Annotated in this window: 88 protein-coding genes, 1 tRNA gene, 7 pseudogenes and 3 riboswitches (2 of these 99 cut by a window edge); of the genes and pseudogenes, 31 read left to right on the forward strand and 65 right to left on the reverse strand. The window is 71.2% G+C overall.

All coding sequences use genetic code 11. From position 1 onward, the window contains the following. A protein-coding gene (locus tag ACIOMQ_RS23610) for a regulator (RefSeq protein ID WP_402190200.1) crosses the window boundary here: on the reverse strand, positions 1-1,809 show its 5' portion. 345 nt of this gene lie to the left of the window's left edge; only the first 1,809 of its 2,154 coding nucleotides appear in the window; its start codon is at positions 1,807-1,809; the stop codon falls past the left edge of the window. A gap of 126 nt (positions 1,810-1,935) precedes the next feature. On the opposite strand from ACIOMQ_RS23610, the gene ACIOMQ_RS23615 reads away from it, so the two are divergent. The 5 genes and pseudogenes from ACIOMQ_RS23615 to ACIOMQ_RS23635 form a co-directional block, all read left to right on the forward strand. Further along, positions 1,936-2,664 carry a response regulator transcription factor gene (locus tag ACIOMQ_RS23615; RefSeq protein WP_402190202.1) on the forward strand — a complete coding sequence of 243 codons (729 nt, stop codon included), beginning with the start codon at positions 1,936-1,938 and terminating at the stop codon, positions 2,662-2,664. A gap of 115 nt (positions 2,665-2,779) precedes the next feature. Continuing rightward, complete coding sequence (locus ACIOMQ_RS23620) at positions 2,780-4,852, forward strand: sensor histidine kinase (protein ID WP_402190204.1); 2,073 nt, start codon at positions 2,780-2,782, stop codon at positions 4,850-4,852. A gap of 169 nt (positions 4,853-5,021) precedes the next feature. After that, positions 5,022-5,507, forward strand: coding sequence for a hypothetical protein (locus ACIOMQ_RS23625; RefSeq protein WP_402190206.1), 486 nt, complete (start codon positions 5,022-5,024; stop codon positions 5,505-5,507). Between the two features lie 153 nt (positions 5,508-5,660). Continuing rightward, entirely contained in the window at positions 5,661-6,308 is a 648-nt protein-coding gene (locus ACIOMQ_RS23630) for a class F sortase (RefSeq protein WP_362196496.1), read from the forward strand. An 81-nt stretch (positions 6,309-6,389) separates the two neighbouring features. Further along, positions 6,390-6,560 (forward strand): annotated as a pseudogene (locus tag ACIOMQ_RS23635) (DNA helicase); the annotation flags it as partial. Here the strand turns inward: ACIOMQ_RS23635 and ACIOMQ_RS23640 are convergent. The 7 genes from ACIOMQ_RS23640 to ACIOMQ_RS23670 all read right to left on the reverse strand — a co-directional run bounded on the left by ACIOMQ_RS23640 (position 6,548) and on the right by ACIOMQ_RS23670 (position 14,753). After that, positions 6,548-7,387, reverse strand: coding sequence for a RimK family alpha-L-glutamate ligase (locus ACIOMQ_RS23640; RefSeq protein ID WP_401756243.1), 840 nt, complete (start codon positions 7,385-7,387; stop codon positions 6,548-6,550). The pseudogene ACIOMQ_RS23635 and the gene ACIOMQ_RS23640 overlap by 13 nt on opposite strands. After that, a complete protein-coding gene (locus ACIOMQ_RS23645) occupies positions 7,384-8,331 on the reverse strand; it encodes a RimK family alpha-L-glutamate ligase (protein ID WP_402190208.1) in 948 nt (315 codons plus the stop codon). Before ACIOMQ_RS23645 ends, ACIOMQ_RS23640 begins: the two co-directional genes overlap by 4 nt. Positions 8,332-8,836: 505 nt before the next feature. Next, positions 8,837-9,226, reverse strand: a complete 390-nt coding sequence (gene rbsD, locus ACIOMQ_RS23650; protein ID WP_362196505.1) for a D-ribose pyranase — start codon at positions 9,224-9,226, stop codon at positions 8,837-8,839. Next, complete coding sequence (locus tag ACIOMQ_RS23655; protein ID WP_362196508.1) at positions 9,223-10,143, reverse strand: ribokinase; 921 nt, start codon at positions 10,141-10,143, stop codon at positions 9,223-9,225. Before ACIOMQ_RS23655 ends, rbsD begins: the two co-directional genes overlap by 4 nt. Before the next feature lie 50 nt (positions 10,144-10,193). Then, a complete protein-coding gene (locus ACIOMQ_RS23660) occupies positions 10,194-12,167 on the reverse strand; it encodes a substrate-binding domain-containing protein (RefSeq protein WP_362196511.1) in 1,974 nt (657 codons plus the stop codon). Beyond that, on the reverse strand, positions 12,157-13,740 hold the full coding sequence (locus ACIOMQ_RS23665) for a sugar ABC transporter ATP-binding protein (RefSeq protein ID WP_401942622.1): 1,584 nt from the start codon (positions 13,738-13,740) through the stop codon (positions 12,157-12,159). The genes ACIOMQ_RS23660 and ACIOMQ_RS23665 overlap by 11 nt, the downstream gene beginning before the upstream one ends. Beyond that, on the reverse strand, positions 13,737-14,753 hold the full coding sequence (locus ACIOMQ_RS23670; RefSeq protein ID WP_362196517.1) for a LacI family DNA-binding transcriptional regulator: 1,017 nt from the start codon (positions 14,751-14,753) through the stop codon (positions 13,737-13,739). The genes ACIOMQ_RS23665 and ACIOMQ_RS23670 overlap by 4 nt, the downstream gene beginning before the upstream one ends. A 343-nt stretch (positions 14,754-15,096) precedes the next feature. Between ACIOMQ_RS23670 and sph the strand changes: the two are divergent. Further along, a pseudogene (sph, locus tag ACIOMQ_RS23675) lies at positions 15,097-16,079 on the forward strand (sphingomyelin phosphodiesterase). A 152-nt stretch (positions 16,080-16,231) separates the two neighbouring features. Here sph and ACIOMQ_RS23680 read toward each other — a convergent pair. Then, positions 16,232-16,319: transfer RNA gene (locus ACIOMQ_RS23680), tRNA-Leu, on the reverse strand. 397 nt (positions 16,320-16,716) lie between these two features. Here ACIOMQ_RS23680 and ACIOMQ_RS23685 point away from each other — a divergent pair. The 4 genes from ACIOMQ_RS23685 (at position 16,717) to ACIOMQ_RS23700 (ending at position 23,253) form a co-directional block, all read left to right on the forward strand. After that, entirely contained in the window at positions 16,717-18,399 is a 1,683-nt protein-coding gene (locus tag ACIOMQ_RS23685; protein ID WP_401265731.1) for a thiamine pyrophosphate-binding protein, read from the forward strand. 16 nt (positions 18,400-18,415) lie between these two features. After that, positions 18,416-19,645, forward strand: coding sequence for a formyl-CoA transferase (frc, locus tag ACIOMQ_RS23690; protein ID WP_362196547.1), 1,230 nt, complete (start codon positions 18,416-18,418; stop codon positions 19,643-19,645). Between the two features lie 2 nt (positions 19,646-19,647). After that, positions 19,648-21,786 carry an acetate--CoA ligase family protein gene (locus ACIOMQ_RS23695; RefSeq protein WP_362196550.1) on the forward strand — a complete coding sequence of 713 codons (2,139 nt, stop codon included), beginning with the start codon at positions 19,648-19,650 and terminating at the stop codon, positions 21,784-21,786. A 69-nt stretch (positions 21,787-21,855) separates the two neighbouring features. Next, complete coding sequence (locus ACIOMQ_RS23700; protein WP_362196553.1) at positions 21,856-23,253, forward strand: OFA family MFS transporter; 1,398 nt, start codon at positions 21,856-21,858, stop codon at positions 23,251-23,253. Positions 23,254-23,357: 104 nt separating this feature from the next. Here the strand turns inward: ACIOMQ_RS23700 and ACIOMQ_RS23705 are convergent, their stop codons facing one another. From ACIOMQ_RS23705 to ACIOMQ_RS23795, 19 genes are all read right to left on the reverse strand, one after another. After that, on the reverse strand, positions 23,358-24,389 hold the full coding sequence (locus ACIOMQ_RS23705; protein ID WP_401265735.1) for a sugar phosphate isomerase/epimerase family protein: 1,032 nt from the start codon (positions 24,387-24,389) through the stop codon (positions 23,358-23,360). 29 nt (positions 24,390-24,418) lie between these two features. Then, positions 24,419-25,816 carry a nucleotide pyrophosphatase/phosphodiesterase family protein gene (locus ACIOMQ_RS23710; RefSeq protein WP_401265738.1) on the reverse strand — a complete coding sequence of 466 codons (1,398 nt, stop codon included), beginning with the start codon at positions 25,814-25,816 and terminating at the stop codon, positions 24,419-24,421. Continuing rightward, the gene (gene eboE, locus ACIOMQ_RS23715; protein WP_362196562.1) at positions 25,813-26,988 is read right to left on the reverse strand and encodes a metabolite traffic protein EboE; all 1,176 of its coding nucleotides are present in this window, start codon (positions 26,986-26,988) and stop codon (positions 25,813-25,815) included. The genes ACIOMQ_RS23710 and eboE overlap by 4 nt, the downstream gene beginning before the upstream one ends. A 4-nt stretch (positions 26,989-26,992) precedes the next feature. Then, on the reverse strand, positions 26,993-27,841 hold the full coding sequence (locus ACIOMQ_RS23720) for a TatD family hydrolase (RefSeq protein ID WP_362196565.1): 849 nt from the start codon (positions 27,839-27,841) through the stop codon (positions 26,993-26,995). After that, on the reverse strand, positions 27,841-28,509 hold the full coding sequence (locus ACIOMQ_RS23725; protein ID WP_362196568.1) for an EboA domain-containing protein: 669 nt from the start codon (positions 28,507-28,509) through the stop codon (positions 27,841-27,843). Before ACIOMQ_RS23725 ends, ACIOMQ_RS23720 begins: the two co-directional genes overlap by 1 nt. A 24-nt stretch (positions 28,510-28,533) precedes the next feature. Beyond that, positions 28,534-29,391, reverse strand: a complete 858-nt coding sequence (locus tag ACIOMQ_RS23730) for a sugar phosphate isomerase/epimerase family protein (RefSeq protein WP_401987662.1) — start codon at positions 29,389-29,391, stop codon at positions 28,534-28,536. Beyond that, complete coding sequence (locus ACIOMQ_RS23735; protein WP_402190211.1) at positions 29,388-30,509, reverse strand: SCO3242 family prenyltransferase; 1,122 nt, start codon at positions 30,507-30,509, stop codon at positions 29,388-29,390. The genes ACIOMQ_RS23730 and ACIOMQ_RS23735 overlap by 4 nt, the downstream gene beginning before the upstream one ends. Then, entirely contained in the window at positions 30,506-31,624 is a 1,119-nt protein-coding gene (locus ACIOMQ_RS23740) for an inositol-3-phosphate synthase (RefSeq protein ID WP_362196577.1), read from the reverse strand. Before ACIOMQ_RS23740 ends, ACIOMQ_RS23735 begins: the two co-directional genes overlap by 4 nt. A 133-nt stretch (positions 31,625-31,757) precedes the next feature. Then, positions 31,758-35,480: a ThuA domain-containing protein gene (locus tag ACIOMQ_RS23745; protein WP_401265748.1), complete on the reverse strand. Its 3,723-nt coding sequence runs from the start codon at positions 35,478-35,480 to the stop codon at positions 31,758-31,760. Between the two features lie 285 nt (positions 35,481-35,765). After that, positions 35,766-36,770, reverse strand: a complete 1,005-nt coding sequence (locus ACIOMQ_RS23750) for a sugar phosphate isomerase/epimerase family protein (RefSeq protein ID WP_402190214.1) — start codon at positions 36,768-36,770, stop codon at positions 35,766-35,768. 12 nt (positions 36,771-36,782) lie between these two features. Further along, positions 36,783-38,021 (reverse strand): Gfo/Idh/MocA family protein, encoded by a 1,239-nt coding sequence (locus tag ACIOMQ_RS23755; protein ID WP_401756215.1) that lies wholly within the window; start codon positions 38,019-38,021, stop codon positions 36,783-36,785. A 68-nt stretch (positions 38,022-38,089) separates the two neighbouring features. After that, a complete protein-coding gene (locus tag ACIOMQ_RS23760; RefSeq protein ID WP_362196589.1) occupies positions 38,090-39,127 on the reverse strand; it encodes a substrate-binding domain-containing protein in 1,038 nt (345 codons plus the stop codon). Positions 39,128-39,225: 98 nt separating this feature from the next. Then, positions 39,226-40,272: an ABC transporter permease gene (locus ACIOMQ_RS23765; RefSeq protein ID WP_401756212.1), complete on the reverse strand. Its 1,047-nt coding sequence runs from the start codon at positions 40,270-40,272 to the stop codon at positions 39,226-39,228. Then, positions 40,269-41,795, reverse strand: coding sequence for a sugar ABC transporter ATP-binding protein (locus ACIOMQ_RS23770; protein WP_362196595.1), 1,527 nt, complete (start codon positions 41,793-41,795; stop codon positions 40,269-40,271). Before ACIOMQ_RS23770 ends, ACIOMQ_RS23765 begins: the two co-directional genes overlap by 4 nt. Positions 41,796-41,942: 147 nt before the next feature. Then, a complete protein-coding gene (locus ACIOMQ_RS23775; protein ID WP_362197123.1) occupies positions 41,943-43,124 on the reverse strand; it encodes an ROK family transcriptional regulator in 1,182 nt (393 codons plus the stop codon). 186 nt (positions 43,125-43,310) lie between these two features. Further along, positions 43,311-43,970 carry an NUDIX domain-containing protein gene (locus ACIOMQ_RS23780; protein ID WP_401265755.1) on the reverse strand — a complete coding sequence of 220 codons (660 nt, stop codon included), beginning with the start codon at positions 43,968-43,970 and terminating at the stop codon, positions 43,311-43,313. Positions 43,971-43,998: 28 nt separating this feature from the next. Next, positions 43,999-44,784 (reverse strand): DeoR/GlpR family DNA-binding transcription regulator, encoded by a 786-nt coding sequence (locus ACIOMQ_RS23785; RefSeq protein ID WP_362196601.1) that lies wholly within the window; start codon positions 44,782-44,784, stop codon positions 43,999-44,001. 186 nt (positions 44,785-44,970) lie between these two features. Beyond that, the gene (locus ACIOMQ_RS23790; RefSeq protein ID WP_401265758.1) at positions 44,971-45,648 is read right to left on the reverse strand and encodes a GntR family transcriptional regulator; all 678 of its coding nucleotides are present in this window, start codon (positions 45,646-45,648) and stop codon (positions 44,971-44,973) included. 64 nt (positions 45,649-45,712) lie between these two features. Next, the gene (locus tag ACIOMQ_RS23795) at positions 45,713-46,663 is read right to left on the reverse strand and encodes a beta-ketoacyl-ACP synthase III (RefSeq protein WP_362196608.1); all 951 of its coding nucleotides are present in this window, start codon (positions 46,661-46,663) and stop codon (positions 45,713-45,715) included. A gap of 321 nt (positions 46,664-46,984) precedes the next feature. Between ACIOMQ_RS23795 and ACIOMQ_RS23800 the strand changes: the two are divergent. Beyond that, positions 46,985-47,182 (forward strand): annotated as a pseudogene (locus ACIOMQ_RS23800) (Fe-S-binding domain-containing protein); the annotation flags it as partial. A gap of 11 nt (positions 47,183-47,193) precedes the next feature. Continuing rightward, positions 47,194-48,042, forward strand: coding sequence for a formate dehydrogenase accessory sulfurtransferase FdhD (fdhD, locus tag ACIOMQ_RS23805; RefSeq protein WP_362196610.1), 849 nt, complete (start codon positions 47,194-47,196; stop codon positions 48,040-48,042). Positions 48,043-48,154: 112 nt separating this feature from the next. Here fdhD and ACIOMQ_RS23810 read toward each other — a convergent pair whose 3' ends face one another. After that, positions 48,155-49,183, reverse strand: a complete 1,029-nt coding sequence (locus ACIOMQ_RS23810) for a bile acid:sodium symporter family protein (RefSeq protein WP_362196613.1) — start codon at positions 49,181-49,183, stop codon at positions 48,155-48,157. 118 nt (positions 49,184-49,301) lie between these two features. On the opposite strand from ACIOMQ_RS23810, the gene ACIOMQ_RS23815 reads away from it, so the two are divergent. Together ACIOMQ_RS23815 and ACIOMQ_RS23820 are read left to right on the forward strand one after the other, a co-directional pair. Then, positions 49,302-50,204 carry a LysR substrate-binding domain-containing protein gene (locus tag ACIOMQ_RS23815; RefSeq protein ID WP_362196616.1) on the forward strand — a complete coding sequence of 301 codons (903 nt, stop codon included), beginning with the start codon at positions 49,302-49,304 and terminating at the stop codon, positions 50,202-50,204. 406 nt (positions 50,205-50,610) lie between these two features. Continuing rightward, on the forward strand, positions 50,611-52,410 hold the full coding sequence (locus ACIOMQ_RS23820; protein ID WP_401941781.1) for an AMP-dependent synthetase/ligase: 1,800 nt from the start codon (positions 50,611-50,613) through the stop codon (positions 52,408-52,410). A 36-nt stretch (positions 52,411-52,446) separates the two neighbouring features. Here ACIOMQ_RS23820 and ACIOMQ_RS23825 read toward each other — a convergent pair whose 3' ends face one another. The 3 genes from ACIOMQ_RS23825 to ACIOMQ_RS23835 are packed head-to-tail and all read right to left on the reverse strand — an operon-like array spanning position 52,447 to position 57,212. Further along, entirely contained in the window at positions 52,447-54,510 is a 2,064-nt protein-coding gene (locus ACIOMQ_RS23825) for a PQQ-dependent sugar dehydrogenase (RefSeq protein WP_402190218.1), read from the reverse strand. 11 nt (positions 54,511-54,521) lie between these two features. Beyond that, entirely contained in the window at positions 54,522-56,162 is a 1,641-nt protein-coding gene (locus ACIOMQ_RS23830) for a glycosyl hydrolase family 8 (protein ID WP_362196625.1), read from the reverse strand. A gap of 9 nt (positions 56,163-56,171) precedes the next feature. Next, entirely contained in the window at positions 56,172-57,212 is a 1,041-nt protein-coding gene (locus tag ACIOMQ_RS23835; RefSeq protein WP_401941790.1) for a chitinase, read from the reverse strand. A 320-nt stretch (positions 57,213-57,532) separates the two neighbouring features. On the opposite strand from ACIOMQ_RS23835, the gene ACIOMQ_RS23840 reads away from it, so the two are divergent. Together ACIOMQ_RS23840 and ACIOMQ_RS23845 are read left to right on the forward strand one after the other, a co-directional pair. Next, on the forward strand, positions 57,533-58,369 hold the full coding sequence (locus ACIOMQ_RS23840; RefSeq protein WP_362196631.1) for an aldo/keto reductase: 837 nt from the start codon (positions 57,533-57,535) through the stop codon (positions 58,367-58,369). Positions 58,370-58,456: 87 nt separating this feature from the next. Beyond that, a complete protein-coding gene (locus ACIOMQ_RS23845; protein WP_401941795.1) occupies positions 58,457-58,972 on the forward strand; it encodes an RICIN domain-containing protein in 516 nt (171 codons plus the stop codon). Between the two features lie 536 nt (positions 58,973-59,508). Here the strand turns inward: ACIOMQ_RS23845 and ACIOMQ_RS23850 are convergent. The 5 genes from ACIOMQ_RS23850 to ACIOMQ_RS23870 form a co-directional block, all read right to left on the reverse strand. Next, complete coding sequence (locus tag ACIOMQ_RS23850) at positions 59,509-60,060, reverse strand: hypothetical protein (protein ID WP_362196637.1); 552 nt, start codon at positions 60,058-60,060, stop codon at positions 59,509-59,511. Between the two features lie 347 nt (positions 60,061-60,407). Then, the gene (locus ACIOMQ_RS23855) at positions 60,408-61,565 is read right to left on the reverse strand and encodes a CaiB/BaiF CoA transferase family protein (protein ID WP_401756194.1); all 1,158 of its coding nucleotides are present in this window, start codon (positions 61,563-61,565) and stop codon (positions 60,408-60,410) included. Then, complete coding sequence (locus ACIOMQ_RS23860; RefSeq protein WP_401265773.1) at positions 61,562-62,056, reverse strand: hypothetical protein; 495 nt, start codon at positions 62,054-62,056, stop codon at positions 61,562-61,564. Before ACIOMQ_RS23860 ends, ACIOMQ_RS23855 begins: the two co-directional genes overlap by 4 nt. 382 nt (positions 62,057-62,438) lie before the next feature. Continuing rightward, positions 62,439-63,368: a class I SAM-dependent methyltransferase gene (locus tag ACIOMQ_RS23865; RefSeq protein ID WP_402190221.1), complete on the reverse strand. Its 930-nt coding sequence runs from the start codon at positions 63,366-63,368 to the stop codon at positions 62,439-62,441. Between the two features lie 20 nt (positions 63,369-63,388). Further along, positions 63,389-64,357: an AraC family transcriptional regulator gene (locus ACIOMQ_RS23870; RefSeq protein WP_362196649.1), complete on the reverse strand. Its 969-nt coding sequence runs from the start codon at positions 64,355-64,357 to the stop codon at positions 63,389-63,391. Positions 64,358-64,438: 81 nt separating this feature from the next. Between ACIOMQ_RS23870 and ACIOMQ_RS23875 the strand changes: the two genes are divergently transcribed. Both ACIOMQ_RS23875 and ACIOMQ_RS23880 read left to right on the forward strand, forming a co-directional pair. Then, positions 64,439-65,293, forward strand: a complete 855-nt coding sequence (locus ACIOMQ_RS23875) for an NmrA family transcriptional regulator (RefSeq protein WP_401941802.1) — start codon at positions 64,439-64,441, stop codon at positions 65,291-65,293. 333 nt (positions 65,294-65,626) lie between these two features. Beyond that, a complete protein-coding gene (locus ACIOMQ_RS23880; protein WP_362196658.1) occupies positions 65,627-66,589 on the forward strand; it encodes a LysR family transcriptional regulator in 963 nt (320 codons plus the stop codon). 4 nt (positions 66,590-66,593) lie between these two features. On the opposite strand, the gene ACIOMQ_RS23885 is transcribed toward ACIOMQ_RS23880, so the two are convergent. Then, the gene (locus ACIOMQ_RS23885) at positions 66,594-66,929 is read right to left on the reverse strand and encodes a 4a-hydroxytetrahydrobiopterin dehydratase (protein ID WP_362196661.1); all 336 of its coding nucleotides are present in this window, start codon (positions 66,927-66,929) and stop codon (positions 66,594-66,596) included. Positions 66,930-66,992: 63 nt separating this feature from the next. Here ACIOMQ_RS23885 and ACIOMQ_RS23890 point away from each other — a divergent pair, with 63 nt between their 5' ends. Next, the gene (locus ACIOMQ_RS23890) at positions 66,993-67,859 is read left to right on the forward strand and encodes a helix-turn-helix transcriptional regulator (RefSeq protein ID WP_362196664.1); all 867 of its coding nucleotides are present in this window, start codon (positions 66,993-66,995) and stop codon (positions 67,857-67,859) included. Here ACIOMQ_RS23890 and ACIOMQ_RS23895 read toward each other — a convergent pair. The 10 genes from ACIOMQ_RS23895 to ACIOMQ_RS23940 form a co-directional block, all read right to left on the reverse strand. Then, positions 67,849-68,592 (reverse strand): YoaK family protein, encoded by a 744-nt coding sequence (locus ACIOMQ_RS23895; protein ID WP_401756407.1) that lies wholly within the window; start codon positions 68,590-68,592, stop codon positions 67,849-67,851. The two genes, ACIOMQ_RS23890 and ACIOMQ_RS23895, sit on opposite strands and share 11 nt — an antisense overlap. 153 nt (positions 68,593-68,745) lie before the next feature. Beyond that, a complete protein-coding gene (gene secD / locus ACIOMQ_RS23900) occupies positions 68,746-71,073 on the reverse strand; it encodes a protein translocase subunit SecD (RefSeq protein ID WP_362196667.1) in 2,328 nt (775 codons plus the stop codon). Between the two features lie 30 nt (positions 71,074-71,103). Next, entirely contained in the window at positions 71,104-71,706 is a 603-nt protein-coding gene (locus ACIOMQ_RS23905) for a hypothetical protein (RefSeq protein WP_402190227.1), read from the reverse strand. Beyond that, positions 71,703-72,545, reverse strand: a complete 843-nt coding sequence (locus tag ACIOMQ_RS23910; RefSeq protein WP_362196673.1) for a rod shape-determining protein MreC — start codon at positions 72,543-72,545, stop codon at positions 71,703-71,705. Before ACIOMQ_RS23910 ends, ACIOMQ_RS23905 begins: the two co-directional genes overlap by 4 nt. 156 nt (positions 72,546-72,701) lie before the next feature. Beyond that, entirely contained in the window at positions 72,702-74,813 is a 2,112-nt protein-coding gene (gene ligA / locus ACIOMQ_RS23915; RefSeq protein ID WP_362196676.1) for an NAD-dependent DNA ligase LigA, read from the reverse strand. 47 nt (positions 74,814-74,860) lie between these two features. Beyond that, the gene (locus tag ACIOMQ_RS23920) at positions 74,861-76,960 is read right to left on the reverse strand and encodes a phage holin family protein (RefSeq protein WP_362196679.1); all 2,100 of its coding nucleotides are present in this window, start codon (positions 76,958-76,960) and stop codon (positions 74,861-74,863) included. Positions 76,961-77,062: 102 nt separating this feature from the next. Next, entirely contained in the window at positions 77,063-77,476 is a 414-nt protein-coding gene (locus ACIOMQ_RS23925) for a hypothetical protein (RefSeq protein ID WP_362196682.1), read from the reverse strand. Positions 77,477-77,655: 179 nt separating this feature from the next. Further along, positions 77,656-79,095, reverse strand: a complete 1,440-nt coding sequence (locus ACIOMQ_RS23930) for a gamma-aminobutyraldehyde dehydrogenase (protein WP_402190230.1) — start codon at positions 79,093-79,095, stop codon at positions 77,656-77,658. A 56-nt stretch (positions 79,096-79,151) separates the two neighbouring features. Beyond that, positions 79,152-79,589: a nuclear transport factor 2 family protein gene (locus tag ACIOMQ_RS23935; RefSeq protein WP_362196688.1), complete on the reverse strand. Its 438-nt coding sequence runs from the start codon at positions 79,587-79,589 to the stop codon at positions 79,152-79,154. Between the two features lie 54 nt (positions 79,590-79,643). Next, a complete protein-coding gene (locus tag ACIOMQ_RS23940; protein WP_401265791.1) occupies positions 79,644-81,185 on the reverse strand; it encodes a purine-cytosine permease family protein in 1,542 nt (513 codons plus the stop codon). A 121-nt stretch (positions 81,186-81,306) separates the two neighbouring features. Between ACIOMQ_RS23940 and ACIOMQ_RS23945 the strand changes: the two genes are divergently transcribed. From ACIOMQ_RS23945 to ACIOMQ_RS23955, 3 genes are all read left to right on the forward strand, one after another. After that, positions 81,307-82,758 (forward strand): PucR family transcriptional regulator, encoded by a 1,452-nt coding sequence (locus ACIOMQ_RS23945; RefSeq protein WP_362196694.1) that lies wholly within the window; start codon positions 81,307-81,309, stop codon positions 82,756-82,758. Between the two features lie 119 nt (positions 82,759-82,877). After that, on the forward strand, positions 82,878-83,660 hold the full coding sequence (locus ACIOMQ_RS23950) for an MBL fold metallo-hydrolase (protein WP_362196697.1): 783 nt from the start codon (positions 82,878-82,880) through the stop codon (positions 83,658-83,660). Further along, a complete protein-coding gene (locus tag ACIOMQ_RS23955; protein WP_362196700.1) occupies positions 83,657-84,277 on the forward strand; it encodes a VTT domain-containing protein in 621 nt (206 codons plus the stop codon). The genes ACIOMQ_RS23950 and ACIOMQ_RS23955 overlap by 4 nt, the downstream gene beginning before the upstream one ends. On the opposite strand, the gene ACIOMQ_RS23960 is transcribed toward ACIOMQ_RS23955, so the two are convergent. The 3 genes from ACIOMQ_RS23960 to ACIOMQ_RS23970 all read right to left on the reverse strand — a co-directional run bounded on the left by ACIOMQ_RS23960 (position 84,267) and on the right by ACIOMQ_RS23970 (position 87,612). Next, entirely contained in the window at positions 84,267-85,325 is a 1,059-nt protein-coding gene (locus ACIOMQ_RS23960) for an MBL fold metallo-hydrolase (protein ID WP_362196703.1), read from the reverse strand. The genes ACIOMQ_RS23955 and ACIOMQ_RS23960 overlap by 11 nt on opposite strands. Before the next feature lie 25 nt (positions 85,326-85,350). Continuing rightward, entirely contained in the window at positions 85,351-86,628 is a 1,278-nt protein-coding gene (locus tag ACIOMQ_RS23965) for an aminotransferase class I/II-fold pyridoxal phosphate-dependent enzyme (RefSeq protein WP_402190233.1), read from the reverse strand. A 132-nt stretch (positions 86,629-86,760) separates the two neighbouring features. Next, entirely contained in the window at positions 86,761-87,612 is an 852-nt protein-coding gene (locus tag ACIOMQ_RS23970) for an SMP-30/gluconolactonase/LRE family protein (RefSeq protein ID WP_362196709.1), read from the reverse strand. Positions 87,613-88,176: 564 nt separating this feature from the next. Between ACIOMQ_RS23970 and ACIOMQ_RS23975 the strand changes: the two genes are divergently transcribed. The 3 genes from ACIOMQ_RS23975 (at position 88,177) to ACIOMQ_RS23985 (ending at position 91,081) form a co-directional block, all read left to right on the forward strand. Beyond that, positions 88,177-89,679 (forward strand): bifunctional phosphatase PAP2/diacylglycerol kinase family protein, encoded by a 1,503-nt coding sequence (locus tag ACIOMQ_RS23975; protein ID WP_401941821.1) that lies wholly within the window; start codon positions 88,177-88,179, stop codon positions 89,677-89,679. 214 nt (positions 89,680-89,893) lie between these two features. Beyond that, entirely contained in the window at positions 89,894-90,703 is an 810-nt protein-coding gene (locus tag ACIOMQ_RS23980) for a methyltransferase domain-containing protein (protein WP_362196714.1), read from the forward strand. Positions 90,704-90,727: 24 nt separating this feature from the next. Further along, a complete protein-coding gene (locus ACIOMQ_RS23985) occupies positions 90,728-91,081 on the forward strand; it encodes a VOC family protein (protein WP_362196717.1) in 354 nt (117 codons plus the stop codon). 83 nt (positions 91,082-91,164) lie between these two features. Here ACIOMQ_RS23985 and ACIOMQ_RS23990 read toward each other — a convergent pair whose 3' ends face one another. The 4 genes and pseudogenes from ACIOMQ_RS23990 to ACIOMQ_RS24005 form a co-directional block, all read right to left on the reverse strand. After that, the gene (locus ACIOMQ_RS23990) at positions 91,165-93,153 is read right to left on the reverse strand and encodes a DUF5107 domain-containing protein (protein ID WP_401941824.1); all 1,989 of its coding nucleotides are present in this window, start codon (positions 93,151-93,153) and stop codon (positions 91,165-91,167) included. A gap of 322 nt (positions 93,154-93,475) precedes the next feature. Further along, positions 93,476-94,620 (reverse strand): annotated as a pseudogene (locus tag ACIOMQ_RS23995) (bifunctional 2-methylcitrate synthase/citrate synthase). A gap of 50 nt (positions 94,621-94,670) precedes the next feature. Further along, positions 94,671-95,576, reverse strand: a complete 906-nt coding sequence (prpB, locus tag ACIOMQ_RS24000; protein WP_401756167.1) for a methylisocitrate lyase — start codon at positions 95,574-95,576, stop codon at positions 94,671-94,673. Beyond that, positions 95,576-97,096, reverse strand: a complete 1,521-nt coding sequence (locus ACIOMQ_RS24005) for an MmgE/PrpD family protein (protein ID WP_401941827.1) — start codon at positions 97,094-97,096, stop codon at positions 95,576-95,578. Before ACIOMQ_RS24005 ends, prpB begins: the two co-directional genes overlap by 1 nt. A gap of 318 nt (positions 97,097-97,414) precedes the next feature. Between ACIOMQ_RS24005 and ACIOMQ_RS24010 the strand changes: the two are divergent. Then, positions 97,415-98,308: pseudogene (locus ACIOMQ_RS24010) on the forward strand (short-chain fatty acyl-CoA regulator family protein); the annotation flags it as partial. Positions 98,309-98,354: 46 nt separating this feature from the next. Here ACIOMQ_RS24010 and ACIOMQ_RS24015 read toward each other — a convergent pair. From ACIOMQ_RS24015 to ACIOMQ_RS24035, 5 genes are read right to left on the reverse strand one after another with little or no spacing between them, the layout of a single operon-like run. After that, entirely contained in the window at positions 98,355-99,137 is a 783-nt protein-coding gene (locus ACIOMQ_RS24015; protein WP_401265813.1) for an enoyl-CoA hydratase, read from the reverse strand. Next, positions 99,134-100,057, reverse strand: a complete 924-nt coding sequence (mmsB, locus tag ACIOMQ_RS24020) for a 3-hydroxyisobutyrate dehydrogenase (RefSeq protein ID WP_401265815.1) — start codon at positions 100,055-100,057, stop codon at positions 99,134-99,136. Before mmsB ends, ACIOMQ_RS24015 begins: the two co-directional genes overlap by 4 nt. Then, the gene (locus ACIOMQ_RS24025; protein WP_401265818.1) at positions 100,054-101,121 is read right to left on the reverse strand and encodes an enoyl-CoA hydratase/isomerase family protein; all 1,068 of its coding nucleotides are present in this window, start codon (positions 101,119-101,121) and stop codon (positions 100,054-100,056) included. The genes mmsB and ACIOMQ_RS24025 overlap by 4 nt, the downstream gene beginning before the upstream one ends. Then, entirely contained in the window at positions 101,118-102,266 is a 1,149-nt protein-coding gene (locus tag ACIOMQ_RS24030; protein WP_401756157.1) for an acyl-CoA dehydrogenase family protein, read from the reverse strand. The genes ACIOMQ_RS24025 and ACIOMQ_RS24030 overlap by 4 nt, the downstream gene beginning before the upstream one ends. Positions 102,267-102,271: 5 nt before the next feature. Further along, a complete protein-coding gene (locus ACIOMQ_RS24035; RefSeq protein ID WP_402190235.1) occupies positions 102,272-103,771 on the reverse strand; it encodes a CoA-acylating methylmalonate-semialdehyde dehydrogenase in 1,500 nt (499 codons plus the stop codon). A gap of 222 nt (positions 103,772-103,993) precedes the next feature. Further along, a riboswitch (cobalamin riboswitch) is annotated at positions 103,994-104,172 on the reverse strand. Between the two features lie 209 nt (positions 104,173-104,381). Between ACIOMQ_RS24035 and ACIOMQ_RS24040 the strand changes: the two are divergent. The 3 genes and pseudogenes from ACIOMQ_RS24040 to ACIOMQ_RS24050 all read left to right on the forward strand — a co-directional run. Further along, positions 104,382-104,504: pseudogene (locus tag ACIOMQ_RS24040) on the forward strand (ribonucleotide-diphosphate reductase subunit beta); the annotation flags it as partial. Positions 104,505-104,603: 99 nt separating this feature from the next. Next, positions 104,604-104,993: pseudogene (locus tag ACIOMQ_RS24045) on the forward strand (tRNA 4-thiouridine(8) synthase ThiI); the annotation flags it as partial. 16 nt (positions 104,994-105,009) lie between these two features. Next, entirely contained in the window at positions 105,010-105,156 is a 147-nt protein-coding gene (locus tag ACIOMQ_RS24050) for a hypothetical protein (protein WP_401265825.1), read from the forward strand. Positions 105,157-105,178: 22 nt separating this feature from the next. On the opposite strand, the gene ACIOMQ_RS24055 is transcribed toward ACIOMQ_RS24050, so the two are convergent. Genes ACIOMQ_RS24055 through ACIOMQ_RS24075 form a run of 5 tightly spaced genes read right to left on the reverse strand, consistent with a single transcriptional unit; the run spans position 105,179 to position 112,533 of the window. Then, positions 105,179-106,006: an ECF transporter S component gene (locus ACIOMQ_RS24055; protein WP_401756154.1), complete on the reverse strand. Its 828-nt coding sequence runs from the start codon at positions 106,004-106,006 to the stop codon at positions 105,179-105,181. Continuing rightward, on the reverse strand, positions 106,003-107,667 hold the full coding sequence (locus ACIOMQ_RS24060; RefSeq protein ID WP_401756151.1) for an ABC transporter ATP-binding protein: 1,665 nt from the start codon (positions 107,665-107,667) through the stop codon (positions 106,003-106,005). The genes ACIOMQ_RS24055 and ACIOMQ_RS24060 overlap by 4 nt, the downstream gene beginning before the upstream one ends. After that, positions 107,664-108,830, reverse strand: coding sequence for an energy-coupling factor transporter transmembrane component T (locus ACIOMQ_RS24065; RefSeq protein ID WP_402190349.1), 1,167 nt, complete (start codon positions 108,828-108,830; stop codon positions 107,664-107,666). Before ACIOMQ_RS24065 ends, ACIOMQ_RS24060 begins: the two co-directional genes overlap by 4 nt. Positions 108,831-108,853: 23 nt before the next feature. Further along, a complete protein-coding gene (locus tag ACIOMQ_RS24070; RefSeq protein WP_362196753.1) occupies positions 108,854-109,777 on the reverse strand; it encodes a hypothetical protein in 924 nt (307 codons plus the stop codon). Continuing rightward, complete coding sequence (locus ACIOMQ_RS24075; protein ID WP_402190351.1) at positions 109,774-112,533, reverse strand: prenyltransferase/squalene oxidase repeat-containing protein; 2,760 nt, start codon at positions 112,531-112,533, stop codon at positions 109,774-109,776. The genes ACIOMQ_RS24070 and ACIOMQ_RS24075 overlap by 4 nt, the downstream gene beginning before the upstream one ends. A gap of 138 nt (positions 112,534-112,671) precedes the next feature. Then, positions 112,672-112,741, reverse strand: a riboswitch (cobalamin riboswitch). A 141-nt stretch (positions 112,742-112,882) separates the two neighbouring features. After that, positions 112,883-112,959: riboswitch (cobalamin riboswitch) on the forward strand. A gap of 121 nt (positions 112,960-113,080) precedes the next feature. On the opposite strand from ACIOMQ_RS24075, the gene ACIOMQ_RS24080 reads away from it, so the two are divergent. Both ACIOMQ_RS24080 and ACIOMQ_RS24085 read left to right on the forward strand, forming a co-directional pair. Then, positions 113,081-114,493 carry a hypothetical protein gene (locus tag ACIOMQ_RS24080; protein WP_401941845.1) on the forward strand — a complete coding sequence of 471 codons (1,413 nt, stop codon included), beginning with the start codon at positions 113,081-113,083 and terminating at the stop codon, positions 114,491-114,493. A gap of 84 nt (positions 114,494-114,577) precedes the next feature. Next, on the forward strand, positions 114,578-115,343 hold the 5' portion of the coding sequence (locus ACIOMQ_RS24085; RefSeq protein ID WP_362196762.1) for a cobalamin-binding protein. Its footprint extends 146 nt past the window's final position; 766 of the gene's 912 nt are visible here — the first part of the coding sequence; the start codon lies at positions 114,578-114,580; the stop codon falls past the right edge of the window.

Genomic DNA, 115,343 nt, shown 5'->3' on the forward strand with positions numbered 1-115,343 from the left:
CCCGATGTTGTAGCTCTGCACCACGATGCCGTGCCGGTCCTCGCACTCGGTGTTGGCCCGGAGCGCGCGCTCGAAGAGGTGGCGGGCGTCGTCGGGACGCCCGAGGGACAGTGCGATCAGCCCCTGGGTCTCCCACACCACACCGCTCAGCCGGGCATCGTCGACGAGATCGAGCAGGGCGGAAGCGGCCGCCAGCTCGTGTCCGGCCCGTTCGAACTCACCCAGTTCGTACTCGGCGCGGGCCAGCTGGTTGCGTATGCGGACCTCGACGTCCGGTCGGCCCTCCCGCTGGGCGGCCTCGGTCCCGAGGCGGTGCGCGTCGATCCAGTCGGCGTAGTCCTTGCGGCTGTGGTAGAACGCCCACAGCGATTCGCAGAGCCGCCACACGGCGTCGTACCACCGTTCTCCTGCGGCGACGCGGAGCACTGCGACGAGGTTGGCGCGCTCCGCGTCCAGCCAGTCCAGGGCACTGGCCCGGTCGGTGAAGAGCGGTGCACCGGGGCCGAGTTCGGCCAGTGAGCGTGCCGGAGGCGCCTGCAGTCGAAAACGGGTGCCGAGGATCAGCGCGTCCGCGTGTGCTGCCGCTTCGGTGTAGAAGCCGACAACCGCCCCCAGTACGGCCCGGCGCTCCTGCGGGGGAACGTCCGCCGCCCGCAGGCACGCGTGGGTCCGGACGATGTCGTGCAGCCGGTAGCGGGGACCGTCGTCCTGCGCCTCCACGACCACGGCCAGGTGCGCCATGAGCAGGTCCCCAAGGGCGTCGTCGACATGTACCGCACCGGCGGCCCGGAGCGCGGCACCGGTCACCGTCTTCACCGGAAGGAGCCCGAGCAGGCGGTAGAGCTGCCGCGTACGGTCGTCGAATCCGTCGACCACGGTGTCGAGCGCGGCCCCGACGCTTCCCGTACCGGTGTCGCCCGTCATCGCTCCGCCCGTTCGCGTCGTGGTTCCGTCGGTCTCCCGCGACTCCTCGCCCGCGCCGTGTCCGTGCTGGGCGGCGAGGTCACGCACCACGTCGTCGAGGCGCAGCTGGGGGCGGCTGGCGAGCCACTCCCCCACGGCGCGCAGGGCGAGCGGCAACCCGCCGCACAGCCGTACCAGTTCGGCGGCGGCGTCCTCGGCGGCGGTGACGTGCCACCGCCGTACCAATTGCACGCCCGCTCCCACGTCGAGCGGGTCCACGACGATCGACACCGCTCCGTCCATCTCCAGCGAGGGCAGGCGCCTGCGGCTGGTGACGACCAGCAGACCGCTGGGCGGCAGCAGGGGCCGCACCTCCGGGGCATGGTGCGCGTTGTCCGCGACGACGAGCACGGCGCGACCGGCCGTGATGCTCCGGAACAGTCCCGTCCGCTCCGCGAGCCCAGGGGGCACGTACTGGTTGTGCACCCCCAGGGCGCGCAGGAATCCGGCCAGTACCCCGGCTGTGTCGACGGCGCCGTCCCGGCGGTAGTCGTCGAGGTCGACGTACAACTGGCCGTCCGGGCAGTGTTCCTTCACGTCCTCGTTGACCCAGTTCGCCACCAGCTGCGTCTTGCCCACGCCGCCCAGTCCGGTCACCACGACGATGCCGGGCGACCGCTCCACGGAATACGAGGCCGCGACCGCACGGAGGGCGGCGAACTCCGCGGTGCGGTTGACGAAGCAGCGGCTGGGCGGCGGCACCTGGCTCGGTGGCACGCCCGGCGCGCCGGGCGGCAGGACGATCTGTCCGACGTTCCTGGCCATGACCAGCGGACCGGCCACCACCGCGTCCCCGGAGAGGGTGTTGTGCACGGCCCCCTCGTCCTCCGTACCGCAGCTGCTCACCCGTACTCCCTCCCCGGCCGACCCGTGTCTGCGGGTCCAGCCTATGGTCCGGTGATCCGCTCCACGGCCGAACGCGGCGGTCCGACACCGTGAGGGACCCGCGCGAGCTCATCTACGATCGTCCCTGTGTGCGCAAACGTCATAGTCGCCGAAGACGACGAGAAGCAGGCCGAACTCGTACGCCGATACCTCGAACACGAGGGGCACGCGGTCAGAGTCGTCGGGGACGGCCTCGCGGCCCTCGCCGAGGTCCGGCACCGGGAGCCCGATCTGCTGGTGCTCGACGTGATGATGCCCCGGGCGGACGGTCTGGACGTGGTCCGCGTGCTGCGCGCCGAGCACCGGGAGGTGCCGGTGCTGATGCTGACGGCCCGCAGCACCGAGGACGATCTGCTGCTGGGCCTGGATCTCGGCGCGGACGACTATATGACGAAGCCGTACAGCCCGCGTGAGTTGATGGCACGCGTGCGGACGCTGCTGCGCCGCGCCCGGCGGGTCTCGGCGGAGGCCGATCCCGCCGCGGACCAGGCACTGGCGGTGGGTGCGCTGCTGGTCGACCCGGTCCGGCACGAGGTGTCGGTCGAGGGGCGGTTCGTGGAGTGCACGCCCGGTGAGTTCCGGATTCTCGCCGCGATGGCGGCGGAGCCCGAGCGGGTCTTCAGCCGGCAGCGGCTCCTGGAGGAGCTGCACGGCTTCGACCGGTACATCAGCCTCCGCACGGTCGATGTGCACATCATGAACCTGCGGAAGAAGATCGAGCACGCGCCGCGTCGGCCGGTCCGGCTGCTCACCGTCTTCGGTGTGGGGTACAAGCTGACGGATCCGGCCAGGAACGCTTCCCGTGCGTCGTCCTAGCGGGGTGGGTGACGTGCCGGTCCGTCGTGACCGGCGGGCACGGGAGCAGCGCGGTCAGCGGGCGCCGCGCCCTCGTGAGCAACGAATACGTCGTGACCGGCGGGCACGGCTGCCATTGCGCAAGAGTCTGTTCGGCCAGCTGCTCGCGGTGTCGGCGCTGGTGGCGGCGTGTTCGGTGGCCGCCACTGCCTGGCTCGCCGTACAGACCACCTCCGGAGCCATCAAGCAGGAGCAGGGGCAGAATCTCACCGCGGACGCCCGGATCTACAACACCCTGCTCGGATATGCGGCGGCCCACCCCACCTGGGACGGTGTCGACAGCACCGTGCGTGACCTGGCGCGGCAGTCCGGCCGGCGGATCGCCCTCACCACCGAGCAGCGCCGGCCCCTCGCCGATTCCGCCACCCTGCCGTCCCCGCCCGCACTGCCGCCCCAGGCGTCCACGATCATCGATCCGCTCTCCGTGGACACGGCGTTGTCCCAGACGGTGGGCCGGACGGCGAACGCCACGGCCGATCGCGTCGACCCGCGCGCGGTCGGTCCGTTCCGGCTCCCCCGGGCCGAACGCGCGGCGTTGCAGCGTGCCGCCGAACGGAGTGTGGCATGCCTGAGCCGGTCCGGGGTGGCGGCCGACGCGGTCCAGGGACCGAGCGGTCGCCCGCGCATCGAGGTCGTCGGCAATGATCCCGACCGGGTGGACGGCACCCGGTGCTCGTTCGACGACCTGGCCCTCCCGACGGCGACCGAGCGCAAGGCCCTGGGGGAACTCAATCAGCTGGCCAACGCCTGCCTGAAACGTCAGGACCGCACCGGCGTGGAGCTCAATCTGGACCTGTCCTGGGGCGAGCGTCCCCTACCGGTGGCGAACGCACGCGCGGGCACCATGGTGGCCTCCCCCGCGCCGAGCGTCCGGACCGGCGACGACGACCGGGCCACCGCCTCCTGTGTGGGCACGGCCCGTCGCGAGCAGCTCAGTTCCTATGTCGCCTCGCCCGCGCTGCTGTTCATCGGCGACGAGGGCAACACGACCGTGCCCGGCTTCGACCTCTCCCCGGCGAACACGGCGAAGATCGCGGGCGTCGCGGCGCTCGTCCTGGCGCTCACCGTCGGGGCCTCGGTGCTGGCCGGGGCCCGGCTCGTAAGGCCGTTGCGGGCCCTCACCGGTGCGGCACAGCGCATGCGGGACGGGGAGGGCTCCGCGCCCGTGCTGGTCACCGGCGACAACGAGATCGGGCGGCTCGCCGCCGCCTTCAACGACATGGCCGCCCACCGTGCCCGCCTCGAAGGGCAGCGCAAGGACATGGTCAGCGATGTCGCCCATGAACTGCGCACCCCGCTGAGCAATATCCGCGGCTGGCTGGAGGCGGCGCAGGACGGTCTGGCGGAGCCCGATCCGGCGTTCATCTCCTCGCTGCACACGGAGGCCGTGCAGTTGCAGCACATCATCGACGACCTCCAGGATCTGGCCGCGGCCGACGCGGGCGCGTTGCGGCTGCACCCCGAGCCGGTACGCATCGAGGACGTGCTGGGCCAGGTCGCCGCGGCCCACCAGGGGCGGGCCGAGACGGCGGGAGTCACGCTGACGGTCCGCACATCGACAGCCGGGGATCCCCTTCCCGGTCTGACGGCCGACCCGGTCCGGCTGCGTCAGGTCATCGGCAACCTGGTCTCCAACGCTGTGCGTCACACTCCGGCGGGCGGAAATGTCACCTTGCACGCATACGGCTCCGGGGCCGCGGCGGACAAGGGGACGGCGGGTGACGAGACGGCGGGTGAGGAGACGGCGGTGGACGAGGTGGTGGTGGACGTCACCGATACCGGCAGCGGGATCTCGGCCGATGATCTGCCGCATGTCTTCGACCGCTTCTGGCGCGCCGAGAAGTCCCGCAGCCGCCGCACGGGCGGCAGCGGGCTGGGCCTGGCGATCGTACGGAAACTCGTCGAGGCGCACGGCGGCTCGGTGAGTGCGGTGAGCGTCGAGGGGCGGGGCTCGGTGTTCACGCTCCGCCTGCCGGTGGATGCGGCGGGGGCCGAGCCGGGGCCGGAGCCAGGTGAGGCGAATGGCTCGGTTGGGACGAATGGCTCGGGTGAGCCGGGAGGGGAATCGACGGGTCTGCCGGGGAGCGGTGCGGACGGCGGTGGCGGGAGCAGTGCGACCGGAAGCGGAAGAGGTACGAACGGCAACTGAAGCGGTGCGGACGGCGACCGCGGGAGCGGTGCGGATCCGGTCTGATGCGATGACCACAGCGATCTGACAGCTTCTTCATAACTTCACGCCAGCCTGTCGGCACGCCTTGCGCCCGGTGCGAACCGGCATCCGGGCACCACCGAGGCCGACCAGGAATGGAGCCATGCCCATGCCCCACCGTCTGTCCCTCCGTACCGCCGTCCTTGCCGCTGTCGCGGCGGGCGCGGTACTCGTCCCGTCCGCCGCGGCCTTCGCCGACAGCACGCCCAAGCCCACGGCTTCGGCGCCGTCTGTCGAGCGGTCCGCCGCGCCCGCGAAGGCGGTGCAGCCGTCGGCGGTGCCCCGCGGCGGCGTCGCCGCCGGCGACAGCCCGGCACCGGCCGTGCAGCGCGCCGGTGAAAAGGCTCCGGCCGGTACCACTCCGCGTGGCGGCGTAGCCGCCGGCGACAGCCCGGCACCGGCCGTGCAGCGCGCCGGTGAAAAGGCTCCGGCCGGTACCACTCCGCGTGGCGGCGTAGCCGCCGGCGAGCGACCGGCCGGCACCTCGGGCGACCACACCACCGCCCTCGCCGGGTCGGCCGCGGCCGCCCTTCTGGTCGCGGGCGCGGGAACGGTCGTCCTGCGCCGCCGCTCCGCCGCACAGCAGGGCCGCTGAACCGACGACACTTCGGTTCGGTCACCGCGACTGACATCGCACGGCAATTGACCGTGCACGGCAGCCGACCGCGCTCAGCAGCCGGTCTTCTGCGTGGCGCCGCCCCGTACCGGGCGGCGCCACTCCCCTTCTCCGTAACTTCCTGGAGCACCCATGTCCCGTACGCCTCCGCCGTTCTGGCGCGCCGCGCTTCCGGCGCTCGTCTGCCTCGCCCTCACCGGCTGCTCCTCCGCCGCCGTGGACGCTTCGTCCGCCGCACCGCACGGCAAGAGCGGTTCGGCCGGTGCCCCGGACCCGCTCCACTCGTCCGAGGACACCGGGGCCGGGGCACCGGGCAAGCCCGGAAAGCAGGAGACCGCAGCGAGCCCCACCCATGTCAGCATCCCGTCGATCGGGGTGGACAGTGCGCTGATGCGGCTCGGTCTGAACGCGGACGGCACCGTCGAGGTCCCGCCCGCCGACAAGGGCATGACAGTCGGCTGGTACACCGGCGGTGCCGCCCCCGGTGAGCGGGGCGCCGCGGTCCTCATCGGGCACAACGACACCCGCTTCGGCAAGGCCGTCTTCCACGATCTGAAGAAGATCGACAAGGGTGCGGACATCGCGATCCGCAACGACCGCGGAGCGGAGATCCACTTCAGGGTCACCGGTACGGAGACCGTCAGCAAGAAGGCCTTCCCGACCGAGAAGGTCTACGGTTCCGCCAACGGACGCGTCCTGCGTCTCATCACCTGCGACGGCGCCTTCGACGCGCAGGGCCACCCGGTGGACAACCTCATCGTGTACGCCACCCGGAGCTGACGACGGCATCGAGGAACCGTACTGGCGATGACTTCACATCGGCCCAGGGCGTCCCCCAGCACACCCGGAGTGGGCCCGCGCAAGCCGGTGACCCCGGCCGGCATCGACCGGCTCCAGCACGAGTCGGACCTGCTGGCGGAACGCTGCCTGCTGTTCGTCGCATGCACGCGGGCCCGGGACGGGCTGCATGTGTCGTGGTCGGGCACTCCCAGCGAGTTCCTGGTGGAGGCCGGGGCGTGTCAAGCCTCGTAGGCGGGAGGGCCGGGCCGGGGGCGTCGCAGTGCCAGGGCTGCCAGCGCCGCAGGGGCGCCCTTCGGGCCGCGGATACCCGGGAAGGCGTTGATGTCGACGACGACGGGCGCCCCCTCGCGGTCCAGCAGGTCGACACCGTAGACATCCAGGCCGAAGACCTCTCCCGTGTGAAGGGCGAGTCCGGTCCAGGCCTGCGGCAGGTCACGGACCAGTGGCGCAGACTGGGCACCGTCCGGCGGGGCCCCCACGGGTGCGGGGCGCACCCCCGCGAACACCTCCCCCGCGATCACCCACAGCTTGTGGTCCCAGCCGCTGTTCGCGACGAACTCCTGTAGGACGACGGGCTCGTCGGACCACTTGGCGGCAAGGTCCCGGAGCTCGGACGGACCGTCCACGCGGGCCACCAGGTCCCGGCGCCGGCTGTGGCGGCTCTTGACCATGAGCGGATAGCCGCTCTCCGGCTGCTCCGCTCCGTGGAGGGCTTCGGACAGCGCGTCCAGGGTCCGTGTCCGGGGCATCGGCAGGCCGGCGCCTTCCGCCACGGCGGCGATCCGGCTCCTGTCCTGGCACAGCTCCGTCGCGGCAGCGGAGTTCACCACCCGGGCGCCGTGTGCTTCGAGGAAACGTGCCAGCGCCAGTGCCCGGGGGGTATGAGCCTTGAGGAGGTAGACATCGTCGAGATCGTCCGGGGTCACCAGTTCCGACGGGGATCCGGTTCCGGTGTCCGGGTTCAGGAACGCCACGCGGTGCTCCGCCTCGACCAGTGTGGAAGAGGCTGCGGCGAGCAGCGGATGGTCCGGCTTGTCGGTCAGCAGACACACCCTCATATCTGCGCGGCTCCCGGCACGGCTGCCAGCATGCCCGCTTCGGGGCCGGGGACGGGGTGCGTTTGATGCAGTCCATGGGGGATTTGCGGCTGCGCGGGGATGCGCGGAGCAGGGGTGAGCATGCCCGCCCTGGCAGCGCCGCCCATCCTGGCCAGGTCGAGGACGGCTCCGGCCAACCGGGATACGGCGTCGGGGACCTGGCGGAAGCTCGGGAAGTCGTTGATGTCGACGATCACGGGGCCGTCGGGGCCGAGCACCACGTCGATGCCGTACAGATCGAGGCCGAAGACCGCTCCCACCTTCGCCGCCACTGCGGCCACCTCGGCGGGCAGGGGGACGGCTCCCTCGTCGACCGGCCCGTCCGGGTGGAGCGGGGAGCGGCGCAAGGTCGCGTGGAACTCGCCCGCGAGACAGTAGACCTTCAAGTCGGAGCCCGAGTTGGACACGTAGGGCTGTGCGATGAGTTGCCCCTCTCCCGCCTGCTCCTCCTCCGCCAGCCGCCCGGGGTCCGACACGAGCCGCACCCCGCGCCCCGAGCTGCCGTCGGCGGGCTTGACCACCAGGGGGAAGAGCTCGTCGGGAACATCTGCGAACAGCGTGGCCCTCGGTGCCGAATAGGTCACCGGAACCGGTAGCCCGTGCTGTCGCGCGATGACGGAGGTGAGGACCTTGTCCCGCACCGCGCGGATCGACCGCGCATCGTTCACCGTGGTCAGGCCCACAGCCGCCGCGGCCTCCAGCAGGGTGAGCCCGGGGCCGCCGGACACGGTCTTGAGTACCCAGGCGTCATGGGTCCCCGCCCGCACCTCTTCCGAGATCCGCAGTAGTGAGCCGCCGGGGCGCACCACGTCCACCTGGTGTCCCCACGACGACAGTCGTCGGACCACGTCAAGCGGCATGCCGTCATGCCGGTACAGCTCTTCGACGAGGAAGCAGAGCTTCATCCCAATACCCCTCGGTGCCCTATAAGTGATGAGGGCACAACGGTGCCTTGCAGTGCTCCTCCGAACACCACCAAAGAGGAAACGCTACGTCACGCTCGCCCCAAAGCAACCGCCACCGGGTGTTACTGATGGTGCGTTGCCTCATCCAAACAGATCTCCGTCGGGCGCGGTCACGGAGTGGATGGCATCGCACCGGCCGAGTCCGTCACGGGGCACAGAGTACGGATCTGTCTTGAGGGGCCGGCATCGTGGCGCGCACGGGCCGACGCGTGGGCGCGCACGGGGACACGAGAGGGGTGGGTTGGGCGGGGGGGTCTGTCAGTGCTGTCGACGGTTCAGCGGGATCGTCTTCGTCAGCGCATACACGTGATGGGCCGCCAGAAACCGCCAAGAGGGATGCGGCCCGTCAGCAGTGCGGACTCGCCGTGATCGCGCCAGAGACCGCGGTGACCACCGCGCGAACCCGTCGTCCGGTATTCGCACGACGGGTGCCTGCCGGACTTCGTCAGAAGAAGACCCCGCACCGCAGCAGCACGTTCGCGTACGGCCGTGCCTCGCCCGTACGCACCACCAACCGGGCATCCGCCGAGAGTGCCTTCAGCTCGTCGTGCGGTACGTGGGCGAGTTCCGGGAGTCGCTCGTCCAGGAGGCGTGCGGCCTCCGGGTTCGCCTCCCGCACCTCGTGCGCCGCCGTCGCGCCCTCCACCACCAGTTCCTCCAGCAGCCCGTCGAGCACCTCGGCGAACGAGGGGACGCCGGCCCGGAAGGCCAGATCGACGAGCCGGGGGCCGGCCGGGACGGGCATGCCCGCGTCACAGATGAGCACCCCGTCGCCATGACCCAGTTCGGCCAGTGCCCCGGCGAGATGACGGTTGAGGATTCCTGCCTTCTTCACGGCGCCGGGACTTCCTCCGCGGTCGGGAAGGACGCCTGCGCGCCCTGCCTGGTGACGGCCGCGGCGCCGACCCTGACGGCGAACGAGGCGGCCTCGGTGAGCTGCTCCCCCAGGCCGAGGCGCCAGGCCAGGGCGGCGGTGAACGCGTCGCCCGCCCCCGTCGTGTCCACCGCCTCGACCTCGGGGCTCGGTACGGGGACGACGTCGCCCGTACGGGCGTCGGCGACGAGCGCGCCCGCCGCACCCAGTGTGATCACGACCGATTGCGGGCCGAGCCCGAGCAGTGCACGTGCCCACTCCTGAGGCGTGGCGCCTGCCGCTTCCCCCAGCATGTAGCGCGCCTCGTGCTCATTGACCACCAAGGGGTCGCAGGCGGCCAGCACGTGGTCGGGCAGGGGAGCGGGCGGAGACGGGTTCAGGACCAGCCGGGTGCCGGGTGACATGGCACCGGCCACCGCGGCAACCGTCTCCAGCGGAATCTCCAGCTGTACGGAGACGACCCGCGCCGCCTCGAAGAGCGGGCCCGCTGCCCGGATGTCCTCCGGGGTCAGCCGGGCATTGGCCCCCGGCGACACCACGATGCTGTTGTCGCCGGAGGGGTCCACGGTGATCAGCGCGACTCCGGTCGGTGCCCCGCCCACGAGGACGCCCTCGGTGTCCACCCCCGCCGCCCGCTGCGATTCGAGCAGCAGGCGGCCGTGGGCGTCGTCACCGACCCGGGCCAGCAGGGCGGTGGCGGCCCCGAGGCGGGCGGCGGCCACCGCCTGGTTTCCTCCCTTGCCGCCCGGGTGGACGGCAAGATCGGAACCGAGCACGGTCTCACCGGGGGCCGGACGGCGTTCGACACCGATGACCAGGTCGGCGTTGGCCGAGCCCACGACCAGCAGGTCGTACCGGTGGTGGTCGTTGACGTGCATTGTTCCTGCTTTCCGAGGTCGGACGCTGTTCAGGCGCGTTCAGGCGCTGCTCAGGAGAAGTCGGCGACGTTCTTCTCGGTGACCACCTTGACCGGCACCTTCACCGTGCTGTCGACCTTCTTGCCCTCGGCGGCCCGTACCGCGTTCTGCACGGCGATCTTGCCCAGTTCCTTCGGCTGCTGGGCCACCGACGCGTACAGCGTGCCTGCCCCGACCGCCTTCAGGCCGTCCGGAGTTCCGTCGAATCCGACGACGGACACCGACTTTCCTGCCTTGCTGCCGAGTGCCTTGACCGCGCCGAGTGCCATCTCGTCGTTCTCGGCGAAGACTCCGGTGATACCGGGGTGGGACTGGAGCAGATTGGTCATGACGTCCAGCCCCTTGGTGCGGTCGAAGTCCGCGGGCTGCTCGGCCACGACCTTGATGCCGGGGTACGCCTTGATCCCCTCGGCGAAGCCCGCTCCGCGCTCGCGGCTGGCGGACGTACCCGCGGTGCCCTGCAGGATGACGATGCTTCCCTTGCCGCCGAGCTTGTCGGCCAGCGTCTTCGCGGCGAGTTCGCCGCCCGCGACGTTGTCGGAGGCGACGAGCGCCGCGGTCTGCGCCTTGTTGACGCCTCGGTCGGCGGCGATCACCGGGATGTCCGCCTTGTTGGCGCCCCGGACGGCGGGGCCCGCCGCATCCGAGTCCACCGGGTTGACAATGATGGACTTCACTCCGGAGCTCGTGAAGTTCTGGAGCTGGTTGGCCTGTTGCGAGGCGTCGTTCTGTGCGTCGGTGACGGTCAGGTCGACTCCGGCCGCCTTCGCCTCCGCCTGGGCGCCCGCCTTCATCTGTACGAAGAAGGGGTTGTTGAGCGTGGACAGTGACATGCCCACCTTCGTGTTGCTGCCGGACGAGCCGGCGTTGAAGTAGGAGATCCCGCCCACGACGAGGGCCACGCACACCGCGGCGATCCCGAACTTGACCGCTCCCGCTCCCTTGCGCCCGGATCCCGGCGACCCCGGTGCGCCGGCGGAACCGGTCGGGGAAGCGGCCTTGGACCCGGCCTTGCGGCGCAGCGTGTCGAGCAGCACCGCGAGGGCGATGACGACACCGATGACGACCTGCTGCCAGAAGGCGGACACCGACAGGAGGTTGAGTCCGTTGCGCAGCACGGCGAGGATGAGCGCGCCGATCAGGGTGCCGGACGCCTTGCCGACGCCGCCTGCCAGGCTGGCGCCGCCGATGACGACCGCGGCGATCGCGTCGAGTTCGTACCCCTGCGCGGCCTGCGGCTGGGCAGAGGTCAGACGGGACGCGAGGACGATGCCCGCGACCGCGGCGAAAAGGCCGGACAGGGCGTAGATCGCCAGCTTCTGCCGCTTGACGCGCAGTCCGGAGAGCCGGGCCGCCTCTTCGTTGCCGCCGATCGCGTACATCGAACGGCCGATGTAGGTGCGGGCCAGGATCAGTGCCGTGATCAGGCCCATCGCGATCATCACGAGGACCGGGACGGGCAGCCAGCCGCCGAGCGTGTTGCCCAGCACGGAGACCGAATCGGGGAAGGCGATCGGGCTGCCCTGGGAGATGACCAGGGACAGGCCGCGCGCGATGGAGAGCATGGCCAGTGTCGCGATGAACGGCGGCAGTTTGCCGTACGAGACGAGGGCGCCGTTGACGAACCCGCAGGCGATGCCCGTCGCGACGGCGAGGATGACCGCCAGCCAGACCGGTACGCCTTCCGAGGTCGCCGACCAGGCGAGGACGGTCGCGGAGAGCGCGGCCACCGAACCCACGGACAGATCGATGCCGGCCGAGACGATCACGAAGGTGACGCCGAACGCGAGGATCGCGGTGACGGCGGCCTGCACACCGACGTTCAGGAGGTTCTGTGTGGTCAGGAAGTCGCCGGAGAGCAGCGACATCGCCACCAGCAGGACGACCAGGGCACTCAGGGCGCCGTTGTCGAGCAGGAGGCGGCGGACCGTTCGGCCAGCGGCGCCACTCGCGCCCGTAGTGCTCTTGAGCGTGTCAGTGGCCACGGGGGCTCTCCTCTTCGTTCACAGCCGGAGTTGTTGGGGATGGTGTCGCCGAGGGCGTCGTGGGAGGTGCGGGAGACGGTGGGGCGGGTGCGCCGACGGCGAGTGCCATCACCGCGTCCTGGGTGGCTTCGTGTGCGGGGAGTTCTCCGGCGATGCGGCCCTGGGCCATGACCAGCACCCGGTCGCTCATGCCGAGGATTTCGGGCAGGTCGCTGGAGATCATCAGAACGGCGTGGCCGGAGGCCGTCAGCTCGTTGATGAGCTGGTAGATCTCGACCTTGGCGCCGACGTCGATGCCGCGCGTCGGTTCGTCGAGGATGAGCACTCTGGTGTCGGCGAGCAGCCACTTGCCGATGACGACCTTCTGCTGGTTGCCACCCGAGAGGGTGCGGACGTGCTGGCCGAGGCCCGCCATCCGTACGCCGAGCTGCTCGGCGATCCGGGCGGCGGCCGTGCGCTGCCCCTTGAGGTCCACGAGCCCGGAGCGGCTCGCCGAGCGCAGGGTGACCAGGCCGAGGTTCTCCTGCACGGAGGCATCGAGCACCAGGCCCTGGGCCTTGCGGTCCTCGGGCACGAGGCCGATCCCGGCCCCCATGGCCGCGGGCACGTCGTGTCCGGTCAGCCGCTCGCCGCGGACATCGACAGTGCCCGCGTCGTAGGGGTCCGCGCCGAAGACGGCCCGGGCGACCTCCGTACGTCCGGCGCCGACGAGGCCGGCGAGGCCGACGACCTCGCCCGCGCGCACCTCGAAGCTGACGTCGTGGAAGACGCCGTTGCGGGTCAGCCCGCGGACGGAGAGCAGGGGGTCGCCGGTCTTCGGCCGCTCCCGCGGGTACTGCTGCTCGATGCCGCGTCCCACCATCAGCCGCACGAGCTCCGCCTCGGGTGTCGAGGCGGGCACCTGGTCGATGCTGCGCCCGTCGCGCAGCACCGTGACCCGGTCGCCGAGGGCTGCGATCTCGTCCAGGTGGTGGGTGATGAAGATGACCCCCACGCCCTCTTCGCGCAGTTGCCGCACGATACGGAAGAGCTTCTCGACCTCCTCGGAGGTGAGTACCGCCGTCGGCTCGTCCATGATCAGGACGCGTGCGTCCAGGCTGAGCGCTTTGGCGATCTCCACCATCTGCAGCCGGGCGATGCCCAGTTCGCGCACCTTGGCCTTCGGCGAGACATGCAGGCCGACCCGGTGCAGGAGCACCTCGGCGTCCGCCTCCATGCGGCGCCGGTCGATCATCCCGAAGCGGCGCGGCTGGCGGCCGAGGAAGATGTTCTCGGCGACCGTGAGATCGGGTACCAGGTTGAACTCCTGGTAGATCGTGGCGATTCCGAGCCGTTCGGCGTCCTGTGCGCTGTGGATGCGGACTTCACTGCCCCGGGCGAAGATCCGACCGCCGTCGGGCCGGTAGGCGCCGGAGAGCATTTTGATGAGGGTGCTCTTGCCCGCTCCGTTCTCACCGAGCAGTACGTGCACTTCGCCGCCGCGCAGATCGAAGTCGACGCTGTCCAGCGCGACCACACCGGGGAAGGTCTTGCGAACGCCTTCGATGCGCAGCAACTCGCCCTGAGTGCTCACAGGTTGATCCTCCGGTTCGGGTCGTGCTCGCCGCAGGAACTGCGTACGACGAGGCGGGCGGGAAGGGTCACGGACTGCGGGGACCGTCCCTCGACGATGTCCACCAGCGCGCGTACGGCGGCGCGGCCGAGTTCACCCGTCGGCTGGGCGATCGCCGTGATCGGCGGATCGGTGTGCACGAACCACGGGATGTCGTCGAAGGCCGCGAGCCCGATGTCCTGCGGTACGCGGAGCCCGCGTGCGCGGATCGCGTCCAACGCGCCGAGCGCCATCAGATTGTCGGCGGCGAATACGACCTCGGGCGGTTCGGGGAGGGCCAGAAAGCGTTCGGTGACCCGGCGCCCGCTGTCCGCCTGGAAGTCGCCCTGGCCGATGCAGTCGTCGGCGAGCGCGAGCCCGTGGTCGCGCAGCGCCTCACGGAAGGCTTCGACCCGCTCGTTGCCCGTGGTGGTGGCCGCCGGGCCCGCGATGATCGCGAGTCTGCGGTGGCCGAGGCGGTGCAGGTGGGCGACCAGGTCCCGGATGGCTTCGCGGCCGTCGGCACGCACCACGGGAACGTCCGCGCCCTGGATCCAACGGTCCACGAACACCACCGGCGTGCCGTCGCCCGCTCCACCCGGCACGAGCGGGGAGCTTCCGTCGGCCGGGGAGACGAGAAGTCCGTCGATCCGGCGGTCGAGGAGGGTGCGGATGTGGTGTTCCTGCAGGTCGGGCTGCTCGTCGGCATTTCCGATGATGACGCTGTAGCCGAGTGCGCGGGCCTCTTCCTCGACGAAGCGGGCCAGTTCGGTGAAGTACGGGTTGAGTACGTCGCTGATGACCAGGCCGAGGGTGCGCGTCTGATCGGTGCGCAGCGAACGGGCGACGGCGTTGGGCCGGTAGCCGAGGGCGTCGACAGCGGCGAGGACGCGTCTGCGCGCGTCGGGGCTGACGGAGGGATGGCTGTTGAGAACGCGGGAGACCGTGGCGACGGACACTCCCGCCTCGGCCGCGACATCCTTGATGCTCGCCATTTCCGGACCACCTCCTTGTGGTTTCCGTGAGCCTCGAAACCAGCGGTCCAGAGCCGTGGAATCGATTACACGGATGATTGGAATCGATTACATGGCCGAAAACAAGACTCCCCTGGATGCCCGAGATCGGATCGTGACGAAGAGGAGGTCCGCGGGGCGGAGCCCCGGACGCCTGCGACGGGACGCGGTGGACCTCCACCGCCGTTGGTGCGCCGATGGAGAGACTCCCGACATCCGGCGTCTACCCATGGGTAACTCCCGCTGATTGGATGTGTGTCACCCCGCACACCCCCGCTCCGGCACCCCTCGGCCCGCAACCCCGCACCCAGAATCAGGAGACCCCGTGCCGCTCACCGTGCTCCGCCGCACCTCCGGCGTGACCCTGTCCCCGCGCTCGCCGCCGTCACGCTGATCACCCACGCCCCTCAGGCGTCCGCGACCGACGTCCCGTCCCTGCGGGTACTCACGTACAACACGTTCCTCATGAGCAAGAACCTCTACCCGAACTGGGGGCAGGACCACCGGGCCGCGGAGATACCGAAGGCGTCCTTCTTCCAGGGCCAGGACGTGGTCGTGCTCCAGGAGGCGTTCGACAACTCCGCCTCCGACGCGCTGGCACGGAACGCGTCCGCGCAATACCCGTATCGGACACCGGTGGTGGGCCGGAGCAGGACCGGCTGGGATGCCACGGGCGGCGCGTACTCGGCGACCACTCCGGAGGACGGCGGGGTCACCTTACTGAGCAAGTGGCCGATCGTCCGCAAGGAGCAGTACATCTACAAGGACGCCTGCGGCAGCGACTGGTGGTCCAACAAGGGCTTCGTCTACGCCGAACTGAACGTCAACGGCGCCAAGGTCCACGTGGTGGGGACACACACGCAGTCGACCGACTCCGGTTGCAAGGCGGGCGAGGCGGCACAGATGCGCAGTCGGCAGTTCAAGCAGATCGACGCCTTCCTCGACGCCAAGAACATTCCCGCTTCCGAGCAGGTCGTCGTGGCCGGCGACCTGAACGTCGACTCACGCTCCCCCGAGTACGCGTCGATGCTCGCCGACGCCGGACTGACCGGAGCCGACGCCCGCACCGGGCACCCGTACTCCTTCGGCACCCAGGACAACTCGATCGCCACCGACCGCTACCCCGACGACCCCCGCGAGGATCTCGACTACGTCCTCCACCGTGCCGGGCACGCGAAGCCGGCCGGCTGGACGAACGAGGTGGTCAAGGAGCAGAGCGCACCCTGGACCGTCTCCAGCTGGGGCACGGACTACACGTACACGAACCTCTCCGACCACTACCCGCTGACCGCCTACGCGGCGCGGTAGCGGAACGCTCTCGCCCGGGGTCGTGCGACGGCCCCGGGGCTCACGCATTTTCCCGGGGCCGTTCCCGTGCCACCACGCCGCCGTACCGCCGCCCCGCCGTGCGACCACCACTCCGGAAACGCGAAAGACCCCAGATCAACTGGGGTCTCTGCTGGTGTCCGAGGGGGGACTTGAACCCCCACGCCCGATAAAGGGCACTAGCACCTCAAGCTAGCGCGTCTGCCATTCCGCCACCCGGACCAGGTGGTCGGCCCCGGTTTCCCGCGGCGACATGGAAAACAATACCAGGGGTTCAGGGTGCCTCTCACCTGCGTTTCCGGTGGTCAGTGCGGTGCGGTGGACATCCTTGGCGCCATCCGGCGCACCGCACCCCGACGCATGCACGATCCGTGTCGCCATGCGTACGCACGGTGCCCGCCAGCCACTTCACAGCGCCAGGCGGAGGTCGGGGAGGTTCCGTCGCAGCCCCTCCGACCGCGCCGGCCGCGAAAGTGCCGCACACCCCCTGGACACCGCCCACCGGATGCGGGATAACAAGGTTCATACAGTATTCGTCGACTGTATGCAATGTCCGGCGGGTACGGAGTCCGCACCCCCGCGAGCGGAATCCGCCCCCTACGAAGGGACAGGGATCGCCATGCCCGAGGACAGCCAGGAATTCATTTCCGGTGGGCACTTGGTCGCCAAGGCGTTGAAGGCCGAGGGGGTGGACCGCATCTACACCCTGTGCGGCGGCCACATCATCGACATCTACGACGGCTGTGTGGACGAGGGCATCGAGGTCGTCGACGTACGCCACGAACAGGTCGCCGCCCATGCCGCCGACGGGTACGCCCGGATCACCGGAAAGCCCGGCTGCGCCGTCGTCACCGCCGGGCCCGGGACGACCGACGCCGTGACAGGGGTGGCGAACGCCTTCCGGGCCGAGTCCCCCATGCTGCTGATCGGTGGTCAGGGGGCGCGCAGCCAGCACAAGATGGGCTCGCTGCAGGACCTGCCGCACGTCGAGATGATGTCTCCCATCTCCAAGTTCGCGGCCACCGTGCCCGACACCGAGCGCGCCGCGGACCTGGTGTCGATGGCGTTCCGGGAGTGCTACCACGGCGCGCCGGGGCCGTCCTTCCTGGAAATCCCGCGCGATGTACTGGACGCCAAGGTGCCGGTGGCGAAGGCCCGGGTACCGCAGGCCGGGCGGTACCGGGCCTCGACCCGTACGGCGGGCGATCCCGAAGCCGTCGAGAAGCTCGCCGACCTCCTCGTGCATGCCGAGAAGCCGGCCGTCCTGCTGGGCAGCCAGGTGTGGACGACCCGGGCGACGGAGTCCGCGGTGGAACTGGTACGCACCCTGAACGTCCCCGCGTACATGAACGGGGCCGGCCGCGGCACCCTGCCGCCGGGCGATCCGCACCACTTCCAGCTGTCGCGGCGGTACGCCTTCGCCCACGCCGATCTGATCGTGATCGTCGGGACACCGTTCGACTTCCGGATGGGATACGGCAGGCGGCTCTCCCCCGACGCCACCGTCGTGCAGATCGACCTCGACTACCGCACCGTCGGCAAGAACCGGGACGTCGACCTCGGTATCGTCGGCGATGCGGGGATGGTCCTGAGGGCCGTGACGGAGGCGTCGAGCGGGCGGCTGAACGGCGGGGCCGTCAAGCGCAAGGCCTGGCTGGACGAGCTCCGGGCCGCCGAACAGAGCGCGATCGAGAAGCGGTTGCCGAGTCTGAGGTCGGACGCCTCGCCGATCCACCCGTACCGGCTGGTCGGCGAGATCAACGAGTTCCTCACCGAGGACTCGATCTACATCGGCGACGGCGGCGACATCGTGACCTTCTCCGGTCAGGTCGTGCAGCCCAAGTCGCCCGGCCACTGGATGGATCCGGGACCGCTCGGCACGCTCGGTGTCGGTGTGCCGTTCGTGCTGGCGGCGAAGCAGGCCCGCCCCGACAAGGAGGTCGTGGCGCTCTTCGGCGACGGCGCGTTCTCCCTGACCGGCTGGGACTTCGAGACACTGGTCCGCTACAACCTCCCGTTCGTCGGAATCGTCGGCAACAACTCCTCGATGAACCAGATCCGTTACGGCCAGAGAGCCAAATACGGGGAAGCGCGCGAGCGGGTCGGCAACACCCTCGGCGATGTCCCCTACGACAAGTTCGCCCAGATGCTGGGCGGTTACGGGGAAGAGGTGCGCGACCCCGCCGGCATCGCACCCGCGCTGCGACGCGCCCGTGAGTCGGGGCTGCCGTCGCTGATCAACGTCTGGGTCGACCCCGACGCGTACGCCCCCGGAACCATGAACCAGACCATGTACAAGTAGCAGAGGAGCCGTTGGCATGACCAAAGCTCTTGAGGGCGTGCGCGTCCTCGACATGACGCACGTCCAGTCGGGCCCCTCCGCCACCCAGCTGCTGGCCTGGCTCGGCGCGGACGTGGTGAAGCTCGAAGCGCCGAGCGGCGACATCACCCGCAGGCAGCTGCGCGATCTGCCGGATGTCGACTCCCTCTACTTCACGATGCTCAACTGCAACAAGCGGAGCATCACCCTCAACACGAAGAGCGAGCGCGGGAAGGAGATCCTCACCGAACTGATCCGCCGCAGCGATGTGATGGTGGAGAACTTCGGGCCGGGCGCCGTCGACCGGATGGGGTTCACCTGGGAGCGGATCCAGGAGATCAACCCGCGGATCGTGTACGCCTCCATCAAGGGTTTCGGCGAGGGCCCGTACACCGGGTTCAAGGCGTACGAGGTGGTCGCCCAGGCCATGGGCGGCTCGATGTCCACCACCGGATTCGCGGACGGCCCGCCGCTCGCGACCGGTGCGCAGATCGGTGACTCGGGGACCGGGATCCACGCGGTGGCAGGCATTCTGGCCGCACTGTTCCAGCGCGAGAACACCGGGCGCGGGCAACGCGTCAAGGTCGCCATGCAGCACGCGGTGCTCAATCTGTGCCGGGTGAAACTACGGGATCAGCAGCGGCTCGCGCACGGACCGTTGGCCGAGTACCCGAACGAGGACTTCGGGGACGAGGTGCCGCGCAGCGGCAACGCCAGTGGTGGCGGACAGCCGGGGTGGGCGGTGAAGTGCGCACCCGGAGGTCCCAACGACTATGTGTACGTCATCGTGCAGCCGGTCGGCTGGCAGCCGCTCTGCACGCTCATCGGGCGTCCGGAGCTGACGGACGATCCCGAGTGGGCGACGCCCGAGGCCAGGCTGCCCAAGCTCAGCAAGATGTTCCAGCTGATCGAGGAGTGGTCCTCGACACTGCCCAAGTGGGACGTGCTGGAAGAGCTGAACGCCCGCGACATCCCGTGCGGTCCGATCCTCTCCGCCAAGGAGATCATCGAGGACGAGTCCCTGGTGGCCAACGGGATGGTCGTCCGCGTGGATCATCCCGAGCGCGGCACGTTCACCACGGTCGGCAGCCCGTTGAAGCTCTCCGACTCGCCCGTGGACGTGGTGACTTCGCCGCTGCTGGGCGAGCACAACGAAGAGGTGTACGCCGGTGAGCTGGGCCTCGGCGACGAGGAGCTGCGGCTGCTGAAGACGGACGGAGTCATCTGAGCATGGCCGAATCACAGGATCGGGAACGGGTGCGGGAACTGCTCGACTCCGTCCGGGCCGCCGGACGCGACGCGCTGACCGCCCCCGAGGGCAGGATCGTCGCGGACGCGTACGGAATCGCCGTCCCGGGCGAGGAGTTGGCGCAGGACGTCGACGAGGCGGTGGCGCACGCCGGCCGGCTCGGTGGGCCGGTCGTCCTGAAGATCGTCTCCCCCGATGTGCTGCACAAGACGGACGCCGGCGGTGTCGTCGTCGGTGTGGAGGGCGCCTCGGAGGTACGGGCCGCGTTCCACCGGATCACCGAGAACGTGCGGGCGTACGCGCCCGGCGCCCGGATCGACGGTGTGCAGGTGCAGCAGCTGGTCCCGCCGGGGCAGGAGGTCATCATCGGGGCGGTGACCGACCCGGCGTTCGGGAAGGTCGTCGCCTTCGGGCTCGGCGGTGTGCTGGTGGAGGTGTTCAAGGACATCACCTTCCGCCTGGCGCCGGTCACCGCCGACGAGGCGCGGTCGATGCTCGACTCGATCGGCGCGGCGGAGATCCTGCGCGGGGTGCGCGGCGCGCCGCCGGTGGACCGGTGGGCGCTGGCCGAGCAGATCCGGCGGGTCTCGCGGCTGGTCACCGACTTCCCGGAGATCGCGGAGGTCGACCTCAATCCGGTCATCGCGTCGCCGGAGGGCGCGGTCGCGGCCGACATCCGCGTCCTGCTGGCGGCGGAGGCCGTCCGGGTGCGGCGCTCCTACAGCCGCGAGGAGATCCTCGTCTCGATGCGCCGGCTGATGGAGCCGCGGTCCGTCGCCGTGATCGGCGCCTCCAACGAGCAGGGGAAGATCGGCAATTCGGTGATGCGCAATCTCGTCGACGGCGGATTCTCCGGGGAGATCCACCCGGTGAACCCGCGGGCCGGCGACATTCTGGGCCGCACGGCGTACCGGAGTGTCACCGACGTTCCCGGTGCGGTGGATGTTGCGGTCTTCGCGATCCCCGCCGAGCTCGTGGCCCCGGCGCTGGAGGAGGTGGGGCGCAAGGGCGTGGCGAACGCGGTCCTCATTCCGTCCGGCTTCGCCGAGACCGGCGCACAGGCGCTCCAGGACGAGATCGTGGCCATCGCCGAGCGGTACGGCGTACGCCTGCTCGGGCCGAACATCTACGGCTACTACGCGACATGGCAGAATCTCTGCGCCACCTTCTGCACCCCGTACGACGTCAGGGGCGGGGTGGCGCTGACCTCCCAGTCCGGCGGCATCGGCATGGCGATCCTGGGCTTCGCGCGCGCGACGCAGACCGGTGTGTCGGCGATCGTGGGGCTCGGCAACAAGTCGGACATCGACGAGGACGATCTGCTGACGTGGTTCGGCGAGGATCCCCGCACCCAGTGCGTCGCGATGCACCTGGAGGACCTCAAGGACGGCCGCGCGTTCGTGGAGGCGGCTCGGGCGACCGTACCGAAGAAGCCGGTCGTGGTGCTGAAGGCGGGCCGCACGGGTGCGGGTGCCAGGGCGGCCGGTTCGCACACGGGCGCGCTGGCGGGCGACGACGCGGTCTACGACGACATCCTGCGTCAGGCGGGGGTGATCCGGGCACCGGGGCTGAACGAGATGCTGGAGTACGCCCGAGCGCTGCCGGTGCTTCCGACGCCGCTGGGTGACAACGTCGTCGTCATCACGGGCGCCGGTGGTTCGGGGGTGCTGCTGTCGGACGCGATCGTCGACAACGGGCTTTCGCTGATGGAGATCCCGCCGGATCTGGACACGGCGTTCAAGGCGTTCATTCCGCCGTTCGGTGCGGCGGGCAATCCGATCGACATCACCGGTGGTGAGCCGCCGTCGACGTACGAGGCGACGATCCGCCTCGGCATGGCGGACGAGCGCATCCACGCGCTGGTCCTGGGCTACTGGCACACGATCGTCACCCCGCCGATGGTCTTCGCCGAGCTGACCGCCCGGGTGGTCCAGGAGTTCCGGGACCGCGGGATCGTCAAGCCCGTCGTGGCGTCGCTGGCCGGTGACACCGAGGTCGAGGAGGCCTGCGCGTATCTCTTCGAGCGCGGTGTCGTGGCCTACCCCTATACGACCGAGAAGCCGGTCGCGGCGCTCGGTGCGAAGTACCGCTGGGCAAGGGCCGCGGGGCTGCTGACCTGACCCTTCCCAGGCACGAGGAGTTTGGGCAGAGGGCGCTGGCCAGGTTCTTTCGAAGCCAAGGGGAGATTCATGAGCACAGACGAACGACCGGGCGGCGCGCCGGGTGCCGCGTTCCGGGAAGTGACGGACAGCAAGGGCCGCGTCTACCGCGTCGGCGAGACGGACCGGGACCTCCTCGGTCACGGCCGCAAGCTCATGGTGTACCTGCCGTGGATCGCGATGATGGCCATCAGTGTGTCCGAGTACGCCTACGGCTCCGCGGAGGACACCCTCTCCGAAGCCCATGGCTGGACGCAGAGCAACACCTTCTGGATCCTGAGCGTCTGGGTCTTCTTCCAGGCGGGGATCGCCTTCCCCGCGGGGTGGCTGCGCGAGAGGGGAATCCTCACCGCACGGCGGGCCATGTTCATCGGAGCCGCGCTCTGCCTCGTCGGCTTCCTCGCACTCTCGCATCTGAACCATGTGCTCGCCGCGATCTGCGGCTTCGGCGTCATCGGCGGTCTGGGCTCCGGACTCGTATACGCCACCTGCATCAACATGGTGGGCAAGTGGTTCCCGGAACGGCGCGGCGCGAAGACGGGTTTCGTCAACGGCGGTTTCGCCTACGGGGCGTTACCCTTCATCTTCGTCTTCAACTACGCGTTCGACACCGGCGACTACCACGAGGTTCTGGACCTCATCGGGGTCTATGTCCTGATCGTGGTGGCGGCCTGCGCCTGGTTCTTCAAGGACCCGCCGAAGAACTGGTGGCCCGCCGACATCGATCCGCTGGATTTCACCGGCGACACGAAGAGTGCGGCGAGCCTGGCGAAGAACCCTCCGGCGGTGAAGCAGTACACGCCGAAGGAAGCCATCGGGACGGGCATGCTCCCGCTGATGTGGCTCACCGTCGTACTGACCGCGGGTGTGTCCGTCTTCGGCATCTCGTTCCAGGTGGACTTCGCCAAGGAGGTGGGTTTCGGCCCGCTGGTCGCGGCCTCCTCCATGGGCATCATGTCCGTCGTCAACGGTGTCGGCCGTGCCGTCGTCGGCTGGCTGTCGGACCTGTGGGGCCGCAAGCCGACCCTGGTGTTCGTCATCGTCGTGCTGGGACTCGCCCAGTTCGGTGTGATCTGGGCCGGCACCGTGCGCAGCGATTGGCTGTTCCTGTTCTTCGCCTTCCTCTCCGGCTTCGGCGGCGGCGCCTTCTACCCGTTGTTCGCCACACTGACCCCGGACTACTTCGGGGAGAACTACAACGCGACCAACTACGGCCTCGTGTACAGCGGGAAGTTGATCAGCGGCCTGTTCGGCGGCGGTCTCGGCTCCATGGTGGTCGACTCCTGGGGGTACGACGGCGCCTACGCACTCGCTGGCGGGATCTCCATGGTGGCGGCCTGCATCGCCCTGATGCTGAGGCCGCCGGGGCGACCGCGGATGCGGGACATCGCCCCGGATCCGCGGCCGGTCGGCCGGGAAGTCGTCTGACCGGGCGTCGCAGGGTACGGACGGCCGCGGCTCTCCCCGCCCGCTGCGGGGAGAGCCGTCGCACGCGGGCCGGTCAGCAGCCTTCGCGGTGCCACGCGGGCCGGTCAGCAGCCTTTGCGGCGCAGGGTGTGGAGGTAGGCGGCCGAGCGACGGGCCGTGGTGAAGGAGTCGACGATGGGCTGGTCGTGCTCGACCTGCCAGTGGTGGTCGCGGCGTCCGCCGTGGGTCCTCGTGACGGCGCTGAGGAACTTCTTGTAGTCGATGTCGCCGTCCCCGACGTCCACCATGCGGTAGCCGTCGCGGGCCGCGGCGTCGTGCTCGCCGTCCTTGACGTGGAAGAGCGGGTAGCGATCGGGCTGCTTCAGTACGTAGTGCAGCGGGTCGAACGTGTCGGGCGTGCCGTCCGCCCGCTTGCCGAACCGGAACTGGCCGACGTACGCCCAGTAGATGTCCATCTCCAGGAAGACCAGGTCGGGGTCGGTCTCGGCGAGCAGCACGTCGTAGAGGCGGACGTCCGGCCGGTCGGTGGCGAAGGAGAACTCATCGGCGTGGTTGTGCTGGTAGAACTTCATCCCGCGCTTCCTGGCCGCGGCGCCGTAGGTGTTGAAGTCCGCGGCGGCGCGCTTCCACGCGTCGACGGTCGATCCGTAGCGGAACGGTCCGGAGGCGGTGCCTATGTGCTTGAGGCCGAGGGCCTGGGCGTCGTCGAGGACCTTGGTGAGGTTCTGCGCGAAGGTGTAGGCGTTCGCGTTGTTGTCGTCGTAGTAGCCGACGTGGCTGCCGATGCCCTTGAGCCCGTGGTCGCGGGTGAGCTGTTTGAGCTGGGCGAGGGTGAGGGCGCCGGCCGAGCCCTGGGTGTAGCCGGCGTATTCGACCTCGTCGTAGCCGTAGGCCTCCAGTTCGGCGAAGACCTTGTCGAAACCGAGCGTCGATACCTTGTCGCGGAGGGTGTAGAGCTGGATTCCCAGGCGGCCCGGCGGCAGCAGCGGGTCGCCGTGGGGCTTGCTCCGGGCGGTGGCGTTCGGGGCGGCGGCGCCGAGGAGCGCGGCGGCCGTGGCTCCGGCGGCGACGCCGAGCATGGAGCGCCGGCTGAGCTTGTGGGCGAGTTCGGCGTCGACGGGGGTGCGGCGGCTCATGGTGGGACTCCTTCTGGGGTGCGACGTTGTCAGTGCAGTCCGGCAAGCCCGAGGAGCAGGGACTTCACTTCGGTGGCCCGGACGGGGCCGGTGAACGCGTGGGGGGTGGAGCACAGGATGAGCGGACCTTCTTCGTCGCTCGGGGGGAGGCGGCCGTGGCTGCCGCGAACAGGTGACGGGTCCAGCGGTACGACCGCCATGCGGTAGCGCATGCCGAGTTTCTTGCGGGCGACCGCCGTGGCCGCCTTGACCCGGACGTACGGGTCCTGGGGGTCCAGGAAGAGTTCGACGGGGTCGTAGCCGGGTTTGCGGTGGATCTCGACGAGCTGCGCGAAGTCGGGCGCGTGGGCGTCGTCGAGCCAGTAGTAGTACGTGAACCAGGAATCCGGGTCCGCCACGGCGACCAGCTCGCCGGAGCGGGGGTGGTCCAGGCCGTGGGCCTTCTTGCCCTCGTCGTCGAGGAGCTGCTCGATGCCCGGGAGGTCCTGGAGGGCCGCGCGGGTCGCTTCGAGGTCCTCGGGGCGGCGTACGTAGACGTGGGCGAGCTGGTGGTCGGCGACGGCGAAGGCGCGGGAGGCCATCGGGTCGAGGTACTCCATGCCGTCCTGGGTGTGGACCTCCAGGAGGCCCGCGCGGCGCAGGGCCCGGTTGATGTCGACGGGCCGGTCGACGCGGGTGATGCCGTATTCGGAGAGGGCGACGACGGTGCGGCCCTCGCTGCGGGCGTCGTCCAGGAGGGGGGCCATCGCGCGGTCGAGTTCGGCCGCGGCCCGGTGGGAGCGGGGGTCGTCGGGGCCGTAGCGCTGGAGGTCGTAGTCGAGGTGCGGGAGGTAGCACAGGGCCAGGTCGGGGTGGCGGGTGTCGAGGATGTGCCGGGTCGCGTCGATGATCCACTGCGAGGAGACGAGGTCGGCGCCGGGGCCCCAGAAGTGGAAGAGGGGGAACGTGCCGAATTTCTCGGTGAGTTCGTCGTGCAGGGCGGGCGGCCGGGTGTAGCAGTCGGGCTCCTTGCGGCCGTCGGCGTAGTAGACGGGGCGGGGGGTGACGGTGATGTCGGTGTCGGCGCCCATCGCGTACCACCAGCAGATGTTGGCGACGGTGTAGCCGGGGTGGGCGCGGCGGGCGGCGTCCCAGAGTTTGTCTCCGGCGACCAGTCCGTTGTGCTGGCGCCAGAGCAGGATGTCGCCCAGTTCGCGGAAGTACCAGCCGTTGGCGACGATGCCGTGCTCGGCGGGGGTGGTGCCGGTGAGGAAGGTGGACTGGGCGGCGCAGGTGACGGCGGGGAGCACGGTGCCGAGGGGGGCGCGGGTGCCGGACTGCCCCAGGGCCTTGAGGCGGGGCATGTGGTCGAGGAGTCGCGGCGTCAGGCCGACGACGTCGATGACGAGGAGAGGGGTGGGTGTCGTGGTCTGCTCGGCCGCGGTCACGGCAGCTCCTTGAGGCCGAGGTCGACCAGGAGGTCGCGGGCGAGGGTCAGTTCGGCGGCGATGCCGTCGGCGAGCTGGGTGCGGCTGCGCGGGCGCAGTGCGGCCGGCAGTGCCTGCCAGGTGTACGTCTCGACCTCCAGGTGCCGGGTGAGGGGGTGTGCGCCGCCCACCAGCCGGGTCAGCGCGGACCGGAGTACGGAGAGGGTCGAGGTGAGCGGTGGGGCCGGTGGTGCGTGGAGGGGAACGTGGAAGTGGGCGCGCCACGGGGCGCCGTCGGGCAGGGCCCGGCCGGTGACCGCCTCGTCGAGGTCGTCGGTGCCGCGCAGCCCGGCTGCGGTGCCGGTGCGGGTCTGGTGGAGGAAGCGGGGCTCGGCGAAGGCGGCGAGCGCGGCGCGTACCTCGGTCAGGTGGGGGTGTTCGGCATGCAGTGCGGCGGAGAGCTGTGCCTTGGCGATCTGGATGCCCGCTGCGTCGAGCGCGTCGACGGCGGTGCCGGGGTCTTCGAAGGAGGTTGCCAGATGGCAGGTGTCGATGCAGATGCCGATGCGCGGGTGTCCGACGGCCGTGAGGGGTCCGATGGCATCGGCGGTGGTCTCGATTGTGCATCCCGGTTCGGGTTCGAGGCCGATGCGGATGGACTTGCCGGTGAGCTCGGCCAGCGCGTCGAGGCGTTCCGCCAGGGTGGTGAGCGCCGTGTGTGCGAGTCCGGCGGCTTCGGCGTCGGAGTCGAAGGGGGTGCGCCAGGCGATCGGGAGGGTGGAGATGGTTCCTTCGGTGACGTCGTCGGGGAGCAGGCCGGCCAGGAGCCGGGCGAGGTCGGTGGTGTGGGCGAGCCGTTCGGGATCCGTCCAGTCCGGCTTGTACACCCGGTACTTGACCTCGTCGGCACCGAAGCCCTCGTACGGGAAGCCGTTGAGGGTGACGACCTCCAGACCCCGGCGGTCCAGTTCGGCGCGCAGGGAGCGCAGCTGGGACGGGTCGTTGATCAGGCTGCGGGCGGCGTCCCCGGCCAGCCAGAGGCCGATTCCGAGACGGTCGCGGCCGAGCCGTCTGCGGACCGGTTCGCAGTGGTCGCGCAGTTGGGCGCGGACCCCGTCGAGCGTCTCGGCCGGGTGGACGTTCGTGCAGTACGACAAGTGGACGGTGGAGCCGTCGGGGTGGCGGAAGCGCATCGCCTCACTCCCCGCCGCGCAGGATGGAGTTGCCCTCGTGGAGTGGTTCTGGCGCGGCGGTGTCGAGCTGGAGCCGGCCGCTCTGCCCGTAGAAGGCGACGGGGTTGCGCCAGAGCACCCGGTCGACGTCGTCCTCGCCGAACCCGGCGGCGAGCATCGCGTCGCCCACCTTGCGGGTCTTGAGAGGGTCGCTCCTGCCCCAGTCGGCGGCCGAGTTGACCAGGATCTTCTCGGTGCCGTGGGTCTTGAGGATCGCGATCATGCGGTCCTCGTCCATCTTGGTGTCCGGGTAGATGGAGAAGCCGGCCCAGCAGCCGCTGTCCCTGGCGTCCTTCACGGTCGTCTCGTTGAGGTGGTCGAGCAGGACCCGCTCCGGAGGGAGGTGGGATTCGCGGATGACGTCGAGGGTGCGGTGCAGACCGGCGAGCTTGTCGCGGTGCGGGGTGTGCACGAGGGCCGGCAGGCCGTGGTCGGCGGCGAGCTGGAGCTGCGCGGCCAGGGCGGTGTCCTCGGCCGGGGTCATGGAGTCGTAGCCGATCTCGCCGACGGCGACGACGGAGTCCTTGTCGAGATAGCGGGGCAGGGCGTCCAGGACGGGGGTGCAGCGGGCGTCGTTCGCCTCTTTGGGGTTGAGGGCGAGCGTGCAGTGGTGGGCGATGCCGTACTGGGCTGCGCGGAAGGGCTCCCAGCCGAGCAGGGCGTCGAAGTAGTCGAAGAAGCTGGCGGGCGAGGTGCGGGGCTGGCCGAGCCAGAAGGAGGGTTCCACGAGGGCGCGGACGCCCGCGTCGTACATCGCCCGGTAGTCGTCCGTGGTGCGGGAGGTCATATGGATGTGGGGGTCGAAGATGCGCATCAGGACTCCTCCGTGGGGGCGGCAGGGCCGGGGGTGGTGAGGTCGAGGACGCGGGTGAGACCGGCGGGGAGGCCGCGGCCCGCGGCGATGCGTTCGGCCGCGAAGTCGCCGAGCATGCGGGCGAGTTCCGCGTCGCCGCGCGAGCGCCGCGCCAGTTGGGCGACGGCCTCGACGGGGACCCCGGTGAAGAGGCATTTGAGAACGGCGTGACGCCAGTTGTGCGCATCGAGATGGGCGGCCGTGTACGGGCCGACGGCTGCCGCGACCAGCCGGGTGTCGTTGGTGCGCAGGGCGTCCTCGACGAGCGGGAGGGCGGCGGGGCCGACGTCCAGCCGGTGCAGGGTGAGCAGGACCGCGCGTCGTTCGGCGGCGGTGCCCTGCTCGTAGAGCCGGGTCAGGGCGGGCAGTGCGGCGCGGGCCCCGACGAGCAGCAGGGCGCGTACGGAGTCGGCGTTCTCGAGTCCGCAGTACCGGCCGGCGGCGGCGTACCGCAGCTCCCACGGCGGTACGGCGTACGGGCCGCCGGGCCGCTGTTCGGTGTCCTCGTGGGCGGCGGCGTGTTCGGCCTCGGCCAGGGCCTCGTCGAGCCAGGCGCGCGCGGCTCCGCCGAGCCGGGCGTCGAGTTCCCTGCGGGTCAGCAGTGGGGCGTTCGTCGGGGTCGTCGGCATGGTGTCGTTGCTCCCTTCGCGGATTCAGCGGCTCGACGGGCTGTGCTTGCGGAGGAACTCGATGGAGGTGCGGGCGAGTTCGGGGCCGGCGTGGGAGTGACGGGGCAGCTCGACCACGGTGAGGCCGCGGTAGCCGGTGTCCGCGAGCGCGTCGAGCGCGTCGAGTACGGGCGGGAAGTCGATCTCGCCATCGCCGAACGGAAGGTGTTCGTGGACGCCCCGGCGCATGTCCTCGATCTGGACGTGCCGCAGCCAGGGGGCGGCGTCGCGGACGCAGTCGGCGGGCGGGGCGGGCTCCAGGCACTGGCAGTGGCCGATGTCGAGGGTGAGTCCGAGCGGTGGTGGATCGCCGCTGAGGACGCGCAGGTGGTGGAAGCCGGCGAGGTCGGCGAGGAGGTGGCCGGGCTCGGGTTCGATGGCCAGGGGGATGCCGGAGCGGTCGGCGGCGTCCAGGACGGGGGCGAGGGAGTCGGCGAGCCGTTGCCAGGCGGCGTCGGGGGTGGTGTCCGGTGGGGTGGTGCCGCTGAAGCAGTGCACGGCGTGGGCGCCGAGGTCGGCGGCGATGCCGACGGCCCGGACGAGCAGCCGGGTGCGGGCGGCGCGGGCCTCGGGGTCCGGGTCCAGGAGGGACGGTCCGTGCTTGCGGCGGGGGTCGAGGATGTAGCGGGCACCGGTCTCGACGGTGACGTCGAGGCCCAGCTCCCGGAGCCTGGACGCCACCCGGCGGGTGCGGGCGTAGAGGTCCGGGGCGAGCGGGTCCAGGTGCATGTGGTCGAGGGTCAGGCCGACCCCGTCGTAGCCGAGGTCGGCGAGGAGTCCGAGGGCGTCGTCCAGGCGCAGGTCGGTGAGTCCGTTGGTGCCGTAGCCGAGGCGGATCGTCATGTGGGGCTCACCTTCCGGGCGAGGGTGCGGGCGAGCGGGGCGAGTGCCATGACGGCAAGCCCGGATCCGGCTGCTCCGGCGCGGGTGGCCAGGGCTGCCTGGAGCGGGATCATCGCCCTGATGCCGCCGCCGACCGCGCGCTGGGTGAGCGGCGGGGACGGGTTGAGGGCGGCGTGGACGAGGGGTCCGGCGGCGGTACGGAAGTAGGTGCCGGTGAGCGCGGTGAGGAGGAGGCGCGGGGTGGTGGAGGCCGGGGTTGCCCGGGTGGGGTGCGAACGGAGTGCCTCCGCCGCCCTGCCGCGTTCCGCGGCAGGGGCCGGACCCTCGGGACCGCGGCCGCACCGCTCGCGCAGGGTCGCGGCGCCCAGTGCGGTGACGGCCGCGAGCGCGGCGAGAGGGGCGGTGGTGGATCCGCCCTGCGCCTCGTGCCGGGAGACGGCGGTGACGGCGTAGGTGTGCGCGCCGAGCAGGCCGGCGGCCGGGAGGGCCCCGCGAACGCGGCCGCGCACCGCCTCGGCGGCGCCCGGACCCGGGCCTCCGGCCGAAGCCGAAGCCGCACCCGCACCCGCACCCGCACCCGGACTCGGCCCTGGCCCTGGCCCTGGCCCTGGCCCCGAAGCGACACCCGGGCCGGGGGGCGTATCCGAACCCCGGCGCGTCGTCGTCTTCGCGGCCCCCGTGGCCGTGGCTCCGAGGAGCAGGTCCAGTCCTCGTGCCGCCGCCATCGCCGCGGGCCCCGCCGGGGTGTGCTTGAGGCGGAGGTCGTACGCCCAGACCGTCGCCGCCAGCCCTGTGGCGACCGCGAGAGCGGGGCGGCCGGCCCGCGCGGCGAGGCCCAGGCCCGCGGCCGTCAGCGCGCCCGCCGCCGCGAGGGCGGCACCCGGCGCGATCCGTCCCGAGGGGATCGGGCGGTGCGGGCGGTCGACGGCGTCCTCGTCGCGGTCGGCCCAGTCGTTGAGCGCCATGCCCGCCTCGTACAGGCAGAGCGAGGCGCCGACGGCGAGCGCGGTGCCCCGGTCGGGGCGCCGGCCCGTCGCCGCCGCACCGGCGAGTGCGTCGCCGGGGACGGTGAACAGCGCCGACACCCGCAGCAGTTCGGCCCAGGCCCGTACCGTCACTTCTCCCCCCGCAGCGTGTCGGCGAAGGCCAGCAGTTCCCCGTACTGCTCGAAGAGTGCGGCCGGACCGCCGTCCGGGTCCTTGAAGTAGAAACCGAGCTGGGGCAGGGGGCCGCTCAGTCCCTTCTCGTGAGCGCGGGCGACCAGCCTCGCCAGGTCCAGGACCAGGGGTGCGGCCAGCGCGGAGTCGCAGCCCTGCCACGTCGTCTGGAGCACCATGCGGGCCCCGAGGAAACCGTCGAACGCGATGTGGTCCCAGGCCGTCTTCCAGTCGCCGAGGGCCGGCACGTCGTCGATGTGGACCTCGCCCTCGGGTGCTGTTCCCAACGTGTCGGCGAGGACGCGTTCCTTGCCCGCGTTCTTGGCCGCGGCCGCGCCCGGGTCGGCCAGGGCCGCTCCGTCCCCGCCGCCCAGGAGGTTGGTGCCCGACCAGGCCCGCACGGGCAGGGCGCGTTGCACGAACATCGGGGCGAGTACGGAGCGGAGCAGCGTCTGGCCGGTCTTGCCGTCGCGGCCCGCGTGAGGAAGTCCGCAGCCCGCGACGGCGTCCTGGAGGGCGGGGGTGCGCAGCCCGGTGGAGGGGGTGAAGTTGATGTACGGGCAGCCGGCCCGTAGGGCTGCCGCGGCATAGAGCGAGCTCGCGGGCAGCCGCCGTTCACCGGGGGCCGGGAGGGGCTCCGTGGAGGCGACGTTGACGACGACCGTCCTGGCCAGGCTGTTGCGGTGCCCGAAGTCCACGAGGTCGGCGGCGAAGGCTTCGATGAGTTCCTCGTCCGGGCGGGTGTCGCCGGGCAGTGGGCCGCCGGGCCGTATCTCCGCGTCGGCGGCGGCGAGTTCGGCGCGCACGGCTGCGGGCAGGCCGTGCGGCAGCACTCCCCCGGCGGCCAGGGCCTCGGCCCGTTTGGGCAGGGGGCAGCCGACGGTGTCGTGTCCGCCGAAGACCAGTGAAGTGACGGTGGGCAGCCCGCTGCCGGCGAACGGTGGGGTCTCGGTGACCATGCCTGCCGCCGGGTGGAGCCCTGCCGCGACCGCCGCGCACCCCGCCGTGGCGGTGGTGGCGACGGAGCCGCGTGCTCCGATGAACCAGACTCCGGTACGGACGGCGGTTGCTGACACGGGCTGCCTCCCTGGCTGGCGGTGCTGGCTGGGCAGTACGGGTGGCGCTGTGCGAGGAGGGGGACGGGATCGGGTGGGGACGGCGGGCGGGACGATGGTCCTTCCCCGCCCGCCGTCGGCCGGCCGGAGCGCCCTACGCCGAGGGCAGTTCCTTCAGCTGGATGTTGCGGAAGGACACATGGTCGTCGGCACCGTGGTTCTGGATGCCGATGTAGCCGCTCTTCAGGCTGCGTACCGGATCCGTGTTGGTGAAGTCGTTGATCTTCACTCCGTTGAGGAAGACCTGGAGGCGTTCGCCCAGGACCTTGATCTCGTAGCTGTTCCACTGGCCGGGCGGCCGCAGCACCTGGTCACGGGCCTTGATGTTCGCCGCCTTGAAGGTGTAGATCGAGCCCGTGGTGCGGTCGGGCGCGTCCGTGGCGTCGATCTGGACCTCGTAGCCGTTGTTCACCGCCGACCAGGGGTCGTCGGACTCCGGGAACCCGACGAAGACACCGGAGTTGTCGTCGCCCTGCATCTTCCAGTCGAGCTTGAGCGAGTAGGAGCCCAGCTCCTTGGCCTGGTAGGTGAGCAGGCCCATGCCGCCCTCGGAGCGGAGTTCACCGTCGACGACGTCGAACTTTCCGGGGCCCGCCTGCTTCCAGCCTTCGAGTGTCCTGCCGTTGAAGAGGGACCGGTAGCCGGTGCCGGGCTTGCAGTCGGCCTTCACCTGGCCGGCCGCGTACCGCATGCCGCCGAGGAGGAGTTGACGGAAGGCCGGTTCGGCGTACGACTCCTTGGTGTGGCCGAGGCCGGTGTAGAAGGAGCGGCCGCCCTGGTAGGTCTGGCACCAGGTGATCGGGTGGTCGCCCTTCATGGTGCCGCCGGTGTAGGTCGTCTCGTCGAGTGTGGCGAGGACCTTGGCCTGGCTCCGCGGATTCGTGCGGTAGTTGTACCACTCGTCGGTGCGGTTCCATTCGTCGTCGAGGTGGGCCGTGGCCGGGTGCGTGTGGTCCTCGACGCGGACGGTGGCGGGCTGGATGGCGGGGTGCGAGGAGAAGTACGCCCCGACGAGTCCGCCGTAGAAGGCCCAGTCGTACTCGGTGTCCGCCGCCGCGTGGACGCCCATGTAACCGCCGCCGGTGGCCACGTAGTTCTCGAATGCCTTCTGCTGGTCGGCGTTGAGCACATCACCGGTCGTCGAGAGGAAGACGACGGCGTCGTAGCGGGCCAGGTTGCTGGTCGTGAACTGGCCGGCCGCCTCCGTGGCGTCGACGGTGATGTTGCTGTCCTTGCCGAGTTCCTTCAGTGCGGCGATGCCGTCGGGAATCGCGTCGTGGCGGTAGCCGGCGGTCTTCGAGAAGACCAGGATCCGCTTGGCGGTCCGGTCGGGGGCGCTGTTGGAGAGCTCGAAGTCGTCGATGTCGTAGAGCGCTCCGGCTCCGCCCTTGAACACCAGGAAGAGTTCGGTGGACTTCTTCGGGACGCCGCGCAGCGGGACGTCGATGTCCTGGAAGTTGTCCCAGGCACCGGTCACCGGTACGGGTGCGGAGCCGAGGATCTTGCCGGTCGCCGAACCCGTCCGCACTTCGAGGAAGCCACCCGCACCACCGGAGGAGATCCGCGCGGTCAGCTTGGTGGAGCCGGCGAGGATGTACGGCTTGAAGGAGATCCAGTCGTCGTTGTGGATGTCGCCGACCGTCTTGCCGCCGTGGGCGGTCGCCTTGTTCTGGGGGGCGACGCCGTAGGAGTTGCCGTAGTGCTCGGCCTGCCGGTGGCGCGGCTGAAGTTCGGCCTGGTCGTGGCCGGAGAGTGCGGCCTGGCCGCCGCCCCCGCCGTCGGTGTAGGAGGCGTCGATGACGCCGAAGATGTTGGCGTTGGGGTCGTGTCCGCCGTCCATCTCCGTCTTGATGGTGCCGGTGCAGCCGTTGGCCGTGGTGATGGGGTGGCCGTGGCTGTCGTGGCCGAGGATGAACCGGACCTCGACCTTGGAGCAGTCGATGGTGCCGTCCTCGGGATCGGTGACGGTCACCTTGAACGGGATCTCGTCGCCGAACGAGAACAGCTGCCCGTCACCGGGGAGTTCCAGCTTCACCGTGGGGGCCGTGTTGCCGACCGTCACATGGACGTTCGCCGAGCCGGTGCGGCCGGTGGGGTCCTTGGCGGTGACGGTGGCGGTGTACGTGCCGTTCTTCTTGTAGGTGTGGGTGGGATCGGCGGCGGTCGATGTGCCGCCGTCACCGAAGTCCCAGCTGTAGGTGAGCGCGTCCCCGTCGCCGTCGGTGGTCCCGGCCGAGGAGAAGGAGACCCTGAGCGGTGCGGCGCCGGAGGTCTTGTCGGCGGTGGCCTCGGCGATCGGTGAGCGCCCGCCGGTGGCGTTCTCGATGCGGTAGAGCGCCGAGTTCTGGTCGCCGCCGAAGTAGCCGGTGCCGTAGTCCAGGACGTACAGCGCGCCGTCGGGGCCGAACGTCATGTCCATCACCTGGGTTCCCGACCACGGGAAGGCGTTGATGGACTTGACCGTGCCGTCGGTGTCCTGGTCGATGCGCTTGATCCAGCGCCGGCCGAACTCGCCGGCGAAGAAGTCGCCGTCGTAGGCCTCGGGGAACTTCACGGGCGAGTCGAGGGCGGCGTCGTAGTGGTAGACGGGGCCGCCCATCGGGGACTCGGAGCCGCTGCCGAACTCGGGCACGGACGCGCCGTCGTACGGGATCCAGGCGGGCTGGGCCGGAGGCAGGTCGACCAGCCCGGTGTTGTACCGGGAGGTGTTCTTGGGTGCGTCGCAGTCGAAGGCCGCGCCCGAGGTCTTCGTCGCGAAGTCGTAGTCGACGAACGGGTCGTTCTTGCCCGTGCAGAACGGCCAGCCGAAGTTGCCCGCCTTGGTGACGCGGGCGAATTCGACCTGCCCGCCCGGTCCGCGCTTGGGGTCGGCCGCACCGGCGTCGGGCCCGTAGTCGCCGACGTACACGATGCCGGTGGGCTTGTCGACGGTGAAGCGGAACGGGTTGCGGAAGCCCATCGCGTAGATCTCGGGGCGGGTCTTGTCCGTGCCCGGGGCGAAGAGGTTTCCGTCGGGGACGGTGTACGTGCCGTCGTCGGCGACCTTGATGCGGAGGATCTTGCCGCGCAGGTCGTTGGTGTTCCCGGAGGTGCGGCGGGCGTCGAACGCGGGGTTGCGGTCGGGCCGTTCGTCGATCGGGGTGTAGCCGTCGGAGGCGAACGGGTTGGAGTCGTCACCGGTCGACAGGTACAGATTGCCCTGTGCGTCGAAGTCGATGTCGCCGCCGACGTGGCAGCAGATGCCGCGCGAAGTCGGGATGTCGAGGATCTTCTTCTCGCTGGCGGTGTCGAGGGTGCCGTCCTCCTTGAGGACGAAGCGCGAGAGCCGGTTCACTCCGTCGAACTTGGCGAAGTCGGCGGCGGTGCCGTTCTCGGGGGCGTCTCCGGACGGGGTGTCCAGCGGGGGCGCGTAGTAGAGGTAGATCGCCCGGTTCCTGCTGAAGTCCGGGTCGACGCCGACGCCCTGGAGGCCCTCCTCGTCGTGCGAGTAGACGGGGAGGACCCCGGAGAGCGTGGTGTCGCCGCCGCTGTCGGTGAGCCACAGCTCGCCGCCGCGCGCGGTGTGCAGGACGCTGCGGTCGGGGAGCACTGCCAGCGTCATGGGTTCACCGGTCTCGGCCACGCCCTTGGCCAGGGTGACCTGCTGGAACTCCTCGGCCGCCGCGTCGGAGGCGGCCGGCGAGGACGGCCCTTCCGCAGCGGCTCCGGGCGAGGCGCCCAGGGTGAGGCCGGCCACGGCGAGCAGGCCGCCGGTGAACAGCGCGAGGGACTTGCGGACGCGGAGCCGGGTTCTGCTCCTGTTTCTGGTGAGGTGCACGAGTGTCCTCCGGAGAGTGCCGGTTGTACGGGCGGGTGCTGCCGTGCCGTGCTGCGCGGGGACTGCCGCGCGGGTCGTCCGGGGCCCGTGGGGCACCGGCGACCCGAGTCATGTCATGTACACGTTGGGGACGGTAGACCTGTTCGTCCGGGACGGAAAGCCCTTACGCACCGGTCTCGTTGAACTTCTTCCTGCGCCAGGACAAAGCAGGATCAGGGCAGGGGTGAGCACGGGGTGGCCGCAGAGCCCTCTTCCCTGCCCCGCGCCGCTCCCGTGGGGCAGCGGTCAGTCGCCGCGCCCGAAAGCCGCGTCGAACGACGCCGACGGCGGCTCGAAGTCGTACCGCTTCAGCGTGGCAAGCGCTTCCGGGGCACCCGCCAGCCGGTCCATTCCCGCGTCCTCCCACTCGACGGAGACCGGCCCCTCGTACCCGATGGAGCGGAGCATCCGGAACACGTCCTCCCAGGGCACATCACCGTGCCCGGCGGAGACGAAGTCCCAGCCGCGCCGCGGGTCGCCCCACGGCAGATGGGAGCCGAGGCGGCCGTTGCGGCCGTCCAGGCGCCTGCGCGCCTCCTTGCAGTCCACGTGGTAGATCCGGTCGCGGAAGTCGTACAGGAAGTTGACCGGATCGAGGTCCTGCCAGACGAAGTGGCTGGGGTCGAAGTTCAGCCCGAACGCGGCCCGGTGGCCCACGGCCTCCAGTGCGCGGTGCGTGGTCCAGTAGTCGTACGCGATCTCGCCGGGGTGCACCTCATGGGCGAACCGCACGCCCTCCGCGTCGAAGACGTCCAGGATCGGGTTCCAGCGCTCGGCGAAGTCCTCGTACCCCCGCTCGATCATGTGCGGCGGAACGGGCGGGAACATCGCGACCAGATGCCAGATCGAGGAGCCGGTGAAGCCGATGACCGTACGTACCCCGAAGGCGGCGGCGGCGCGCGCGGTGTTCTTGAGCTCCTCGGTGGCCCGGCGGCGCACCCCTTCGGGCTCACCGTCGCCCCAGATCCGCGTCGGCAGAATTCCCTGGTGCCTCTCGTCGATCGGGTGGTCGCAGACGGCCTGGCCGACGAGGTGGTTGGAGATCGCCCAGCACTTCAGCCCGTACGTGTCGAGCAACTGCCGCCGGCCGTCCAGATAGCCGGGGTCGGCCAGGGCCTTGTCGACCTCGAAGTGGTCGCCCCAGCAGGCGAGTTCGAGTCCGTCGTAACCGAAGTCCCGGGCGAGCCGGCAGACCTCCTCCAGGGGAAGGTCGGCCCACTGGCCGGTGAAGAGCGTGAAGGGACGAGGCATGAGAGGGACCTCCTAGAGAGCTACGGGGGTGTGTACGGAGTTCTTCTCGGCGCTCTCCTCCACGGCCGCTAGCACTCGCTGCACCTGGAGCCCGTCGGCGAACGACGGCGCGGGGACCGTCCCTTCGGCGATCGTCCGCACCAGGTCGCGGGCCTGGTGGATGAAGGTGTGCTCGTAGCCGAGGGCATGGCCCGGCGGCCACCACGCCTCCAGGTAGGGATGCTGGGGCTCGGTGACGAGGATGCGCCGGAACCCCGCCGTGATGGCGGGTTCGGTGTGGTCGTGGAAGGACAGCTCGTTGAGCCGTTCCAGATCGAAGGCGAGCGAGCCGCGCTCCCCGTTGATCTCCAGCCGCAGCGCGTTCTTCCGCCCGGCCGCCATCCGGGTCGTCTCGAACGAGGCCAGCGCCCCGGAGGCGAGCCGGCCGGTGAACAGCGCCGCGTCGTCCACGGTCACCGCCCCTCGCGCCCCCGAGTCCGCGGCTCCGCCGAGCCCGGTGGACGGACCGGCGAGCAGCGGTCGTTCGCGTACGAACGTCTCGCTGACCGCCGACACCCCGACCAGCAGCTCCCCCGCCAGGTACTGCGCCAGGTCGACGATGTGCGCCCCCAGGTCGCCGAGCGCTCCCGAGCCGGCGTGTTCCCGCCTCAGCCGCCAGGTGAGCGGCGACGCGGGGTCGACGAGCCAGTCCTGGAGGTAGGCGGCACGGACATGCCGCAGGGTTCCGATCCGGCCCTCGGCGATCAGCTTCCTGGCATAGGTGATCGCGGGCACCTTGCGGTAGTTGAAGCCCACCATCGCGACCTGACCGCGGGCCGCCGCGCGCTCCGCCGCCCCGGTCATGGCCTCCGCCTCGGCGACCGTGTTGGCGAGCGGCTTCTCGCACAGCACGTGCTTGCCCGCCTCCAGGGCGGCGATGGCGATCTCGGCGTGACTGTCCCCAGGGGTGCAGATGTCGACGAGCTGCACGTCGTCCCGGGCGATGAGGGCCCGCCAGTCGGTCTCCGCCGCCGCCCAGCCGTGGCGGGCCGCCGCCGCGTCGACCGCTGCCCGGTCACGTCCGCAGATCGCGGCGAGGGCCGGTCGCAGCGGCAGCTCGAAGACGTGTCCGGCGGTGCGCCACCCCTGCGAGTGGGCGGCGCCCATGAACGCGTATCCGACCATGCCGACCCCCAGCGTCGGCACACCGGTCGCCGGCCGGTGCGCCGGCGGCGCTGCGGCCTCCTGATCCGTCTCTTCCCTACGGGCCATCCGGGCTTCCTCCTCGTCGGTCGTTCGATGGGTGCGGCGGGAGGGTCAGCACCCTCCCGCGGGGCGGCTCAGCTGAAGCCCGTCGGCAGGTACTGGTCGATGTTCTCCTTGGTGACCACGGCCGAGTAGAGAGTGAGATTGGTCGGGATCTCCAGTTCGGCCAGGCCGCCGACGCCCTTGCCCTGGGCGAGGGCGCGGGCCAGGTCGATGGCGGACGCCGCCATCGACGGCGGGTAGAGAACGGTGGCCTTCAGTACGCTGTTGTCGGCCTTGATGGCGTCCATCGCGGACTTGGCCCCGGCGCCGCCGACCATCAGGAACTCGTCGCGCCCCGCCTGCTGGATGGCGCGGAGCGCGCCCACGCCCTGGTCGTCGTCGTGATTCCACAGGGCGTCGAACTTCTTCTGGGCCTGAAGGAGTTGGGCCATCTTCGCCTGCCCCGACTCGACGGTGAACTCGGCCGCCTGGCGGGCCACCAGTTTGATGTTCGGGTAGTTCTTCAGCGCGTCGGCGAAGCCCTGACTGCGCTGCTTGGTGAGCTCCAGATTGTCGATGCCGGCCAGCTCGACGACCTTGGCCCCCGCCTTGTCCTTGAGCTGCTCGCCGATGTACGTGCCGGCGTTGAGACCCATGCCGTAGTTGTCGCCGCCGACCCAGCAGCGGTAGGCCTGCGGCGAGGCGAAGATCCGGTCCAGGTTGATGACGGGGATGCCCGCCCGCATGGCCTCCAGGCCGACCTGGGTGAGTGCCTTGCCGTCGGCGGGGAGGATGACGAGGACATCGACCTTCTTGTTGATGAGGGTCTTGACCTGGCCGATCTGGGCGGCGGTGTCGTTGGAGCCCTCGGTGCTCTCCAGCGTCACCTCGGAGTAGGTCGCCGCCCGCGACTTGGCGTTCTCGTTGATCGCGTTGAGCCAGCCGTGGTCGGCCTGCGGACCCGCGAAGCCGATGGTGACGGGCTTTCCCGGCTTGTCGTCGGCGGCGGGCCGGTCGTTCTGCGCGGTCTTCGACTTCTTGGGCTCGTTGCTGGTGCAGGCGGTGAGGAGGGCGCCCGCGGAGACGGCCGCGGTGCCGAAGAGCAGTCCTCTGCGGCTGGTTTCTGGCATGGCTGTCAAACCCTTCATCCGGTGCGTGACATGTCACATGGGGCGTACGGGGCGGGGCGGTTCGAAAATGCCGGGATACCGGGAGCGCACCCAGGGGCTCAGGTCTCCCCGTGCGCCGAAGTGCGGCGCTGGACCAGGACGGCGGCGACGATGATCGCGCCCTTGGCGATCTGCTGGACATCGCTCTGCAGATTGTTGAGCGCGAAGATGTTGGTGATGGTGGTGAAGACGAGGACGCCGAGTACGGAGCCGACGATGGTGCCGCGTCCGCCGCTGAGCAGGGTGCCGCCGATGATCGCCGCGGCGATGGCGTCGAGCTCGTACAAGTTGCCGTTGGTGTTCTGTCCCGAGCCGGACAGGATGATCAGCATGAAGGCCGCGATGCCGCAGCACAGCCCGGAGAGCAGATAGAGCTGGAGCCGCTGCCGCCGTACGTCGATGCCGGCCAGCCTGGCCGCCTCCGCGTTGCCGCCGACCGCGACCGTACGCCGTCCGAAGGTCGTGCGGTTCAGCACCAGCCAGCCGATGACGGTCACCGCGGCGAACATCATGACCAGGGGCGGGACGCCGAGGACGTACGAGTCGGGCAGGCCCAGGTCGAGGACCGATTTCACGGTGACGAGCTGGGTCCTGCCGTCGGTGATCTGGAGGGCGAGTCCGCGGGCCGAGGCGAGCATGGCCAGCGTCGCGATGAACGGCACCATCCGGCCATACGCGATGAGCAGCCCGTTCACCAGTCCGGCGCCGAGTCCGACGAGCACGGCGGTGAACAGGATTCCCGCGAAGCCGTACTCCTGGGTGGCGACCGTGGTCGCCCATACGGAGGCCAGCGCCACCATCGCACCGACCGACAGATCGATGCCGCCGCTGGTGATGACGAAGGTCATCCCGACGGTGACGACACCGATGACGGACGACTGGGTCAGGATCAGCTGAAGGTTCCCGGTGTCCAGGAAGGCGTCGGGTTCGGTGAATCCGCCGACGGCGATCAGTACGGCGAGCACACCGAGAAGCGAGAGGTTGCGGACGTCCGCGCGCAGGCCGAAGGCGCGCGTGGTGCCGTCCTCCTTGCGGGATCCGGAGACCGGGGCGGCGGCCCCCTTGTCCGGCGCGCCCTGCTGCGCCGAGGAGACGGGCTGCGTCATGACGTCGGGCTCCCTTCCATCACTAGGTCGAGTACGCGGTGCTCGTCGAGCTCCCGGGCGTCCGCCGTGTGCACGACGCGGCCCTCGCGGAGCACCAGCACCCGGTCGGCGAGGCCCAGCACTTCGGGCACCTCGCTGGAGACGAGCAGGACGGCGAGGCCCTCGTCGGCCAGCCGGCGGATCACGGCGTAGAGCTCGGCACGGGCGCCGACGTCCACACCGCGGGTCGGTTCGTCGAGCAGCAGGACCCGGCAGCCGCGCAGCAGCCAGCGGGCCAGGACGGCTTTCTGCTGATTGCCGCCGGACAGTGTGCGGACCGGGGTGTCCGGGTTGTCGGGGCGCAGGGAGAGCGCGCGGGTGGCGGTGCGGGCAGCCCGGCGCTCGGCCCGGCGGTCCATCCAGCCGGCCCGGGAGAAACGGGACATCGAGGAGACGGAGACATTGCGGGTGACGGATTCGAGCATCAGCAGGGCCTGCGCCTTGCGCTCCTCGGGCGCGAGGCCGATCCCGGCGGCGACGGCCGCGCGGACGCTGCCGGGCCGGAGCTGTCTGCCGGCCACGGTGACGTGTCCGGCGCTCGGTCTGCGGGCGCCGTAGACGGTCTCCAGGATCTCGGAGCGTCCCGAGCCGACGAGCCCGGCCAGACCGACGATCTCGCCGGGCCTCAACTCCAGGTCCACCGGGGCGAATTCTCCCTTCCGGGTCAGCCCCTGGACCTTCAGTACCGGCTCCGTCGCTGCCGGCCCCGTACCGTCCGTGGTGCGCGGCGGGAAGACGTACTCGACGTTGCGGCCGGTCATCATGGCAACGATGTCGCGCGTCGGTGTGGACTTGGCGGGCAGCCCCACGGCGACGGCGCGGCCGTCCTTGAGCACGGTCACCCGGTCGCCGATCCGTCGGATCTCCTCCAGGCGGTGCGAGATGTACACGACGGCGACACCGTCGGCGGTGAGGGCGGCGACGATGCGGAAGAGGTTGTCGACCTCGTCGGGGTCGAGCGCGGCCGACGGCTCGTCCATCACGATGAGCCGTACGTCGTGGGAGAGGGCCCGCGCCATGGAGACGATCTGCCGCTGGGCGGCGGACAGTTCGCCGACCGCCTGCGCCGGGTCGATCTCCGGGTGGCCGAGACGCTTCAGCAGCGCGGCGGCGGCCGTACGGCCCTCGCGGGTGCGGACGACGAAGCGGGCGGTGGTGGGTTCATGGCCGAGAAAGACGTTCTCGGCGACCGAGAGGCCCTCGACCAGGTCGAGTTCCTGGTAGATGGTGGCGATGCCCAGGCGCATCGCGGCGATGGGCGACTTGAGGGCGGTGGGTTCGCCGCGCCAGGTGATCTCGCCGCCGTCGGGCTGGTGGGCCCCGGCGAGCACCTTGATGAGGGTGGACTTGCCGGCGCCGTTCTGCCCGAGGAGACAGTGGACTTCGCCGGCCTGCACCTCCAGGTCCACGCCGTCGAGGGCGCGTACTCCGGGGAACGACTTGGTGATGCCGGACATGGTGAGCAGGGGTGGTTCTGGTGCCATGACGAATCCCCTCGGCGGGTGCGGCCGGTGAGCGGGCAGGGCTGTACCAGGTGCGGTGGTGCGGGTGTTCCGGGGCTTCCGGTACTTCGGTGGGTCGGTGCGTACCTAGGTGCTGGTGTGGGCTGCCTATGCGCTGCCGGCCCGGTGTCAGGCCGGTGAGAACAGGTGGTCGCTGATGAGCCGGGCCGCGCCGATCACTCCGGCGGCCGGTCCCAACTCGCCCAGCACGATGGGGAGATTGCCGGTGGCCAGCGGCAGCGACTGCCGGTAGACCTGGGTCCGGACGCTGGCGAGGAGGGTGTGCCCGAGGCCGGTCACACCGCCGCCGATCACCACCAGGCCGGGATTGAAGAAGCTGACGAGTCCCGCGATGACCTGGCCGACCCGGTTGCCGCCTTCGCGGATCAGGTCGAGCGAGGTGGTGTCGCCCGCGGCCGCGGCGGCGGCCACATCGGCGGCGGTGAGCTGCCCGGCCGACTCCAGCCGGCCCGCGAGCTCCGCCGACTGCCCGGCGCGCGCCGCGTCCTCGGCGTCGCGGGCGAGCGCGGCACCACTGAAGTGGGCCTCCAGGCATCCCCGGTTGCCACAGGCGCAGGCGCGCCCTTCGGGTTCGACCTGGATGTGGCCGATGTCTCCGGCGCTGCCCGTCGTGCCGCGGTGGACCTCGCCGCCGACGACGATGCCGCAGCCGATGCCGGTGCCGATCTTGACGCAGAGGAAGTCGCCGACCGAGCGCGCCACGCCCGCGTGCTGCTCCCCCATGGCCATCAGGTTCACATCGTTGTCGACCATGACGGGGCAGCCCAGCTCCTGGCTGAGCGCCTCGCGGACCGGGAAGCCGTCCCAGCCGGGCATGATCGGGGGTGCGACCGGCACGCCTTCGGGGAACCGGACCGGGCCCGGCACGCCGATGCCCGCACCGTCGAAGCCTTCGGCGAGGCCGGAGGCCCGGAGCTTGGCCGCCAAGGCCAGCACCTGCTCGAAGACGGCGACGGGCCCCTCGCGTACGTCCATGGGGTGGTTGAGGTGGCCCAGGACCTCCAACTCGGCGTTGGTGACTGCCACATCGACGGATGTGGCACCGATGTCGACGCCGAGGAAGCGCAGCTGCGGAGCGAGCCGGATGTTGTGCGAGCGACGCCCTCCGCGGGATGCGGCGAGTCCGTCGGCCACGACAAGTCCGGTCTCCAGCAGCCTGTCCACCTCGACGGCGAGCTTGGAGCGGGAGAGATCGACCTGATCCCCCAGCTGTGCCCGTGAGTTGGGCCCGCCGTCGCGCAACAGCCGGAGCAGTCGCGCCTGATGCGCATTCGCGGGTCGTGCCGTCATACGTCTCACGCGCCCCTCCCCGCCGCATCGGCCTGTCCGTCGGGCTTTCGAGGGGAACGTAGCAGCGGTTGCCGGGAGTGGGAAGAAGTTGCGCAGGAATCCACTACAACTTTCTCCACACCGAGGACAAAGCCGTTCGTCCGGCCGGCGTCGGCGATGAGTGCCGTGGAACGGACCGAGCAGGAGTCAGCGGTGCCTGAACGGGCCGTCCAGCGCCGCCCATTGGAGCAGCATGATGGTCTTGGCATCGGCGATGGCCCCGTCGCGGACCATGCAGAGGGCCTCCTCGAAGGGGAGCTCCACGGTCTCGATGTCCTCCCCCTCGGCCGCGATCCCGTGCCCACCGGTGGTTTCGGTCGTCGAGCGGTAAGGGGCGGCGAAGAAGTGCAGGCGTTCGGTGACCGAGCCGGGGCTCATGTAGACGTCGAAGACACGCTCGGGGGTGCCGACGACATGCCCGGTCTCCTCGGCCGCTTCCCTGCGGATGGCCTCCTCGGGGCTGTCGCCGTCGAGCAGCCCGGCGGCGGTCTCGATCAGCATCCCGTCGTGGTGCCCGTTGACGTAGGCGGGCAGCCGGAACTGACGGGTCAGCAGAACGGCGCGGCGGTCGGGGTGGTAGAGCAGGATCGTGGCACCGTCGCCCCGGTCGTACGTCTCCCGCTGCTGCCGGCTCCAGTGACCGTCGCCGTGCTGGTAGTCGAAGGTCGTTCTGCGCAGGACGTACCAGTCGCAGGACAGCACCTCCACATCCGTGATCCGCACCCGTGGATTGCCGGTCAGGTCGCGCCCCTGCCGGTCCAGGCCGGTGCGTCCGCGCCGGTCGGGGGTGTCCAGTCCTGCGGTCATGGTGTGCGCTCCTCGTGATGGATCCGGTTCAGGCCAGGACGGTCCGGACGCCCGCGTCGCGCAGGGCCGCCAGCGTCAGCGGGCCGTTGGGGTGGGTGGCGGCGTCCCGGGCCGCACTGTCGGTGACGAACGCGTCCACCGCACCCACGGCGGCGACCTGGCTGAACGCGCGCACCCCGAGCTTGGTGGCGTCCGCGACGGCGATGGTCCGGTCCGATTGTGCGAGCGCGGCCTGTTTGACGGCCGCGTCGTCGAGCGAGAACTCCGACCAGCCGTACTCGGCGTGCACACCGCCGATGGACAGTACGAAGCAGTCGAAGGCCAGCGCTTCGATGGTGCGCAGGGCCAGCGGGCCGACCAGCGAACGTTCGCCGGGACGCGACCGGCCGCCGACGACCAGCAGTTCGATTCCGGGCCGGTCCGCCAGGCGGGCAGCGGCCTGAAGGCTGAGCACCGCCACCGTCAAGGGCGCCCGTGCGGCCAGATGCTCGGCGACGTGCACGGTGGTGGTTCCCGCGTCGAGAAGCACCCGCGATCCCGGCTCGACCATCGCGGCGACGGCCGCACCGAGCCGGTCCTTCGTCGCGGCCTGCCACGGCTCACGGGCCGAGAAGCCCGCGCCCTCCTCCCGTGCGCGGGTGGCGACCGCACCGCCGTGCACCCTGCGCACCAGCCCCTGCCGCTCCAGCGCGTCGAGGTCCCGGCGGACGGTCATTTCGGAGACCCCGAGGCGGTGGGAGAGCTCCGACACGGAAACCCGGTCGGAGCCCTGCACCAATCGCAGGGTCAGGTCCAGACGATTGGCGACACCCATGACCCATTTCTAACACAGCAATGTTCGTTTGAACATCCAGATGTGTGAATACGCGAGCGCCATCAGTACGGCCCGGTGACACGAAACGCGGAAGGACGGTGCGCAACGCGGAGAACGGTGCACAACGCGCGGAAGGGCCGGGGCTCGAAGCCCCGGCCCTTCCGGCACCGGCCAACCGGCCGCGCCTCAGCTCTCTTCGCGCTGGTGGTACGTCCTGCGCGTGTGTTCCGTGTGCGCCCGCATGATCTCCGTGGCCCGCTGCCCGTCGCGCGAGGAGATCGCCGCGATGAGCGAGCGGTGCTCGATCCAGGACTGGGTGCCGCGTTGGCGGGCCACCGGGGTGTAGTACCAGCGGACCCGGCGGTCGACCTGCCCGGCGAGCTCGGAGAGGACGGCATTGCCCGCGAGTTCCATGACCTTGGCGTGGAAGGCCGCGTTGGTGGCGACCGCCAGGTCCACGTCGTCGTCGGCGACCGCCCGCTCGCCCTCGGCGCAGAGTTCCTCCAGGGCGGCGATGCCGGCGGTGCCCGAGTTGGCCGCGGCAAGGCGGGCGGCCTCGGCCTCCAGCAGGGTGCGGACCGACAGCAGCTGGTCCGCCTCCTCCTCGGTGGGTTCGTGGACGAACGCGCCCTGGGCAGGCCGGAGATCGACCCAGCCCTCGGTGTTCAGCCGCTGCAACGCCTCCCGCACCGGCTGCCTGGACACCCCGAGATGACCGGCCAGTTCACTCTCGACCAGGTGCTGACCGGGACGGAGCGCACGCGTCGTGATGAGTTCGAGCAGCGTCTCGTACACGCGCTCGCGCAGCGGACCGGGCCGTTCCAGCTTCGGCACAGCTCCTTGCGGCAGTCCTGTGGACAACATCGCGGTCCCCCTCCGGGCGACGAGCAATTGCTTATCGTCTACAGTCTACCGAGCACAACGCCCCTCAGGGGCAGCGGATCACCTGGCCCGCGTACGAGAGATTCCCGCCGAAGCCGAAAAGCAGCACCGGCGCGCCGCTGTGGACCTCGCCGCGCTCCACCAGCTTCGACAGGGCCATCGGGATGGAGGCCGCGGACGTGTTGCCGGAATCCACGACGTCCCGGGCGATGACCGCGTTCACCGCGCCGATCTTCCTGGCGACGGGTTCGATGATCCTCAGATTGGCCTGATGCAGCACGACCGCGGCCAGGTCCTCGGGGGCGACCCCGGCTTTCTCGCACACCTTGCGGGCGATGGGCGGCAGTTGCGTGGTGGCCCACCTGTATACGGACTGCCCCTCCTGCGCGAAACGCGGGGGCGTCCCCTCGATCCGTACCGCGTTGCCCATCTCCGGCAACGAGCCCCACAGAACGGGGCCGATCCCGGGCCGGTCGCCGCCGTCCGGGTCGGCGACGACGACCGCCGCGCCGGCTCCGTCACCGAGCAGGACACAGGTGCTGCGGTCGGTCCAGTCCGCGATGTCCGCCATCTTGTCGGCACCGATGACGAGGACGCGCTCGGCCGCGCCCGCCCGGATCGCGTGGTCGGCGGTGGCGAGGGCGTGGGTGAATCCGGAGCAGACCACGTTGATGTCCATCACCGCGGGCGAACCCATACCGAGCCGGGCGGCCACCCGCGCCGACATGCTCGGCGAACGGTCGATCGCCGTGGAGGTGGCGACCAGCACCAGATCGACTTCGGCGGGCTGCAGCCCCGCCGCGGCGAGCGCCTTGGCCCCCGCGTGCGAGGCCATCTCGTCCACCGGCTCGTCAGGGCCTCCGACGTGGCGGGTCTTGATGCCGACGCGACTGGTGATCCACTCGTCACTGGTGTCGACCATGGCCGCCAGATCGTCGTTGGTGAGCACCTTGGCGGGCTGATAGTGGCCGAGCGCCACGACACGTGAGCCGGTCATGTACGGGATCCCCTCGCTACGTATGGCAGGAACCATCCAGTCTTGGTCGCTACCGACCGGTACAGGGGCACGTGTTCCCACAGGAATAGCACGCGGTCGTTGGAGGCTTGACGACAGCCTTGACTGCACAGAAAGGCATACTGTAGACAATACTGTGCGTATTCGGCATCGCCTTCGGTTCCGTCGTCCGACGGCAACCCTGCGTGAACTGCTGGCCCCGGCCGGCCTCCGGAGCGTCTGCGGGTGGTGCTGCCCGGTGGCGTGGCAGGAGGCTTCAAGCGCCCCGACCAGCCCGGCGCCCCCCTGGCCTTCGAGCGAGCACGGACGGACGGGACCTGGGACGAACAGGCCCGGACGGAAACCACGACCCTCGGCGCGCACTGCGATGCCGGCTGCAATGTCACACTCCGCGTACAGGACAATGTGATCGTCGAGGTCGCCACTCCGCACGACAACCCGGTGACCCACGGCAGCCTCCGCATCAAGGGCCGGTTCGGCTTCCACCACGTACAGAATCGGGTTCAACCGCTATGGGACGCGTCACCGAGCGCCGCCGCACCATCCGCATCCGGGACGGGGCCGTCTCCACGCGCCCCGACACGCTCGTCGCCGAGGAGCCCCTGGAGATCCGGCTGAACGGCAAGCCGCTCGCCATCACGATGCGCACACCGGGCGACGACTTCGCACTGGCGGCGGGCTTCCTGGTGAGCGAGGGCGTGATCGGTGACGGCTCCGAGGTGCGCTCGATCGTCTACTGCGCCGGGGCCACGGCGGACGGCGCGAACACGTACAACGTGGTGGATGTGAAGCTCGCGCCCGGCGTCGCGGTCCCCGACATCACGCTCGAACGCAACGTGTACACCACGTCGTCCTGCGGGCTGTGCGGCAAGGCGAGCCTCGACGCGGTACGCACCACGACCCGGCATCCGATCGCCGACGCTCCCCCGGTCCGGGTCGAACCCGCCCTGCTCGCCGCCCTCCCCGACCGGCTGCGGGCCGCGCAACAGGTCTTCGACCGGACCGGCGGTCTGCACGCGGCGGCCCTGTTCTCCGAGAGGGGCGAGCTGCTCGACATCCGGGAGGACGTCGGCCGGCACAACGCGGTCGACAAGCTGGTCGGCCGTGCCCTCACCGACGGCCGGCTGCCACTGTCCCGGGCGATTCTGCTGGTGTCGGGGCGGGCCTCCTTCGAGCTGGCCCAGAAGGCGGTGATGGCCGGGATCCCGCTGCTCGCCGCGGTTTCGGCACCGTCGTCCCTCGCCGTGGATCTGGCCGCCGAGACCGGACTGACCCTGGTCGGTTTTCTGCGGGGCCCGTCCATGAACGTGTACGCGGGTGAGCACCGCATCGCTCTGGAGGCGGCGCCCGGCGAGGGCTGAGGCGCCCCGCCGTCTGCACAGAGGCGGGGCCGGCCGACGGGAGCGATCCCTGCGTCGGCCGGCCCCGCCCCCGGGCGGGTCTCCGGGGCGGCGGCCCGCCCCGGAGTCCCTCTCAGCTCACCGCGGCCGGTTCCCGCGACACCGCGCCGTTCTCCCGGTTCTCCACCTGCGGGTCGCGCGAGCGGCGCTTGGCGATCACCGCGCACACCATCAGCTGCATCTGGTGGAAGAGCATCAGCGGCAGCACGGCGAGGGACGCCTGCGCCCCGAACAGGACGCTCGCCATCGGCAGCCCGGCGGCCAGGCTCTTCTTCGAGCCGGCGAACTGGATGGCGATCCGGTCCTCCCGGTCGAAGCCCAGCCGCTTCGACCCGTACCAGGTCAGCGTGAGCAGCAGGGCGAGCAGCAGCGCTTCGGCGCCGGCCAGCGCGCCGAGCCTCGCCGGGGTGACCTGGTGCCAGATGCCCGCGACCATGCCCTCGCTGAACGCCGTGTAGACGACGAGCAGGATCGAGCCGCGGTCGACATGGCCGAGGACCTTCTTGTGGCGGGTGATGAAGCCGCCGATCCAGCGGCGCAGCAGCTGCCCCGCGACGAACGGCAGCAGCAGCTGGACGCCGATCTTCAGAAGCGCGTCCGCCGAGAATCCGCCGCCGCTGTTGCCGAGCAGCGCCGCGGCGAGCAACGGGGTGAGGAAGATCCCGGCGACCGAGGAGAAGGAGCCCGCGCAGATCGCCGCGGGCACATTGCCGCGCGCGATCGAGGTGAAGGCGATCGACGACTGGATGGTCGAGGGGACGAGGCAGAGGAAGAGGAAGCCGCTGTAGAGCTGCGGGGTCAGGACGTACGGCACCAGTCCCCTGCCCGCCAGCCCGAGCAGCGGAAAGGCGACGAACGTGCAGACCAGCACGGTGAGGTGGAGCCGCCAGTGCCTGAGGCCGTCGAGTGCCTCGACGGTGGAGAGGCGGGCGCCGTACAGGAAGAAGAGCAGGGCGACCGCTCCGGTCGACGCGCCGCCCGCCACATCCGCGACGGGTCCGGACGCCGGCAGTATCGCCGCCAGTACGACCGTGCCGATCAGCGCCATGATGTACGGGTCGATCGGCAGCCAGGACGGCAGTTTCAGGGTGCGGCGGCTCATCTGCTCCACATGTTCTCTTGATTCCGGTCGTGCCCTCCCCATCCTGCTCTCGATCAAGGCGATCGGGAATCCCGCATACCGCTTTCACTGTCATCGCGGTCCGCGATAGCCTGGCCCCATGTACGACCCCGTGCAGCTCCGTACCTTTCTCGCCGTCGCCCAGACCCTGAGCTTCACGCAGGCCGCCCGCCGGCTGGGGGTGCGGCAGTCCACGGTGAGCCAGCATGTACGGCGTCTGGAGGACGCGGCGGGGCGGCAGTTGTTCACCCGGGACACGCACCGGGTCGATCTCACCGTGGACGGTGAGGCGATGCTCGGTTTCGCCCGGACGATACTCGAGGCCCACGAGCGGGCGGCGGCCTTCTTCACCGGCACGCGGTTGCGCGGGCGTCTGCGGTTCGGGGCCTCCGAGGATTTCGTACTGACCCGGCTGCCGGAGATCCTGGAGTCGTTCCGCCGCGACCACCCGGAGGTCGAGCTGGAGCTGACGGTGGAGCTCTCCGGGACACTGCACCAGCAACTGGCGGCGGGCCGGCTCGATCTGGTGCTCGCCAAGCGGCGCGTCGGCGACACGCACGGGGAACTTGTCTGGCAGGACGCGCTGACCTGGATCGGCGCGCCACGACTGCGGATCGACCCGGACCGTCCGGTTCCGCTGGTGCTCTTCCCGCCGCCGGGCATCACCCGGGCCCGCGCCCTCGAAGTCCTGGAGGAGCAGGGCCGGCCCTGGCGGGTCGCCTGTACGAGCTCCAGTCTGAACGGGCTGATCGCGGCGGCCCGCGCGGGGCTGGGCGTGATGGCCCACAGCCGTGGGCTGATCCCGCCGGGTCTGGCGCCGGTGCCGGCCAGAGCGGGGCTGCCGGAGCTGGGCGATGTGGACTTCGTCCTGCTGCACGGCCGTCGCCGGAACGCGGCGCAGGAGGCCGCGGACGCCCTGGCGGCGGCGATCCTGGCGGGCGGCGACCGGCTGATCCGGGGCGTCGGCGCGATCGGTTCGCTCAGCGGCCGGAACGGCGCATGACCGCACGCCCGTAAGGGAAGGGCGCACCGAAGCCCCGGCGCCGGTACCGCACCGCAGCCCCGGCGCGGTACCGCGCACCGAAGCCCCGGCGCCGGTTCCGCGCCCGCCCCGTCCGGTCCGGGGTGAGCCTGCCCGTTCGCGGACCGGTACCCCCGCGACCGCCCGGACCGGGAGTGGCCTCGGCGTACAGATTCGGTGGAGATTCCGGCGTGGGCCGCTTACTCCGCGGTCTCAGCCGCGCCCGAGCCTTGCCCATCTGGCCGGATTTCGGTGGCCGACCTGTGCCTGTGGCCACGCGGTCCGCCGGTACGGGGCCCTCCCGCCGCGCCGTTCGTTGGGGTAGCGTCACGGCGCTGTGCGGAGCGCCACAAGGAGCAGGTCATTGCGCGAGTTCACTGTCCCACCCATGGCGGCCGCGCCCCTCGTAGGCGGGCTGGCCGATGTGGTGTTCGACTACGCCGAGGAGGATCCGGACCGGGTCGCACTCGGCCGAAAAGACGCGAGCGGACGCTGGCGGGACGTCACTGCGGCGATGTTCCGCGACGAGGTGCTGGCGCTCGCCAAGGGGCTGATCGCGCACGGCGTCAGATTCGGCGACCGGGTGGCCCTGATGTCGCGCACGCGCTACGAGTGGACGCTCTTCGACTTCGCGCTGTGGACGGTCGGCGCCCAGTCCGTGCCGGTCTATCCGACGTCCTCGGCCGAGCAGGTCCGCTGGATGCTCCACGACGCCGAGGTGTCCGCCGTCATGGTCGAGCACGAGGACCACGCGATGACGCTCGCGTCGGTCATCGGCCGGCTGCCCGGACTCAAGCGGCTCTGGCAGCTGGACGCCGACGCCGTGACCGAGCTGTTCGACGCGGGCGCCCAGGTCGAGGACGAGGTGGTGCACCGCCACCGGCGCGCGGTGACGCCCGAGTCGGTGGCGACGATCATCTACACCTCGGGGACGACGGGACGTCCCAAGGGCTGTGTGATCACGCACGCGAACTTCATGTTCGAGACGGACACCATGGCCTCGCGCTGGGAGTCGGTCTTCCGCTCCAAGCCGGGCGACGAGGCGGCCACCCTCCTCTTCCTGCCGCTGGCGCACGTGTTCGGCCGGATGGTGGAGCTCGCCGCGGTCCGCGGCCGGGTGAAGCTGGGCCATCAGCCGGAGCTGTCCGCGAAGGCCCTGATGCCGGACCTGGTGTCGTTCCGGCCGACGTTCATCCTGGCGGTGCCGTACATCCTCGAGAAGGTCTTCAACGCCGCCCGGCGCAAGGCGGAGGCGGAGGGCCGGGTCGGGCCGTTCGACAGGGCCGTGGACATCGCGGTGAACTACGCCGAGGCGATGGAGGCGCGCGCGTTCGGGACCGGTCCGGGGCCGTCCGCCGGGCTGCGGATGCAGCACCAGTTCTTCGACAAGGTCGTGTACCGGAAGGTGCGCGAGGCGATGGGCGGCCGGATCCGGCACGCCATGTCCGGCGGTTCGGGGATGGAGCGGCGGCTCGGGCTGTTCTTCGCGGGCGCGGGCGTCACGGTGTACGAGGGGTACGGGCTGACCGAGTCGACCGCGGCGGCCACCGCCAATCCGCCGGAGCGCACCCGGTACGGCACGGTCGGGCAGCCGATCCCCGGCACGACCGTGCACATCGCCGAGGACGGCGAGGTATGGGTGCACGGCGCCCATGTGTTCGCGGGCTACCTCGGCGACCCGCGGGCCACCGACGCCGTGCTGCGCGAGGGCTGGCTGTCCACCGGGGATCTGGGCACACTCGACGAGGACGGCTATCTGACGATCACCGGGCGGAAGAAGGAGGTCCTGGTGACCTCGGGCGGCAAGACCGTGTCGCCGACCGGCCTGGAGGAACGGGTGCGGGCCCATCCGCTGGTCGCCCAGTGCATCGTGGTCGGCAACGACCGGCCGTACATCGCCGCGCTGGTCACGGTCGACCAGGAATCGGTGGACCACTGGCTCGCCATGCAGGGGCGGGCGCCCATGCCTCCGGAGGAGCTGGTGCGGAACCCCGACCTGGAGCTGGAGGTCCGGCGGGCGGTGGTCGCCGCCAATACGGCGGTGTCGCAGGCCGAGTCGATCCGTACGTTCCGGATCCTGGCGCATCCGTTCAGCGAGGAACACGGTCTGCTCACGCCGTCGCTGAAGCTGAAGCGGAAGGCGATCGAGACGGCGTACGCGGAGGAGGTCGATGCGCTGTACCGCTGAGGCACGGGCGGCCGTGCCTCAGCGGCAGGGCGCGTACTACGTGATCGAGATGCGGAACAGCTTGTCCGAGCCGTCCGGTTCGTTCCCCTTGTTGTCGCAGTTGGTGGTGGAGAGCCAGAGCTGGTCCTGGCCGGGAACCTTGGTGACCGTGCGCAGCCGTCCGTACGTGCCGACGTAGTACGCGGTCGGCGTGCCGAGGTTCTCGGTGTCACCGCTGATCGGCACCCGCCACAGCCTCTCGCCCTTCAGCGCGGCCATGTAGATGACGTTGCGGACGATGGCGATCCCGCTGGGCGAGGCCTCGGAGACGGTCCAGGTCTTCTTCGGGTCGGTCATGCCGGTGGTGGAGCAGGCGCCCTCGCAGATGGGCCAGCCGTAGTTCTTGCCCGGCTTGATGAGATTGAGCTCGTCCTTCTTGCTGTCGCCGAACTCCGCTTCCCACAGGCGGCCGTTGCGGTCGAAGGCGAGGCCCTGCGGGTTGCGGTGGCCGTAGCTGTAGACGTAGTTGCCGAACGGGTTGCCGGGGGCGGGCTTGCCGTCCGTCGTCATCCGCAGGATCTTGCCGTTCAGCGAGTTCTTGTCCTGGGCGAGGTCGGGGGTCTGGGCCTCGCCGGTCGACGCGTACAGGTAGCCGTCGGGGCCGAACGCGAGCCGTCCGCCGTTGTGGTACCTGCTCTTCTTGATCCCCTGGAGCAGGACCGTGTATCCGCCGAGCGAGCTGCCGTCGTACGTCATACGGGCGACGCGGTTGCCCTCCGACGCGGTGTGCATGAAGTACACGTAGTGGTTGGTGGACCACTTGGGGTCGACGGCGACCCCCAGCAGACCACCCTCACCGTCGGTCGTGACCGCGTTGGGCACGGTGCCGACCTGGGTCCTGGTGCCGCCGGAGGTGACCTTGAAGACCTTGAAGCTGTCCCGTTCGGTCGTCAGCGCGGTCTTGCCGTCGGGCATCCAGTAGGTGCCCCACGGGATGGACCAGCCGGTGGAGACGGTGGCGATGCCCGACGGCACGCCTCCGTCGGTGGCGCAGGCCGGGGTGGTGAAGGCGACCGTGTTACTGGGTGGCGAGGCGTTGCCCGCCGCGTCCTTGGCGACGATGTCGAGGGAGTACGGGCTGGCGCAGGCGAGCCCGGTGAGGGTGGCCGTGGTGGCCGGCGGGGTGCCGGTGACGGTCTTGTAGACGGTGCTGCCGCTGCGCACCTCGTAGGCGGTGACGGCCTTGTCGTCGGTCGAAGCCCCCCAGTCCAGGACGACGCTGTTGGCGGTGAGGCCCGAGGCGGACAGGGTGCCGGGGGCGGAGGGCGCGGTGGTGTCGGAGCTGCGCAGGGTGGTGCAGTCCACGACGGGGCTGACCGACGACACGTTGCCGGCCGCGTCACGTGCGAACACGGTGATGTTGTACGTGGTACCGGGGGTGAGCCCGGTCAGGTTCTTCGCCGTGGCGGTGCCCGCCGCCTCGGCGAGCTTGTTGCCGTGTTCGTAGATGTCGTAGGCGGCGACGCCCACGTCGTCCGTCGCGGCGCCCCAGTTCAGTGTGAGGCCGTCCTCGGTGATCGCGGAGCAGCTGGGCTGTCCGGGTGCGGTGGGCGCCTCGGTGTCCGAGGAGGTGACGGTGAAGTCGATGTAGTCGAGGTTGGGCAGTCCGTCGGCCGTCGTGGACGTCAGCCGGATCTTGTTGCTGCCCGCCGCGACGGGCGCGGTGAGGGTGGAGGTGGCCCAGGTGTTCCAGTCGGTGGTGGCCTTGAAGGCGCGGGCGGCCGAGACGACCGTGCCGCCCACGGCGATGTCTGCGGGCCTGGTGGCCTCCGTGCCGTTGGAGTACCGGATGGCGATCTGCCCGGTCCCCGCGGAGGCAGCGGTGACGGTGAACTCCACATAGCTGCCGGTGACGTTGTCTCCGTTGACGAAGCCGGTCCCGGAGTAGCCGGAGTGGTTGGACTCGGCGGCGCCCTTGACGATGGTCGCGGACTCCGCCTCGTACCGGGTGGCGGCCGCGGAGGCGGATTGCGGGACCGCCTGCACCAGGGCGGTGCAGAGCAGCACGACGGCGAGGGCGGCCGTTCTGCTCCGTAACGCGGTGAGCGTTCTGACCTTCATCTGAACCTCCGTCAGGGAACCCAGTAGTTACCGGATGCGACGATCATCGACTGCAGTTGGACGCTGCCGCCGTAGTAGAGCTGCGGGTCGATCGAGGTGGTGGCCAGCTTGTTCCAGAGAGCGTCGAGCCAGGCCTGGGATCCGGAGTCGGTCAGCGCGGTCACGGCGAACGGGGCGGTGAACGCCATGTCGTCGCCGCTGTCGAAGGACGTGCCGTTGAGGTGGTAGCCGGTGACGATCTTGTCCGGGTTGCCACCGGTCTTCGACTTGATCCAGGAGTTGAGCTTGCGCGCCGAGGCGAGCGAGGCGGCGTCCCCGCTGGTGACGGCGTCGGCCCCGATGCGCCACGGGTCGCGGCAGGCGTTCCAGGAGTAGTCGCCGTCGTTGGGCCCTTCGAGCACCTCGCCCGCGGCCGGCTTGGGCGTGGTGTTGGTGTTGACGACGAAGTCCGCCAGCAGACCGGTGCCGGCAGCGTACTTGGACTGCTGGGAGGTGATCAGGTTCTGGTGGGCCGTGCGCACGGTGTCCCAGGTGCCGTCGCCCGTCGCCTTCTTGAAGGCACGGAAGTGGTCGATCATCCAGTCCGAGGAGCGGGTCATCCAGTAGTGGGACTCGCCGGAGTCCGACCAGTCACCGAGCAGCATGAGGTGGGTGGTCGGGTTGACCTCGCTCTTCTTGACTGCGTTGATGTGCTTGACCGCGAGATCCTTGTAGTTGTACGTGCCGGTGGAGCCCCACTGCCTGTCGGCGAGCAGCAGCCCGTAGGCGACGTCGAGGTCCCCGTCGGTCGCCGAGTCGGAGCCGTCGACACTCTTGCAGGAGGTGTCCTGCTCGGCGGCGAGAAGGTTGGCGTTGTTGACCGAGGGGTGCGCGAGCATGTACTTCACCATGCCGTCGAAGACGGTCTTCGCCTCCGGGTCGGCGCCCGCCATCGTCGCGGTGACGACCATGCCATAGCCCTGGGCCTCGGCGACGTAGGGGTGGTCGGCGTCCGGCGAGATGACCTCGTACCAGCCGTTGCCGCAGTTCTTCCGGACGAACGCGGACTTCCAGGCGTTGTACGTCTTGATCACTGCCTGGTCGAGCGCGGACTGTGCGCCCGACGGCTTCAACGTCCCTGCGGCGTAGGGGAACTGGTGGCTGCCGAACGGCACCGCGGGACCGCCGGTCGCGGGGACACCGGTTTCGAGGTAGTCGAGGTTGGGGCCGCCGTTCGCCGTGGTCGCGGTGGCCCGGACGGTGTTGGATCCGGATACGAGTGGGGCGGGAACGGTCTTCGTCACCCAGGTGTCCCAGGAGCCGGTCCCGTTGAACGAGACCGAGGAGGCGACGACCTTGCCGTTGACGCTGATGTCCATCGGGCGGTCGGTGGCGGTGCCGTTGGCGTAGCGGATGGCGAGCGAGGTGCTGCCCGCGGTGGCGTCCACCGTGAACTCCACGGATGATCCGGCGGTGTTGGTGTAGTCGACGAAGCCGGTGCCGGAGTAGCCGGTGTGGTTCGTCGCCACGGCCGCCTGGGAAAGTGTGGCGCCCTCCGCCTCGTAGCGGTTGGCCGCCGCGGCCGCGGGCGGTGCGGCGAGCAGGGGCAGCAGCAGTCCGGCGGCGGCGAGTGCCGTGCCGCCGAGGGTCGGTTTGCTCGTGGTGGTGCGCATCGGACCTCCTCAGCCCTTGTACTGGACGACGATCCTGGTGAAGTCGTACGGGGACTGGGACACTCCGCTGCAGGCGTCCGCGTCGCCGCCGGAGCCGCAGGCGCGGTCCCGGTTGACGGACCAGAAGGCGTAGCGCGCGATGTGGTGCTGCCGCGCGTAGCCGAGGATCGTTCTGAAGTCGGTGGTGGTGACGGTCTCGTCCGACTCGTCGGTCCTTCCGTTCATCGAGGAGACCCCGATGTGCCGGTAGGCCGCGTCGTCGCTGTAGTGGTAGGCGCTCTTGACGGCGGCCTTCAGCCCGTCGAGTGCGCTGACCGTGGCCGCGCCCATGGTGCCGCTGTGCCCGCCGAAGTCGAAGGGCATGATGACCCAGCCGTCGTTGTCGAGCCCCGCGGCGGCTCCCCGTTCGATGAGGTCCTTGCCGTCGGCGTCGGGGCCGGTCGGGGTGGTCCCCATGGTCACGTAGGTCACGATGCCCGGGTTCTTGGTCTTGACGATCTTCAGGGCGTCGACCACCCGCTGCCGCACGGTGGCCTTGGAGAACTCGGTGTCCTCGATGTCGATGTCCAGCGCCTTGAGGTGGTAGGCGTCGATCACCTTCTGATAGGCCCCGGCCAGCGCGGCGGCGCTGGAACACTTCTCGCCGAGCTTGTTTCCGCTCCAGCCGCCCGCCGAGACGACGATGTCGCCGCCGGCTGCCCGGATGGAGTCGATGGCGGCCTGGTCCGAGCCGCCGGTCAGCGCCCGGTCGCCGTCCCATTTCGGGTTGCAGGTGCCGTCCGACAGAATGAAGGCGAGTGTGAACCACTTCACGCCCGTCGCCGCCATCACCTCGGTCGGCTTCTGCGGGTTTCCCCAGCCCAGGTACTCGTAGGGGGCCGCGGCCATCGATCCGGGGCCGGCGGCCTCGGCGGGCGGGGCGCCGGCACCCGTACCGCCGGTGTCCGAGGCGGCGGTGGCCTTGGGAATCTGGGCGAGCAGAGGCAGAAAAAGGCAGCTGAGGCCGGCGAGGACGGCCACGGTACGGCGTGGGGGGCGATCAGCGTGCACAGGGGCTCCCTTCGGATCGACATTAGGAAAGGTTCCTAACCATCACTGCATGGGATTCCCTGGAGAACGATCTGTCAATGCTCCGCGCGGGCCCAAATATCAAGGCCCGTACGTGAGTTCGCAGGATTTCGGACAGGTCGGGCACGGACCGGCGGCATCGAGGCACGATCGGGGCGGAACCGAATGCGGCCGATGCCCGGCCGGGGCCCCGCCGGGCCGGACCGGCGGCGGGGGCGGACACCGGCCCGTCGGGGAATGCATCGCACCCGCTGATCGTTGACCTTGAGAATCCCAACCGACGACGTAAGGATCGACCGCTCGTGAGCAAGGTCCCCTCCATCACCCTCAACAACGGCGTCGAGATGCCGCAGCTCGGTTTCGGTGTCTGGCAGGTGCCCGACGACGAGGCCGCGCGGGCGGTCGCGACGGCCATCGAGTCCGGGTACCGGAGCATCGACACCGCCGCGATCTACGAGAACGAGGAGGGCACCGGCAGGGCCGTCGCAGCCTCCGGTGTCGCCCGCGAAGAGCTCTTCGTCACGACGAAGCTGTGGAACGCCGATCAGGGCTACGACTCCACCCTGCGCGCCTTCGACGCCTCGCTCGACAAGCTGGGCCTGGACTACGTCGATCTGTACCTGATCCACTGGCCCGTGCCGGCCAAGGACGCGTACGTCGACACGTACAAGGCCTTCGAGAAGATCTGTTCCGACGGCCGCGCGAAGGCCATCGGTGTCTCGAACTTCCTCCCCGAGCACCTGGAGCGGCTGCTCGGCGAGACCTCCGTGGTCCCGGTGATCAACCAGATCGAGCTCCACCCGCAGCTCCAGCAGGCCGAGTCGCGCGCCTTCCACGCCAAGCACGGCATCGCGACCGAGGCCTGGTCCCCGCTGGGCCAGGGCAAGGGGCTCCTGGAGGTGCCGACGGTCGTCGCGATCGCCCGGAAGCACGGCCGCACACCGGCCCAGGTGGTGCTCCGCTGGCACATCCAGACCGGCAACGTGGTGATCCCGAAGTCGGTGACGCCGTCCCGGATCGTGGAGAACCTCGATGTGTTCGGCTTCGAGCTGGACGCCGACGACCTGGCCGCGTTCGCCGCGCTGGACGAGGGCAAGCGCCTCGGTCCGAACCCCGGCGAGTTCAACCTCGGCGCCTGAGCCGCGTCACCGCAGCGTTGACACACCCGGACTGCCGCCCGGCTGCCCGGCCGGGCGGCGGTCCGCTCCACGGGAAGGAGCCGGAACATGAACGGGGACACCGCGCCCGTGGTCGCGGCGGGTCGGTACCGGCTGCGCAACGTGGGCAGCGGTCTGCTGCTGGAGGTGTACGGCTCCGCCAAGGGCGGCGGCGCCCCGGCGCGGCAGGGCGAGGAAACCGGTGCGGCGGCCCAGCACTGGCAGCTCTCACCCGTGCACGAGGGCGCGGCGCTGTACCACCTGGTCAACGTCCACAGCGGCAAGCGCCTGGACGTCGCCAACGCCTCCACCGAGAACGGCGCCGCGATCCAGCAGTGGCGGGCCAACAACTACGGCGCCCAGGAATGGCTGATCGAGCGGCATCTGGAGACGCCGGGGGTGGTGACGCTGGTCAGCTTCGTCAGCGGGCTCGTCCTTGAGGTCGCCGGCGGCAGCACAGCCGCCGGCGCCCGGGTCCAGCAGTGGGAGGACACCGACTCCCCCGGCCAGTGGTGGCAGTTGGAGCGGGTACCGGACCCTTCCGGAGCGCAGCCCGGCGGGGGCCGCTCCGGGGGCCGTGGATGACGGTGCGGATGCCGCACCGTCACGGATGTCCGGGGGCCGCCGCGGGTGCCGGCGGCCCGGGACACCGCCCGGTCCTTCCGGTTCCGTGCCGCTCGGGCGTTCACCCTTCTGGGCCAACGTCCGGCGTCGGGCGTGTCGGGCGCCGGGCGTGTCCGGGCGCCGCAGGAGTACCCGCTCGCCGGTGTCCATGCCGGCGGCTCGTCCGCACGTCCCGGCCGACTTCGGGGCGGCCGGGACGTGGGCGGCGTCTGCCGCGCCGTTCCCGCGCTCTGCCACCCCGGTCGCCGGGCCCCGCCCAGGGCCGTGGGCCGAGAACGCGAACCGGAGCCGAACCGCGGAAGCCGCGTGCGACGCGGCCGTTCGGGTCGGCTGGCAGCGCCTCGCCGTCCGGCTCTAGTATGGCGAGGCAGGTGTACGGGTTTGTCCGTCGCCGTTCAGGTGCGGGCATCCGACCGGGTCGCCCCGGTCGGATGCCCGGGCTGGAACCCCGGCCCGATTCCGGCGGGCCGGGGTTCTACGTCAGGCCGGTGACTCGGTCACCGGCCCTCGCGGTCTTCGAAGTGGTGGTGGATCACCCGGAAGCTGCCCACCACTCCGTTCTTGACCCACACGCCGCCCCTGACGTGTCCCGGGAACACCCCGTCGCTGGAGCTGTGCGGGCCGACGGTGGCGATGGGAGCACCGTTGTCGCAGGTGGCCCCGCGGAAGACCTCGACGGTCCGGCGGCTGTCGTTGCGGATGTTGAGACTCGTGGAGCCGAGGCCGCTGACCACGGTCATGCAGCCGCCCGGCTCGTCGGAGTACGTACGCTCGTTGATGTGGATGCGGCCCTCGTAGTGGTCACGGCCCTCGTCATAGCCACGGCGCTCGTAACCACGGCCCTCGTTGCCCCTGCCCTCGTTGCCCTTGCCCTCGTTGCCCTTGCCGGCGTCGCCGCCGTCGAGAGCCGAAACGGGAGCGGCCTGCTGGACGGCCGGGGCTGCCTGGACCGGCTCGGAGTTTGCGGCCGAGGCGTAGGTGATGCCGGTAGCGGCGAGGGCCGCAGCGGCCGCGACAGCGGCAGTAACGATGGTGGAACGGGTAACCATGTCGCTTCTCCTTCTCAGAGAGGTCGGCTGAGCAGTCGACCCGTGGATGAACGTACTGACGGTCCTCATACCTGTCATATCGGACACGTTGCAGGTCGCCACCGGGACACCGATCGAGGTACATAAAGTACGCCATATGCTATTTCCATATAATTAGATCAGCGGCCAATTACCCTGGACGGTAGGCGAATTGATGCGTTGTTAGCCTGTCCAGGGGACTTTCTGATGCCCACTCACCCTGGCAGCTGCGTGTCCCCTCTTGACACGAATCCGGGCAACGGCCGCAGGCCGTGGACGCCGGTCGTCCACGGCCTGTGCGGCGTACGCACGCGGGGCCTGCCGGTCCGTCAGCCGTCCAGCCAGCGCCTGAGATCCTCGGTGTGCTGGCCCAGGCGCGGCGGCCGCCGCTCGTACCGCGGCGGGGTGCGGGACAGCCCGATGGGGTTGGCCACCAGGCGCATGGGGTCGCCGGGGTCCGCGTCCGCCGGTGTGACCTGCGGGGACAGACCCAGGCGTTCGGCGAGGCCGAAGGCGCCCGCGAGGTCGTTGACCGGACCGCAGGGCACACCGAGCGGGGTGAGCAGGTCGAACCACTCGGCGGCGGTCCGCAGCACGAGCCGCGCGGAGATCTCCTCTGCCAGCGCGTCGACGTGCGCGACCCGGTCCGCGTTCGAGGCGAACCTGGGGTCGGTGGCGAGCGGCTCGGCGCCCAGGCCCCGGCACAGGGCGAGGAACTGACGGTCGTTGCCGACGGCGACCACCAGCGGCCGGTCCGCCGCCCGGTACACCTCGTACGGGGCGATGGACGGGTGCCGGTTGCCGAGGAGGCCGGGCACCCGCCCGGCCAGGGTGTAGCCGCCCGCCTGGTTCACCATGCTCGACAGCAGCGAGGACAGCAGGCTGACTTCGACGTGCTGGCCCTCGCCGGTCGCGTCGCGATGCCGCAGCGCCGCGAGGACGCCCACGGCGGCGTGCAGCCCGGTGAGCACGTCCACGAGTGCCACGCCCGTCTTGACCGGCTGCCCCGGTGCGGACCCGGTGACGCTCATCAGCCCGCCGACCGCCTGCAGGAGCAGGTCGTAGCCGGGCAGTGCGGCCCCTTCACCGGCTCCGAATCCGGTGACCGAGCAGTAGACGACGCCGGGGTTGAGCGCGTGGGCCTCCTCGTAGGAGAGCCCGTACTTGTGCATCGTGCCGGGGCGGAAGTTCTCGACGAGCACATCGGCGCGGCGCACCAGTTCACGGGCGTACCGGCGTCCTTCCGCCGTGCCGAGATCGAGGGTGAGGGACCGTTTGTTGCGGTTCACGGAGAGGAAGTAGGTGGATTCGCCATGGGCGTGCGGCGGGCCCCAGGCCCGGGTGTCGTCACCGGAGCCCGGACGCTCCACCTTGATGACGTCGGCGCCCAGGTCCGCGAGGAGCATCGTGGCGTACGGGGCGGCCAGCACGCGCCCGAAGTCGGCGACCACCACACCCGACAGGGGGCCGGGGGCGGCGGCGCTCATCGGCTCGCCGTCCGCGAGCCGCGTGCGTGCACCGGTGCCGTGGCGGCGGAGAAGTCCCGTGCGGCGCGGCCCCGTTCGCGCGCGCCGAAGCCGCCGTGCCGTGGTCCGCCGCCGAAGGGCCCCTGCGGATCGGCTGCGGCCGTCTCGGAGTCGAGGTGGGAAATGCCCGCGCCGGGGCACCGCGGGGCGGCCTCGACGGCCCGTGGGCCGCCCACGGGCATGACGGCCGGAAGCTCGGACTCGCTGTGGTCGACCGGGTCGGTCGCCGCGCCGTCGCTCCCGGCGCGGCGTGCCGCGACGACGGGCCCGGACCGCGCCTCGCGCCACAACGCGCCGTACGCGGTGGACAGTTCGACGGCGACGGGACGCCGTGGGGCGCCCGCGGCGCACGGCACGTCCGCGTACGGCAGGCCGCCCTCACGTACCTGTGCGCGCCCAAGCCCTGTGGCTGCGGAATCCACCGCGTGGGCGGTGGCGGGGGTGTGCTGCATGGGCCTCCCTCTCGATACGCGTCCTCGCACGAGGCGACGTGTCGCGCCGGGCCGGTGGCGACCCGGACCGCGAAGCCACATCCTGGTCGCACGGCACCCGTCACCGCAGTGGACGAGATGTACCAGTCGGCTGCCGGGCAGCACTCCAATCCGTCCACGTCCATGCCCTGTTTCCGCGCATGCTTCCGGACGGGACGGAATCGGCGTCCTCGTGCCGCGGGGCGGCGGCCCGGCGGGCGACCGGCATCAGCGGCGGCGGTGGGCCCGGCACCCTTGTGCGGCGCCGCCGCGCTCCCCCGCGGTCCGTTGCCCACCGCCGCCGGAGCCCGCGCACCGGCCTGCCGGGCACCCCGTGTCCGGGGACCCGGCAGGCCGGCGCCGGTCAGCTCCGTCGGCCCAGGTGCACCGTACGCGCCATGAGCAGGAAGACATCGGGGCGCAGGCGCAGTCCGGCCGGGTCCTCGGGGTCGACGAGCCGGTCCAGTACGGCGACGTCCTCGGCCGTGAGGGCCTCCTCGAACATCTCGCGGCGACGGGTGAACTCCGCGACGACGTAGTCGCGCGCCGGCTCGGAGAGCGGTGCCGGGAGGTCGAGCAGAAAGCTGCGGGTTCCCTGCGGGTCGAGCCCCGCCGCGGTGAACAGGGCGCTCCAGTCCTCGGTCTCCCGCTTGGCGCCGGGCAGCGACGCCCGCATGCCCTCGAACCATTCCGCGTTGATCGCGTCGAGCCTGGCCTCCAGCCCGGGCTGCCCCATGCCGATGTCGCGCGGGAGCCGGCGGGGCGGCAGTCCGCCCTCGACCAGGGCGACGGTCCCGCCGGGGCGCAGCAGGGCGGCGAACCCCGCGAGGACGGCGCGCTGGTCACCCATGTGATGCAGGGCGTTGCCCGCCCAGATCAGATCCGCCTCCCCCAACTCGTCGAGGTCGTCGGGGAGCTCGGCCCGCCGTGTCCGTACACGGTCGCCGAGACCGAGCCGCTGCGCTCGGGCCCGGGTGCGTTCCAGAAGGGCCGGGGTGCCGTCGACGGCGACCACTTCGGCCTCGGGGAACACCTCGGCGAGCAGGCAGGAGATCACGCCGGGGCCGCTGCCGATGTCGAGCACCCTGCGCACCCGCGGGGCGGTGGGCAGACCGGCGATCCAGTGGGCGGCCTCCTCGTACTGCGGGCGGCTGAGCTCGGCCTCCTGCTCCAGCTGCGGGCCCAGGACGTCCCAGTCCAAGTCCGTGGCGTGGTCGTGGTGGGTGTGAGTGTCGTTGTGCCGATGGCTGTGAGTGGTGCGGCGCTCATGGCTGTGATCGGATTCCTGGCTCATGGGGACAGCCTCACCACACTTCATCCCTCCGGCAAGCTTTGTTGCCGGTTCGGCAAGCCGCCGCTCCGGTACTCCTGGGGGCTGACGCCCCGGACGCGCTTGAAGGCGGTTGAGAACGCGAAGGACTGGCTGTAGCCGACCTTCCGTGCGACCGCTTCGACGGTGGCGTCCGTCTCCCGCAGCAGATCCGCGGCGACGGCGAGGCGACGGCCGGTCAGGTACGCCATCGGCGGCTCCCCCACCAGCTCCGTGAAGCGCCGGGCGAGCCCGGCCCGGGAGACCCCGGCGCGTGCGGCCAGAGCGGCGACCGTCCAGGGGTGTGCGGGGTCTCGTTGCATCAGTCGCATGGCCTGCCCGACGACCGGGTCGCCCATGGCCCGGTACCAGGCGGGGGCCTCGGCTCCGGGCCGGGCGAACCAGGTCCGCAACGCGGCGATCAGCAGCAGGTCGAGAAGCCGGTCCAGGACCACGCTCTGGCCGGGCTCGTCCTTGGAGATCTCCGCGTCGAGCAGCGCCGGCAGGGGGCTGCCCTGCTCCTCGGAGGGCAGATGGAGCAGCGGGGGCAGGGCGTCGAGCAGCCCGCGGCTGATCTCGCCGTCCAGCAGATAGGTGCCGATGAGCATGGTCGCCGCGCCGCTGGAGGCATTGCCCCAGGTGCGTACCCCCAGCTGCATGGAATCGGAGAGCGGCTCCCCGCGCAGGGTGGTGCAGGTGCCGCCGGGCCCGATCACGGCGTGCGGCGCGGTGCAGGGGGCGTCGGCGACGGTGTACGGCTCCGGGCCTCGGGCGATGGCGATGTCACCGGGCCGCAGCAGCACGGGGTCCGCGCCCGCGGCCGGGACGATCCAGGCTTGTCCGTCGGTCACCGACATCAGGCAGAGCGGGGCCCGGTCCTCGATCCGTACGGACCACGGCGGCTCCATCACCATCCGCAGGAGGAAGGCGCCCCTGGCCCTCGGCCCGTCCAGGAGTCCGGCAAGTGCGTCCATGACCGGCAGCGTAGACGCACGCGTATGGAGCTGAGCGTTTCGGGGATGTCATCGACGGCCCCGCCGGACGAGCCTTGAGCCATGACACAGAACACGGAGAACGGGCAGCGGGGCACGGTGCTGGTGACGAGTGGTACGGGAAAGACGGGCCGCCGGGTCGTGGAGCGGCTGGCCGCTCGCGGGGTGCCGGTGCGGGCCGGGTCGCGCGGCGGCGAGGTCGGCTTCGACTGGGCGGACCCGTCGAGCTGGGCACCGGCGCTGCGGGGCGCGGAAGCGTCGTATGTGACGTACTACCCGGATCTGGCGGCGCCCGGAGCGCCGGAGGCGATGAGGGCCTTCGGGCAGATAGCGGTGGAGAGCGGGGTGCGGCGGCTGGTGCTGCTGTCCGGGCGGGGCGAGCCGCAGGCGGTGGTGGCGGAGGAGAGCCTGCGCGGGGCGGCTGCGGGGGCGGCGCTCACCGTCGTACGGTCGGCGTTCTTCGCGCAGAACTTCAGCGAGGGCGCGATGCTGGACGGGGTGCTCGGCGGTGAGGTGGTGTTCCCGGCGGGCGGTACCGCGGAACCCTTCGTGGACCTCGACGATCTCGCGGACGTGGTGGTGGCCGCGCTCACCGAGGACGGCCACGCGGGTGCGGTGCACGAGCTGACCGGGCCGCGGCTCGTGACGTTCGGCGAGGCGGTGTCGGAGATCGGGCGGGCCACGGGGCGCGCGGTGCGGTATCTGCCGGTGTCCGGGCCGCAGTACGCGCGCATGCTGGAGGGGTACGGCGTGCCGGGGCCCGAAGCCGGGTTCCTGGCCGACCTGTTCACGACGCTGCTCGACGGGCACAACGCGACGGTGACCGGGGACGTGAAGCGGGTCCTGGGGCGCGATCCGAAGGACTTCGGAGCGTTCGCCCGCGCGGCGGCGGGGGCGGGGGCCTGGCCCGGGAAGTGAGCCTCCCCTCGCGGCACGGTCCCGGAGGGGAGGCTTCCCCACCACGTCGGGGCCCGCCCCCGAGCCGTACCCGACGGCCGGACCGGAGGGGTCTGACGGACCGGCTCCGAGGCGGGGGCGAACGCCTCGTCGATGCCGCTGCCCACGTCGAGGGCAGCGGCATCGACGGCGGTGGTGCCGAACGCGGCGCCGGGACCCGGCACCCGTACCGCCTCGGACACCGCGGCCCACACGCCCCTCCCTCGGCATCCGGCCGGCCCCGGGACAGACAGCCCTCCGCCGATGGGACACCCGCATATTGCCGGTAGGCCGCCGGGCCCATAACTTGCGTTTATGGAGCTGGAGTTGCGCCATCTGCGGACCGTACGTGCCATCGCCGACACCGGGAGCCTGACCAAGGCCGCCGCGGCTCTCGGGCTCGCCCAGCCCGCGCTGAGCGCGCAACTGCGACGGATCGAGAAGGCGCTCGGCGGCCCGCTCTTCGAGCGGGACCACACCGGCGCCCGGCCCACGCTCCTCGGTGAGCTGGTACTCGAACGGGCCCGCGTGGTCCTGCCCGCCGTGAGCGAGCTCCAGGAGGAGGCGGTGCGGTTCGCCAACGCCAGGGGCACGATGGAGCGCTTCCGGCTGGGCGGTACGCACGGCCCGCTGCTGGGCGGTCTCGTCGACCGCCTGGTCAGCGCGCACCCGACCGCGCCCGTGTCGACGTACACCTCCTGGTCGGTCGCCGAGATCGCCTCCCAACTCGTGGACGGGAGACTCGATTTCGCGCTCATCGGGGCCTGCGGGGAGAGCCCTCCGCCCGCGAACGACCGGCTGACGTGGCAGGTGATCGGGGTCGACCCGGTCTTCGTGATGCTCCCGGACTCCCACCCGCTCGCCGGTCGCCGGGAGCTGGATCTCGCCGGGCTGGCGGACGAGTGCTGGGCGGACGTGCCGGGCGACGGCTGCTTCGCGGACTGTTTCGTCGGCGCCTGCGCACGGGCCGGGTTCAGCCCCGTCTCGGTGTACGAGACGGACACGGCGTCCGTCGTCCATCTGGTCCAGGTCGGCCGGGCGGTCGGGTTGTGCCGGGCGACCTTCCCGCCGACGCCGGGGCTGGTGACACGCCCGCTCGCCGGTTCGCCGCTGAGCTGGCGCCATCTGCTGGGCTGGCACCCCCGCTCGGCGGCGGCGGCCTCGGCGTCCGGAGCCGTGAGCGGGCACACCCGGGCGGCGTACGCGGAGGCGGTGGAGCGCAGCGAGAGCTATACGGGATGGCTCGCCGCGCATCCCCGCTTCGGCCCGGCCATGTGACATGTCACCGCGCTTCGGCGGCGTGCCCGCCCGACCGCCTCACGCCGTGTCCGGGCGCGATCGCCACCACCCGCGCGGCCAGGTTCAGGTCGTTCTCGGTGACCACACCACCCGCGTCATGGGTGTTCACGGACAGGGTCACCGTGTTGTACCCGAGGGTCAGATCGGAGTGGTGGTTCAGTTCGTCCTGGATCTGGGCGACGTGCACGGTCAGCCCGAGGGCGGCGAAATGCGTGTGGAGCCGGTAGGTGCAGGTGATCCGGTCCCCCTCCAGCGACCAGCCGGGCAGGTCGCTCAGACGGTCCTCGATCTCCTTCTGCGACAATGGTGCGGCGGGCATGGTGCGACTCCCTCACGAGCGATCGGTTCCGGTCGACGGTGCCGGTGACGTTACGGTCTGGGTATGACAACTGTCGCGCTTGACACGGGGGTAGGGCCGCTGCTGCGCAGCTGGCGGGAGCAGCGTCGGATCAGCCAGCTGGAGCTGGCCATCCGCGCCGATTCCTCGGCCCGGCACATTTCCTTCATCGAGACCGGCCGCTCCCGGCCCAGCGAGGACATGATCCTGCGGCTGGCCGAGCACCTCGACGTCCCGGTCAGGGAACGCAACGCCCTGCTGGTGGTGGCCGGTTACGCGCCCCGGTACGCGCAGACCGCGCTCGACGACCCGGCGCTGGGGGCGCTGCGCGAGGGGATGGAGCGCCTGCTCCAGGGGTACGACCCGTACCCGGCGCTCGTCGTCGACGGCATGTACAACGTGGTGGCGGCCAATCAGGGGATCACGATGCTGCTGGAGGGCGTGGCCGGGCATCTGCTGGCTCCGCCGCTCAACGCCATGCGGCTCACCCTCCATCCGGAGGGCCTGGCTCCGCGCATCCGCAATCTCCGGGACTGGCGGGCCGATCTGCTGGCTCAGATGGAGCGCCAGATCGCCCTGGCCCGGTCGGCGGAGCTGCGTGAGCTGTACGAGGAGGTCGCGGGCTACCCCGCGCCGGCAGGTGCGGACGGAGCCGGGAACACCGGGCCGACCGGGGTTGGTGACGGGACGGCCGGGAACGGTGAGGGGGCGGCCGGGGGGACCGGCCCCGCCTCGTCGCTGCCCTTCGCGTTGCCGTTGCACATCGAGCACGGCGGCCGGGTGCTCTCGTTCGTCTCCTCCATCGCCACGTTCAATACGCCGATGGACGTGACGGTGGCGGAGCTGGCCATCGAGACGTTCCTGCCCGCCGACCGGGCCACCGCCGACCATCTGCGGTCCCTCACTTCCTGACGACCGGGCGGACCCAGGGTGCGTCGGCACGTGCCAGGACGATCGCGGCCGCGGTCACGGCGGCCAGGATCGCCAGGGCGAGCAGCAGGGGCAGCCTCGGGTGCCCGTGCAGCACGGCCACGGCTCCGACGAGCGCGCCGGTCATCATGACCGCGGCCGAGAGCACGCGCCGTCCGGCCTTGCTGCCGCCTCCGCCCGCGAAGCGGCTGTCGGAGAGGATGCCGGTGATGGTGAGGGTCAGCACGGTGGTGGTGAGGTCGGGGACCGCCAGCGCCCGGGACACGGCGTTCTGCACCCCGAGGCCGAGTCCGAGCAGTGCGACGAGCGCGAAGCGGGCCCCGCCGGCGTAGGGGTGCCCGGACGCCGAGACGACGATCAGCGCGGCCAGGACGCAGGCGGTTTCGACGAGGAGCGCGTACATGAGCATCCGGCCGCGGTGCGTCGCGGCACGGTGCACGATCAGGCCGCCGAGCAGCGCCCCCGCCGCGAACGCGGCGAGCGCGACGAGCGAGGCGACGAGCGAGAAGCCGGGGGCTCCGGCGATCGCGAAGCCCGAGAAGACCACATTGCCGGTCATGTTCGCGACGAAGACCTTGCCGAGTTCCAGATAGCTGACCGCGTCGACCAGCCCGGTGACGACGGTCAGGGCGAGCATCAGGGGCGGCAGCGGTCCATGGCGGTCCTTCATGTCCGGTACGACGGTGGACCACGCCTCACGCAGCATGACGGGCACGGACACGGGCATGGACACGGGCACGCTCCGATCACGGGTGGGTGGTCGGAATTGTGCCGCCCCGGGCGCACGGAACGCCACGACCGACGCATGTCGCCCCGCCCCGGAGGACGGCCCGGCTTTCAGGGCGGGACGGCATGCCTGCCGGAGGGGCTACACGCGCGCTCCGTTGTCGAGTGGATCCCGGCGCGCGCCCCGGGTACCGGACCGGCGTCCGGGAGCACGTCTGCGGGCCGGCGGCGGGGCCTTGCTGTTCCGTTCCAGGATGAGCGCGGCCGGTACGGCGGTGAGCACCGAGGAATACGTGCCGACGCAGATGCCGATCAGCAGGGCGAGCGCGAAGTCCGCGAGGGAGTCGCCGCCCAGCACGGCGAGTGCGGTCAGGATGAAGAGGGCGCCCATTCCGGTGTTGACCGTTCTCGGGACGGTCTGGAGCACGGCCCGGTTGGCAACCGTACCGAGGGGGACACGACGGGCCTTCGCCCACAGTTCCCGTACCCGGTCGAAGACCACCACCGAATCGTTGACGGAGTATCCGATGACGGTGAGGAGCGCGGCCAGGAAGATGCCGTCGACGGTGCGTCCGAGCCAGGCGAAGGCACCCACCAGGATGATGACGTCGTGGACCAGCGCCCCGACCGAGGCCACGGCGAACGTCCAGCGGAACCTGATCGCCAGATACGCCAGCTGCACGAGGACGGCGATGCCGAGCGCGATCAGCGCGTTGCGCCGGAGTTCGTCGCCGAGGCTGGGTCCGATGAGTTCGTCACGGACCTTGGTGGTTTCACCGCCCTCCGCCGCGAGGGCGGCGCGCAGGGCGTGTTCGCCGTCGTTGTCGAGCTTCCCGGTCCGTACGGAGAGGTCGCCCGCGCCCGCCGTGGTGACCTCGGCGTCGTGGAAGCCCGCGTCGGCCAGGGCGGTGCGGGCCCGCTCCACGTCGACGGGCCGGCTGGTCGCGTACTCGACGAGCCGGCCGCCGGTGAATTCGACGCCCAGGTTGACACCGCGTACGGCGATACCGAGGACGGCGACGGCGATCAGCGCCGTGGAGACCAGCAGCCAGCGGCGCGGGAAGCGCATCAGCTGGGGATCCCGGCGGGTCAGCCAGGTGCGTACCCGGCCGGGGCCGGCGATGCCGTTGACGCCCCGGTAGTCGCTGACGAACCGGGAGCGCGCGGCGATCTCGGTGAGCGCGCGGGCGATGACGAGTGCGGAGAACATCGAGGCGATCACACCGATGGCGAGGGTGACACCGAAGCCCTTCACCGGTCCGGAGCCGAGGAAGAAGAGCAGCCCGGCCGCGATCAGCGTCGTGACGTTGGAGTCGGCGACGGCACTCCAGGCGCCGCGGAATCCGGCGGTCAGCGAGGAGCTCAGCGAGCGCCCCGGATGCTGTGCGTGTTCCTCTCTGGCCCGTTCGAAGACCAGCACGTTGGCGTCGACCGCCATCCCGATGGCCAGGACGAACCCGGCGAGGCCGGGCAGGGTGAGGGTGACACCGAGGGCGACCAGCGCCGCGTAGGAGATCAGTCCGTAGGCGGCGAGCGCGACGGCGGCGAGCGCGCCGAAGAGCCGGTAGACGACGGTGATGAAGAGTGCGGTGGCCGCGGCGCCGATGAGCGCGGCCCGGGCACTGGCGTCGATGGCGGCGGCACCGAGCGTCGGGCCGACGGTCCGCTGCTCGACGATCTCGACGGGGAGCGGCAGGGCGCCTCCCTTGATGAGCAGAGCCAGTTCGCGGGCCTCGTCGGCGCTGAAGGAGCCGGTGATCTGGGTGGAGCCGGACGGCAGACCGGCGTTGCAGCCGACCGAGGGGGAGACCTGCGGCGAGGAGATGATCTGCCGGTCGAGGACGATGGCGACGCGGCGCCGGTCGTCCTGGACCGGGTGGCAGGCCGCTTCGCCGGTCAGCCGGGTCCAGTCCCGGCCCGCCTTCTTGTGGAAGTCGAGGGACACGGTCCAGCCGGCGCCCTGCTGGGCGTCGAACGCGGCGGTGGCGTCCTTGACGCCGCCGCCGGAGAGCCGGGCCGGTCCGAGGTCGAGGGAACGGCCCTGTTCGTCGGGGAGCGTCGGCCCGCCTCCGGGCCCGTCGTCCGCCTCGCGGTCCGCCGTGTCGTCGCTCCGCTCGCCGGAGCCCTGGACGGCGTGGAAGCTGAGCTGGGCGGTTCTGCCGATGACTTCGGCCGCCTTGCGCGGGTCCTGGACATCGGGGAGTTCGACGATGATCCGGTCCTCGCCGGAGCGCGTCAGGGTGGGTTCGGCGACGCCGAGGGAGTCGATGCGCTGACGGAGCACCTCAAGGGTGCGGTCGGTGCTCTCCCGGTCCGCCTTCGCGGTGTCGGAGTCCTTGGCCTGGAGCACCAGTCTGGTGCCGCCCTGAAGGTCGAGGCCGAGTCTGGGTGACATGGTCAGCGTGATGAGCACGGAGACGAGCAGGACGGCCGCAGCCAGAACCGCTCGCACCGTGGTGGCGCGAGTCATGGGTTTCCTCCGAGGGGGCGCCGGGCGCCCTCATCTCGGCGAGGACGGCACGGCGTGTCTGTGGGACGGGACCGGTGGCAGGACCGGTGGCCGGTGAACGGCCGTCCCCGGAGGCCCGCGTACGCCGGGGAGGGCGACGCGGAAACGGCCGGCGCCACGAGAGGGCGCGGAAGGGGCGCGCCGGTGGGCGTGGTGCGGTACGCCGATGCCGGGTGCGCCGGGCAGCAGGAAGCAGTGGCCGGGCGGCGGGAGATGATGCGCGGTACGGGCGTGGTCGGCACCGGCCCTGGTCCGGGGTGCGGACGGCGGCTGCGGTCGGCTGCGGTCGGTCGCCGTGGCCGTACGGGTGCGACGGGTGTCGTGGACGCTGCCGGTGCGGGCGGTCCGGTCGGTGTGCGGGGTGGGCTGATGGGCGCCGGGTGAGTACGCGGCGGAGGGCGGCACACCCGCGAACGGCCGCGCGGGGAGTACGGATCCGGCGGCTGCGGGGGCGCCGACGACGACGGTGAGCACGGCGAGGAGGACGGCGACGAAGAGCTGCCGGGCCGCGTGCGCGCGGCCGCGGTGTGCCGGGGTGCCCGGCCGTGCCCTCGGGGGCGCGTTCCCCGGGGGCGGCCCCGGGAGAGGGGTCACCGCCGTCGGCCGGGCCGGACCGGTGCCGCACCGGCGGTGCTCACCGGGGCCGGTGCCGCGTCGGCCCGGCGGAGCACGGAGCCGAGGATCAGCCCGGCGCCGCGTACGACCGTCGTCGCCGGGTCGTCCGCGAGGCGTACCGGCACGCCGAGCCGGACCGCGATCCGATCGGTGATGTCGGGGCGGGCGGCGCCGCCCCCGGCGAGCAGTGGGCCCTTGCGCAGGGCCCCCAGGACGGCGCCGTGCCGGTCCTGCTTCCACATCTCCATGACCATGTCCAGGACGGTGCGGACCACGGCGGTGGGCGACTCGGAGGGGCCGAGGTCGTTCAGTCCCGTCTCGGCCTGACGGGCGTCCCGTACCAGCCCGTCGACGAGGAGGGTCGCCTCGGTCAGCTCGGCACCGATGTCGACGACGAGCAGCGGGCCGCCGTCCCGCGGCCCGGCGCATGCGGCGGCGGCCCGCGCGCTGTCCAGCGCGATGATGCTCACCGGCCCGAGCGCGGCAACGAGTTCTCTTGCCGCGGCTCGGTGCTCGCTCCCGGCGAGGACGGGGTGGCTGAGGACGATCACGGTGTCGGTGCGGTCCGCGCCCAGGGCCGTATCGGCGATGCGGCCGAGCATCCGGCCGCAGGACACGGGGTCGACGATGCGCCCCCGCCTGACCGGGCGGCCCTGCCCCGCCTCGGCACCGGATTCGCCGCATGCCCCGGTGTCGGCGATGACGCCGTGCCCCGGCAACCAGGCGCGGGTCCGGGAGCTGCCGAGGTCGAGGGCGAGGCCCCGGTACCCCCGGTGGGCGGGCCGGCCGAGTCGCGGTCCGTCGTGCAGCGAACGCATCCGTCCCTCCCCCGGCCGGACAGCGCGGCCGTTCTTCCACCCATGAACCCGCTGATAGCGAGGCATGGCCGAGCCCTCACTATGCAATAGGGAGGCAAAGAAAGCCACTCCCAGGCAAAATCCAAGGGCGCGGGCGCCGCGAGGCCCCGCCGTGCCTCATACCTCCGACGGCAGGAATCCGGCGAGCAGTTCGGCGAACTCGTCCGGTGCGGCGATCCGGATGCCGAGGTCCTCCGCCTTGGTGCGCTTGGACCCGGCCTTCTCCCCGGCGACCAGGAGCGTGGTGCGCTTGGAGACACTGGACGAGGACTTCCCGCCGGCCCGCTCGATCAGTTCGTTCATCTGATTCCGGGAGAGCTTCTCCAGTACGCCGGTCATCGCGCCCGTGACCACCACGGTCATCCCATCCAGTGGGAGCCCGGTGGTCCCGTCCCCGTCGGTGGCGGCAGCCGCTTCCGTGCCTTCCTCGCCCGGCTCGGGCGGCGGCGTCGCGCCGGGCTCCGTCATGTTGACCCCGGCGGCCACCAGCTTCTCGATCAGCGGGGCCAGCTCCACCAGCTCCGCTACGACGCCCGCCGCCTTCTCCTTGCCGATGCCGTCGACCCGCTGGAGCGCCTCGGCGTCGGCGGCCCTGATCCGGTCCATGTCCGCGAAGTACCGGGCGATACGCCGGGACATGGAGCGCCCGGTGCCGCGCACTCCGAGGGCGCAGAAGACCCGGGAGAGCGGCTGGGTCCGTGCCGCTTCGATGGCGGCCAGGAGGTTGTCGGTGCTGGTCTCGCCCATCCGCTCCAGGCCGAGCAGCTGCTCCCGGCCGAGGGTGAAGAGGTCGGCGAAGTCGGCCACCAGGCCGGCGTCGACGAGCTGGACGACCCGGGTGGCGCCGAGGCCCTCGATGTCGAGCTGGTCGCGGCCCGCCGCGTACGAGATGGAGGCGACGAGACGGCAGTCGCGGCCCCGGACACAGCGCCAGCGCTGCTCGCTGGTGTCGATCTCGGAGCCGCACTGCGGGCACGCCTCGGGGAAGACGACGGGCTGCTCGTCACCGGTCCGCAGATGGGCGACGGGTGCCTCGATGCGGGGGATGATGTCACCCGCCTTGTAGACCATCACCCGGTCGCCCAGGCGCAGATCACGGCGGGTGATGTCGGCCGGGTTGTGCAGCGTGGCGTAGCTGACGGTCGAGCCGTCGATCTCGACCGGTTCGAGGACGGCGCGCGGCGCGATGATGCCGGTCCTGCCGACGTTCCATTCGACGCCGAGGAGCCGGGTGACCTTCTCGACAGCCGGGAGCTTGTAGGCGATGGCCCAGCGCGGTGCCCTGGTCCCGGAACCGGCCTCGCGCTGGTCGGCCGCGAGGTCGGCCTTGATCACGATGCCGTCGATGCCGAACGCCAGCGAGGCGCGCAGGGCGGCTATTTCCCCGACCCGGCTCTGCACCTCCTCGACGGTGCCGACGGTGCGCGGTGCCACGTCCGTGTCCGCGGCGGTGTGCACGCCGAGCCCGGCGACGTACTCCAGGACCTCGCTGTGCGGGAGCTCGGCGAGGGCGTCGGTCAGCTCCGCGGAGTCGGGCAGCGGCAGGGCACCGTAGGCGAAGAAGGTCATCTCCACCGTGTACGCGCGGTCCTTGGCCCGGAGTGTGCCCGCCGCGCCGTTCCTCGGGTTGGCGAAGGGGGCGCCGCCGTGCTCGGTGCGCACGGTGTTGGCCTGCTCGAACTGTTCATTCGTCATGAGGATCTCGCCGCGGATCTCGATCGTCACCGGCTCGGCGAGCTGCTCGGGGAGGCCGGCCACGGTGCCGACCGCATGCGAGACGTCCTCGCCGGCGGTGCCGTCGCCCCGGGTGATCAGCTGCTCCAGGCGGCCCGCACGGTAGCGGGCGGCGACGGCCAGGCCGTCGAGCTTCGGCTCCACGCTCCACGCGGCGACGGGCCTGGCGATCCGGCGTTCCAGCGATGCCGTCCAGGTGGCGAACTGCTCGGCCGAGAAGACGTTGTCCAGGGACAGCATCGGCACCGTGTGCGGCACGTCCCCGCTCGCGGCGCCGCCCGCCACCTTGCCGGTCGGGGACGTCTCCAGCACCTCCTGCGGGTGCTCCCGCTCGTATGCGGCGATCCCGCGCACCAGCCGGTCGTACGCGTCGTCGTCGAGCGTGCTCTCACCCGTGGCGTAGTACGCGGCGGCGGCCTGCGACGCTTCTTCGACCGCGGCGGCGTAGGCGGCGGCATCGGCGAGCACAACAGCTGAGTTCGTCATGGCCCCCATCCTGCCGCCCACCACTGACAACGCCCTCCCAGCAGGGACGACGGCCCTCAGCCGACCGCCCGAACCGTTCCGTCCGCCTCGTCGGCGCCGCCCACCGCGCCGGGCGCCGCCAGCGGGATCTGCGGCCCCGCGCACTCCCGCAGCCAGCGCCGCAGCACCCCGTGCACCTGCTCGGCCCCCCTCAGCTCCGTGCCCTGCGCCACCGGCGCCGACAGTTCGGCCGGCCACAGCAGGAACGGCCGGGACTGCTCGCCGCCCATACCCCCGTGGGAGCCGATCTGCTCCTCGAAGGCGTGCACCTGGCCCGTGCCCTCGTCGTACATCGAATTCACCATGATGTCGGCGACGTGGGGGAAGGTGTCGGTGCGGCGCACCGCGGCCGCCGCGCCCGGCCCGAAGGACGCCAGCGGCCCCTCCCCGTCCCTCAGCTCCGACACAGGGACCTCGATGCCCCCGCGGCCCAGGACGACCGATCCGTGCCGTTCGCTGCGGACCAGCAGAAAGCCGACGCCGGGGTGGTTGACGAGAGTGCCGAGCAGTGCGGGGCGGCTCCGGTCGAGCTGTTCGCGCGAGGCGCGTCCGCCGATGTCCGGGAAGGAGATCAGGCCGAGGTTGCCGGAGGCGAGGACGACCGGGTCGGACGGCTTCGCGCGGTCTTCCGCCTCGCCCTCCCCGACCGGCCGGTGCAGGGCGATCCGTACCGCGTCACGTGCTTCCGAAGCGCTGCGGGTGCGCTGCGCCCGACGGGGTACGGGCAGCCCGCAGCCCGCCCGCACCAGGTCCTTGAGCGTCAGCCCGTACGCCCCCGCGAAGGTCTCCCCCGGGCTCTGCCCGTGGTCGGAGAGCAGCACGATCCGGTAGGTGCGCGGGGTGTGTTCGGCGACCTTCGCGATCAGGGCGAGCGAGCGGTCCAGGCGCGCGAGCACCTTGTCCGCGTCGCGGCTGTGCGGTCCGGAGTGGTGCGCCACCTCGTCGTACGCGACCAGGTCGGCGTAGACGGCGGTGCGTCCGGCGAACATGTCGCCGATGACGGCGGCGACCACCACATCGCGTTCGACGACGGTCGCGAAGGCCCGGATGAAGGGGTAGAGCCCACCGCGTTTGATCCGGGGTGTGTCCTTCCGTATCCGCGCCCGGGTCGACTGGCCGATCTCTCGGCAGACCTCGGCGACGAACGACAGCGCGGTACGCACGGCGTTGGCCGGATCGGAGAAGTAGGCGAAGTACCCCGCTCTGGAACGGCGGCCCTTGCCGAGCCGGGCCGCCATGGACAGGACGAGCGCCAGCTGGTCGGCGCCGCCGCTGAAGAGGTTGCCGCGGCTGGCGCCGTCGACCGTGAGCAGTCCCCCGTCATGGGTGCGGGCGACGGCCCGGCGCTGGATTTCGAGGGCGCTCGCGGGGCGGCTGGAGACCATGACGGCGCCGGTCTCCTTCTCGTACCAGCGGAAGGCGGGTATGTCGTGGTTGCTGCCGTGCAGGATGCCGAGCTGGCTGGCGCCGGTCTGGCTGGACCAGTCGGTCCGCCAGGGGGTGAGCCGGTGGCCCTCCTCGTCCGCGAGCCAGTCGGCGACGGTCGGCATCAGGCCGGAGCCGGCGGCGCGGGCCAGCACCTCGTGGCCGACGCCGTCGAGCTGGATGAAGACGGTGCCGGGCGGTCCGCTGCGCCCGCTGTCCGCACCGCTGCGCCGTCTGCGGCGGTCGGCGAGCCGGGAGAGGCGGCGGCGGTAGGCGTTGTCGTCGCGGACGGCGAGCGCCGTGGAGGTCGCCGAGGCGACGGCGGACATCACGGCCGCGACGACGACCGCGGTCTCCGGGTTGGCGGCGCCGCGCCCGTCCGGGATCAGCCGCAGGGCGAGCAGCAGCAGCGAGCCGTTCAGGAAGAAGACGAGCATCCCGAGGACGAGTGCGGGCACGACGAGCAGCGCCCGTACCAGGACCGGCCAGACCAGTGCGGACAGCAGACCGAACGCTCCGGCGCCCCAGGCCGCGGTGAACGCGATCTTGGTGATGCTGTCGCCGTCGTCCGACTGGAGCTGGAAGTCCGGCAGAATCCCGGCGAGTACCAGCATCGTGAGCGTCGAGACCGCCCACACCGCAATCACCCGCATCAGGGCGCTGCCGGCTGTTCGCCATCGCCCGTCACCCACGCCGTTCCCACCTCACGTCCGGACCCCGCCGTTCCGGGCCCTGACCCCCCAGCTTTTCACAGCGGGGCCGCGGGCCGCCGGGGGCGACGGGCGGGGGGCTGTTCAGCGGCCGTCGTATCCGGCGGTCGGCATGGAGAGGCGGCGGTGCACGCTCGCCTTGGTACGGGCGCTGTACGGCGGCTCGTCGAGTCCCGCGATCTCCAGCCGTACGCCGCGCCGCTCGCACTCCGCGGCGAACTCCGGAACCGAGGTGAGGGCCCGTGCCAGCACCCGGTCGTTGGCGGCGACGAACAGCTCGACAGCGCCGCTCTCGACATCCGTCCACAGGGCCTGGTGATCGGGGCGCAGCCCGTAGAAGCGCAGCTGCCGGGTGACGACGTATCCCTTGTCGGCGGCCCAGCGGGCGCACATGTCGTGCTGGCTGCGGGTGTCCACGAGGAACGGATCGCTGTCGAGCTCTTCGAGCGGCGTGAGACTGGCGATGGCCGCCACCCGTACGTCCATTGCGTCCCCCATGGCCGCTACCCCCGTGCTAGGCGTACCGGCGACCCTACCCCTCCGGCCCGCGCGCAAGAAGGCGCACGTCGGGACGGGAGGAGCACGGAGCGCGGACGCATGGCGGCGGTGCGCCCCCGCGCCGCGGCGGAACCGGAACCGGGACCGCGGGCGGGGCGGGGGCGCAGGGGGCGCCCGGGTCAGAACGAGGTCATGACGTGCTTGATGCGGGTGTAGTCCTCGAAGCCGTACGCGGAGAGGTCCTTGCCGTAGCCGGACTTCTTGTAGCCGCCGTGCGGCATCTCGGCGACGAGTGCCATGTGGGTGTTGATCCACACGCAGCCGAAGTCGAGGTTCTTGGACATCCGCATGGCGCGGGAGTGGTCCTTGGTCCACACCGAGGAGGCCAGGGCGTAGTCGACGCCGTTGGCGTACGCGACGGCCTGGGCCTCGTCCGTGAACTTCTGGACGGTGATGACCGGGCCGAACACCTCGTTCTGGATGATCTCGTCGTCCTGCTTGAGGCCGGAGACGACGGTCGGGGCGTAGAAGTAGCCCTTCTCGCCGACCCGGTGGCCGCCCGCCTCGACCTCGGCGTGGGCGGGGAGGCGCTCGATGAAGCCGCTGACCTGGGCGAGCTGGTTGGCGTTGTTGAGCGGGCCGTACAGCACGTCCTCGTCGTCCGGCTGTCCGGTCTTCGTGTCGGCGGCGGCCTTGGCGAGGGCGGTGACGAACTCGTCGTGGACGGACTCGTGGACCAGGACGCGGGTCGCGGCCGTGCAGTCCTGGCCCGCGTTGAAGAATCCGCCGACGATCAGGTCCTCGACCGCCTTCTTCAGGTCCGCGTCCTCGAAGACCACCGCCGGGGCCTTGCCGCCCAGCTCCAGATGGACCCGCTTGACGTCCTTGGCCGCGCTCTGCGCGACCTGGATGCCGGCCCGTACCGAACCGGTGATCGAGGCCATCGCCGGAGTCGGATGCTCCACCATCGCACGGCCGGTCTCCCGGTCCCCGCAGACGACGTTGAAGATGCCCCGGGGCAGTCCCAGCTCCTCCAGTACGCCGCCGATGATCCCGGCGATGAGAACGGTGGAGGCGGGGGTGGTGTCGGAGGGCTTGAGGACGACGGCGTTGCCTGCGGCGAGCGCGGGCGCGAACTTCCACACGGCCATCAGCAGGGGGTAGTTCCACGGCGCGACCTGAGCGCAGACGCCGACCGGCTCACGCCGGACGATCGAGGTCATCCCGTCCATGTACTCGCCGGCCGAGCGGCCTTCGAGCATCCGCGCCGCACCCGCGAAGAAGCGGACCTGGTCGATGGCCGGGGCCAGTTCCTCGCTGCGGGTGAGGTGGAGCGGCTTTCCGGTGTCACGGCTCTCGGCGGCCACCAGCTCGTCGGCCCGCGCCTCCATGGCGTCGGCGATCTTCAGCAGGGCCAGCTGCCGTACGGACGGGGTGGTGTCCCGCCAGACGGGGAACGCGGCAGCGGCGGCGGCCATCGCCGCGTCGACATCCGCCTCGCCGGAGAGCGGGGAGGTCGCGTAGACCTCGCCCGTGCTGGGGTCCACGACGTCGAGGGTGCGGCCGTCCGAGGCGTCCGTGAAGGCGCCGTCGATGTAATTGCGGAACGTGGTGCTCATGGAACCGGTCTCTCTCATGGTCGGGCGGCGGTGAACGGTACGGGCGGGACGCGCGGTCAGGCTGCCGTACGGGCGGACAGGTGCTCGTGGACGGCGGGCCAGCTGCCGTCGGCGGCGCGGGCGAACACGATCGTCTCCCGCTCGTGGACGGTCTCCTCGCCGGCCCGGGTGGCGACGGTGGTCTCCACGTCATGGCTGAAGACGGCCGTGGTGCCGTAGTGCTGGACCAGTTGTCCCGTCGAGGTGCAGCGCACGACGCGGAAGTCGTCCTCCGCCACCCACCGCTGCCACAGCGCGCGGTACTCGTCCGTGGAGGCGAGCCGCTGCGGGGTGGAGTGGAAGACGAAGGTGGCGTCCGGGGCGAAGGAGCCGAAGTAGTCGTCGAGGCGGCCCTCGGCGAAGGCGGCGATCAGCGCGTCGGCGGCGGCGCGGACCTCCTGGACCTCCGGAGTCTCCTGGGCGGTCCGGACTTCCCGGGCGGGGGTGGTGCTCATGTACGGCTCCTGGTTGCGGGGCGGGGCGAGGGCGAGCGTCGGAGGGGCCGGCGTTCAGACCGCGGTGGCCGGCTCGGCGGCGGCGGTCTCCTCGTCCTGGTCGCCGACGATCGGCGGGACCTCGGTGTCCGACGCCCTGACGAATCGGGGGCCGTCGGGCCCGTACACCCCGCGCGGCTCGGGGAAGAGGGTGAGCAGGCCGAGGTAGACGACGGCCGCGAGGGCGAGGCCGACCGGCAGGGAGATGTCGGCGCCGTTCGCCAGGTCGCCGAGCGGGCCGACGAACTGGCCGGGCAGGTTGGTGAACAGCAGCGCCACACCGGCGGAGAGGAACCAGGTGGCCAGCCCGCGCCAGTTCCAGCCGTGGTTGAACCAGTAGCGGCCACCGGTCTGGCGGCGGTTGAAGACCTGGAGCGCGTCCGCGTCGTACCAGCCGCGCCGGGTGACGTAGCCGAGTGCCATCACGATCATCCACGGGGCGGTGCAGGTGATGATCAGGGTCGCGAAGGTGGAGATGGACTGCGCGAGGTTGAGCGCGAAGCGGCCGAAGAAGATGAAGGCGATGGACAGGGCGCCGATGAAGAACGTCGCCTGCACGCGGCTGAAGCGGGTGAAGACGCTGGAGACGTCGAGGCCGGTGCCGTACAGCGCGGTCGTGCCGGTCGACAGGCCGCCGATCAGGGCGATCAGGCAGAGCGGCAGGAAGTACCAGCCGGGCGAGACGGCGAGCAGCCCGCCGACGTAGTTGGGGGCGGCCGGGTCGACGTAGTCGGCGGCCTCGGAAGCGATGATCGAGGCGGTGGCCAGGCCGAAGACGAACGGCAGCAGCGTGGCGATCTGGGCGAGGAACGCGGCGCCCATCACCCGGCGCCGGGGCGTCGTGGCGGGGATGTAGCGGGACCAGTCGCCGAGGAACGCCCCGAAGGAGACCGGGTTGGACAGCACGATCAGCGCGGAGCCGATGAAGGACGGCCAGAACAGCGGGTCGGCCGTCGAGGCGAAGGCGCCCGCGTAGCCGGGGTCGAAGTCTCCCGCGAAGGCGAAGACGCCGAGGACGAACAGCGCCGACGCGGCGATCACCGCGATCTTGTTGACCATCAGCATGAAGCGGAAGCCGTAGACGCAGACCACCAGGACGAGCCCGGCGAAGATCGCGTAGGCGATGCCGTAGGTCACATCGGACTCGGGCACGCCGGCGAGCCGGTGGGCACCGCCGACGAGCGCGTCACCCGAGGACCACACCGAGATCGAGAAGAACGCGACCGCGGTGAGGAGCGAGAGGAACGAGCCGACGATCCGGCCGTGCACGCCCAGGTGGGCGGAGGAGGACACGGCGTTGTTGGTGCCGTTGGCCGGACCGAACAGCGCCATGGGCGCGAGCAGCAGCGCACCGGCGACGAGGCCGAGCAGTGTCGCCGCGAGCCCCTGCCAGAAGGAGAGCCCGAACAGGATCGGGAAGGCTCCCAGCACGCACGTCGCGAAGGTGTTGGCACCGCCGAAGGCGAGCCGGAAGAGGTCGACCGGACGGGCGGTGCGGTCGGCGTCGGGAATCCGCTCGACACCATTGGTCTCGACTTTGGTGATCGAGGTAGTCACGGGCGCTCCGCCTTTGGTTCATGAGGCAGTCCCGACGTTCTGTCATGGGACGGTCCCACAGTCTGTGCCCCCGGACGACGGCCGACAATTGTGCACATCACAGAGCACTACCCTGTTGTCTGTGGCCAGCGACAAACTCACCGTCGAGGATCTGCTCTCCTTCCCCGCTCTCCAGCTCTCCGTGAAGGCGGGCGCCGGCGGCCTGGGCCGCTCCGTGTCGTGGGCGCACGCCAGTGAACTCGCCGATCCGACACCCTGGCTGCTGGGTGCCGAGGTGATCATGACGACGGGCCTGGCCGTCCCGCGTACCGCCGCCGGGCAGCGCGCCTATCTGGAGCGGCTCGACGACGCGGGTGTCTCCGCGCTGGCCCTGTCGGCGCAGTTGCACATGCCACCGCTGCACGACGCGTTCTTCCGGGCGGCCGAGGAGCGCGGCTTCCCCGTCCTGGAGGTCCCGCTCGCCGTCCCGTTCATCGCGGTCTCCCAGGAGGTCGCGGCCTCGGTCCAGGAGGACGCCAGGCACCGGCTCGGCGCCCAGCTCCAGGTCTTCGGCTCGCTGCGCTGGCTGGTCGCCGAGGACCTCGACACGCCGACGCTGCTGCGCCGTCTGGAGCGCCTCTCCGGTTACGACGTGTATCTGTGCACGCCGCAGGGGCGGCCCCTGCTGCCGGGAGTGCCGGTGCCGGAGCGGGGCGTGCTGCCCTCGTCGGTGGACGCCCCGCCGACCGTCCCCGGCGGGTTCGTGCTGCCCGTGCCGGCGCCCGGCGGCCCGGCGGGTTTCCTCGTCGCGTACGAACGGGAGGGCGCCCAGCCCGCCGGGCTCGCGGTCGTCCAGCACATCGCCACGGTGGCGGCGCTGCGGGTCGCGATGGTGCGCAACGAGCGCGAGACGCTGCGCCGGGAGGGCGCGGAGACGCTGGCGGAGCTCCTTCAGGAGGTGCTGGACCCGGAGGCGGCCCGGCGCAGGCTCGCCCGGCATGCGATCGAGGGCGACACCGTGCTGATCGTGGTGCGGCAGACCACGGACGAGGCGCTGCTGCGCTGCCTCCAGGACCATCCGCATCTGCTGCTCACCTGGGGCACGGACCGCTATGTCCTGGGGGCGCCGGGGCTGGCCGCGGAGATCGGCGGTCTGCCGGACGTGGCGGCCGGCATGAGCCGCCCGTTCCCGCCGGGTGCCCCGCTGCGGGTGGCCCAGCGCGAGGCTCTCTGGGCGGTCTCGAAGGCCGTCGAGTCGGGCCGCTCCGTGGTCCGCTACGGCGACGACTCGCTGGGCCGCTGGCTGCCCGACGACCCGGCCGTGCTGTCCGCGTTGGTCGGCCATGTGCTGGGCGAGGTCCTGCGCTACGACGCGGCCCACGACTCGCAGCTGTTGGTGTCCGTCCGTACCTGGATGGAGCGGGACCGGCGCACGGAGACGGCTGCCGCCGCGCTCCACATCCACCCCAACACCCTCGCCTACCGGCTGCGCCGCTTCGGTTCGCTGACCGGCCGCGACATGGCGTCCACGGGCGCCCTGGCGGAGGTGTGGCTGGCGATCCAGGCGGCGGGGACGCTGGGTCTCACCGACTGAGAGCGACCGCCGCGGGCGGCGACCGGGCGGAGCCGGGTCACCCGTTCCGGTCACGGCACTAGGCTCGACGCCAGGGCCGGAACGAAGAAACCGGGGAACGGGGAACGAGGAGGCACCGCGTGCCGGTGGAAGTCACCTGGTGGGGTCATGCCACCTGCACGATCGAGGACTCCGGGGTCCGTGTGCTGACCGATCCCCTCTTCGTACGGCGCTTCGCGCATCTGCGCCGGCGCCGCGGCGAGCTGCCCGGCCCCGAGGCCGCGGTCGCCGATGTGGTGCTCGTCTCGCATCTGCACTCCGACCATCTGCATCTGCCGTCGCTGGCCCGGCTCGCCCCCGGCAGCCGGCTGATCGTGCCGACGGGCGCGGTGCGCTCCGTGCCCGGCCTGCGGCTGCTGCGCTCGGTGCGCGGGCTGCGGATCACGGAGGTGGCCCCGGGTGATCAGGTCCGGATCGGCGAGGTGCGGGTACGGGCGGTTCCCGCACTGCACGACGGCAGGCGGCTGCCGATGGGGCCGCATCGCTCCCCCGCGCTCGGCTATGTGGTCGAGGGCGAGGCGCGGACGTACTTCGCCGGCGACACCGGGCTCTTCGACGGGATGGCCGGGGCCGTCGGTCCGGTGGATGTGGCGCTGCTGCCGGTGGGCGGCTGGGGTCCGTATCTGGGGCAGAGCCATCTGGACGCGGGCCGGGCCGCGCAGGCGCTGGCCCGGCTGGCTCCCCGGTCGGCCGTGCCGGTGCACTACGGCACGTACTGGCCGGTCGGCATGGACGGGGTCAGGCCGCACGAGTTCCACTCGCCGGGTGACGAGTTCGTCCGCAAGGCGGCGCTGCTGGCGCCGGAGGTGGCGGTGCACCGGCTGTCGCACGGCGAACAGGTGCGGCCGGAGGCCGCCAGATGATCCAGGAGGTCGTGAGACAGCTGCCCCCGGAGTCGACGCAGCAGGCGGTCGGCTACCCGTCCCTGTTCCTGCTGGTGGCCCTCGGCTCGCTGGTGCCGGTGGTGCCGACGGGTGCGCTGGTGAGTTCGGCCGCCGTGGTGGCGCTGCATCAGTCGTCGCCGTTCTCGCTGCTGATCGTCTTCGCGGTGGCTTCGGCCGCGGCGTTCCTCGGCGACATCTGCCTGTACTGGCTCGGTCAGCGCGGGGTGCGGTCGAAGAACGGTTCGAAGTGGCTGCGGGCGATCAGCGGCCGGGCCGCTCCGGAGCGGCTGGCGCAGGCGCAGCGGAAGCTGGACGAGCACGGTGCGGCGGTGCTCGTGCTGTCGAGGCTGGTACCGGCGGGACGGATACCGGTGATGCTGGCCTGTCTGCTGGGCCGGATGCCGCTGCGCCGGTTCGCCCGCGGGGATGTACCGGCCTGTCTGGCGTGGGCGGCGACGTACCAGCTGATCGGCGTTCTGGGCGGTTCGCTCTTCCCCGAACCGTGGCAGGGCGTGGTCGCGGCGTTGGGTCTGACGCTGCTGATCAGCGGGGCTCCCGCGGCGTGGCGCAGGATGCGGGCGCGGTTCAGCCACTGAGTGTTCGGGTTGCCGGGACGAGCAGGCGGGAGCCGCCGATCGGCAGGTCCCAGAGCTGTGTCCGGGGGTGTCCGGCCCGCTGCCAGGCGGTGCGCAGCCGGGCCAGCGGTTCCAGTACGGGCTCCGCGGAGAGCAGGAAGGCTGCCCAGTGCATCGGCGCCATCGCGCGGGCGCCGAGGTCCTCGTACGCCTGCACGGCCTCCTCCGGATCGGTGTGGACGTCACCGAGCCACCAGCGCGGTTCGTACGCCCCGATCGGCATCAGGGTCAGATCGATGCCGGGGTACCGGCGGCCGATCTCGCCGAACCAGTGCCCGTACCCGGTGTCCCCCGCGAAGTGGATCCGCTGCCCGCCGCTGTCCGGCGTGCTGATGATCCAGCCGCCCCACAGGGAGCGGCAGGTGTCGGTGAGGGTCCGCTTGGACCAGTGGTGGGCGGGCACGAAGTCGAAGCGGACACCGTCCAGCTCGGCCGACTCCCACCAGTCGAGTTCGGTGACGCAGGTGAAGCGGCGGCGGCGGCACCAGCGGCCGAGCCCGGCGGGGACGAAGAGCGGAGTGTCCCTGGGCAGTCTGCGCAGGGTGGGGGCGTCGAGGTGGTCGTAGTGGTTGTGGCTGATGACGACGGCGTCGACGGGCGGCAGGTCCTCCCAGCGGACGCCGACCGGCGTGATCCTGGCCGGTGTGCCGAGGATACGCCGGGACCAGACGGGGTCGGTGAGGACGGTGAGCCCGCCGGTGCGGACGATCCAGCTGGCGTGCCCGGCCCAGGTGACGGAGGTGGTGCCGGTCGGGGTGACGGGCAGGGGTTCGGGGGCGTACGGGAGCCGGTGGATGCCGCGCAGCCCCTCCGCGTTGGGCCGCAGGGCGCGTTCACGGGCCAACCGGGACATGCTCATGACACTCGGAAGCGGCGTGGTGAGCCGGTCGGCGAAGGTCCTGGGCCAGACCCGGACCTCGCCGAGCGGACGCGGTTCGACGAGCTCTCCGCGAGGGGTCCGGTGCGGGTGGGTGGTCCCGGTGCGGGAGCGCTCGGTCTGTTCCGTCATCGAGAGACTCCCGTCTCGCTGTTCCTCATCGGAGTTCGTCGAGTGCCGTCCCGAAAATGCTCAGGGCTTCGGCCACGTGCGGCAATTCCAGGGGCTCCACAGCGGTGAGGGACTCCATCTGCTGCTGCGGGGTCGACCCGAGCAGCGGCCCGGTGCCCAGGCGTACCCGCAGCGCCCCCAGCTCGTCGCCGAACCGGTGGCCGCCGGGCGCCGGTGCGCCGAGACGTTCCGTCAGGTACTCCTCCAGCTCCAGGGAGTCCGTGACACCGCGGTTCACCAGCCGCGTGCGGAGCGGCCCGAGGTCGGCGTAGAGATGGCGTCCCGCCTGCGGGGGCCTGGCCAGCGCGCCCGACGCGAGGACCGCCCGGTGGGCCGCCGCCGCGACCTTCGCCTGGAGCGCGGCGGCCCGGCGGACCCGGTCCCTGACGGAATCCGGTTCGCGCAGCGCGTGGGCGGCGGCTCTGGCGACGGGTCCCGCGACGAGCGCGCCGAGCGCGGTGAGGATGTCGAGGGTGCGGGCGTGGCGCGCCGCCGCCCGCTCGGTGTCCGGGAACCGGGCGACCGCGACCGGCCACGCGGACGGGGTCAGCGCGCCGGCGAGGTCGCTGACGACCGTGACGTCGTCGGGGCACATCTCGGCCGGGCTGAGCAGGACCGTGTCGTGCGGCCGGTGCAGGGTGTCGCGCCAGGTCTCGTCGCTGACGATGTGCATCCCCTCGGCGACCGCGGCCTCGCACGCCTCGCGCACGAGTTCCGGCGGGGCGACGGTGGCGGTCGGATCGTCGACGACGGAGATCAGCAGCAGCCGGGGCCGGCCGCCCTCGGCGCGCACCCGGCGTACGGTCTCCAGCAAGGCGTACGGATCGGGCACGCCGCCGCACTCCGCCGGGGTCGGCACATGGTAGGCGGGCCGGCCCAGCAGCCGGGCCTGCGGAATCCAGGTGGCCGTGCAGGGGCGCGGCATGAGCACGTCGCCGCCGTGCGCGGCGATCAGCGCCAGCAGCAACGGCGACGCGCCGGGGGCGGCGGCGACGTGCTCCGGGCCGCCGTGCAGTCCGCGCCGCGCCCAGTAACCGGTCGCGGCCTCGCGCAGGGCGTGGCCGCCGCCGGTCGGTTCGGGTTCGCCGCAGCCGGCCGCGGCGGCGAGCACCTCGGCCAGCTCGGGCAGGACGGGCAGACCGGGAGCGGGAGCCGGCGGCCCGTACCGGACGGGCCCGTGGTCCTCCCGTACGGAACGCGCACCGCCCCCGCCCTTCTGCCCGCGCCCCGCCAGTCCGGTCCGCCCGGTCCGCTTCCGCCCCATCGAGCCTCCTTCGCCGCCGCCCGTCGCCCTGTTCCGTGCGTCACGCACTCGCTCACGGCCCTTTATACGAGGGTTCGACCGACTGCGCCCGCCCAGCGGAACCGCGACACGTGGCTGCCTGGAGAGACGGGCTCAGCCCGCGAAGGCCGTCCCGGGCATCCCGCGCCCCGCGCCCGGCAGCACCAGCAGCGAACCGGACAGCGGGTGCGGGGCGTCGAGCCCCACGCGGGCCGAGGAGATGTAGAGGTCGCGCAGGTCCTCACCGCCGAAGGCGCAGGCGGTCGGCCGCTGTACCGGAAGTCCGACGACGCGGTCCAGGGCTCCGTCTGCCGTGTAGCGGCGCACCGCGGCGCCGTCCCACAGGGCGACCCACACGGCGCCCTCGGCGTCGACGGCCAGCCCGTCGGGGAAGCCCGCGCCCTCCTCGACCGTGGCGAACGGGCGCCGGTTCACGGCGTGTTCGCCGTCGAAGTCGAAGACGTCGATACGGCGCGTGGGCGTGTCGATGAAGTACATCAGCCGCTCGTCCGGGCTCCACCCGATGCCGTTGCTGCAGGCCACGACGGGCAGCACCGTGGTGACCTCGCCGCCGGCGGCGACGCGGGCGAGGCTGCCGCCGGTCTCCGCGCCGTCGTCACGCATGGTGCCCGCCCAGAACGCACCGTCCGGCGCCACCGCCGCGTCGTTGCCCCGGCGACCGGGCTCGGGATCGTGGACCAGCCAGCTGAAGGCACCGTCGGGGTCGTACAGGCCGATGCCGTCGCGCAGATTGACGACAAGTCCGCCACCGGCGCGCGGTTTGGCCGCTCCGACGTGCTGTTCGGTGGCCATCACCGTTCGTCGGCCGGTCACCGGGTCGTAGGTGTGCACGCGGGCGGAGACGATGTCCACCCAGATCAGCCGGCCGGTGGCCGGGTCCCAGGTCGGGCCCTCGCCGAGCTCGGCCCGCTCGTGTACGGCCACATCCAGGCCCGCGTTGGTCATGACTGCCCCTCGTGGTGTCCGAGCCGGCCGGAGAACGCATCGGCGCCGGGCCCTCGGCGGGGCCCGCCGGCTCCTTCTCGCGCTCCCCGGTCCGTCGGACCGGAATCACGGACACACAGTAGCCGCGTGGTCATGACCCCGGCGCGGCGACCGGGCGACCGGGTGACGCCGAGGCACTCGGACGGGGCCGGCGGCGCCGGCCGAGCAGCGCGAGCGACCCGGTCTGCGGGCCGGCGCCCGCCGATACCTCGGCGGTAGGGGCAACCGGATCGCGAACGGCCCATTCGGTGCACGGCGTCGGCGCGGACCACTGGTCCTCGTCCACGGCATCGGCGCGGACCACTGATCGGCACGCACGGCACCGGCGCGGACCACTGGTCCTCGCGCAGGGCGTGCACCCGGTCCGTGGGCCCGGTCCGTGAGGAGCCGGGGAGCGCCTCGCCGCGGCGGTCGAGGATCTCACTCGCGGCGACGGATGCCACGGGGTGCGCTCTCCCCGGCCGGTGCCGGGCGCGCGAGCGCGCCTCCTGATTCGGCACGGCCGGAAGGGGTATGCGCTGTCCCATGTCTTCACCACGCACTGTGTCCGTCCCGGCTTCCACCCCGCTCCGCGATTGGCTGCGCCGCCGCGATCTCGCCGTGTTCCGGGGTCTGGCGCACCGGAACTGGCCGGGCGCCGGGCCCGTGCTGCCGCGGCTGAGCCGCAGCGCCGATCACGGCCTCCTGTGGTTCGGCGCCGCGGCCGGGCTCGCGGCACTGGGCGGCAGCGCACGGGCCCGGCGGGCCGCCCTGCGCGGCATCGCCTCGCTGGCCGTGGCGTCGGCCGTGACCAACACCATCGGCAAGGGCTCCGTACGCCGGCCGCGGCCACTGCTGGACACGGTGCCGGTGATGCGGCAGCTCAGGCGTCAGCCGTTCACCACGTCCTTCCCCTCCGGGCACGCCGCGTCGGCCGCGGCGTTCGCCACGGGCGTGGCCCTCGAATCGAAGGGCTGGGGTGCGGTCCTCGCGCCGCTCGCCCTCTCCGTCGCCGCGTCCCGTGTCTACACCGGAGTCCACTATCCGAGTGATGTGCTCGCCGGTGCGGTGCTCGGCGCGGGCGCCGCGCTGGCGCTGCGCGGTGTCGTACCGACCCGTGGACAGCTCCCGGCACCGGGCCGCCCGCCCGGTCACGCGGCCGCCCTGCCGGCCGGCCAGGACCTGGTGGTCGTGGTCAACGAGGAGTCGGGCACCGCGACGGCGACGGCCTCGCTGATCCGCGCTGCGCTGCCGCACGCGGAGGTGGTGGAGTGCGCCCCCGACGCACTCTCCGCCGAACTGGAGAAGGCGGCCGGACGGGGCCGGGCGCTGGGGGTGTGCGGCGGGGACGGCACCGTCAACCGGGCCGCCGCCGTCGCCGCCGGGCACGGTGTGCCGCTGGCGGTGTTTCCCGGCGGGACGCTGAATCACTTCGCCTACGACCTGGGCATCGAGACCGTGGACGACACCTGCGCCGCAGTGACCGCGGGTGACGCGGTACGGGTCGATCTCGGTCGCTTCCGGCCCGGTCCCGAGGGAGCGGGCGGCGCGCACGGCTACTTCCTCAACGCCTTCAGCCTCGGTGTCTATCCCGAACTGGTACGGGCCCGTGAACACTGGGCCCCTCGTGTCGGCGGCTGGCCGGCGGGTGTACTCGCGGCAGGGAAGGTTCTGCGCGGCGACCGTCCGCTGGAGGCGGAACTGGAGGGACGGCGGCGCCCTCTGTGGCTGCTGTTCGTGGGCAATGGCCTGTTCCAGCGGGTGGGTCCGGCACCGGGCCGTCGGCACAATCTCGCGGACGGCCTGCTGGACGTACGGGTGGTGCACGGGGGCCGCACGCCGGGGCTGCGTCTGCTCGCGGCGGCCGTCGCGGGCCCGCTCACCCGCTCCCCGGTCCACGCGGCGGAACGGCGCCGGAGGGTGCGGATCTCCGGTCTGACACCCGGCACTCCGTACGCGTACGACGGCGAAGTCGCCTACAGCCGGGACGAGTTGATGATCGACAAGCTTCCGGAGGCGCTGACGGTGTACTGCCCGATGCCGGTGTAGCGAAGCAACCGGCGATCAGCCGCGCCGGATACGCGCAGGGGGGCGGCCGAGAGCGAACCGGCCGCCCCCTGCACGTTCCGCTCGACCCGATCGCCATTCCACATAGCAAGACACGTATCTCAGTATTCGGCATCGCTGCGTACGGTGTTGCTACCGATCAGCTCCTCGCGCGGCTCGCACGCGGGCTCCGCGCCCAGAGAAGGGATCCACCGCCATGCCGAAGGAGACCGCCGTGTACACCCACGGCCACCACGAGTCGGTGCTGCGCTCGCACCGCTGGCGCACCGCGGCCAATTCCGCCGCGTATCTGATCGACGAGCTCCGCCCCGGCATGACGGTGCTGGATGTCGGCTGCGGGCCCGGCACCATCACCGCGGATCTGGCCGCGCTGGTCGCCCCCGGCCGGGTGACCGCCGTCGACACCACCCCGGAGATCCTGGCCCAAGCGGCCGAGGTCGCGGCCGAACGCGGCCTGGACAGCGTCGAGTTCGCCACCGCCGACGTGCATGCGCTGGACTTCCCCGACGACTCCTTCGATGTCGTCCATGCCCATCAGGTGCTCCAGCATGTGGGCGACCCCGTGCAGGCGCTGCGCGAGATGCGGCGCGTCTGCCGCCCCGGCGGCATCGTCGCGGCCCGCGACAGCGACTACGCGGCGATGGCCTGGTACCCGGAGACAGCCGGCATGACCGCCTGGCAGGAGCTGTACGGCCGGGTCGCCCGCGCCAACGGCGGTGAGCCGGACGCGGGCCGGCGGCTGCTGTCCTGGGCGCGGCGGGCCGGCTTCACCGACATCATCCCGACCGCCGCCAACTGGTGCTTCGCCACCCCGGAGAGCCGCGCCTGGTGGAGCGGCCTGTGGGCGGACCGTACGGTCGGCTCGGTCTACGCGGAGCTGGCCGTGGACGGCGGTCACGCGGAACCGGAGGAGCTGGCCGCGATCGCCGCGGCCTGGCGCGAGTGGGGCGGCCGGGACGACGCCTGGTTCACGGTCCCGCACGGCGAGGTGCTCTGCCGGGCCTGATCACGTCCAACTACCCTGGCCCGCATGGACATTCTGGGAACCACGCTGCGTATCTGCGTCGATGATCTGGAGGCCGCGGTGGCCTTCTACGAGGGCCTCACGGCCAGTTCCGCCCAGCGCTATGAGCGCGGCGGCGTATCGACCGCCGCGGTCGGCTGCTTTCTGCTGATGAGCGGCCCGGAGCCGGAGCTGGAGATCCTGCGCAAGGTGACGGCGACGATCGCGGTCAAGGATGCCGGCGAAGCCCATGAATCCCTCACCCGCGTCGGCGCCCGGATCCTCGCGGGCCCGGTGCAGATGCCGGGGGGCCGCAGCCTGATCGCCCTGCACCCGGACGGCTCGGTCTTCGAGTACGTCGACCGGAACCCGGCCGGCTGAGCCGCGGCTTCCCACGGCGGTTCGACTCACGGCCGTCCGGCCCGTACCGGTGGAGACGGGCACGGGCCGGACGGCCGCCGGTATCAATCCCCGGGTCGCATCCGGTAGTTGTACGTGTCCGGCACGGGCTCGTCGGTAAGCTGGGCCCACACCTCGTCCAGGATCTCCGCCCCCTCGCGCAGATCGGCGACCTCGAAGCCCTCGTCGAAGATCGCCCTGGCGGCGGCCCGGTCGCCCTCGGCGATCAGCAGCCTGGCCTCCAACAGGCGGAAGCGACCCCGCTGTTGAACCTCCGGGCGCAGCCCCGCCCATACCGTCCGGGCCGCCGCGGGGCGGCCTGCCGCCAGCGTTGCCTCCATCGCCTCGCGGCCGAGCGCCGTCACGGCGGACGCCCAGGCGTCGCCGCCACCACCGTCGCCGTCGCCGTCGGAGCGTTGCGCACCCAGGTCGTCGAACGCCTCGGTGTAGAAGTCGGCGGCCCGGTCCCCCTGTCCGCCCTCCTCGGCGGCGACGGCGAGGCAGCGCAGCAGCGGCCACCGGGACGAAGCGAGCGCCAGTCCTCGCTCCCAGCTGCGGACCGCCTGGGCACGGTCACCGGCGTGCCACTGGGCGACGCCGAGGTGGTATTCGGTGAGGGGTTCGGCGGAGGCCGTCTCCAGCATGTCGCGCCAGTGCGGCGAGACCAGGGAGGGGCCGGGCAGAACCGCCCCGCGCGGCTCGGGGAAGGCACCCTGGTCCAGCAACTCCAGCCAGGGTTCCTGTTGTTCACCGAGGGTCGACTCGGCGAACGGGGTACCGGGGAGCCGGTACTTTCCGCGCCGGACCTCCAGGGCGCCCCAGCCGGATCCGGTGGCGAGCGACTCGCCCGGCTCGGTGTCGGCGCAGCGGCGCCAGGCGGCGTACGCGGCGTCGACATCGGCGCGCGGCAGTACCTCGGCGAGCCGCCGCTCGGTCTCGGCGCGGGCCGCCGCCCAGTCGTCGCCGTGCACGGCCCCGGGGTCCGCCGACAGCAGCCCGTACGACTCCAGCCAGCTGAACTCGGCGCCCGGTTCGAGGGGGATGTGTTCCAGCTGGGTGCGGGCGAGTCCGGCCTGGATCTCGGCGTAGCCGACCGTGCCGGGCTCGGTGAGCCACTCCTGCCAGCGCCGCCCGCCCGGCCCGCTGCCCCACAGGAACAGTTTCCGGCCCCGCAGCAGATCGGTCGACGTCTGGACGAGCCCGTGCCCGTCCTGGTCGAGGGAGGCGATCCAGCGGCGGGCGCCGTCGGGGACCTCGTAGAAGTAGTCGGCAGGGAAGTCAGCGCGCAGGGGGTACGTACGGTCGACGGACCCGGACTCGGGGACCGGAACCCGGGTCAGAGTGCGCGTGTAACCGAAGTGCCACGCCTCGTCGGCCGGGGCCAGCACGCGGGTGCGTTCGCCCTCGGGCACGGCGATGTTGGACCACCAGTAGACGGGTGCGGTGTGCTCGTGCGGATTGCGTATCCGCACGCCGACGTGCAGGAAGTCGGAGTCCTCGGGCAGCCAGAGGTCCACCTGGAACGGCAGGTCGCGCAGCCGCTCCCACTCCCAGAGGCGGACCATTTCGCCGCCGTCGGGCGCGGGCACCCGAGCCGCGTGCACCGGGGCGCAGGAGAGCGTGGTGTGGCCCGTGGCGCCGATGTTCCACTCGATGCCGCCGGAGAACCAGGCGCCGTTGAGCGCGAAGTCGGCAGGTTGCAGGACAGGGTTGGTGTAGAGGAGTTCGCGGCCGGTCGGCTTGTGGTGGAGGGAGTGGATACGGCCACCGAGGCCGGGCAGGACGGTGGCCCGCAGCCGGTCGTTCTCGATGATGATCGCGTCCAGTGCGGTGGGGGTGCGTTCACGCCCGTACCCGTCGAGGATGCGTACCGGCAGCACGGTACCGAGTGGTTCGTAGCCGATCTGGCGTGCCATGTCACGTGGCAGTCCGGCCCGGTCGCGGTCGTCGACGACATGCATCTCGTCGAGCGGCCGCAGGGCGGGCAGCGGGTTCTCCGGGCCCAGTGCTGCGGCGGGCAGATTCAGTACGGCACGTCGTACGGTCGTGGCCAAGGCAACCTCGCTTCCTCGCGCGGGCCGCCACAGGTCCGGGCGCCCCCCGATGACCATGGAACACGCTGGACACCGGCCCGGCCAGGGGCGTTGCCGTCAGACTTCGGCAAAAGACCGAAAGACCGCGGACCGCCGCCCGGAAACGTTGGCGGGGGCCCCTCTCCCCCGGGGACCGCTGCCCCGAAAATTCGCGTGCGCCTCGCCCCCGGCGCCGTAACCTTGCCCCTCGGCGGTTCACGAGCGGAATGCGGAGCGGGAAACAGGCGCCGACGCCCCCATCACGTGTTGCAACCTGCTTCGTGGACATGGGAAAGGCCCGTCTTCAGGCAAGGGCCGGCACGGTTCGCTGGTCAGGTCCGGTGTAGGCACCCAGCGGGCGGATCAGGGCGTTGTGCGCCAGTTGTTCGGTGATGTGGGCGGTCCAGCCCGTGATCCGGCTCATCACGAAGATCGGGGTGAAGGCCGGGATGTCGAAGCCCATGAGGTGGTACGCGAGGCCGGCCGGGTAGTCCAGGTTGGGGTGGATGCCCTTGCGGGTGATCATGGCGTGGCGCAGGGCGGCGTGCAACGTGGCCAGCCGGGTGGCTTCGGGGTCCGCGGCGCGTGCCACGAGGCGGTCGGTGGCCTCCTGCATGATCGGCACGCGTGAGTCGCCGTGCTTGTAGACGCGGTGGCCGAATCCCGTGATCTTTCGTTCGAGACCAGGGCTTCATCGAGCCATTCCTCGGCCCGTCGCGGGTCACCGATCTCGTTGAGCATGTGCATCACGGCCTCGTTGGCGCCTCCATGCAGCGGGCCCCTGACGGCCCCGACGGCAGCGGTGACAGCGCTGTAGAGGTCGGAGAGCGTGGAGGTGACGGCGCGGGCGGTGAACGTCGAGGCGTTGAAGCTGTGTTCGGCGTACAGGATGAGGGAGATCTCGAAGCAGCGGACCACTTCGGGCTCGGGGATCCGGCCGAAGCACATGCGGAAGAATTCTTCGGCGTAGCCGAGGGAGGGGCCGGGCCGAATCGGCGTGAGTCCGCGTCGCCTGCGGTGGTCGGCGGCGACCACGGTCGGCAGTTTCGCCAGGAGGGCCAGGGATTTGGTCCGGTTGACCGCCGGGCTGTCGTCGTCCTCGGTGGGGTCCTCGGCCCCGAAGAAACTGACAGCGGTCCGCAGTACGTCCATGGGGTGGCAGGTCTCGGGCAGGCGGGCCAGAAGTTCCGCAGTGGTGCGGTCCAAAGGCCGAAGGGCACGTTCGCGGGACCGGAATCCGGCGAGCTGTGCGGCATCGGGGAGTTCTCCGTACCAGAGCAGGTAGGCGACCTCCTCGAAGGAACGGCGTGCGGCGAGGTCCTGGACCGGGTACCCGCGGTAGGCAAGGGAGTTGGTCTCCTGGATGACGGTGGAGATCTCCGTGGTGCCGACGACGACGCCGGCGAGGCCGCGGTGGATGTCCGGTGTGGCGGGCGGGGCGGTAGTCAGGCGGTAGTCATGGGTCCTCCAGCGATGAAGTTCGGGCGGGCGGGGGCGGTTCAGGCGCCGGGAGGGAGGGTGAAGTCGAAGACGGCCGAGTCGAACGTGGTGTAGTCCTCGTAGCCGAGCACGTCGTAGAGCCGGGTGCGGGTCTGCATGCGGGGCAGCAGGGATTCCTGGGTTCCTTCGGCGGCCAGCGTCCGCAGCCCGTCCTCGATGGCGCCGTTGGCGAGGCGGAACAGGGTGACCGGGTAGAGGGCGATGTTGTAGCCGAGGTTCGCCAGGGCTGTGGTGGTCAGCAGCGGGCCCTTGCCGAATTCGGTCATGTTGGCGAGCAGCGGCACGTCGATGGCCGCGCGGAAGGCTGCGAACTCGGCCTCGTCGGCCAGGGCCTCGGGGAAGACGGCGTCGGCGCCGGCGTCCACGTATGCCTTGGCCCGGTCGATCGCCGCGTCCAGGCCCTCGACGGCGCGGGCGTCGGTCCGGGCCATCAGGAGAAAGCCGTCGTCGCGCCGGGCGTCGGCGGCGGCACGGACCCGCTGCACCATGTCGTCGCGCGTGACGAGCGTCTTGCCGTCGAGGTGCCCGCAGCGCTTGACGCTGGTCTGGTCCTCCAGGTGCATCCCGGCAAGGCCCGCGTCCTCGAAGAGCTGCACTGTGCGGGCAGCGTTGACCGGAGCGCCGAAGCCGGTGTCCGCGTCGACGAGGACCGGCAGGTCGGTGACACGGGTGACCTGCTGGGCGCGGGCGGCGATCTCGGTGGACGTGGTCAGCCCGATGTCGGGGAGGCACAGCTCGGCGGCGAGCACGGCGCCGGAGAGGTAGGCCGCTTCGAAGCCGTGTTCCTCGATCAGCTTCGCCGAGTAGGGATTGACCGCCCCCGGCATCCGCAGCAGTTGCCCGGAGGCAAGCTGTTCGCGCAGGTTCCGGCGGCGTTCGGTGGGGGTGGTGCGGGTGTGCAGCATCAGAACAGACCCTTCGGCAGCTGCGCGTCGTACGCGCGGGTGGCACTGGTGTCGACGGCGGGGAAGAGGTCCGCGAGGCCGTCTGTGTCGAGTTCGGCCAGGCGAGCCGCCGTGTCCAGGAACGCGTGCTGGGCGGCCGGCGCGACGGTGCCTTCGGTGAGGGTGCGGAACTTGGCTGTGTAGCCGTCGCGGTCGAAGGGCCGGGCGCCCGCCGGGTGGGCGTCGGCCACGGCGAGTTCGTCCTCGACGACCGTGCCGTCGGCGAGCGTGATCACGGCCCGGCCGCCGAGGGCGCGGCGTTGCGGGTCGGCGTCGTGGTGGCGACGGGTCCACTCCGGGTCCTCGACCGTGGAGATCCTCTTCCACAGCTCCACGGTCTGCGGACGCCGGGCGCGGTCGGGGGCGTAGGAGCGTTCGTGGTGCCAGCTGCCGTCCTCCAGGGCGACGGCGAAGATGTAGGGCACGGAGTGGTCCAGGGTCTCGCGGCTGGCGGTGGGGTCGTACTTCTGCGGGTCGTTCGCGCCGGAGCCGATGACGTGGTGGGTGTGGTGGCTGGTATGCAGCACGATGGACCGCACCTGGTCGAGCGGGCCGGCCTTCTCGCGCAGCCTTCGCGCGAGGTCGATGACGGCCTGCGCCTGGTACTCGGCGGAGTGCTCCTTGGTGTAGGTGTCGAGGATTGCCCGGCGCGTCTCGCCGGGCTTGGGCAGCGAGATCGTGTACGACGCCTGGGGGCCGTCGAGCATCCGGGCGAGGAAGCCGTCCTCCCCCTCGTAGATGGGCGACGGCGCGCCTTCTCCGCGCATCGCCCGGTCCACGGCTTCGATCGCCGCCTTGCCGGCGAAGGCAGGGGCGAACGCCTTCCAGCTGGAGATCTCACCCTTGCGGGACTGCCGGGTCGCCGTCGTGGTGTGCACCGCCTGCCCAACGGCCTGGCACACGGTCTCCGTCGGCAGTCGCAGCATCGCCCCGAGTCCACAGGCGGTGGCAGCGCTCAGGTGCGCCACATGGTCGATGCGATGGGCGTGCAGGCAGATGCCCTTCACGAGCGCGACGTGGATCTCGTACGCGGCGATGATGCCGCGCAGCAGATCGGCACCGGAGCGTCCGGTGTGCTGGGCGACGGCGAGCAGCGGCGGGATGTTGTCGCCGGGGTGCGAGTAGTCGGCCGCGAGGTAGGTGTCGTGGAAATCCAGCTCACGCACCGCCGTGCCGTTGGCCCAGGCTGCCCACTCGGGCGACACGCGAACCCCCGGATCCGCGCCGAAGACCGAGGCGCCAGGTCGGGCCGGATGAGCGACGGCCTGGGTACGGGCCACGGCGACCGGGCGGCGGAGCAGGGAGGCGACCGCGACCGAGGCGTTGTCGATCACCCGGTTGGCCGCCATGGCGGCAGCTGCCGGATCCAGTTCCTCGGCATCCTGGGTGCCAGTGGCGACGGCAGACAGCTTCCAGGCGAGCTGCTCCTCGCGGGGCAGCCTGTCCGCGCTGGGGTGAACACGTACCTGGTGGTCGATCACGGGACTCCTCACGGTGTGCGGGTGAGCGAGGACCTCCCTGCCGGGGGGTCTCGCGTCTTCCGCTCCGATCATTCCCACATCCAGGGCCCGGGGCGACAGCTCCAGTCTGCGAAATCCGTCCCGCTGAGGACTGTGAAACTGCGAGTTCTGCAAAAGATGCGGATGATGACTTCACAAGGGTGGGCCCGGTCGGGCACCAACCGGATGGAAGGAGGTACGGCACCATGGCACGGCCTCCTGTACGGAAGATCTACGCGCACGCCAAGCTGCGGAGGCTTCGGTCCGAGCGCGGTATGAACCAGGTCGAGCTGGCCGGCGGCGGAGATCCTGCGGCGCCGGCTCGCCGGCCATCACCACATCACAGTGGTGCAGGCTGCGCCTGAGCGTTCGGTGGATGCCCGCCGCTTCGATCCGGTGAGCCGGTTGGTGTTCCTGTCGCCATGGCTGTCAGAAGGCCAACGAGCTTTTCAACTGGCCACTCAAATCGTCCTGTTGGAGCATGTTCCGCTGCTCGACTCCCTGGTCGACGCAGCCGGTCTGGCATCGTCCCAGGCCATGGCACTGGCCCGTATCGGACTTGCGAACTACTTCGCCGGTGCCTTGTTGATGCCGTACTCGGCGTTCCAGTCGGCGGCCGAGGAGCTGCGCTACGACATCGAGCTGCTCCAGACGCGCTTCGGCGTCGGGTTCGAGACCGTGTGCCACCGTCTGAGTACGCTCCAGCGCTCCGGACGGCGCGGGGTGCCGTTCTCGTTCCTTCGTGTGGACCGCGCCGGCAACGTCTCGAAGCGGCAGTCCGCGACCGACTTCCACTTCTCCCGGCTCGGCGGTACGTGCCCGTTGTGGACCGTGTACGCGGCGCTCTCCTCCCCCGGCCGCATCCTCACCCAGGTCGCCGAAATGCCGGACGGCAAGCGCTACTTCTGGGTGGCTCGCACCGTCACCCGGGGCGGGGCGGGCCATCACGCGCCGCGTGCCGAGTTCGCCGTCGCCCTGGGGTGCGAACTGCGCCACGCGCACCGCCTGGTCTACGCGGAGGACATCGCGCTGGACGATCCCCGGGCCGCTACGCCGATCGGTCTGGGCTGCCGTATCTGCGAGCGCCGCGACTGTGCCCAGCGCGCCCGGCCGCCGGCGGGCGGTCTGCTGGCCGTGGATCCTGACCGGCGTACGTACGTCCCCTATCCGGTGGAGACGGGAAACGGCAGGTGAGCGGCCGGGAAGAAGGTACTCCCTGGCCGCTCACGAGCACGGGAAATCAGGAGTGCGTGAAGCCGGGTGTCCTCTTGCCGACGAACGCGGCCATGCCTTCCTTCTGGTCCGCGGTCGCGAACACGGCGTGAAAGAGGCGGCGTTCGAAGCGGACTCCCTCGGCGAGAGTCGTCTCGAAGGCCCGGGACACTGCTTCCTTGGCCATCATCGCGACGGGCAGGGACATCCCCGCCACGGTCTCGGCCACGGACATGGCCTCACCGAGCAGTTCATCAGCGGGCACCACGCGCGAGACGAGCCCGGCCCGCTCCGCCTCCGTGGCGTCCATGGTGCGACCGGTCAGGCACATCTCCATGGCCTTGGCCTTGCCCACCGCCCGGGTCAGCCGTTGGGATCCGCCGATGCCTGGAATGACCCCCAGCTTGATCTCGGGCTGGCCGAACACGGCGGTGTCGGCGGCCAGCAGGATGTCACAGAGCATCGCCAGCTCGCAGCCGCCGCCGAGTGCGTACCCGGAGACGGCCGCGACCGTAGGAGTGCGCAGGGCTCCGAGCCGGTCCCAGGCGGTGAACCAGTCGCTGAGGTACATGTCCATGTAGCTCTGGGGCCGCATTTCCTTGATGTCGGCTCCGGCGGCGAAAGCCTTCGGTGATCCGGTGAGGACGATGCAGCCGATACCTGGGTCGCGGTCCAGGTCCGCGGTCGCGGCGACGACCTCGTTCATCACCTGAAGATCGAGTGCGTTGAGGGCCTTGGGGCGGTCGAGCGTGATGAGGGCTGTGCGCCCTTTGTGTTCGACTCGGATCGTCTCGTACGGCTCTGTGGTCATGCGCTGTCTCCGTCCCGTGCTGTGTGCGACTGATTCCTGATCGTTCCGACGATCCCGGAAAAGTCTTGGTCGGCACCGCTTCCTTCGGCGTAGGCCGCGTACAGTTCTGCTGCCCGCAGACCGAGTTCGGTGTGCACACCACCTGCTTTGGCGGCTGCGGCTGCCAGTCCCAGGTCCTTGGCCATCAGCGGTGCGGCGAAGCCGGGGCGGTAGTCGCGGTTGGCGGGGCTGCCGGGGACGGGGCCCGGTACGGGGCAGTTGACGGTCAGGGACCAGCACTGGCCGGACGCGGTGGAGGCCACGTCGAACAGGGCCTGGTGGGACAGGCCCAGGCTCTCCCCGAGGACGAACGCCTCGCTCACCGCGATCATCGAAACGCCCAGGATCATGTTGTTGCAGATCTTGGCGGCCTGCCCGGCGCCGGGTCCGCCGCAGTGCACAGCCTTCTTGCCCATGACCGCCAGGAGCGGTCCGGCTTCGGTGAATTCGGCGTCGCCGCCACCTGCCATGAAGGTGAGGGTGCCGGCCTCGGCGCCGACGACTCCTCCGGAGACCGGGGCGTCCAGGGCACGCATCCCGGCGGTGACCGCAGCGTCATGGGCGCTGCGCGCGTCGGCCACGTCGATGGTGGAGCAGTCGATGAACAGGGTGCCCGGCCGGGCGGCGGACAACAGCCCCTCCTCCCGGTAGAGGCCGAGAACATGCCGACCCGCCGGCAGCATGGTGATCACCACGTCTGCCGCCGCTGCGGCATCAGCCGATGATCCGGCGGCTTCCGCGCCGGTCCCAACTGCCGTGGTGAGGAGCTCGGGCATCAGGTCGTAGCCGAGGACTCGGTGGCCCGCCTTGACGAGGTTGGCGGCCATCGGGCCGCCCATGTGTCCGAGGCCGATGAATCCGATCGTGCGCCTGCTGCTCACCACGGCACCTCCTGTGTGGTTGTGGCCAGATGGAGTTCGCCTTCGGCCGGCGGGGCGAAGTAGCGCGCCACGTCGGTGTCGGTGACCTGGGCCAGGGTGGCCGGTGCCCAGTGGGGGCTGCGGTCCTTGTCGATGACCTGTGCCCGGATCCCCTCGGCAAGGTCGTGCGAGGCGAGCGCGGCGCAGGAGATCCGGTACTCCTGTTCCAGAACGTGCTCCAGCGGACCGAGACGCCTGGCACGGCGCAGCGCGGCGAGCGTGACTTTCAGGGCAGTGGGCGACTTGGCCGCGAGGGTATCTGCCGCTTCTTCGGCGGCGCTCGGCCCATGGCCGCGCAGCCGGCCGATGATCTCCTCCACCGTGTCGGCGCTGTAGCAGGCATCGATCCAGGATCGATGGCCGGCCAGTTCGCCGGGCGGCGGTTGGCGCACGTACAGCTGGAGCGCGTCCCAGACCGGCCGCGTCGGGAGTTCGCCCAGTAGCTGGGGCAGGTGGCCAGAGGGTACGAAGTGGTCGGCGAGCCCGCACAGGAGCGCGTCGCCCGCGCCGATCTGCGCGCCGGTCAGTGCCAGGTGGGTGCCTAGCTCACCGGGGGCGAGGGCGAGCAGATAGGTGCCGCCGACGTCGGGTACGAAGCCGATGCCGGTCTCCGGCATCGCGATCCGGGAGCGCTCGGTGACGATGCGGATGCTGCCGTGCGCGGAGACTCCGACACCGCCGCCCATCACGATTCCGTCCATCACGGCGACGTACGGCTTGGGGTAGCGGGCGATGCGGGCGTTGAGCCGGTATTCGTCCCGCCAGAAGCCGGCCGAGGCGGTGTTCCCGGCGCGGACGTCCTCGTAGATGGAGCGGATGTCGCCGCCGGCGCACAGGCCCCGCTCGCCCGCGCCCGTGATGATCACGGTCGCCACGGCCGGGTCGTGCTCCCAGGCGGTCAGTGCCTCGTCGATGCGTCGCACCATGGCATGAGTCAGGGAGTTGAGTGCCTGCGGCCGGTTGAGGGTGAGGTGGGCCGCGCGGCCCTCGGTGCTGAGCAGGACGTGTTCCTCGGCGGCGGTCACCGGAACGCCTCCGTCAGTCCACGGGCCACGATGACGCGCATGATCTCGTTGGTTCCTTCCAGGATCTGGTGGACCCGGAGGTCGCGGACGATCTTCTCGATGCCGTACTCGTTCACGTATCCGTATCCTCCGTGGAGTTGGAGGGCGCGATCGGCGACGGCGTAGCCGGTGTCGGTGGCGAAGCGTTTGGCCATCGCGCACAGCTGCGGGGACTGCGGGTCTCCGCGGTCCAGGGCCTCGGCTGCCTGGTGGACCAGGGCGCGGGCAGCGGCGAGTTCGGTCGCCATGTCGGCGAGGCGGAACTGCAGGGCCTGCGCGTCGAGCAGCCGGGCGCCGAACGCCTCTCGGCCGGCGAGATACGAAAGGCTCTTGCTGAGGGCGCTGCGGGCGCCGCCCAGGGAGCAGGCGGCGATCCCGAGGCGGCCGCCGTTCAGGCCGCTCATGGCGATCCGGAACCCGTCGCCCGTCCGGCCGAGCAGCCGGTCCGCGGGCAACCGGACACCGTCCAGGATCACCTGGCGGGTGGGCTGGGCGTTCCAGCCCATCTTCGTCTCGTTGGGCCCGAACGAGAGGCCGGGGTCGTCCCGGTCCACGAGGAACGCGGAGATGCCGTCGGGGCCCGCTCCCCCGGTGCGCGCCATGACGATGTACAGCTGGGAGGCGCCCGCCCCGGAGATGAACTGCTTCACGCCGGTCAGGACGTAGTCGTTGCCGTCCCGCACCGCGCGGGTACTGAGCGCCCCGGCGTCCGATCCTGCGCCGGGTTCGGTGAGGCAGTAGCTGCCGAGGTCGTCCATGGCACACAGGCGGGGCAGCCATCGTGCGCGCTGCTCGTCGTCGCCGTAGGTGTCGATCACCCAGGCGACCATGTTGTGGATGGAGAGGTAGCCGGCGATGGAGGGGCAGCCGGAGGCGAGGGCCTCGAAGACGAGGACTCCGTCGGCGCGGGTCAGGCCGCTGCCTCCCGCGTCCTCCCGTACGTAGACGCCGCCGAGTCCGAGCCCTGCGGCCTTGCGCAGCACGTCGAGCGGGAAGTGCTTGTCCCGGTCCCATCGGACGGCATGGGGGGCCAGGTGGTCCTGCGCGAAGTCGAGGGTGGTCTCGACCAGGGCTTGTTGGTCTTCGGTGAGTGATGTGGTGGTCATGGCGCTCACCCCATGGTGGGAAGGGTGAAGCTCGCGCCTTCCCTGGCTCCTGAGGGCCAGCGCGAGGTGACGGTCTTGGTGCGGGTGTAGAAGCGGATGGCGTCCGGGCCGTGCTGGTTCAGGTCCCCGAAGCCGGACTGCTTCCAGCCGCCGAAGGTGTGGTAGGCGACGGGAACCGGGATCGGGACGTTGACGCCGACCATGCCGGTGTTCACCCGGCGGGTGAAGTCGCGGGCGGTGTCTCCGTCCCTGGTGAAGATCGCGACGCCGTTTCCGTAGGGGTGCTCGCTGGGCAGGCGCAGGGCCTCCTCGTAGTCAGCGGCGCGCGCCACGCACAGGACGGGCCCGAAGATCTTCTCCCGGTAGATCCGCATCCGCGAGGTGACGCGGTCGAAGAGAGATGCCCCCGCGAAGAAGCCGTCCTCATGGCCCGGCAGGGAGAAGTCCCTTCCGTCGACGACCAGTTCGGCGCCCTCGGTGACGCCGATGTCCACATACCGGCGGACCCGTTCGACGGCATCGTGACTCACCAGGGGCCCGAAGTCGGCCTCCACGTCGTCGGAGCGGCCGATCCGGAGCGTGGCGATGCGCTCCTTGAGCGCAGCGACGAGACGGCCGGCGGTCTCCTCTCCGACGGGCACGGCCACAGAGATCGCCATGCAGCGCTCCCCCGCGGATCCGTATCCGGCGCCGATGAGCGCGTCGACGGCCTGGTCCAGGTCGGCGTCCGGCATCACGATCATGTGGTTCTTGGCGCCGCCGAAGCACTGCGCACGCTTGCCGTGAGCGGCGGCGGTGGCATAGATGTGCGCGGCGATGGGGGTGGAGCCGACGAAGCCGAGCGCACCCACCCGGGGGTCCTCCAGGAGGGTGTCGACCGCCTCCTTGCCGCCGTTCACCACGTTCAGTACGCCAGGCGGCAGACCTGCCTCCAGGAACAGTTCGGCCAGCCGTAGCGGCACGGACGGGTCGCGCTCCGACGGCTTGAGGATGAACGCGTTCCCGCAGGCGAGAGCGGGTGCCGCTTTCCACAGCGGAATCATCGCGGGGAAGTTGAACGGCGTGATTCCGGCGACCACTCCGATCGGGGAGCGCAACGAGTGCACGTCGATGCCGGTGCCCGCGTTGTCCGTGAACTCGCCCTTGAGCAGATGGGGAATTCCGGCGGCGAACTCGACCACCTCCAGGCCGCGTTGGATGTCGCCGTGTGCGTCGGCAACAGTCTTGCCGTGCTCGCGGGACAGCATCCGTGCCAGGGATTCACGTTCCGCCTCGACGAGTTGAAGGAAGCGCAGCAGGACGCGGGCGCGCCGCTGCGGGTTCCACTGTCCCCACTCCTGCTGGGCGGTGACCGCGTCGGCGATCGCCGACGCGGTGTCGGCGCGGCCGGCGAGCGCCACGCGGGCTTGCACGGCACCGGTGTTGGGGTCGTAGACGTCGCCGAAGAGGCCGGACGTGCCGGCGGTGTGCTTGCCGCCGATGAAGTGTGTGAGTTCACGGACCATGGCTGCCTGCTCTCGTCAGGTGAGATCCGGGGATGGCACGGCCGACCTTCGGCGGGCGCGCGGGTGGGCGCACTGCCGGGAGAGCCGTGGGACAGCGAACAGCGGGGCCGGGGCCTCGCAGGTCTACGAGCGCACGATGAGTCGCGTGCGCTCCGCCGGATCACCAGGGTCGTGGGTATGTGTACGGACCGGTGCCATGCGTGTCTGCTCCATCCTCGTGGAAAACACGGAACATTCCGCGGCCGGTATCCTGACTCCCGGATCTCCGTGTACCGCCCGCCTTCCCGGCAGACCTCGCCAGTGGCGTGTAAAAGGCAGCACACTCCCCGGTCACAGTGGCGGGACCGTGCCGGATTCACACCGGCTTCCCTGCACCGCGGACCTTGTCCCCCGAAGATATAGTTGGACGTCCTAGTAAGTCCACCCCCCACGCCCCGTGTAGCAACGGGGAACGGGCGAACAGCCTTGCCGAGCAGCCGGTTTCCGCCGCGCTACCGTCGGAGTCCGGTTGGTTCCGGGCCACGGGGTACGGACCTGGAGGTGTGGAACCGGGTCACCGCCAGCTTCTGGCTGCCGGAGAAGGTCCCGCTCTCCAACGACCTGGGCGCCGTACGCGGGCTTCTACCTGCCGCTGCACTTCTCCACGCACGCCATGCTCACCAACACGGCCGACATGATCCGCCTGATCCTGCGCGGCAAGGCCGTGCACGGCTACTACTCCGGCTACAAGTACCCGGCGTGTCATCGGCTTCAACTCCGTCGAGCCGGCCGTCCGGGTGCCCAGCACGATGGAGAGCATCACGGCCGCGGCGGTCGAGGCTCTGGGCGCCGCTCCGCACTCGCACATGCCGCCGGGGCCCAGGCGCTGGTGACGGGCGACAGCCTGGGGCAGGTGGCGAGCCAGACGCTTGCCAACCTGGTCGCAGTGGACGAAGCCACCTCGCTACCCGTACTGCGCCCGCTGATCGGCCGGGAGAAACAGGAAATCATCGACGAGGCCCGGTCCATCGGGACCGCCGACATCTCCGTACTCCCCGACGAGGACTGCTGCAGCCTGCTCGCCCCGCCCCGGGTCGGCACTCGGGCCGGGCTGCCGCAATTGCACGCGGTGGAGAGACGCCTCGACCTGGACGAGGTGATCGAAGCGCTGCCCGCTTCAGCCCAAGTGCTGCGGCCGGGGCAGGACGAAGAGCTGCCGGAGTCCGCCGTGAGCCGCGCGTGAGAAGGAGCATCACTGTATGAGTACCGCCACCCGGCAACTTCTGGTCATCGGCATCGGAGCCGGTGACCCCGACCACCTGACGCGCGCCGAAGCACGGGCCGAGCACGGCTGGATCATGGATACGGACCTGCTGCGGTTGCGCCCTGACGGCTCGGACGATTGAGGCGGGGTCAGCGACACGAGGCTCACGGACGGCCGTCGGGGTCTGTCGGTCCGGTGGGCGTGAAGCGGACCGGGGCCTGGAAGCGTGCGCGGCGGGCGGCGCGGCGGAAGGTGGTGAGCACCGCTGGGCCGGCCAGCGTGATGCAGACGAAGTTGGTGACGGCCCGTCCGGTGTCCCAGCCGAGGGAGGTGGCGAGGTCGAAGGCGAGGTAGCGGTGCCACTGCTCGGTGAACGGCAGACCGGGAAGGTAGGCGATGGAACTGTTCGGGTCGAGGGAGAACGGCCAGAAGGAGAGGTTCAGCAGAAAGCCGAAGAGGTAACCGGAGACCGATCCGTACGTGGCGAGCATCAGGACCTCGCGGCGGCCGGTGGCGCGGGGCAGGAATCCGGCGAGCATGCCCACGAAGGCGCAGCCGAACATCTGGTAGGGCATCCACGGCCCGACGCCGCCCGTGATCAGGGCGGACGTGAACAGCGAGGTGCAGCCGAGGGTGAAGCCGAAGCCCGGCCCGTAGACGCGTCCGGCCAGGACCAGGACGAAGAAGACCGTTTCGATGCCGGCTGTTCCGGCGCCCAGGGGGCGCAGTGCCGCGTTGACGGCGGACAGGACGCCGAGCATGGCCAGGGCTTTGGAGTTGATGCCGCCCTCGGCTATCTCGGAGAGCACCACGCACAGTACGAGGACGAGCAGGATGCCGAAGATCAGGGGCGGTGCGTAGTTCGAGCCGAATTTTCCGGGCGCGACGACGAAGGGCCAGAAGAACGCGACCACTCCGAGGAACGCGGCCAGAGCAATGACCAGCGAAACACGGGTGTTGAGCCGGATGGCCGTCGCGGCGGTAGTACTCATGCCCGGTCCTCGCCGTCGCGGGATGCGGCGTCGGCCACTTCGAGTGCCGAGGTCACTTGATCGACGGTGAGGAACGGCAGCGGTGCCAGGATCTTTGCGGTCTGCGGGGCGAACACGGGTGAGGCGACGATGACTTCGGACGTGGGCCCGTCCGCGACGATGTCGCCCTCGGCCATGACAACGACCCGGTCCGCCGTCCGGGCCACGAACTCGACGTCGTGCGTGGAGATGACGACCGAGCGGCCCTCACCGGCGAGCGCGGCGACGATCCGTGTCAGCTCCGCCTTGGCACGGTAGTCGAGCCCGCGGGTCGGTTCGTCGAGCAGCACGATCCTTGGTGCGGCGGCCAGTTGGATCGCCAGGACGAGAGCCAGCTTCTGTCCTTCCGACAAGTCCCGGGGATGAGTGCTGTCGGGGATGCCCGGGGCCAAGCGGTCGAGGATGCTTCGCGCCCCGGAGGACTCGGTCCCGTGGGCGGACTCGCTGTCGGCCTGGTCGAGTTCCTGCTTGACGCTTTCGAGGTAGAGGAGGTCGGCGGGTGTCTGCGGGACGAGACCGACCAGGCGGCGCGCGTGGGCCGCGGGCAGAGCGTGTGGATCGCGCGCTGCGCCGTCTCCGGTGACGCGGACCGTGCCGGCCCTGCGCGGGCCGGAACCCTGCAACGCCCACAGCAGGGACGACTTCCCCGAGCCGTTGCGCCCCATCAGAGCCGTGATCTCACCGCTGCGCAGGTCGAGGTCGACCTCGCGGACGGCGGCGACGCCGTGATAGCTGACGGTGATACCGCGCGCGGTCAGCAACGCGGGCGGTCCGGCCGCCGGAGCAGGACGTACCGGAGCCGGCGCGGCATTGGCCAGCTCGGCCCTGAGCGGGGCGGCGGCGCGGCGGGCGTCGCGGATGGACAGGGGCAGCGGGTGCCAAGCGGCGGCGCGGGCGAGTTCCACGATCGGCGGAGCGATGGAGGACGTACGGAGGATCTCTGCGGGAGTCCCTTGGACAACGCGCCCGTCACCGGGCAGGTACACCATGCGGTCGGCGTACTGGACGACTCGTTCGAGGCGGTGTTCGGCCATGAGGACGGTGACCCCGAGGTCGTGGACAAGGCGGGTGACGGCGGCGAGTACTTCCTCGGCTGCGGTCGGGTCGAGGGCGGAGGTCGGCTCGTCGAGGACGAGGACGCGAGGATGGGCGGTGAGGACCGATCCGATGGCCACGCGCTGCTGCTGGCCGCCGGACAGTTCGTGCAGCGCGCGGTGGCGCAGGTCGGCGAGGCCCAGCAGGTCGAGCGTCTCCTCGACCCTCTTGCGCATGACCGTTGGCGCGATGGCCAGCTGCTCCATGGCGTAGGCGAGTTCTTCCTCGACGGTATCGGTAACGAACCCGTCGAGCGGATCCTGTCCCACCACGCCGACCACGTCGGCGAGTTCCCGGGGCGGGTGGGTCGCGGTGTCGCGTCCGTCGACCGTGACGCGGCCGTAGAGGGTGCCGCCGGTGAAGTGGGGGACGAGCCCGTTGACGGCGCCCAGGAGGGTGGACTTGCCGACGCCGGTGTGACCGACGACGAGGCAGAGCTCGCCCTCTTCGATGACAAGGTCGACCTCGCGCAGGGCGGGTTCGGCAGTGTCGTCGTACTGGACGGTGACCTGATCGAAGGTGATCACGTGGCTTCGGCTTTCTCGGTGCGCTGTCGGGGGACGACCGGGTGGGGCGGGGTCGGCGGCGGTGCGAGGAACCCGGCGGTCCCGGCGAGCAGGATCGCGAAGGTCGGCACCAGCGGCAGCGTCGGCCAGCTGAGCGGGTAGATGGAGGGATTGAGCTCGGCCGCGTTGTAGCCCACGTTGCTGAAGAGCAGGACGGCGGAGAGCACACCGGCTCCGGCGACGGCCCATTCGGGCAGCAGCCACGGGTCGGGCCGGTAGGTGGTACGCGAGACCCTGCGTCCCCCCAGACGCAGGCCCGCCACGCACAGCACGGCTCCCGCGGCCATGGCCGGGAGCCCGAGGAACGCGGGCGTGGTCGCGTCCAGGAGTCCGTAGGCCCCGGCGCACAGTCCGCACATACCGAGGAGCATGAGCGCCCCGGTGGCCCGTCGGGAGCGGCGGGTGGCGGTGCCGGCGCGGCCGTACCCCCGGGAGTCCATTCCGGCGGCGAGGCGCAGGGAGCGTTCGAGGGCGTCCTCAAGGACGGGGACGACGATGCCGCGAAGCGCCTTGAGCCCCTTGTTGCGGCCTGCCCGGAGCCTGCGGGCGCGGGCCACTCGTTGCACGCTCTGTACGAGTTGGGGGGCGACGCTGATCGCGACAGTGACGGCGACGCCGAGTTCGTGCAGTGCGCCGGGCAGGATTCTCAGGGCGCGCTTGGGGTTGGCAAGAGTGTTGGCGGCGCCGATGCAGCAGAGCATGCAGGCCAGCCGCAGGCCGTCGGTGGCTGCGGAGAGCAGCGCCTCCAGCGAGACGGGCCCGCCGAGTTGGATGCCCGCGTACCAGTCCGGGGTCGGGATGTGAGGGAGGGAGAAGAGGAAGTGGTCGTGCGGGGTGATCCCGGTGGCGAACACGGCCCGGAACAGGACGCGGATCGCGACGACGGTGAGGGCGAGGTAGAGGTAGTACTTGAAGCCCCGCGCCCAGGGCGCCTCGGTGTGGCGTGCGGTGACGACGTAGCCGAGAACCGCGAGCACAAGGAACAGCAGCAGAGGGTTGTTGGTACGGCTGACGGCGGTGGCCAGAGCGAGGGCCCAGATCCACCAGGCGACCGGATGAAGCGTTCTGGGCAGGCGACGGCCGCCCGTGTCAGGCTCATGTCCGGACACGGGCGTGGTCTCCATGGGGGTGGTACGCGCCACCGCGGCTACTCCGTACGGCGGCGGCGCTTGGCCGCGAACACGGCCGCCCCGCCGACGAGTACGACCAGCGAGCCGCCCGCCACCACCGGCACGAGGGAGCCGGCGTCAACCTTCGCGTCGGCTGCCGGGGCCGCGTCGACCACCCTGGTTCCGGTCCCCGACGCGCTCTCGGCGGGACTGACCGAGACGGTCGGCGAAGGGCTCGGTGACGCGGACTCCGACGCGCTGGGCGACGGGCTCTTGGACGGCTTCGCCGTGGCGGAAGCAGACTTCGACGGCGCCGGCTTCTTCTGCTCGGGCGCCTTCGGGCCCGTGTCGGTGCCGGGCGGCAGCGCGGGAGCCCGGTGGGTCGATGCCGGCTTGCCCACATCGCCCTGCGCCTTGGTGTTGTGGGCGCGCAGTTGGTCCGGTGTGAGCTTGGGCCGCCCCTTGGTGCCCTCGATGTTGGTGCCGCCGAAGATCCACAGGTCGACGCTGCCGGGCTTCGGCTTATAGAGCATGGCGCCGAGCTGGCTGTACTCCCAGGAGTTCGCGCCCGGGTCGGCGTGCCAGTAGGACCAGTAGGCGGAGGCGGGTGGGGTCAGGACGCAGTCGTCCTGTTGGGGTGTCGGGTACTGCTTGCCGCCCTGGTGACCGCTGTAGCCGATGCGGCAGATGAAGGCGGGGCCGTCGTGCCCGGTGCCGGTGGTGCGCCAGCCGCCCTGGTTGAGGAGTTCGTAGCCGGTGGTGGGTGTGGTGCCGCAGGAGCGGTAGACCGGGCCGCCCCAGTGGCTGAAGTCGACCGCGAGAACGGTGCCGGAGCTGGTGGTGCACCGGCCCATGGGCTGCGGATCCGCCGCGGCGGACGGCGCGGTGGCCGTCAGTGCCGCGGCCGACAGCAGGAGTGCGGCAGCCGCCTGTACGCCCCTGCGCCACGTGGGGGTGCTCATATCCGTCCCTCCGCCGATGCCCGACGACGGGCCACGACGACCACACGCCAGCCGGCGCCGACCAGCAGGGCCGCGAAGCCGACGAGCGCACCGATCTGCACACCGGTCGAGGCCAGCGCTCCCCCACCGGAGCCGCCTCCGTCGGTGTCGACGATGCCGCCCGTGCCCCCTGTTGAACCGTCGGGCGTGACGATCAACGGAGTGGAGGCACTGGGGCTGGGCGTGGGCTGCGGCGTGGTGCCGGTCAGGCTCCGCTCCAGCGTGCCGAACGAGATACCGGTGGCGCCGCCCACGGCCTGGGTGGACGCGCGCAGGTCCGATCCGCGCTGCCCTTCTTTGGCGACGTTGAATCCTCCGTCGGTGTTCTGCTGGCCCGCGAGGAACTTACGCGCCTTGGCGATCTCAGGGGCGTACTGCTTCGCGTCCAGCGAGAGCCCCTGGACCGCGAGGGCAGCGGAGTTGACCGAGTTTCCGGCCGCGCCGGGGAAGCCGCCGTCGGGAAGCTGCTTGCCTGCGATCCAGTCGAGCGCTTTGTCCACGGCCTTGTCGGCCCTCTCGCCGCCGGCGAGGTCCAAGGCCATGGCCGCGATGGCGGTGGAGTCGACATCGGAGTCGCCGGTGGCGGGAATCAGGCTGGGCCAGGCGCCGCTGCTGTGCTGGAGGCTCTCCAGATACGCGATCGGCTCCTGTGCCGCTGTCTTCTCGTCGGCGCGCAGCTGAGCCATGACCGCGAGCGACTGAGAGAAGACCGAAGGGGCGTACGTGTAGGACCCCTTGGCGGCGCAGCTGCGGTCCGGAGCCTTGCTCGGCCCGGAACAGACGGCCTTGTGCAGAGCGGCGATGAGGTCCTCGCCGCCGAAGGAGCGCGGGTCACGGCCGACGGCCTCGGCGAGCAGGGCGGCCTTCCCTGTCGAGCCGCCGAGCGCGTACTCCGTATCGGTTCCGGTCCAGTCCTGCAAGGTCCTGCCCTCGCCGTCCTTACCCCCCTTGTCGAGGAAGTCGACGATGCCGCGCAGCTTGTCGTTGTTCAGGCCGGTGGCCGCGAGCGCGTAGGCGCCGTCGATGGTGAGGCCGAAGTCCGCGCGGGAGGAGCCGGGGCCGGCGGTGTAGTACTGCCCCTGCTTGAGGTTGGCCGCACTGGTGAGATAGCCGACGCCCTTCTTCAGGTCGGGGCCCCCACCGGTCGGAAGGGTCGGGTCGGTGGTCGGCGGTTCGGTCGTCGGCGGGTCTGTCGGCTCCGGCTCCTTCGTCGTCAGGCGGGTGAGGTCGGTGTCCGCACCGGCCAGAACCGCCGGGCCGGTCGCGTAGAGAGCCGGATCGGTGGCGGCCTCCTCAAACCCGAAGCCACCACCGTCGAGCTGCTCGCGCGAGAGCCAGGAGACGGCGGCGTCGGCCTGTGTGGCGTCGTCGAGCACGCGCAGTGCCTGCGCCGCATAGGCGGTGGCGTAGACGCTGCCGGTCGTGGATCCCGTGTAGCCGGGGAACGCCCCGTCCTTGCGCTGTGCCTTCTTCAGATAAGTACGTGCCTTGGCCACGGCGGCGTCCTGCCCTCCCGCCTCGTGCAGGGCCAGGGCCACCAGGCCGGTGGTGGCGGGGTCGCCGTCGCAGTACTCGCCGACGCGGATCAGGATGCTGGTGACCCCGCCGTCGTCGCACTGCAGCTGGGTCAACCGTTCGACCGTCACCGCCGGGGGTACGACACCTGCGCGCAGCACGGCGAGCAGCGCGAGCGCCTGACCGTCGGCGTACGAGGCGTTGCGGAAGTCGCCCTTTGCGGAGCAACCGGGGGTGTGGGTGCCCGACTCGGGACCAGCGGCGCAGACATGGTCGACAAGGTCTGCGACCAGGTCGTGGCCGCCGAAGGCATGCGGGTCGCCGTCGGTGACCTCGGCGAGAAGGGCGAGCCGGGCGGCGGCGGTCGCGTCGGGTGCCTGGTCCTTGCCCGGCGCGTAGGCGTAGTCGTCGGCGTGGGCGGCGAGGAAGGCAGTGACCTTGTCGAGGGTGGCGCTCGTGCCCTCGACGGCGGCCAGTGCGTAGGCCGCCTCGGTGGTCAGCAGGTAGTTCGGGGTGTCGGCGCCGTCGTCGACGATGCGTTCGCCGTCCTTGAGCGCGCCCTTGGCCCAGGCCGCCGCGGCCGCGATGTCGATCTCACCGGCCGGGACCGTGGGAGTGCTGCCGCCGGGGTCGGGGGTCTCGGTGCCCCCGCCGGCGCGTACGTCATCCGGAGTGAACGTCGGCCTGCCTGTCGTGCCGCCGATGTCGGTCCCGCCGAACACCCAGGCGTCGACGTCACCGTCCTTCGGCTTGCGGTCCATGGCGCCGTACTGGCTGTAGGTCCACTTGTTCTGCCCCGGCGAGGCGATCCAGTACGACCAGTAGGCCGTGGCCGGCGGCGTGAGAACGCAGGACTCCTGGGCCGTGGTCGGGTACTGCGTTCCCGAGCCGAGTCCGATGCGGCAGATGAAGGCCGGGCCGTCGTGCTCCGTACCCTCGGTGGTGAAGCCCGCCTCGTGGAGGAGCTCGTAGCCCGTCGTCGGCGTCGTGTCGCAACCGCGCTCGACCTTGCCGTCGAAGGGGCCGAAGTCGACAGCGACGATCGCGCCCTTGGTGGCCGTGCAATCGTCGACGGGATCAGCTGCGGCCGGGGTGACCGTGACGAGTGTCACGGTCATGGCAAGCAAGAGAAATGCCACTGATATCAGGGACAGGAGCGCTCTGGTCCCCGCCTGCCGGTCTCTTCGCTGTGCGGTCCCCACCACGGCCCCCTCGTTCTGTCTCCGTGGGGACACGAACGTGGCTGAGGCCACCTCGACCACGCGCGGTTCACCGCATGGCAGGGCTGGTCGACCACGCCGTAGTCCGCGACGGCGTTTCTCGCTGCAGATCAGGCCCCAGGTAATCCGGCTCGCCCGGCAATGCCGGGCCTACGGTTGCGGGTCAGCGCCGGGTTTCGACCGGCTTCCCCTGGGACTCAGTGCTTATCAGGCGGATTGCAACACGCCCATACACACGGCGTCAAGACGGGTCGCGCAGCGCACACATGGGAATCTACGGGGCTGCTGGCAGGACTGGTTCGCCTGGGGTAGCGTCCTGGGCTGCCACATGGGGGAACCCGGTGAGAGTCCGGGGCTGACGCGCAGCGGTAGTGGGACGGCTGGGGGCCGTTCCGAGCCCGAATGCCCATGGCGGCGGTGCACCACAGGAAGCCGGTCCACGCGTTCGGGCGGCGACCCTGCCCGCTGCCACCCTCCCCGAGGTGCGATGCGGGCCTGGTCGGCGCGCCCCTCATCCCAGGAGCAGGCCATGCCTCGTCTTTCGATCTCACCTCGTCTTGCGTTCACAGCATCCGTCTCCCTCGGGGCGCTCTGTCTGAGCGTCCTGCCGGCCGCGGCCACCGCCACCCCGGCCCAGATCGCCACATCGAAGACGAACGGTGTCGCGTATCTCAAGTCCCTCCAGGCGACGGACGGTTCGTACGCCTCGGGCGGGCTGTCCAACGAGTGGGCGTTCAGCGCGCTCGCCTCCGCCGGAACGGCCGCCGTCGACGTCACACCGGGCGGCGACACCACGAAGAACGCGAGATCGGTCTACCGCAACCTGCTGTCCACAGCGAGCTGGCCGTCGGCGACTCCGGTGGTCACGGACTACGAACGTGCGACCCTCAACGCCTACGCCGCCGGAATCGACCCGTCCCGCGTCTCGGCCTCCCGCAACCTGGTTGCCGACATCTACAGCTACTGGCAGAACGCCGAGCCCGGCTACTTCGGACCGTCCGCCAACTTCAACGGCACCGTCTTCGCCGCCCTCGCCCTCGGCGGCGCCAAGACCCAGGCCGGTGCCCAGCGCATACCCCAGTCCCTGCGCGACTCGCTCATCACCCGCATCCGCGCCAACCAGCACGACGACGGCGGCTGGAACTTCAGCAAGGCCGAGGGCAACCCCACCCAGCTCGCCGCCACGAGCGACATCGACATGACCGGCGCCGCCCTGGCCGCACTCTGCGTCTCCGGCGTACCGAACACCGACACCGACATCACCCAGGCCAAGGCGTTCCTCAAGAGCAAACTGGTGCCCACCAGCGGCGCCTTCAACGCGATGTTCGGCGTCAACACCGACTCCAACGGCTGGGCCGTATCCGGCCTGAACGCCTGCGGCATCAACCCGCAGACCGGCGACTTCCTCACCTCCGCCGGCAAGACCCCCGTCGACTTCCTCATCACCCAGCAATTCAACCCCGGCGGCGGCTTCAAGTACCTGCCCAGCGACACCACACCCTCCGCCTACGCATCCATCGACGGACTGCGCGCCGTCGCGGGAGGCGGCTTCACCGCGACTCCCCCGGTTCCCGCCACCAGCGGCGCACCCCAGTGGGTGGCGCAGAGCACCTTCACCTCAGGCACCGCCACGAAACTGGCCCTGACCGTGGACGACGGCGCGGGCAACCTGAAGGCGTGTTCCGTCGCCTTCACCCCCACCGATACCACCACGACGCTCGGCGCCGTGCTGGACGCTGCCGCGAGCGCCGCCACCCCGTCCGGCTGCGTGAGCGGCGTGACCCCCTCCTCGGGAACAGGCACGATCACCGCCCTCAACGGCAAGGCGAACAGCGGCTCGAACACCTGGAAGGCCGGCGTCGACGGCTCCTCCTTCGCCACGGCCACCCGCGAAAAGGTGATCAACGCCGGTGACACGATCGCCCTGCGCTGGGGTGCCTGACCTTCCCAAATGATCGACGTCCGCTCTGCGGCGACCGGGCCACACAGCAGCCCGGTCGCCGCAGAGCGGTCTACAGTCACGGACATGCGCATCGTTTCCCTCCTCCCGGCCGCGACCGACATCGTGGCCGAGCTCGGACTGGCCGGACAGCTGGTCGGCCGGACGCACGAGTGCGACTGGCCGCCCCAGGACGTGCGGTCCGTTCCGGTGGTCACCGGCGCGGACCTCGCGCAGGACGAGATGAGCAGCAGGGAGATCTCGGACGCGGTCGGCGGCTCGGCGCACTCGGGCTCGTCCCTCTACACGCTGGACACCGAGGCGTTGGCCGCTCTGGCACCGGACGTGGTGCTGACCCAGGACCTGTGTGACGTGTGCGCCGTCTCCTACGAGCGCGTCAGCCAGGCGGTCCGGGTCATGGACACCGAGACCCGGGTGCTCAGCCTGGAGCCCCGGACACTCTCGGACGTACTGGACTGCCTGGTGACGGTTGGTGAGCTGCTCGGGGTCCGTGACCGGGCCGAGCAGAGCCAGGCCGCCTTGCGCCGTCGCCTGTACGAGGTGTCCGGGCTGGTCGCGGGCCGCCCCCGGCCTCGGGTTGTGGCCGTCGAATGGCTCGATCCACTGTGGCCTGCGGGTCACTGGGTGCCCGAGCAGATCACTTGTGCCGGGGGCGAGGCGCTGCTGGCGGAGCCGGGCGAGCACACCGAGCCCATGACGTGGGATCAGGTACGCGCTGCGCGTCCGGACGTGCTCCTCGTGATGCCGTGCGGCTTCCCGCCGGAACGCACCCTGAGAGAAAGGGATGCGCTCACTTCACTCCCCGGCTGGGACGACCTGCCCGCCGTTCAGG

Source organism: Streptomyces sp. NPDC087845, from assembly GCF_044742755.1.
Classification (GTDB): Bacteria; Actinomycetota; Actinomycetes; order Streptomycetales; family Streptomycetaceae; genus Streptomyces.

Coding starts and splice junctions, on each gene's coding strand:
- ACIOMQ_RS23910 (WP_362196673.1), bottom strand. CDS start 72,545: ATGCGTTCGCTGCACGACGGACCGCGACTCGGCCGGCCCGCCCACCGG.
- ACIOMQ_RS23885 (WP_362196661.1), bottom strand. CDS start 66,929: ATGCCCGCCGCACCATTGTCGCAGAAGGAGATCGAGGACCGTCTGAGC.
- ACIOMQ_RS23725 (WP_362196568.1), bottom strand. CDS start 28,509: ATGCCGACGACCCCGACGAACGCCCCACTGCTGACCCGCAGGGAACTC.
- ACIOMQ_RS24030 (WP_401756157.1), bottom strand. CDS start 102,266: ATGACCACCACATCACTCACCGAAGACCAACAAGCCCTGGTCGAGACC.
- ACIOMQ_RS23970 (WP_362196709.1), bottom strand. CDS start 87,612: ATGACCAACGCGGGCCTGGATGTGGCCGTACACGAGCGGGCCGAGCTC.
- ACIOMQ_RS23640 (WP_401756243.1), bottom strand. CDS start 7,387: ATGAGGGTGTGTCTGCTGACCGACAAGCCGGACCATCCGCTGCTCGCC.
- ACIOMQ_RS23960 (WP_362196703.1), bottom strand. CDS start 85,325: ATGACGGAACAGACCGAGCGCTCCCGCACCGGGACCACCCACCCGCAC.
- fdhD (WP_362196610.1), top strand. CDS start 47,194: ATGGGACGCGTCACCGAGCGCCGCCGCACCATCCGCATCCGGGACGGG.
- ACIOMQ_RS23700 (WP_362196553.1), top strand. CDS start 21,856: ATGAGCACAGACGAACGACCGGGCGGCGCGCCGGGTGCCGCGTTCCGG.
- ACIOMQ_RS23625 (WP_402190206.1), top strand. CDS start 5,022: ATGCCCCACCGTCTGTCCCTCCGTACCGCCGTCCTTGCCGCTGTCGCG.
- ACIOMQ_RS23770 (WP_362196595.1), bottom strand. CDS start 41,795: ATGGCACCAGAACCACCCCTGCTCACCATGTCCGGCATCACCAAGTCG.
- secD (WP_362196667.1), bottom strand. CDS start 71,073: ATGACTCGCGCCACCACGGTGCGAGCGGTTCTGGCTGCGGCCGTCCTG.
- ACIOMQ_RS23925 (WP_362196682.1), bottom strand. CDS start 77,476: ATGGGGGACGCAATGGACGTACGGGTGGCGGCCATCGCCAGTCTCACG.
- eboE (WP_362196562.1), bottom strand. CDS start 26,988: ATGCGCTTCCGCCACCCCGACGGCTCCACCGTCCACTTGTCGTACTGC.
- ACIOMQ_RS23850 (WP_362196637.1), bottom strand. CDS start 60,060: ATGGTTACCCGTTCCACCATCGTTACTGCCGCTGTCGCGGCCGCTGCG.
- ACIOMQ_RS23645 (WP_402190208.1), bottom strand. CDS start 8,331: ATGAAGCTCTGCTTCCTCGTCGAAGAGCTGTACCGGCATGACGGCATG.
- ACIOMQ_RS23765 (WP_401756212.1), bottom strand. CDS start 40,272: ATGACGCAGCCCGTCTCCTCGGCGCAGCAGGGCGCGCCGGACAAGGGG.
- ACIOMQ_RS23930 (WP_402190230.1), bottom strand. CDS start 79,095: ATGAGCACCACGTTCCGCAATTACATCGACGGCGCCTTCACGGACGCC.
- ACIOMQ_RS23705 (WP_401265735.1), bottom strand. CDS start 24,389: ATGAGCCGCCGCACCCCCGTCGACGCCGAACTCGCCCACAAGCTCAGC.
- ACIOMQ_RS23855 (WP_401756194.1), bottom strand. CDS start 61,565: ATGAGCGCCGCCGCCCCCGGCCCCCTGTCGGGTGTGGTGGTCGCCGAC.
- ACIOMQ_RS24080 (WP_401941845.1), top strand. CDS start 113,081: ATGCCTCGTCTTTCGATCTCACCTCGTCTTGCGTTCACAGCATCCGTC.
- ACIOMQ_RS23845 (WP_401941795.1), top strand. CDS start 58,457: ATGAACGGGGACACCGCGCCCGTGGTCGCGGCGGGTCGGTACCGGCTG.
- ACIOMQ_RS23720 (WP_362196565.1), bottom strand. CDS start 27,841: ATGCGCATCTTCGACCCCCACATCCATATGACCTCCCGCACCACGGAC.
- ACIOMQ_RS23785 (WP_362196601.1), bottom strand. CDS start 44,784: ATGGGTGTCGCCAATCGTCTGGACCTGACCCTGCGATTGGTGCAGGGC.
- ACIOMQ_RS23965 (WP_402190233.1), bottom strand. CDS start 86,628: ATGGGGCGGAAGCGGACCGGGCGGACCGGACTGGCGGGGCGCGGGCAG.
- ACIOMQ_RS23810 (WP_362196613.1), bottom strand. CDS start 49,183: ATGAGCCGCCGCACCCTGAAACTGCCGTCCTGGCTGCCGATCGACCCG.
- prpB (WP_401756167.1), bottom strand. CDS start 95,576: ATGCTGCACACCCGCACCACCCCCACCGAACGCCGCCGGAACCTGCGC.
- ACIOMQ_RS24070 (WP_362196753.1), bottom strand. CDS start 109,777: ATGAGCACCCCCACGTGGCGCAGGGGCGTACAGGCGGCTGCCGCACTC.
- ACIOMQ_RS23630 (WP_362196496.1), top strand. CDS start 5,661: ATGTCCCGTACGCCTCCGCCGTTCTGGCGCGCCGCGCTTCCGGCGCTC.
- ACIOMQ_RS23975 (WP_401941821.1), top strand. CDS start 88,177: ATGTCTTCACCACGCACTGTGTCCGTCCCGGCTTCCACCCCGCTCCGC.
- ligA (WP_362196676.1), bottom strand. CDS start 74,813: ATGGGGGCCATGACGAACTCAGCTGTTGTGCTCGCCGATGCCGCCGCC.
- ACIOMQ_RS23865 (WP_402190221.1), bottom strand. CDS start 63,368: ATGAGCCAGGAATCCGATCACAGCCATGAGCGCCGCACCACTCACAGC.
- ACIOMQ_RS23830 (WP_362196625.1), bottom strand. CDS start 56,162: ATGCGCACCACCACGAGCAAACCGACCCTCGGCGGCACGGCACTCGCC.
- frc (WP_362196547.1), top strand. CDS start 18,416: ATGACCAAAGCTCTTGAGGGCGTGCGCGTCCTCGACATGACGCACGTC.
- ACIOMQ_RS23755 (WP_401756215.1), bottom strand. CDS start 38,021: ATGGCCCGTAGGGAAGAGACGGATCAGGAGGCCGCAGCGCCGCCGGCG.
- ACIOMQ_RS23980 (WP_362196714.1), top strand. CDS start 89,894: ATGCCGAAGGAGACCGCCGTGTACACCCACGGCCACCACGAGTCGGTG.
- ACIOMQ_RS23695 (WP_362196550.1), top strand. CDS start 19,648: ATGGCCGAATCACAGGATCGGGAACGGGTGCGGGAACTGCTCGACTCC.
- ACIOMQ_RS23775 (WP_362197123.1), bottom strand. CDS start 43,124: ATGACGGCACGACCCGCGAATGCGCATCAGGCGCGACTGCTCCGGCTG.
- ACIOMQ_RS23860 (WP_401265773.1), bottom strand. CDS start 62,056: ATGCAGCACACCCCCGCCACCGCCCACGCGGTGGATTCCGCAGCCACA.
- ACIOMQ_RS24065 (WP_402190349.1), bottom strand. CDS start 108,830: ATGGAGACCACGCCCGTGTCCGGACATGAGCCTGACACGGGCGGCCGT.
- ACIOMQ_RS23820 (WP_401941781.1), top strand. CDS start 50,611: ATGGCGGCCGCGCCCCTCGTAGGCGGGCTGGCCGATGTGGTGTTCGAC.
- ACIOMQ_RS23670 (WP_362196517.1), bottom strand. CDS start 14,753: ATGGCGAGCATCAAGGATGTCGCGGCCGAGGCGGGAGTGTCCGTCGCC.
- ACIOMQ_RS23825 (WP_402190218.1), bottom strand. CDS start 54,510: ATGAAGGTCAGAACGCTCACCGCGTTACGGAGCAGAACGGCCGCCCTC.
- ACIOMQ_RS23780 (WP_401265755.1), bottom strand. CDS start 43,970: ATGACCGCAGGACTGGACACCCCCGACCGGCGCGGACGCACCGGCCTG.
- ACIOMQ_RS23890 (WP_362196664.1), top strand. CDS start 66,993: ATGACAACTGTCGCGCTTGACACGGGGGTAGGGCCGCTGCTGCGCAGC.
- ACIOMQ_RS23790 (WP_401265758.1), bottom strand. CDS start 45,648: ATGTTGTCCACAGGACTGCCGCAAGGAGCTGTGCCGAAGCTGGAACGG.
- ACIOMQ_RS23760 (WP_362196589.1), bottom strand. CDS start 39,127: ATGCCAGAAACCAGCCGCAGAGGACTGCTCTTCGGCACCGCGGCCGTC.
- ACIOMQ_RS23795 (WP_362196608.1), bottom strand. CDS start 46,663: ATGACCGGCTCACGTGTCGTGGCGCTCGGCCACTATCAGCCCGCCAAG.
- ACIOMQ_RS24035 (WP_402190235.1), bottom strand. CDS start 103,771: ATGGTCCGTGAACTCACACACTTCATCGGCGGCAAGCACACCGCCGGC.
- ACIOMQ_RS23685 (WP_401265731.1), top strand. CDS start 16,717: ATGCCCGAGGACAGCCAGGAATTCATTTCCGGTGGGCACTTGGTCGCC.
- ACIOMQ_RS24015 (WP_401265813.1), bottom strand. CDS start 99,137: ATGACCACAGAGCCGTACGAGACGATCCGAGTCGAACACAAAGGGCGC.
- ACIOMQ_RS23875 (WP_401941802.1), top strand. CDS start 64,439: ATGACACAGAACACGGAGAACGGGCAGCGGGGCACGGTGCTGGTGACG.
- ACIOMQ_RS23955 (WP_362196700.1), top strand. CDS start 83,657: ATGATCCAGGAGGTCGTGAGACAGCTGCCCCCGGAGTCGACGCAGCAG.
- ACIOMQ_RS23880 (WP_362196658.1), top strand. CDS start 65,627: ATGGAGCTGGAGTTGCGCCATCTGCGGACCGTACGTGCCATCGCCGAC.
- ACIOMQ_RS24055 (WP_401756154.1), bottom strand. CDS start 106,006: ATGAGTACTACCGCCGCGACGGCCATCCGGCTCAACACCCGTGTTTCG.
- ACIOMQ_RS23870 (WP_362196649.1), bottom strand. CDS start 64,357: ATGGACGCACTTGCCGGACTCCTGGACGGGCCGAGGGCCAGGGGCGCC.
- ACIOMQ_RS23815 (WP_362196616.1), top strand. CDS start 49,302: ATGTACGACCCCGTGCAGCTCCGTACCTTTCTCGCCGTCGCCCAGACC.
- ACIOMQ_RS23985 (WP_362196717.1), top strand. CDS start 90,728: ATGGACATTCTGGGAACCACGCTGCGTATCTGCGTCGATGATCTGGAG.
- ACIOMQ_RS24050 (WP_401265825.1), top strand. CDS start 105,010: ATGAGTACCGCCACCCGGCAACTTCTGGTCATCGGCATCGGAGCCGGT.
- ACIOMQ_RS23750 (WP_402190214.1), bottom strand. CDS start 36,770: ATGCCTCGTCCCTTCACGCTCTTCACCGGCCAGTGGGCCGACCTTCCC.
- ACIOMQ_RS23730 (WP_401987662.1), bottom strand. CDS start 29,391: ATGACGATCCGCCTCGGCTACGGCACCAACGGACTCACCGACCTGCGC.
- ACIOMQ_RS23655 (WP_362196508.1), bottom strand. CDS start 10,143: ATGCACGTCAACGACCACCACCGGTACGACCTGCTGGTCGTGGGCTCG.
- ACIOMQ_RS23935 (WP_362196688.1), bottom strand. CDS start 79,589: ATGAGCACCACCCCCGCCCGGGAAGTCCGGACCGCCCAGGAGACTCCG.